This window comes from Erythrobacter sp. SD-21 (genome assembly GCF_000181515.1).
GTDB lineage: Bacteria > Pseudomonadota > Alphaproteobacteria > Sphingomonadales > Sphingomonadaceae > Qipengyuania.
The window spans coordinates 1-113,716 of sequence record NZ_ABCG01000007.1 but is presented as its reverse complement, the minus strand read 5'-3'; the positions used below and the strand labels follow the sequence as shown (position 1 = coordinate 113,716).

The 113,716-nt window shown below is 61.1% G+C and carries 106 protein-coding genes and 3 tRNA genes (1 of these 109 cut by a window edge); 55 read left to right on the top strand and 54 right to left on the bottom strand.

Annotated features, from left to right (window positions below):
- Positions 1–691 carry the 5' portion of a hypothetical protein gene (locus tag ED21_RS11895; RefSeq protein ID WP_006834156.1) on the bottom strand. Its footprint begins 389 nt before the window's first position, so only the first 691 of its 1,080 coding nucleotides appear in the window; its start codon is at positions 689–691; its stop codon lies off the left edge, out of view.
- On the bottom strand, positions 688–1,134 hold the full coding sequence (locus ED21_RS14830; protein ID WP_006834155.1) for a hypothetical protein: 447 nt from the start codon (positions 1,132–1,134) through the stop codon (positions 688–690). Before ED21_RS14830 ends, ED21_RS11895 begins: the two co-directional genes overlap by 4 nt.
- 207 nt (positions 1,135–1,341) lie before the next feature.
- Here ED21_RS14830 and ED21_RS15685 point away from each other — a divergent pair, with 207 nt between their 5' ends.
- Both ED21_RS15685 and ED21_RS15465 read left to right on the top strand, forming a co-directional pair.
- Positions 1,342–1,701: a hypothetical protein gene (locus ED21_RS15685; protein WP_006834154.1), complete on the top strand. Its 360-nt coding sequence runs from the start codon at positions 1,342–1,344 to the stop codon at positions 1,699–1,701.
- A gap of 85 nt (positions 1,702–1,786) precedes the next feature.
- Positions 1,787–2,596 carry a hypothetical protein gene (locus ED21_RS15465; protein WP_156787455.1) on the top strand — a complete coding sequence of 270 codons (810 nt, stop codon included), beginning with the start codon at positions 1,787–1,789 and terminating at the stop codon, positions 2,594–2,596.
- 666 nt (positions 2,597–3,262) lie between these two features.
- On the opposite strand, the gene ED21_RS11870 is transcribed toward ED21_RS15465, so the two are convergent.
- The 6 genes from ED21_RS11870 to ED21_RS11840 form a co-directional block, all read right to left on the bottom strand.
- Positions 3,263–3,754: a hypothetical protein gene (locus ED21_RS11870; protein ID WP_006834151.1), complete on the bottom strand. Its 492-nt coding sequence runs from the start codon at positions 3,752–3,754 to the stop codon at positions 3,263–3,265.
- A 437-nt stretch (positions 3,755–4,191) separates the two neighbouring features.
- Positions 4,192–4,896 (bottom strand): hypothetical protein, encoded by a 705-nt coding sequence (locus ED21_RS11865; RefSeq protein WP_034922539.1) that lies wholly within the window; start codon positions 4,894–4,896, stop codon positions 4,192–4,194.
- Between the two features lie 8 nt (positions 4,897–4,904).
- Positions 4,905–7,067: a DarT ssDNA thymidine ADP-ribosyltransferase family protein gene (locus tag ED21_RS14825; RefSeq protein WP_006834149.1), complete on the bottom strand. Its 2,163-nt coding sequence runs from the start codon at positions 7,065–7,067 to the stop codon at positions 4,905–4,907.
- A gap of 247 nt (positions 7,068–7,314) precedes the next feature.
- The gene (locus tag ED21_RS14820; RefSeq protein ID WP_006834148.1) at positions 7,315–7,887 is read right to left on the bottom strand and encodes a hypothetical protein; all 573 of its coding nucleotides are present in this window, start codon (positions 7,885–7,887) and stop codon (positions 7,315–7,317) included.
- A 199-nt stretch (positions 7,888–8,086) separates the two neighbouring features.
- Positions 8,087–9,043 carry a hypothetical protein gene (locus ED21_RS11845; protein WP_006834147.1) on the bottom strand — a complete coding sequence of 319 codons (957 nt, stop codon included), beginning with the start codon at positions 9,041–9,043 and terminating at the stop codon, positions 8,087–8,089.
- A gap of 891 nt (positions 9,044–9,934) precedes the next feature.
- Positions 9,935–10,010: transfer RNA gene (locus tag ED21_RS11840), tRNA-Thr, on the bottom strand.
- 93 nt (positions 10,011–10,103) lie between these two features.
- On the opposite strand from ED21_RS11840, the gene ED21_RS11835 reads away from it, so the two are divergent.
- On the top strand, positions 10,104–11,045 hold the full coding sequence (locus ED21_RS11835) for a glutaminase (protein ID WP_006834146.1): 942 nt from the start codon (positions 10,104–10,106) through the stop codon (positions 11,043–11,045).
- On the opposite strand, the gene ED21_RS11830 is transcribed toward ED21_RS11835, so the two are convergent.
- On the bottom strand, positions 11,042–11,920 hold the full coding sequence (locus ED21_RS11830) for a hypothetical protein (RefSeq protein WP_006834145.1): 879 nt from the start codon (positions 11,918–11,920) through the stop codon (positions 11,042–11,044). The genes ED21_RS11835 and ED21_RS11830 overlap by 4 nt on opposite strands.
- Positions 11,907–13,223 (bottom strand): replication-associated recombination protein A, encoded by a 1,317-nt coding sequence (locus tag ED21_RS11825; RefSeq protein ID WP_006834144.1) that lies wholly within the window; start codon positions 13,221–13,223, stop codon positions 11,907–11,909. The genes ED21_RS11830 and ED21_RS11825 overlap by 14 nt, the downstream gene beginning before the upstream one ends.
- Before the next feature lie 106 nt (positions 13,224–13,329).
- Here ED21_RS11825 and ED21_RS11820 point away from each other — a divergent pair, with 106 nt between their 5' ends.
- The 3 genes from ED21_RS11820 to ED21_RS11810 all read left to right on the top strand — a co-directional run bounded on the left by ED21_RS11820 (position 13,330) and on the right by ED21_RS11810 (position 14,903).
- Positions 13,330–13,962 (top strand): PadR family transcriptional regulator, encoded by a 633-nt coding sequence (locus tag ED21_RS11820; protein WP_304411940.1) that lies wholly within the window; start codon positions 13,330–13,332, stop codon positions 13,960–13,962.
- 75 nt (positions 13,963–14,037) lie between these two features.
- The gene (locus tag ED21_RS11815) at positions 14,038–14,505 is read left to right on the top strand and encodes a hypothetical protein (RefSeq protein ID WP_034922534.1); all 468 of its coding nucleotides are present in this window, start codon (positions 14,038–14,040) and stop codon (positions 14,503–14,505) included.
- The gene (locus tag ED21_RS11810) at positions 14,505–14,903 is read left to right on the top strand and encodes a hypothetical protein (RefSeq protein WP_034922532.1); all 399 of its coding nucleotides are present in this window, start codon (positions 14,505–14,507) and stop codon (positions 14,901–14,903) included. The genes ED21_RS11815 and ED21_RS11810 overlap by 1 nt, the downstream gene beginning before the upstream one ends.
- A 1-nt stretch (position 14,904) precedes the next feature.
- Here ED21_RS11810 and ED21_RS11805 read toward each other — a convergent pair whose 3' ends face one another.
- On the bottom strand, positions 14,905–16,077 hold the full coding sequence (locus ED21_RS11805; protein WP_006834140.1) for a glycosyltransferase family 1 protein: 1,173 nt from the start codon (positions 16,075–16,077) through the stop codon (positions 14,905–14,907).
- A 258-nt stretch (positions 16,078–16,335) separates the two neighbouring features.
- Between ED21_RS11805 and ED21_RS11800 the strand changes: the two genes are divergently transcribed.
- From ED21_RS11800 to ED21_RS11790, 3 genes are all read left to right on the top strand, one after another.
- Positions 16,336–17,490, top strand: coding sequence for a phosphoserine transaminase (locus ED21_RS11800; protein ID WP_006834139.1), 1,155 nt, complete (start codon positions 16,336–16,338; stop codon positions 17,488–17,490).
- An 87-nt stretch (positions 17,491–17,577) separates the two neighbouring features.
- Complete coding sequence (serA, locus tag ED21_RS11795) at positions 17,578–19,161, top strand: phosphoglycerate dehydrogenase (RefSeq protein WP_034922528.1); 1,584 nt, start codon at positions 17,578–17,580, stop codon at positions 19,159–19,161.
- Positions 19,162–19,189: 28 nt separating this feature from the next.
- Entirely contained in the window at positions 19,190–20,302 is a 1,113-nt protein-coding gene (locus tag ED21_RS11790; RefSeq protein WP_006834137.1) for an ATP phosphoribosyltransferase regulatory subunit, read from the top strand.
- Here the strand turns inward: ED21_RS11790 and ED21_RS11785 are convergent.
- Genes ED21_RS11785 through ED21_RS11775 form a run of 3 tightly spaced genes read right to left on the bottom strand, consistent with a single transcriptional unit; the run spans position 20,299 to position 22,712 of the window.
- Positions 20,299–20,904 carry a glutathione S-transferase gene (locus ED21_RS11785; protein WP_034922525.1) on the bottom strand — a complete coding sequence of 202 codons (606 nt, stop codon included), beginning with the start codon at positions 20,902–20,904 and terminating at the stop codon, positions 20,299–20,301. The two genes, ED21_RS11790 and ED21_RS11785, sit on opposite strands and share 4 nt — an antisense overlap.
- Positions 20,897–21,847, bottom strand: coding sequence for a rhodanese-related sulfurtransferase (locus ED21_RS11780; RefSeq protein WP_034922594.1), 951 nt, complete (start codon positions 21,845–21,847; stop codon positions 20,897–20,899). The genes ED21_RS11785 and ED21_RS11780 overlap by 8 nt, the downstream gene beginning before the upstream one ends.
- Positions 21,848–21,893: 46 nt before the next feature.
- Positions 21,894–22,712, bottom strand: coding sequence for an aldo/keto reductase (locus tag ED21_RS11775; RefSeq protein ID WP_006834134.1), 819 nt, complete (start codon positions 22,710–22,712; stop codon positions 21,894–21,896).
- Positions 22,713–22,836: 124 nt separating this feature from the next.
- Between ED21_RS11775 and ED21_RS11770 the strand changes: the two genes are divergently transcribed.
- From ED21_RS11770 to ED21_RS11760, 3 genes are all read left to right on the top strand, one after another.
- Positions 22,837–24,126 carry an adenylosuccinate synthase gene (locus ED21_RS11770; protein ID WP_006834133.1) on the top strand — a complete coding sequence of 430 codons (1,290 nt, stop codon included), beginning with the start codon at positions 22,837–22,839 and terminating at the stop codon, positions 24,124–24,126.
- Between the two features lie 381 nt (positions 24,127–24,507).
- Positions 24,508–30,309, top strand: coding sequence for a M10 family metallopeptidase (locus ED21_RS15825; protein WP_006834132.1), 5,802 nt, complete (start codon positions 24,508–24,510; stop codon positions 30,307–30,309).
- A 328-nt stretch (positions 30,310–30,637) separates the two neighbouring features.
- Positions 30,638–31,813: a tyrosine-type recombinase/integrase gene (locus ED21_RS11760; RefSeq protein ID WP_006834131.1), complete on the top strand. Its 1,176-nt coding sequence runs from the start codon at positions 30,638–30,640 to the stop codon at positions 31,811–31,813.
- A 278-nt stretch (positions 31,814–32,091) separates the two neighbouring features.
- Here ED21_RS11760 and ED21_RS11755 read toward each other — a convergent pair whose 3' ends face one another.
- On the bottom strand, positions 32,092–32,487 hold the full coding sequence (locus ED21_RS11755; RefSeq protein ID WP_006834130.1) for a helix-turn-helix domain-containing protein: 396 nt from the start codon (positions 32,485–32,487) through the stop codon (positions 32,092–32,094).
- A gap of 67 nt (positions 32,488–32,554) precedes the next feature.
- Between ED21_RS11755 and ED21_RS11750 the strand changes: the two genes are divergently transcribed.
- The 13 genes from ED21_RS11750 to ED21_RS11690 all read left to right on the top strand — a co-directional run bounded on the left by ED21_RS11750 (position 32,555) and on the right by ED21_RS11690 (position 49,737).
- Positions 32,555–33,175 carry a cation transporter gene (locus tag ED21_RS11750; RefSeq protein WP_034922591.1) on the top strand — a complete coding sequence of 207 codons (621 nt, stop codon included), beginning with the start codon at positions 32,555–32,557 and terminating at the stop codon, positions 33,173–33,175.
- Positions 33,168–33,527: a DUF3703 domain-containing protein gene (locus ED21_RS11745; protein ID WP_006834128.1), complete on the top strand. Its 360-nt coding sequence runs from the start codon at positions 33,168–33,170 to the stop codon at positions 33,525–33,527. Before ED21_RS11750 ends, ED21_RS11745 begins: the two co-directional genes overlap by 8 nt.
- Positions 33,528–33,686: 159 nt before the next feature.
- Positions 33,687–34,025, top strand: a complete 339-nt coding sequence (locus ED21_RS11740) for a hypothetical protein (protein WP_006834127.1) — start codon at positions 33,687–33,689, stop codon at positions 34,023–34,025.
- 115 nt (positions 34,026–34,140) lie between these two features.
- Positions 34,141–35,343, top strand: coding sequence for a TolC family protein (locus ED21_RS11735; protein WP_006834126.1), 1,203 nt, complete (start codon positions 34,141–34,143; stop codon positions 35,341–35,343).
- 11 nt (positions 35,344–35,354) lie between these two features.
- Positions 35,355–36,503, top strand: a complete 1,149-nt coding sequence (locus ED21_RS11730; protein ID WP_006834125.1) for an efflux RND transporter periplasmic adaptor subunit — start codon at positions 35,355–35,357, stop codon at positions 36,501–36,503.
- A 43-nt stretch (positions 36,504–36,546) separates the two neighbouring features.
- Positions 36,547–39,810: an efflux RND transporter permease subunit gene (locus ED21_RS11725; RefSeq protein ID WP_156787462.1), complete on the top strand. Its 3,264-nt coding sequence runs from the start codon at positions 36,547–36,549 to the stop codon at positions 39,808–39,810.
- A gap of 57 nt (positions 39,811–39,867) precedes the next feature.
- A complete protein-coding gene (locus ED21_RS11720) occupies positions 39,868–40,506 on the top strand; it encodes a cation diffusion facilitator family transporter (protein WP_006834123.1) in 639 nt (212 codons plus the stop codon).
- A 205-nt stretch (positions 40,507–40,711) separates the two neighbouring features.
- Entirely contained in the window at positions 40,712–41,155 is a 444-nt protein-coding gene (locus ED21_RS11715) for a CBS domain-containing protein (RefSeq protein WP_002649862.1), read from the top strand.
- Positions 41,156–41,758: 603 nt separating this feature from the next.
- Positions 41,759–42,973 (top strand): TolC family protein, encoded by a 1,215-nt coding sequence (locus ED21_RS11710; protein WP_233995748.1) that lies wholly within the window; start codon positions 41,759–41,761, stop codon positions 42,971–42,973.
- Entirely contained in the window at positions 42,970–44,481 is a 1,512-nt protein-coding gene (locus tag ED21_RS11705) for an efflux RND transporter periplasmic adaptor subunit (protein WP_006834120.1), read from the top strand. Before ED21_RS11710 ends, ED21_RS11705 begins: the two co-directional genes overlap by 4 nt.
- Positions 44,478–47,645, top strand: a complete 3,168-nt coding sequence (locus ED21_RS11700) for an efflux RND transporter permease subunit (RefSeq protein WP_006834119.1) — start codon at positions 44,478–44,480, stop codon at positions 47,643–47,645. Before ED21_RS11705 ends, ED21_RS11700 begins: the two co-directional genes overlap by 4 nt.
- The gene (locus ED21_RS11695; protein WP_233995747.1) at positions 47,624–48,022 is read left to right on the top strand and encodes a copper-binding protein; all 399 of its coding nucleotides are present in this window, start codon (positions 47,624–47,626) and stop codon (positions 48,020–48,022) included. Before ED21_RS11700 ends, ED21_RS11695 begins: the two co-directional genes overlap by 22 nt.
- A gap of 176 nt (positions 48,023–48,198) precedes the next feature.
- Positions 48,199–49,737 (top strand): multicopper oxidase family protein, encoded by a 1,539-nt coding sequence (locus tag ED21_RS11690; protein WP_034922518.1) that lies wholly within the window; start codon positions 48,199–48,201, stop codon positions 49,735–49,737.
- Between the two features lie 19 nt (positions 49,738–49,756).
- Here ED21_RS11690 and ED21_RS11685 read toward each other — a convergent pair whose 3' ends face one another.
- From ED21_RS11685 to ED21_RS15460, 11 genes are all read right to left on the bottom strand, one after another.
- A complete protein-coding gene (locus ED21_RS11685) occupies positions 49,757–50,509 on the bottom strand; it encodes an MBL fold metallo-hydrolase (protein WP_006834115.1) in 753 nt (250 codons plus the stop codon).
- Positions 50,506–50,952, bottom strand: coding sequence for a beta-lactamase hydrolase domain-containing protein (locus tag ED21_RS11680; protein ID WP_006834114.1), 447 nt, complete (start codon positions 50,950–50,952; stop codon positions 50,506–50,508). Before ED21_RS11680 ends, ED21_RS11685 begins: the two co-directional genes overlap by 4 nt.
- A 167-nt stretch (positions 50,953–51,119) precedes the next feature.
- The gene (locus tag ED21_RS11675) at positions 51,120–52,883 is read right to left on the bottom strand and encodes a pyrroloquinoline quinone-dependent dehydrogenase (protein WP_006834113.1); all 1,764 of its coding nucleotides are present in this window, start codon (positions 52,881–52,883) and stop codon (positions 51,120–51,122) included.
- Positions 52,880–53,575, bottom strand: coding sequence for a hypothetical protein (locus tag ED21_RS15820; protein WP_233995746.1), 696 nt, complete (start codon positions 53,573–53,575; stop codon positions 52,880–52,882). The genes ED21_RS11675 and ED21_RS15820 overlap by 4 nt, the downstream gene beginning before the upstream one ends.
- Positions 53,576–53,702: 127 nt before the next feature.
- Positions 53,703–54,440, bottom strand: a complete 738-nt coding sequence (locus ED21_RS11670) for a PepSY domain-containing protein (protein WP_006834112.1) — start codon at positions 54,438–54,440, stop codon at positions 53,703–53,705.
- A gap of 6 nt (positions 54,441–54,446) precedes the next feature.
- Entirely contained in the window at positions 54,447–55,010 is a 564-nt protein-coding gene (locus tag ED21_RS11665; RefSeq protein ID WP_083800452.1) for a nuclear transport factor 2 family protein, read from the bottom strand.
- Positions 55,011–55,026: 16 nt separating this feature from the next.
- Positions 55,027–56,058 carry a copper resistance protein B gene (locus ED21_RS11660; protein ID WP_006834110.1) on the bottom strand — a complete coding sequence of 344 codons (1,032 nt, stop codon included), beginning with the start codon at positions 56,056–56,058 and terminating at the stop codon, positions 55,027–55,029.
- Positions 56,055–57,851 (bottom strand): copper resistance system multicopper oxidase, encoded by a 1,797-nt coding sequence (locus ED21_RS11655; RefSeq protein ID WP_034922580.1) that lies wholly within the window; start codon positions 57,849–57,851, stop codon positions 56,055–56,057. The genes ED21_RS11660 and ED21_RS11655 overlap by 4 nt, the downstream gene beginning before the upstream one ends.
- Positions 57,852–57,918: 67 nt before the next feature.
- Entirely contained in the window at positions 57,919–58,482 is a 564-nt protein-coding gene (locus ED21_RS11650; RefSeq protein ID WP_034922515.1) for an RNA polymerase sigma factor, read from the bottom strand.
- A 7-nt stretch (positions 58,483–58,489) separates the two neighbouring features.
- Entirely contained in the window at positions 58,490–58,930 is a 441-nt protein-coding gene (locus tag ED21_RS11645) for a periplasmic heavy metal sensor (RefSeq protein ID WP_006834107.1), read from the bottom strand.
- Entirely contained in the window at positions 58,927–59,319 is a 393-nt protein-coding gene (locus tag ED21_RS15460; RefSeq protein ID WP_050784769.1) for a hypothetical protein, read from the bottom strand. Before ED21_RS15460 ends, ED21_RS11645 begins: the two co-directional genes overlap by 4 nt.
- 38 nt (positions 59,320–59,357) lie before the next feature.
- Here ED21_RS15460 and ED21_RS11635 point away from each other — a divergent pair, with 38 nt between their 5' ends.
- The 12 genes from ED21_RS11635 to ED21_RS11580 all read left to right on the top strand — a co-directional run bounded on the left by ED21_RS11635 (position 59,358) and on the right by ED21_RS11580 (position 68,330).
- Entirely contained in the window at positions 59,358–59,999 is a 642-nt protein-coding gene (locus tag ED21_RS11635) for a DUF2231 domain-containing protein (protein ID WP_006834105.1), read from the top strand.
- A complete protein-coding gene (locus ED21_RS11630) occupies positions 59,996–60,403 on the top strand; it encodes a hypothetical protein (RefSeq protein ID WP_006834104.1) in 408 nt (135 codons plus the stop codon). The genes ED21_RS11635 and ED21_RS11630 overlap by 4 nt, the downstream gene beginning before the upstream one ends.
- 11 nt (positions 60,404–60,414) lie before the next feature.
- Complete coding sequence (locus ED21_RS11625) at positions 60,415–61,020, top strand: DUF411 domain-containing protein (RefSeq protein ID WP_083800451.1); 606 nt, start codon at positions 60,415–60,417, stop codon at positions 61,018–61,020.
- Between the two features lie 89 nt (positions 61,021–61,109).
- On the top strand, positions 61,110–62,420 hold the full coding sequence (locus ED21_RS11620) for an APC family permease (RefSeq protein ID WP_233995753.1): 1,311 nt from the start codon (positions 61,110–61,112) through the stop codon (positions 62,418–62,420).
- Entirely contained in the window at positions 62,404–62,913 is a 510-nt protein-coding gene (locus tag ED21_RS11615; RefSeq protein ID WP_233995744.1) for a potassium channel family protein, read from the top strand. The genes ED21_RS11620 and ED21_RS11615 overlap by 17 nt, the downstream gene beginning before the upstream one ends.
- A 64-nt stretch (positions 62,914–62,977) precedes the next feature.
- Positions 62,978–63,499, top strand: a complete 522-nt coding sequence (locus tag ED21_RS11610; protein ID WP_050784774.1) for a DUF305 domain-containing protein — start codon at positions 62,978–62,980, stop codon at positions 63,497–63,499.
- Complete coding sequence (locus tag ED21_RS11605) at positions 63,496–63,981, top strand: DUF6692 family protein (protein WP_006834099.1); 486 nt, start codon at positions 63,496–63,498, stop codon at positions 63,979–63,981. The genes ED21_RS11610 and ED21_RS11605 overlap by 4 nt, the downstream gene beginning before the upstream one ends.
- Positions 63,982–64,065: 84 nt before the next feature.
- Positions 64,066–64,788 carry an NAD(P)-dependent oxidoreductase gene (locus ED21_RS11600; RefSeq protein ID WP_006834098.1) on the top strand — a complete coding sequence of 241 codons (723 nt, stop codon included), beginning with the start codon at positions 64,066–64,068 and terminating at the stop codon, positions 64,786–64,788.
- Positions 64,789–64,860: 72 nt separating this feature from the next.
- Entirely contained in the window at positions 64,861–65,199 is a 339-nt protein-coding gene (locus ED21_RS11595; protein ID WP_034922514.1) for a hypothetical protein, read from the top strand.
- Between the two features lie 20 nt (positions 65,200–65,219).
- Entirely contained in the window at positions 65,220–65,504 is a 285-nt protein-coding gene (locus tag ED21_RS11590) for a hypothetical protein (protein ID WP_006834096.1), read from the top strand.
- Entirely contained in the window at positions 65,497–67,881 is a 2,385-nt protein-coding gene (locus tag ED21_RS11585) for a heavy metal translocating P-type ATPase (RefSeq protein ID WP_006834095.1), read from the top strand. The genes ED21_RS11590 and ED21_RS11585 overlap by 8 nt, the downstream gene beginning before the upstream one ends.
- Entirely contained in the window at positions 67,881–68,330 is a 450-nt protein-coding gene (locus ED21_RS11580) for a hypothetical protein (RefSeq protein WP_006834094.1), read from the top strand. Before ED21_RS11585 ends, ED21_RS11580 begins: the two co-directional genes overlap by 1 nt.
- 21 nt (positions 68,331–68,351) lie before the next feature.
- Here the strand turns inward: ED21_RS11580 and ED21_RS15950 are convergent, their stop codons facing one another.
- The gene (locus tag ED21_RS15950; protein WP_083800450.1) at positions 68,352–68,573 is read right to left on the bottom strand and encodes a GDCCVxC domain-containing (seleno)protein; all 222 of its coding nucleotides are present in this window, start codon (positions 68,571–68,573) and stop codon (positions 68,352–68,354) included.
- Positions 68,573–68,968 (bottom strand): hypothetical protein, encoded by a 396-nt coding sequence (locus ED21_RS11575; protein WP_156787454.1) that lies wholly within the window; start codon positions 68,966–68,968, stop codon positions 68,573–68,575. Before ED21_RS11575 ends, ED21_RS15950 begins: the two co-directional genes overlap by 1 nt.
- Positions 68,969–69,034: 66 nt before the next feature.
- Here ED21_RS11575 and ED21_RS11570 point away from each other — a divergent pair, with 66 nt between their 5' ends.
- Positions 69,035–69,439, top strand: a complete 405-nt coding sequence (locus ED21_RS11570) for a helix-turn-helix domain-containing protein (protein WP_006834092.1) — start codon at positions 69,035–69,037, stop codon at positions 69,437–69,439.
- Here the strand turns inward: ED21_RS11570 and ED21_RS11565 are convergent.
- Together ED21_RS11565 and ED21_RS11560 are read right to left on the bottom strand one after the other, a co-directional pair.
- On the bottom strand, positions 69,436–70,776 hold the full coding sequence (locus ED21_RS11565) for an NAD(P)/FAD-dependent oxidoreductase (RefSeq protein WP_034922504.1): 1,341 nt from the start codon (positions 70,774–70,776) through the stop codon (positions 69,436–69,438). The two genes, ED21_RS11570 and ED21_RS11565, sit on opposite strands and share 4 nt — an antisense overlap.
- 206 nt (positions 70,777–70,982) lie before the next feature.
- Positions 70,983–73,028 carry a hypothetical protein gene (locus tag ED21_RS11560; protein ID WP_006834090.1) on the bottom strand — a complete coding sequence of 682 codons (2,046 nt, stop codon included), beginning with the start codon at positions 73,026–73,028 and terminating at the stop codon, positions 70,983–70,985.
- A gap of 920 nt (positions 73,029–73,948) precedes the next feature.
- On the opposite strand from ED21_RS11560, the gene ED21_RS11555 reads away from it, so the two are divergent.
- The 6 genes from ED21_RS11555 to ED21_RS11530 all read left to right on the top strand — a co-directional run bounded on the left by ED21_RS11555 (position 73,949) and on the right by ED21_RS11530 (position 79,308).
- Positions 73,949–74,842 (top strand): 3'-5' exonuclease, encoded by an 894-nt coding sequence (locus ED21_RS11555; protein WP_006834089.1) that lies wholly within the window; start codon positions 73,949–73,951, stop codon positions 74,840–74,842.
- Between the two features lie 87 nt (positions 74,843–74,929).
- Positions 74,930–75,799 (top strand): DNA polymerase III subunit epsilon, encoded by an 870-nt coding sequence (locus ED21_RS11550; RefSeq protein ID WP_006834088.1) that lies wholly within the window; start codon positions 74,930–74,932, stop codon positions 75,797–75,799.
- A 209-nt stretch (positions 75,800–76,008) separates the two neighbouring features.
- Entirely contained in the window at positions 76,009–76,701 is a 693-nt protein-coding gene (locus ED21_RS11545; protein WP_006834087.1) for a hypothetical protein, read from the top strand.
- Between the two features lie 2 nt (positions 76,702–76,703).
- On the top strand, positions 76,704–77,498 hold the full coding sequence (locus tag ED21_RS11540; RefSeq protein WP_006834086.1) for a hypothetical protein: 795 nt from the start codon (positions 76,704–76,706) through the stop codon (positions 77,496–77,498).
- Positions 77,499–77,588: 90 nt separating this feature from the next.
- Positions 77,589–78,173 carry a hypothetical protein gene (locus ED21_RS15455; RefSeq protein ID WP_156787453.1) on the top strand — a complete coding sequence of 195 codons (585 nt, stop codon included), beginning with the start codon at positions 77,589–77,591 and terminating at the stop codon, positions 78,171–78,173.
- A gap of 343 nt (positions 78,174–78,516) precedes the next feature.
- Positions 78,517–79,308, top strand: coding sequence for an alpha/beta fold hydrolase (locus tag ED21_RS11530; protein WP_034922501.1), 792 nt, complete (start codon positions 78,517–78,519; stop codon positions 79,306–79,308).
- A gap of 348 nt (positions 79,309–79,656) precedes the next feature.
- Here the strand turns inward: ED21_RS11530 and ED21_RS15185 are convergent, their stop codons facing one another.
- The 3 genes from ED21_RS15185 to ED21_RS11515 are packed head-to-tail and all read right to left on the bottom strand — an operon-like array spanning position 79,657 to position 83,041.
- Complete coding sequence (locus ED21_RS15185) at positions 79,657–80,193, bottom strand: Mov34/MPN/PAD-1 family protein (RefSeq protein ID WP_198005856.1); 537 nt, start codon at positions 80,191–80,193, stop codon at positions 79,657–79,659.
- Positions 80,190–81,866 carry an E2/UBC family protein gene (locus ED21_RS15180; protein ID WP_083800448.1) on the bottom strand — a complete coding sequence of 559 codons (1,677 nt, stop codon included), beginning with the start codon at positions 81,864–81,866 and terminating at the stop codon, positions 80,190–80,192. Before ED21_RS15180 ends, ED21_RS15185 begins: the two co-directional genes overlap by 4 nt.
- A complete protein-coding gene (locus ED21_RS11515) occupies positions 81,863–83,041 on the bottom strand; it encodes a cyclic GMP-AMP synthase DncV-like nucleotidyltransferase (protein WP_006834080.1) in 1,179 nt (392 codons plus the stop codon). Before ED21_RS11515 ends, ED21_RS15180 begins: the two co-directional genes overlap by 4 nt.
- A 77-nt stretch (positions 83,042–83,118) precedes the next feature.
- On the opposite strand from ED21_RS11515, the gene ED21_RS11510 reads away from it, so the two are divergent.
- Positions 83,119–83,835 carry a hypothetical protein gene (locus ED21_RS11510; RefSeq protein ID WP_006834079.1) on the top strand — a complete coding sequence of 239 codons (717 nt, stop codon included), beginning with the start codon at positions 83,119–83,121 and terminating at the stop codon, positions 83,833–83,835.
- A 290-nt stretch (positions 83,836–84,125) separates the two neighbouring features.
- On the opposite strand, the gene ED21_RS15450 is transcribed toward ED21_RS11510, so the two are convergent.
- The 3 genes from ED21_RS15450 to sppA all read right to left on the bottom strand — a co-directional run bounded on the left by ED21_RS15450 (position 84,126) and on the right by sppA (position 87,015).
- Positions 84,126–84,776, bottom strand: a complete 651-nt coding sequence (locus ED21_RS15450) for a helix-turn-helix domain-containing protein (RefSeq protein ID WP_156787451.1) — start codon at positions 84,774–84,776, stop codon at positions 84,126–84,128.
- 213 nt (positions 84,777–84,989) lie between these two features.
- Positions 84,990–85,064: transfer RNA gene (locus tag ED21_RS11500), tRNA-Val, on the bottom strand.
- A gap of 70 nt (positions 85,065–85,134) precedes the next feature.
- Positions 85,135–87,015 (bottom strand): signal peptide peptidase SppA, encoded by a 1,881-nt coding sequence (gene sppA / locus ED21_RS11495; protein WP_006834077.1) that lies wholly within the window; start codon positions 87,013–87,015, stop codon positions 85,135–85,137.
- Between the two features lie 111 nt (positions 87,016–87,126).
- Between sppA and ED21_RS11490 the strand changes: the two genes are divergently transcribed.
- Entirely contained in the window at positions 87,127–88,152 is a 1,026-nt protein-coding gene (locus tag ED21_RS11490) for an aspartate carbamoyltransferase catalytic subunit (RefSeq protein WP_006834076.1), read from the top strand.
- Positions 88,149–89,378 carry a dihydroorotase family protein gene (locus ED21_RS11485; protein WP_006834075.1) on the top strand — a complete coding sequence of 410 codons (1,230 nt, stop codon included), beginning with the start codon at positions 88,149–88,151 and terminating at the stop codon, positions 89,376–89,378. The genes ED21_RS11490 and ED21_RS11485 overlap by 4 nt, the downstream gene beginning before the upstream one ends.
- Positions 89,379–89,465: 87 nt before the next feature.
- Here the strand turns inward: ED21_RS11485 and ED21_RS11480 are convergent, their stop codons facing one another.
- The 3 genes from ED21_RS11480 to ED21_RS11470 are packed head-to-tail and all read right to left on the bottom strand — an operon-like array spanning position 89,466 to position 92,335.
- On the bottom strand, positions 89,466–90,800 hold the full coding sequence (locus tag ED21_RS11480) for an SPOR domain-containing protein (protein WP_006834074.1): 1,335 nt from the start codon (positions 90,798–90,800) through the stop codon (positions 89,466–89,468).
- A 39-nt stretch (positions 90,801–90,839) separates the two neighbouring features.
- On the bottom strand, positions 90,840–91,577 hold the full coding sequence (locus tag ED21_RS11475) for a hypothetical protein (RefSeq protein WP_006834073.1): 738 nt from the start codon (positions 91,575–91,577) through the stop codon (positions 90,840–90,842).
- Between the two features lie 32 nt (positions 91,578–91,609).
- Entirely contained in the window at positions 91,610–92,335 is a 726-nt protein-coding gene (locus ED21_RS11470; RefSeq protein ID WP_034922491.1) for a ParA family protein, read from the bottom strand.
- A gap of 272 nt (positions 92,336–92,607) precedes the next feature.
- On the opposite strand from ED21_RS11470, the gene ED21_RS11465 reads away from it, so the two are divergent.
- From ED21_RS11465 to bfr, 3 genes are all read left to right on the top strand, one after another.
- Entirely contained in the window at positions 92,608–93,888 is a 1,281-nt protein-coding gene (locus ED21_RS11465) for a DUF418 domain-containing protein (RefSeq protein WP_034922489.1), read from the top strand.
- Between the two features lie 71 nt (positions 93,889–93,959).
- Entirely contained in the window at positions 93,960–94,154 is a 195-nt protein-coding gene (locus tag ED21_RS11460) for a bacterioferritin-associated ferredoxin (protein WP_006834070.1), read from the top strand.
- A 123-nt stretch (positions 94,155–94,277) separates the two neighbouring features.
- Positions 94,278–94,769 (top strand): bacterioferritin, encoded by a 492-nt coding sequence (bfr, locus tag ED21_RS11455; protein ID WP_006834069.1) that lies wholly within the window; start codon positions 94,278–94,280, stop codon positions 94,767–94,769.
- On the opposite strand, the gene ED21_RS15445 is transcribed toward bfr, so the two are convergent.
- From ED21_RS15445 to ED21_RS11430, 6 genes are all read right to left on the bottom strand, one after another.
- Positions 94,766–94,924, bottom strand: a complete 159-nt coding sequence (locus ED21_RS15445) for a hypothetical protein (protein WP_006834068.1) — start codon at positions 94,922–94,924, stop codon at positions 94,766–94,768. The two genes, bfr and ED21_RS15445, sit on opposite strands and share 4 nt — an antisense overlap.
- A gap of 45 nt (positions 94,925–94,969) precedes the next feature.
- Complete coding sequence (locus tag ED21_RS11450) at positions 94,970–95,458, bottom strand: DUF2721 domain-containing protein (protein WP_006834067.1); 489 nt, start codon at positions 95,456–95,458, stop codon at positions 94,970–94,972.
- Positions 95,451–96,890 carry a ribosome biogenesis GTPase Der gene (der, locus tag ED21_RS11445; protein ID WP_006834066.1) on the bottom strand — a complete coding sequence of 480 codons (1,440 nt, stop codon included), beginning with the start codon at positions 96,888–96,890 and terminating at the stop codon, positions 95,451–95,453. Before der ends, ED21_RS11450 begins: the two co-directional genes overlap by 8 nt.
- 211 nt (positions 96,891–97,101) lie before the next feature.
- Entirely contained in the window at positions 97,102–97,401 is a 300-nt protein-coding gene (locus ED21_RS11440; RefSeq protein ID WP_006834065.1) for a DUF3297 family protein, read from the bottom strand.
- Between the two features lie 54 nt (positions 97,402–97,455).
- Positions 97,456–97,644: a hypothetical protein gene (locus ED21_RS11435; RefSeq protein ID WP_006834064.1), complete on the bottom strand. Its 189-nt coding sequence runs from the start codon at positions 97,642–97,644 to the stop codon at positions 97,456–97,458.
- A gap of 23 nt (positions 97,645–97,667) precedes the next feature.
- A complete protein-coding gene (locus ED21_RS11430) occupies positions 97,668–97,916 on the bottom strand; it encodes a hypothetical protein (RefSeq protein WP_006834063.1) in 249 nt (82 codons plus the stop codon).
- Between the two features lie 151 nt (positions 97,917–98,067).
- Between ED21_RS11430 and ED21_RS11425 the strand changes: the two genes are divergently transcribed.
- Both ED21_RS11425 and tig read left to right on the top strand, forming a co-directional pair.
- Positions 98,068–98,152 (top strand) — tRNA-Leu (locus ED21_RS11425).
- Positions 98,153–98,212: 60 nt separating this feature from the next.
- On the top strand, positions 98,213–99,778 hold the full coding sequence (tig, locus tag ED21_RS11420) for a trigger factor (RefSeq protein ID WP_006834062.1): 1,566 nt from the start codon (positions 98,213–98,215) through the stop codon (positions 99,776–99,778).
- A 69-nt stretch (positions 99,779–99,847) separates the two neighbouring features.
- On the opposite strand, the gene ED21_RS11415 is transcribed toward tig, so the two are convergent.
- From ED21_RS11415 to ED21_RS11405, 3 genes are all read right to left on the bottom strand, one after another.
- Positions 99,848–101,155, bottom strand: a complete 1,308-nt coding sequence (locus ED21_RS11415) for a sodium:proton antiporter (RefSeq protein WP_050784773.1) — start codon at positions 101,153–101,155, stop codon at positions 99,848–99,850.
- A 66-nt stretch (positions 101,156–101,221) separates the two neighbouring features.
- Positions 101,222–102,700 (bottom strand): amidase, encoded by a 1,479-nt coding sequence (locus tag ED21_RS11410; RefSeq protein WP_006834060.1) that lies wholly within the window; start codon positions 102,698–102,700, stop codon positions 101,222–101,224.
- Positions 102,701–102,739: 39 nt separating this feature from the next.
- Entirely contained in the window at positions 102,740–104,830 is a 2,091-nt protein-coding gene (locus ED21_RS11405) for a TonB-dependent siderophore receptor (RefSeq protein WP_034922486.1), read from the bottom strand.
- 393 nt (positions 104,831–105,223) lie between these two features.
- Between ED21_RS11405 and ED21_RS11400 the strand changes: the two genes are divergently transcribed.
- From ED21_RS11400 to clpX, 3 genes are all read left to right on the top strand, one after another.
- Positions 105,224–106,945 (top strand): methyl-accepting chemotaxis protein, encoded by a 1,722-nt coding sequence (locus ED21_RS11400; RefSeq protein ID WP_006834058.1) that lies wholly within the window; start codon positions 105,224–105,226, stop codon positions 106,943–106,945.
- 111 nt (positions 106,946–107,056) lie between these two features.
- Positions 107,057–107,782: an ATP-dependent Clp protease proteolytic subunit gene (locus ED21_RS11395; RefSeq protein WP_006834057.1), complete on the top strand. Its 726-nt coding sequence runs from the start codon at positions 107,057–107,059 to the stop codon at positions 107,780–107,782.
- 195 nt (positions 107,783–107,977) lie between these two features.
- The gene (gene clpX, locus ED21_RS11390) at positions 107,978–109,234 is read left to right on the top strand and encodes an ATP-dependent Clp protease ATP-binding subunit ClpX (protein ID WP_006834056.1); all 1,257 of its coding nucleotides are present in this window, start codon (positions 107,978–107,980) and stop codon (positions 109,232–109,234) included.
- Positions 109,235–109,401: 167 nt separating this feature from the next.
- On the opposite strand, the gene ED21_RS11385 is transcribed toward clpX, so the two are convergent.
- From ED21_RS11385 to ED21_RS11360, 6 genes are all read right to left on the bottom strand, one after another.
- Complete coding sequence (locus tag ED21_RS11385; RefSeq protein ID WP_006834055.1) at positions 109,402–109,974, bottom strand: fasciclin domain-containing protein; 573 nt, start codon at positions 109,972–109,974, stop codon at positions 109,402–109,404.
- Positions 109,975–110,056: 82 nt separating this feature from the next.
- Complete coding sequence (locus ED21_RS11380) at positions 110,057–110,776, bottom strand: anti-sigma factor domain-containing protein (RefSeq protein WP_006834054.1); 720 nt, start codon at positions 110,774–110,776, stop codon at positions 110,057–110,059.
- Positions 110,773–111,348, bottom strand: coding sequence for a sigma-70 family RNA polymerase sigma factor (locus ED21_RS11375; protein ID WP_006834053.1), 576 nt, complete (start codon positions 111,346–111,348; stop codon positions 110,773–110,775). The genes ED21_RS11380 and ED21_RS11375 overlap by 4 nt, the downstream gene beginning before the upstream one ends.
- Positions 111,342–112,271, bottom strand: coding sequence for a cation diffusion facilitator family transporter (locus ED21_RS11370; protein WP_006834052.1), 930 nt, complete (start codon positions 112,269–112,271; stop codon positions 111,342–111,344). The genes ED21_RS11375 and ED21_RS11370 overlap by 7 nt, the downstream gene beginning before the upstream one ends.
- A gap of 185 nt (positions 112,272–112,456) precedes the next feature.
- Positions 112,457–113,125, bottom strand: coding sequence for a monofunctional biosynthetic peptidoglycan transglycosylase (mtgA, locus tag ED21_RS11365; RefSeq protein WP_006834051.1), 669 nt, complete (start codon positions 113,123–113,125; stop codon positions 112,457–112,459).
- A gap of 42 nt (positions 113,126–113,167) precedes the next feature.
- On the bottom strand, positions 113,168–113,716 hold a 549-nt coding region (locus tag ED21_RS11360; RefSeq protein ID WP_006834050.1), incomplete at its 5' end, for a class GN sortase.

Below are 113,716 nucleotides of genomic sequence, written 5' to 3'. Positions count from 1 at the left end.
TCGGCTTCGGGAAGCGCGTGTAAAAGCCAAAGTCACCATCTCGGATCTTCCCCAGCAACAGTCGCGTGTTTACCAAGAGGAGGCCGTTGGCGAACGGAATGGCAGTTGCTCTTCCCCCAGCGTTTCCAGTCCAAAGCCCCAGCGCCTCGGCCATACCAAGCTTCGCCATTAAATCAGCGACGTGAGTGTTGATGAGCGAACCTAACTCGGCATGGTCAACTCCAGTCCGCTCATAGACCCGGCTCAACATGTGCTGGGTAAGAGCAATCCCTGAAAAGCCAATTCCGAGGAAGCCTCTTTTGCGACGAAATTCGGCCCTTGCCACACGAAGGAGAAGGGCATTCTCGACATAAGGGCGCAGGCCCTCCTCGTGAATCCCCTCGCCGAAGGTTACCGGCTCCATGTAGAACCCTGTAACGCGCTCATATTCGCGATTTGGCAGCCCCTTAGTGCCCTTCTTTGCCGTTCTCGTAATCTCAAAAGCACGCGAAGCTTTGAGGGTGGCGTCAAAGCTATCGCCAAGCTGCTTGACCTGATCTGACGAGAGCCTGGGCTTTTGGTAAGCAGCCTTCCAAGTGCGGTATGGTTCCTCGCAAAGGCTGTCCATCAGGTGGTCAGAATTCTCGCGTTGCTCACGAAAATATCTATTAATCGCGTGGTGGGCAGGTAGCTGAAACCCCTCGATCTTCACGCCATGCCTCTCTTGCGCATTTCAATCCGCAGCCATACCTCATCAAGCGTGATTGGCCCCCAACCAGTCTTATCGACGGACACCGAGACGAACCTCGGATCGGGCTCATCAGGCATGGAATGCGTATGGCCGTGGAGAACCGGCACATCATTTTCGGCGGCGTCATTGGGCCGATGGATCAAGAGCATCGAGCCGTGATCTGACCCATGGATTTGCGAATTGGAGTAACTCGCGAACGCACCACTTTCTTTGAACATGCCCTTGGGCTTGTCGTCGTTACCGAAGATCAGGTGCTTGGTGCCGGGGAGATCGCGCAGGGGATTGAGCGAGCCAACATCTCCAAGAACCCAGACGATATCGGCATCTGTAACCCGTCCGCGCCATGCTTCAATTAATGGCGGCATCCATATCAGCGGAAGCGGCGAATTTGCGCCATTTGGCATTGGACGCACTTCCAAAGTGCATGTCCGCAATGAAGAACTCTGTCACGCGACCCCCATCATCGAAGTCGCTTAATGCTAGATCTCAAGAGAGCAATCAAGTCAGATACTTACACACGCTCACCGTGTGCAATTTCAGGACCGGAAATTTACTATCCGCTCGCTTTTTGAGGAGTAATTGCTGACGAAACCACTGGAGATTTCGCCACTATGGACGAAGAAATGCAGCTTTTTGCGATGAGTGATATGCAACGCGAGGCGTTTGCTAACTTCATTGATGATTTCCCGCTCGTAATCCGAAGCCTACAGCATCGCTATCCGGCCGATCAGGTCTGCGAGCGCGCCATGGTCATGCAGGACATGATGGAGCAGTTCTGTGTCCCGAAAGAGCTTACGCAAATTGACCGTGCGATCCTGAAGGCAGCGATCGAGGACAATGATTGGCTGGAACCATACGAAGGCCAGAGCGAGGCATCAAAGGCGCGTCGGCCCAGGCAGCTTGAAGTACTCCGGGAATGCGCGAAGCGGCTTGAAGGCATCGGAATTGAAGTAGATCGAATGCCTGCCTGACCTGAACTTCCGGTCTTTCAGTTCCAGATATATAGTTACGCAAGAAGCTTGTTTCGATGAGCGCCTCGTCAGGATCAGATATTCGATGAAATTTACTGAGATTACCCGAGAGAATGATGGTCGAGTGCTCTGTTATCGTCCCCTACCTCAAGGGGCCGAAATCGCGATCTGTTTGTCGGTCTCAAATGGCGATCTAGAACCTTGCCCCGAACTAAAAACAGTTGAAATACCAAGAACGACGCGCCGTTGGATTGGTCATGCCTTGAGCACACTGTTGTGGAAGCAAGGGGATGTTGAATTTGTAACCGCCACGCTGCGAGACCCTCGGCTAGAGATGTATCACACCAATCCGGCGAGAAGCCTGGAGCTCCCAAAGCCAAACCATGCCATGCCCCAAGATGGATACCGGCAAGTGGGAAGTGTGTGGTCTATCGAAGGCCAAGGGTTCGCGGCGTGTATTTCAGAGGATGCCAATCAACCTGAATGGTGGGGCGATCAAATTGCCAGTCTAATGGTGAGGATCGTGACCGGTAATATGCAAGATGAAATGGATCGAAAGACTGCTCTTTCTATCGTTTTGACAGGCTATGAGAACGCGTTGCGCCAGCCTCCGGAAGACATGAAACTTTTTGCGAGCCGATATGATTGGTTCATAGCACGAAGGACGATTGAGGCTATCTCGATTTGGCACGCACCGGGCAACGAAACGCTCGCGCTTTGGCGAAATGACCTGTTCGACGAACCTTATTGGTGGGGCGTCGCCTGCGCGTCTCTGACACACGAGGTAGTTGAAACGCTATGGGTAGAGCGCGAGGAACAACGGCAAGCGATAATCGACGCTTTGACCCCCCCGTATTTCGCTCGACTTGCGGAGGCACAAGTCGCGTTTGAATAGGAGAGAGCAACGGTCCAGTAGTCCCTTGCGAACTCTGTTCAATATATTCGATCACCCGCTCCACAGAGAACTAATGGTGACGCTCGAACCGAGCGCGCTTAGAACCTTCGACCAGAAATCTATCGTAGCAAGTGTCTTTCATGGCTGAACGCACCGGCCCAGTCCCCGCGACCACGTTGGCCCAATATTGTGGCCTCAAGGCACTGTCGGGAAGTTTCTTCCCGATGATGGTCTCGATTTTGTGAAACGGCAGTTCGAACTGTCTCAGTTTTTGTTTACGGCAGTATTCCGCTAGCGGCGTAAACATCCCCATGACGATCTCCTCCTCATATTAGAGACTAGCGAAGAAATATAATCGCACAACCGCCAGCACGGGTGAAGGATCAAGCCCAACACAGCACCGGCGTGGGGCTAACGCTATGTCTGGACCTGCGACCTATAGGCCAATAGCTTACCGCCCGCTCTCGGCCCTTTGCTGCCGTTTGTGATTGGACTCTTCTCGCGACGATAACGGGTAGGGGCACCGACTTTAATCGTAGGTTGTCGGTTCCATCGGTGCGTTGCGCATGCCGCCCGTTCTTCGGTGCTCGGGCTCCTATAAGACGGGAAATGCGACCTCGGGTCTCATCGCCTAAATAAAAATGGCACGAGCCTTCCTCACGCCTTTCACTCGCTCAATATCGTTTCCTCGACCAAAAGCTGGAGTGCCTTTAAGATTACTATCCGTGGGAAAGTGGCAAATAGAATAGTGTACACCGAAGAAGCCAACGGAGTGGAATCCTCGCAGCGTCCTGGTAATGCCCTCGCGCCTGCAGCGAGCAGCCTTTCGATCAGAAGCTCCTGAAAGATGCGATCATTCAGGTCCCAGTAGCTCTCCTCTCCAGCTTGGCTAGCTTGCTCATACTTGGATTGCTGCCAAAGGCGCTCCAGATCTGCCTTCTCGAAGGCTACGCTTTCTGCGCCTTTCAGGCGCTTCGAGAAAGCCGCTTCTACAAGGTCTCGGAACTCGCCGTCTCGGTCAAAGATCTCCCCACCATAGCAATCAAGAAAGGTACGGTCGAAGACGGCCACTAGGTGGGGGCAGTCCTCCCAATCTTCTTCCGGCAGGTCGCAAAAGGGGCACGAGGGCTTTCTCCCGGTGTCGACATCAAAGGTCATTGTTCGCCCCGCTGATTTAAAGTTCACTAGGTACAAGCCACGTTATTAGCCGCCCTGATTTGACCCCCAGATTTCCAACAGCTGGGATTAGGGTCTGCCCTTAAGGAAGGACGATCTCTACTCCAACTTGGAGGAAAATCAGAGGTAGCGTCAAGTCGACGTGACCGCCTGGAGAATGCGTATATAGTTCTCTCTGACGATGGGACTGCGATTTCTGTGGCCCATAGCTATCGTAAGTTCAGCCATTGAGGAGACCAGTCGCAGTTAAATAAAATTCTGGGTCAAAAGGCGACAAACTAAGGATGCACCGAACACCCATCGCGCAGAACGTATTGAATGCCTCATAGGTTGTCGCGGAGCTAAAATAGCCTGAAGCAGCGACGCCAAATCTCCGCCCTACTGCGCGTCAAGCTGTGCCTAACATCTTTGCGGAATGGTTAGAAAAGGCTTCCTTGTATAGTGTCATCTTGTCGCGCATTGCTTACATCCAGCGACCTACAATAATTGAGAAAAGTCTCTCTTTTTTCGAGGACTTCGTCCACCATTCCTTGTTTGTAAAGTGAGCAAAAAAGTGCCGCCGAGTAAGCTTGGCAGTTGATGGACTTCTTCGGATTGAACTCAATGTCGGTGAAACCATCGAAACTAAGGATGGCATCAGCAATTTCCGGATTTTCTCTCAACGCAGAAATATATAGCCAATCATAAAATGCTGTTTGCGGTTCTATCGGCCAGTTCCCTCCATCAAAATCAAATGCTTTTAGGTTGCCCGACGATCGCAATCGCACATCACGCTTCGCATCAATCGGGCGCGCCTCATAAAGATCGGTAAACGGACCTCCATTCAAAAAAACTTTGCTTCCTTGGAAGGCACATTCAACGCTGATCGGGAAGTTCGCGACGGAGGAAAGCCACTTCAAGTTGAAGGCGCTGGACCGCACTCCCAGATCCTCAAGAGACTTACTTGAAATTTCCAGAATCTTCTCGATGCCTTGGCATTGTTCTCTTGCGGCCTGGTGCAGGGAAGCAATTGATTTCTGTTTTTGAGACAGCGACATCCCCGGGTGCCACTCGAAGCTTACCATTCGGGTCGTCACTGCAGCACGCCCGCTAATGTTTGGGATGAAGATCGGTCTTTCAGCCATAAGCTCCCTTAAAATTGAATGTCGTCACCCAAGTTGCCGCTGTTAGTACGGGAACCCGTGTGCCGAAACGGGCTTCTTACAAGACCGTAGTTGTATTCTCGCACGCCAAACAGGCCAGTATTGGGTTGCACGCACGAAATATCCCTATTGCCTAAAATATTGCTATACCTCGCCATTGCCCCAAGGCTGTCGAAGACAGCACCGAGGATCAGCCGCGGTTCGATTTTTTGAAAGGCGAGCACTTCTGCCTGCACATCAGTAGTATCCTGATCCCGTAATCCCAGCTCCGCTCTTTTTGCGAACCCATCAATCTCAGCGAACATACCTTCGAATGCATCGACCCCTTTCCTTGCGGATAGCGGCCTTGAACTCATGCGTTTATCGGCCGCATTGTGGATATTAAAGGCTAGATCTCGCCGGCGCAGGATGGATGATTCGATCAGGAGAACGACCCAATCTTGAGAGGGGTCTTCCATTCGCCATTTATAGAACAATTTCTCGTTCGGGTGTGTGATGCTCAACGAACTGGCATTTATTTGGTAGTCATACCTGGAGATATCATTTTGTCGGAAGCTGATACCGCGCCGTCGAAGAGACGAGACGGAAAGGATGCCGTTTTGCATGATCGAGGCGAGGTTTTCGGCTTGGGTGAAATGCACAAGATGGCCAATTTCCCTGCTCCCAAACTGGAATCCGTCCGATCGAGGCGGTTTGGCCCGCTCGTCAATCGAATGCGGAGCCAAATAGATTGAGGGTAGCGGCTGGGTTTTAGTGTCCGCTTTCGGCCTATTAGCCTTCTCCATGATTTCGATGATGTCGAAGTCTTGAAGCCGGAGAAAAGCCCAAAATTTGTTGCGTGAAAATGCCTGCCATCTCCAGCGGTTCTTGTATCGTTCGAGCAGTTCGACCGACCAAGGCAAACCGGCGTTAAGTGATAGAGAAGACCAGTCCCAGCGCTCCTTGTATCGTTCGAGCAGATCTAACGACCATGCCAAACCCTTGTTGCGAGAAAGAGTAGGCCAGTCCAAGCGCTCCTTATGTCGTTCGAGCGTTTCGACCGACCAAGGTACACCCGAATTTTGGCAGAGATGCTCCCATTTCCAGCGATCGTTGTACCGCTCGATCAACTCTCTCGACCATGGCAAGCCAGGGTTAAGGGGTAAGCCCGAGTCACCCCATTCCCAGCGTTCCTTGTATCGTTCGATCAGTTCGACTGACCACGGCAAACCAGGGTTGAGGGAGATAGAAGACCAGTCCCAATACTCTTTATATCGTTCGAGCAGATCTAGCGACCAAGGCAAACTCTCGTTGTCCGAGAGGTGATCCCATTTCCAGCGATCCTTGTATTTTTCGAGCAGCTCAACCGACCACGGCAAACCCGGGTTGAGGGAGAGGCCACGGTCACCCCAGGTCCATCGCTCTTTGTATAGTTTGAGCAGTTCGACCGACCACGGCAAACCTCGGTTGAGCGAAAGAGACGACCACACCCAGCGATCCTTGTATCGTTCGAGCAGTTCAACTGACCACGGTAAACCTGGGTTGAGGGACACAGAAGACCAGTCCCAGCGCTTCTCGTATCGTTCGATCAGCTCAACCGACCAAGGTAAGTCCGGGTTGCTAGAAAGGGCACCCCAATCCCAGTGCTCCACATACCGCTCGAGCAAACTTTCCGAGACCGGCTGAAAACGTTCAATAATTCGAACCGCTTGGTCTTGGCCCAGGCTTTTCAAGATAGCGACCCGGTTAGCATTTTCCATATTGCTATACTTTGTCTGCGTCGAAAGCCTCGCAGCTGCTGATTGCCATGATTGCTTGTCAGAAGTCTGTTTGGAAGGAGATTTACGAGTACCTTGAGAAAGGGAAATCGCTGGCGAGCCTTTGTTTTGAGCCCTCGAACCCGACGTCGCTTTGTGACTGTGGAGCTTTGCGGGAGGGCTGGCAGGCGGCGGCAAAAAGTTGGGCTCGTCTGGCCGATGTTTCGGCGCTACGATGCTGTAGGTAACCCAGATTACCGCCAACTGCAGGAGCACGAGCGGCGTTGCAAAAACCATGGCCAAGGTAAAAATGGTCCATGCTATGGAAACTAGGACCAACTTGTCCGTGGCGACGATACGCGTGACCAGGATCGTAAATATGACGAAGGCCTGGAAGATCAGAACAGCAGTCGTCATGTCTTTTCCGTGTTTTTATGGGCTGGAGCAGCTTCCAGAGTGAATGGCAGAAGACAGCACAATCGTAAATTCTTTATAGCTTATGACCTTCCATCGACCCTTGCACCAGACTTGAACTAATAGCGGACTGTCGCAATCCGGGTCGTTAGCCGAATGTCAGCTGTCCCTGCCAAAGCAATCATTACCGGACTGACTGCTCTCGGCCCCATTCTTGCCGTTTGTGATTGGAAAGGGGCAGGGGACCGCCTTAATCGGAGGTCGTCGGTTCCATCGGTGCGGTACGTGGAGGATAGCCCAACTGAGCCTCCATCAATTTGGTGGCTAGCCGTAAGGCGTCAGGCGCTGCGCGATGAGGGATTGGTGAGCGCCGCAACAGATAGGCCAGGTGGCTATGCTGATCTGCACTGAAGCCGTGTGTAAGCACTTCGAAGTGGTAGATCGTGAATTGCTGTTCCTGACCCGCTGCGTCGATTAATCTGTCGAGCCAGTCCTGATCGTATCTGGGAGCATCCGTAGCCACGATCACGTGCTGCCCGAGGAGGGCATTGAGCCAACTATAAACCTCGCCTGGATCATGACCGTGCTGATTGAGAGTTTCGACCGAAAGGCCGTGGACTGCCTCCGATGCCGGGGACCAAGTACCGCTCTTCCGCCACGAAGGTGTCGGGCGGATAATCCTTGCCCCGGTTTCGATCGGTTTTGGCCCACCCTGAACCAGCGCCACGCCGACTTCGATCGGATAGCTCCCTGCACCCAAGGCTGAGGCTTCAATATCAAGGATCGCAACGCGCCTATCGGTTTGGGTCAATATGTCTTTCACTCTTGAGGCATCCTTTCACCTCAGACCCTTCCAATTCATGGCCAGAAATGTTTTTGCACCAATTGCAGGTGGTGCCGCCATAGGCTGATCACGAATGCCATCGCTTCGCTCTCAACAAGCACTGCTAGGCAGACAACCGTGACGTTCTAAGGGCGTGGGACCGAAATTTCCCAATGATTTGAGTGCCCATTTTTGTCTTCTATGGGGCACCATTTATTCTTTTCGTATTGCTGCGATTAGAGCTACCAGCCGCGGTGCGGTGCGGTGCGGTGCAGTGCGGTGGGTCGAAGCCTTGTTCTTCGTCACTAGCGAATAGGGCTTCGCTCTCGAACAACCCTTCCACCCCGTCGACTGTGACCGCCAATTCCGCTTTCCCGAGTTCATTTTCAAGCCATTCCTTGTCCTTTGCCGTTCTCGGAGGAAGGGAAGTCCCTTTCTCTCGCGAAAGAAACTTAACGTGGGTCTTCAGCCGATCACGCTTCTCGAAGCGGGCCGCGACCCTCTCAAGGCTTTCAAGGCGACGATTATGGACGTGATGTCGCCGTAACGCTACCAACCGTCGCTCCTCGATATCCATCGCCCGTTTCCTCTCCTGTTCTTGGCAAATCTGATCCTCTCGCTTCGCCTCGGAGAGTACGGCCATCGCAATTCCGATCTCGCTCGCCATGTTCTCGAGGCGTTGAATTTTGGCATCCTTAAACGAGCGCCGGATCGACGAAGAGCTACGCAGAAAGATATCGAATTCGAATGTTACCTTGCCGGTCGGCGTATAATCCCATTGCCGCCAATGGCGGGTGAAACTGGAGGCAGGAGCGGGTCTCCAGCCACTCCTCTTCCATCGACGCTCGCGATCTTTTTGATCCGCTTCTTCTTTGGCCAACTCGGTGGGCGTAGGATCGTGTTTCAGACGTTTGATGCCATCGGCGCCGATCTGGGCTTCATTATGGCGGAGGATTTCCGACGCTCCGTAGGTTTTGCCGGGCCTGCTTTCACCAATAAGTGCGCAAATGCTTCCCCGGCCATGCAGTCCACCCTCAACGGGTTTGTGGAAGCGCTGAATCGCTCTCGTTGCTTCTTGATGGTTCGCATGCTCGACGAAGCTATCGTTCATCTTCGTCTGACGCTCGGCGATGGTGTGGTCACGAAGGTCAGGCATCCTTTCTGCTCGCTGATTTCACCGCGGCAGCGAGTGCAATTATGTCGTCGATGTCGTGGTTCGAGGCGGAGAATTCGACAGAAGGCGAGGTGTTCTGGGGACTTAAAACGTCATCCGCTTGATACGGCTGGTCCTTGACCTAATGAATGAAGGTGGGTTCCTCTGCGACAGAACTGAGCGGGATAGGTTCATCGCCTCCTGAAGTCGCGGGAAACGATTGCAAGGTACTTTCCAGCAAAAGCGAGCTTTCGCCGTAAAGGCAGCGTGTCAAATTTCGCTCCAACTGTTTGCCACGATGCTGCCTCAGCTGGCCCTTGCCAGCTTCGATCAGCGCCACAAGCCTTCCAGAGTGCTGTTGGGTCGTTACTCTGTCCCTCGCGGACCAGTTCATGCTCGCGGCAAAGCCGATGCTCGTGCTGTGATAGGTTCTGCGCATAATGGCGCCAGCGATCGGCGACCGGGACCTCTATCACCTCGTTCGCTTGATGATTGGACAGGTAGACCTCGGAAAGATCGAACGGATCCCGACGGATCTGGTACTTGGCCGTCCGGGTAGAGCTTCTCTCGGCGCTCTTTGCCAGCGTCGGTCATAACAAAACGAACAGGCCTAGCGATCCTCGACGGTGGTTCATTTTTGTCCGGATAGGCAAGCGAGCCCCATAGCAATCGGGTCTCAACTGCTGGAATAATATTGAGTAGCCCCACGATTCCACTAGGCCAAACTGGCCAGGGAAAATATCGCCGTTGAGGAAATTAATCCGCGTATGCCTCCAAGTTGAAAGAGGACGTCACTTTAAAATCTTAGCAAATTGGACAAGGGGCGCCTGCGTTAAATATTTTGTCCAAACATCTTAGACATCGTCCAATTTGTTCTGACGCCCTACAATGAGGTGGTGCCGGCTAGAGGAGTCGAACCCCTGACCTGATGATTACAAATCAACTGCTCTACCAACTGAGCTAAGCCGGCACGTAATGGTTATGGTGGCGCGCCTCTGGCGGAAAATGCTCCGCGCGTCCAGTGCGATTGCGCTGCCGCTTGCGCAGGTCTAATCGCCCGAACATGGATCTGGGCGCAATCGTTTCCGAAACTTGGGCAGAATTGGCCGACGAGCGCGGCAGCGGCAACCCCGCGCGGTATATCCCGGCGCTGGCGCTGGTGGACCCAAACAAGTTCGGCATCGCGCTGGCCACCAGCGACGGCGAGGTCTTCTGCGCGGGCGATACCGACGAGGCGTTTTCGATCCAGTCGATTTCCAAGGTCTTCGCCCTGGCGCTCGCGCTGGAGCGCGAGGGGCCGGCCCTGTGGGATGCGGTGGGCCGCGAGCCTTCGGGCAACGCCTTTAATTCCATCGTCCAGTTGGAACGCGAAAAGGGCATCCCGCGCAATCCCTTCATCAATTCCGGTGCCATCGTGACGACCGACCGCTTCATCGGCGACCGCTCGCCCGACGAGGCGGTCGGAGATTTGCTCGTGCGCCTTCAACGGATGGGACGCGACGAAGCGATCCGGTTCGATCCCGAAGTGGCGCGCAGCGAAAGCGAGACTGGTTCGCGCAATCGCAGTCTTGCGTGGTTCCTTGCCGATTTTGGGCGGCTGCTGAACCCGGTGGAGGATGTTCTCTCGGTCTATTTCCGTCAATGCGCCCTCGCCATGAGCTGCCGCCAGCTGGCCGAGAGCGCGCTTTTCCTCGCCTTTGATGGGACCGATCCGGTTACGGGGCAGCAGATGTGCAGCGCCAGCAGAGCGCGGCGGATCAACGCGCTGATGCTCCTGTGCGGCCATTACGACAATTCGGGCCAGTTCGCCTTCGAAGTCGGCTTTCCCGGCAAGTCGGGTGTGGGCGGCGGCATTCTCGCTAGCGTGCCGGGGAGGGCGGCCATCGCGGTGTGGTCGCCGGGGCTGAACCGCGCGGGCACGAGCCTGCTGGGCGCCAAGGCGCTTGCTCAGATTGCTCGACGCACGAGCTGGTCGGTGTTCAGCGGGAAGCTGCCCGAAATCTAGAGCGCGCCGAAGGTCCAGCCTTCGGTTCGCGCGATGTCGGACGTTAGCTCCTTGGGCGACCAGCGTTCGGGCTCGTCCGCCACCTTGCGCAGCCAGGCGGCGGTGAGAAGGGCGTCGGTGGCGTGATCGTCGATATCACCTGTCCGCTCTACCGGAGGGGAGCCGAGCGTCACTAGCGCTTCGTTGAGCGCCTCGTAGCTGCGCATCTTGGTCTTGGCCGCGCTGCGTCCGGCTTCGAGCGCGGCGAGGCTGGTGTAGATCTCGACGATAACCGAGCCTTCGTGCGGGAGCGGGTCAATAGGCCAGACCGGCAGGTGTCCGCGCAAGTGATGCAGCATACGCATCCCCGTCATGCTGGACTTTCCAACCTGCGCCGCACCGACGAGGTTGAAGTTGGAGTAGGGCTTGCACCCCATGGCGGCCTGCGCCTGCTCGGTGACGCGAAAGCGGCCGCGACCATGACTTGCGCCGTCACAGCCGAAATGCGTGCCGGTCTCGCTGCCATCGCGGAAATAGGGGCGCAGGTCGGGATGGGCGACGAATGTGTTGGCCCCGAGATTGGGCTCTTGGGCCGCGATCCTGTCAATCAATTGCCACAGGGAAGGCGCATTCTCGGGTGTTTCGGACAGGCCCGGGAAGTAGTCTCCGCAATCGGCATGCGGCAGCGCGATGCCAAGGTCGAGACCGACTAGCGTATTATCGGGCAACTCATCGCGCAGGATTGCTAGGACATCTTCGCGCGACCAACGGTGTTCCACCAGCACCGGCGGCCCGCCAGCCGCATCGGCGATCGCGAGAGCGATGCCCTTCTGCCGCGGGCTTTTGGCTCCCGACCAGTCGATTGCAAGATAATGCCCGAACCTATGAGCGTTCACGCCGCAGCTTGTCCCAGTAATCGAGGCGTTTCTTCACCTCGCGCTCGAACCCGCGTTCGACTGGCTCGTAATAGCTTTGCGGGTCCATCTCCTCGGGCCAGTAATTGGCACCCGAAAAACCGTCCTCGGCATTGTGGTCGTAACGGTAGCCTGCGCCATAGCCGATATCCTTCATCAGCTTGGTGGGCGCATTGAGGATATTCTGCGGCGGCATCAGGCTGCCGGTTTCCTTCGCCGATTTGAACGAGGATTTCTGCGCCTTGTAAACCGCATTCGATTTGGGCGCGGTGGCAAGATAGGTGCAGGCCTGCACCAGCGCGAGCTCGCCCTCCGGACTGCCGAGAAACTCGTACGCGTCTTTCGCTGCCATGCATTGCACCAGCGCTTGCGGGTCGGCCATCCCGATGTCCTCCATCGCCATGCGCACGAGGCGTCGGGCGAGGAAACGCGGCTCTTCGCCGGCGGTGAGCATGCGCGCGAGATAGTAGAGGCTCGCCTGCACATCGCTGCCACGCACGGCCTTGTGGAGCGCGGAGATGAGGTTGTAATGCCCCTCGCGGTCCTTGTCGTACACCGCGACGCGGCGCTGGAGGAACTTGCCGAGCGCGCCCGGATCGAGGGGTTCCTCTATCTTCGCGGTGTAGAGCATCTCGGCCTGGTTGAGCAGGAAACGCCCGTCGCCATCGGCGCTTGCGACCAGCGCATCGCGGGCTTTCGTTGTCAGGGGCAGGGGGCCTTCCAGCCCTTCCGCCCGGTCGAGCAATTGACCCAGCGCGCCGTGATCGAGCCGCTGGAGGATCAGCACCTGCGCGCGGCTCAAGAGCGCGGCGTTGAGCGCGAAGCTAGGATTTTCCGTCGTCGCGCCGACCAGCGTCACCGTTCCACGCTCGACAAAGGGCAGGAAGCCGTCCTGCTGCGCGCGGTTGAAGCGGTGGATCTCGTCCACGAACAGCAGGGTGCGCTGCCCGGCTTCCGCGGCCTTGTCGGCAGCGGCGAAGGCCTTTTTGAGGTCGGCCACGCCCGAGAACACTGCCGAGACGCTTTCGAACCGCATCCCCACGCTGTCGGCGAGCAGGCGGGCAATCGTCGTCTTGCCTGTCCCCGGCGGCCCCCAAAGGATCATGCTCGAAAGCTTTCCGGCCGCAACCATCCGCCCGATCGCGCCTTCCGCGCCGGTGAGGTGGTCCTGCCCGATCACCTCACCGAGGCTCGCAGGACGCAAGCGGTCGGCGAGCGGTGCATCCTCGCGGACACCGTCCTTGGTGGAAGTCTGGGGTAGTGCGTCTGGAAACAGGTCGGCCATTGGTCGGATGACATAGTGTTTTCGCCGAGGAATTGCAGGGTCCACTTGCAACTCATTCAGTAAGATATATCTTAGCAGTATCGAAGATGCAGCAAGGAAAATCACCATGCATGAGGCACACAAGCTGAGGAAACTCTGCAAATTGCGCAGGATGGGCGCTTGGCCCGCAATGGAAATGATGGGCGGCTGGGACGATGCATTCGGACCCAAAGGCCCGTTCGGACCGGGCGGGCCGTTCGGCCCCGGCGGTCCTTTCGGAAAACGCGGGGGAGGGCGTCGCCGCCGGATGTTCGCATCGGGTGAACTGCGACTGGCCCTGCTCAAGCTGCTCGGCGACGAACCGCGCCACGGCTACGAATTGATCAAGGCGATCGAGGAACTGACCGGCGGCAGCTATGCGCCGAGCCCCGGTACCGTCTATCCCACCCTCTCGCTGCTGGAAGACGAGGGCGCGATCGAGCCGGCCAAGGGCGACGAAACGCGCAAGGCCTACGAGGTCTCCGCCGCCGGTCGCGAGGAACTCGCCGAGCGCGGCGAGGAGGTGGAAGCGCTCATGGAACGGCTCGCCGGACATGGCGAACACCGCCGTGCTTACGCGACGCCGGAGATGTTCCGTGCGGTTGGCAACCTCGCAACCGTGCTCAAGAACCGCGCGCGTTCGGGCAAGCTGAACGAGGACACGGTACGGGAGATCGTCGATCTGGTGGATGATCTTGCCAAGAAGATCGAGCGCCTGTGATTTCGCCCCGAACTTGCGTCCTCTGCGCTTGGCGCTAGTCTGCGGGGCGAGGGACGCGAGAGGGGAGAAAATCGCATGGTCTTAGCTACCAAGAGGCCGTGGCACCTATGGGTGATCGGCATTATCGCCACGATCTGGAATGCGGGCGGCGCCTACGACTACACGATGACGCAGACGCGCAACATGGACTATCTGTCCATGGGGGCGGAACGCGCGGGCGTGCCGGTCGAGGTCATGCTCGATTATTACACGAATTTCCCGGCCTGGGCGGATGCCCTCTGGGCCTTCGGCGTCTGGGGTGCGCTCGCGGGCTCATTGCTCCTGCTGTTCCGCAGCCGCTTCGCCTTCCACGCTTTCGTGGTGGCGTTGCTCGGGCTTGCCGGTACGACCGTCTACACGCTGAGCGAGGATCTGCCGGCCGAGCTCTCCACGCCGACGATGTGGCTATTCTCGGCCGCAATCTGGATCTCGATAATCCTGCTCGCCTGGTATTCCCGGCGCATGACCGCCGCCGGCGTGCTGCGGTCAGCGCAGGCGGGGTGATGGCCCCGTGGCACCTCTGGCTGGTCGGCGTGCTCGGCGCGCTCTGGAACGGCTTCGGCTGCTACATCTACACGATGGCGATGACCCGCGATCCGGAGATAATGGCCTCAGCGCCGCCCGAAATGGTCGCCGCATTCGAAGAGGCGCCGGCCTGGTCCAACGGGGCCTGGGCCCTGGGTGTGTGGGGCGGGCTTGCCGGATCGTTGCTCCTCCTGGCCCGGAGCCGCTTCGCCTTGCATTCCTTCGCGATTTCGCTGCTCGGCCTGATTGGCACGACCACATACGAGATGAACTGGGATGTCCCCGTGGACGAAGTGCAGCGGCTGGCCATCTGGGCGGCGGCGCTGGTCCTGCTCGGCTATAGCTGGATCATGCGCAAGCGCGGTTTGCTGCGTTGAATTAGCTCGCGGCTGCGCGCTGGTCGTGCAGCCGCAAATAGGTGTCGACCACCGCTTGGTTTATCGCATCCCAGCTATAGGCGCGCGCGGCCATCTCGCCCGCTGCACCATGCGCAAGGCGCAGATCGTCGTCGGTGCAATAGGCTGCGAGAGCCTCGGCGCAGGCTTTTGAGAAAGATTCGGTCTTGCTGGGCGGAATGAGGCGGCCGGTCTCGCCATCGTGGACGAGGCTGGCCGCGCCCGTCGCACCCGCAGCAACCACGGGCAGACCGCAGGCCATCGCCTCCAGCGTAACGTTACCGAAGGTTTCCGTGATCGAGGGGTTGAAGAAGATGTCGCCGCTCGCGAGCGCCCGGCCTAGGTCCTTGCCGGTCTGGAAGCCGACAAAGGTGCCGCCGGGTAGCGCCTTTTTGAACCAGTCGCGCGCCGGGCCGTCGCCGATTACGAGCACCTTGTGCGGCACCTGTCGCTTGCGCAGTTCGACCACCGTATCGGCGAAGACGTCGAGGCCCTTTTCCATCACGAGGCGACCGAGGAAGACGATCGCCACGTCGCCGTCGGCTAAGCCGTTGGCGCGCCGCCACTCCATGTCGCGGCGGGAGGGATCGAAGACTTCGCGATCGACGCCGCGCGACCAGATGCTGATATCCTCATGCATCCCTTGCGCTTTGAGTTCGTCGATCTGGCTTTGCGACGGGGCCACCAGCGCATCGGTGCGGTGATAGAAGCGGCGCAACAGAGCCTCGACCGCCGGCTCGAGGAAGCCCAGCCCATAATAGCGCGGATAGGTTTCGAAACGCGTGTGGACGCTGGCGAGGATGGGAATGTCGTTCTCTCGCGCCCATTTGACCGCTGCGTGCCCCGTCGGATCGGGGGCGGAGACATGGACGAGGTTGGGCTTGAAGGCCTCGAGGTCCTTCTTCGCGTCCCTGCCAAGGCCGAGTGTCAGGCGGTATTCGCCGCGGTTCTTCACCGGCATGCGCATGTTGGGAACGTCCACGAGATCGCCGGTCGGCGGGAAGTCGGGATTTTCGACGACGGGGGCGTAAACGCGCAGCGCCGCCCCCTGCCGGAGGATATAGTCGGCGAGCCGGTTCAGCGCCTGATTGCAGCCGTCGCGGGTGTAATTGTAGTTCCCGCTGAACAGCGCGATGCGGAGGTCTTTTGCTTCCATTGCGCGCGGCCATAGGAAAAGCTGCGGGCTTTGGCGAGTGGTTAGGGTCTTTCCACGCAGCACCGCCGGGAGACATCGTTCCGTCGCACGCGGGGAGGGCAGTCGGAACGCTGCGCACCGTCACGCAGTTGGTGCAGCGATGCAGCGCCTTTTCCCACGCATACCTATTTCACGTTGACTTGAGGCCAAGCAACTTTATTGCCGCCAGCGGGCCACGCGGTCCCAACGCCGCGCGTGCTCTCTGCAAGGAGAGAATACATGACTGAACCGACGCTCAAGCCTGAGCGCCCCTTCTTCTCGTCGGGGCCGACCGCCAAACACAAGGGCTGGTCTGCCGCCAATCTGAAAACCGAATCGCTCGGACGCTCGCATCGCAGCGCTCTCGGCAAGTCGCGGCTGAAATACGCCATCGACCTGTCCAAGGAGATGCTCGGCGTGCCAGAGGATTACCTTGTCGGCATCATGCCGGCCTCGGACACGGGCGCGCTCGAATGCGCGATGTGGACGATGCTGCGTCCCGATCGTCCTGCCACCGTCGCGGCGTGGGAAAGCTTCGGCAATGTCTGGATCCAGGATGCGGTCAAGCAGCTCAAGCTGCCGCAGCTGACCACGCTCGACGCCGACTATGGCGAAATCCCCGACCTTGCCTCGATCCCTCAGGAGAACGACGTCGTGTTCACCTGGAACGGTACGACGTCGGGTGCAAAAATCCCGAATACAGACTGGCTCGCGCCGGGCCGCGAAGGCGTGACGATCAACGATGCCACCAGCGCCGTCTTCGCGATGGAGATGGACTGGGCCAAGCTCGATGCCACGACCTACAGCTGGCAGAAGGTAATGGGCAGCGAAGCCCAGCACGGCATGCTGATCCTCAGCCCCAAGGCCATGCAGCGCATCGAGGAATATGATCCTGAATGGCCGCTGCCCAAGCTCTTCCGCCTCAAGAAGGGCGGCAAGATCAACACCGGCATTTTCGAAGGCGCGACGATCAACACGCCTTCGATGCTGGCCACCGAAGACTACATCGAAGCGCTCGAATGGGCGCAGGCGATGGGTGGCCGCAAGGCGATGTTCCAACGCGCCGATGCAAACGCCAAGATCGTGAAAGACTGGATCGAAGCGACCCCGTGGTTGCGCAACATGGTCTCCGACCCGGCCAAGCAGACCAACACCGGCGTTTGCTTCGTCTTCCAGGGTGATTGGTACGACAGCCTCTCCGACGAGGACAAGGCAGGCGTGCCGAAGAAGATCGTCAAGCTCCTCGAAGAGCGCGACGTCGGCTATGACTTCAACGGCTATCGCGATGCCCCGCCGTCCCTGCGCATCTGGTGCGGCGGCACGGTCGAGCAGGAAGACCTGAAGCGTCTCCTGCCGTGGATCGAGTGGGCCTACGAGCAGGTCAAGAACGGCTGATCCGGCCGGCGGCCCGCATTTCGGGCCGCCGCCTTCTTCCTATTACAGCCCGGCCATATGTCGGGAAAACGACAGGAATATTCCGTCATGAGCAAACCCAAAGTCCTTATCAGCGACAAGATGGACCCGAACGCTGCGCGCATTTTCGAAGAGCGTGGCTGCGACGTCGATGTCATTACCGGCGAAACGCCCGAAGAGCTGAAAGCCCGCATCGGCGAATACGATGGCCTTGCAATCCGTTCCTCGACCAAGGTGACGCCCGAGATCCTAGACGCCGCGACCAACCTCAAGGTCATCGGCCGCGCCGGTATCGGCGTCGACAATGTCGATGTCCCCTATGCCAGCGGCAAGGGCGTGGTGGTGATGAACACCCCCTTCGGCAACTCGATCACCACCGCCGAACACGCGATTGCCATGATCATGGCGCTCGCCCGCCAGATCCCGCAGGCCGACCGCCGCACGCAGGCCGGCGAATGGCCCAAGAACGACTTCATGGGCGTCGAGGTGACCGGTAAGACGCTGGGCCTGATCGGCGCGGGAAATATCGGCTCGATCGTCGCCGCTCGTGCGCAGGGCCTGAAGATGAAGGTCATCGCCTTCGATCCCTTCCTGACCGAGGACCGCGCGCTGGAAATCGGCGTGGAGAAGGTCGATCTCGACACGCTGCTTACGCGCGCCGATTTCATCACGCTGCACACGCCGTTGACCGACGAGACGCGCAACATCCTGAGCCGTGAGAACCTCGCCAAGACCAAGAAGGGCGTGCGTATCGTCAATTGCGCGCGTGGTGGTCTTATCGACGAGGCAGCGCTGGCGGAAGCGCTCGACAGCGGCCAGGCGGCAGGTGCCGCGCTCGACGTGTTCCAGACCGAGCCGGCCAAGGACTCGCCGCTCTTCGGCAAGCCCAACTTCATCTGCACCCCGCACCTTGGTGCCAGCACCACCGAAGCACAGGTCAATGTCGCCCTGCAGGTGGCCGAACAGCTAGCTGATTACCTCGTCAACGGCGGCGTTACCAACGCACTCAACATGCCCTCGCTTAGCGCGGAAGAAGCGCCCAAGCTGCGGCCCTACATGAAGCTCGCCGAAAATCTCGGCAGCCTCGTGGGCCAGCTCGCCCACGGCAATCTCACCAAGATCAATATCGAGCGCGAAGGCGCGGCAGCCGAGCTGTCGGGCAAGCCGATCGAGGGCGCTGTCCTCTCCGGCCTCATGCGCCAGTATTCAGACACGGTGAACATGGTCAACGCGCCCTTCCTCGCGAAGGAACGTGGTCTCGACATCCGCTCGATCCGCCATGAGAAAGAAGGTGCCTACAACACGCTGCTGCGAGTGACGGTGGGCACGGACAGCGGCGATCGCTCCGTCGCCGGCACGCTGTTCGGAGCCGACGCACCGCGTCTCGTCGAAATCTTCGGCGTGCGTATCGAGGCCGAACTCGACGGGCACATGCTCTACATCGTCAACGAGGACGCGCCGGGCTTCATCGGCCGCATCGGTTCGCTGCTGGGCGAGAACGGCATCAACATCGGTACCTTCAACTTAGGCCGCCGCGCCGCGGGCGGAGAAGCGGTTTTGCTGCTGAGCGTCGATCAGCCTATCCCGAACGAGGTGGTGAAGAAGGCCTGCGCGCTGGAAGGCGTGAAAACGGTAATGCCACTGGCATTCTAATTCGCGATAGGGCAGGGGTCGCCGCGCTATGACCAAGCCAGACGATCTCCTGCCCATCGGCCTCGAAGACGCGCTGCCCGTGCGCGCCTCCACGATTACGCGCACAATGCGCGACATCCTGCTGGCGATGGACAGCCATGGCTACGACCGGGTGCGCCCGCCGCTGATCGAATTCGAACAATCGCTCGCCGGGCGAATGGAGGGCGTGGCGACGCGCCGGATGGTGCGTTTCACCGATCCCGAAAGCCTGCGCACACTGGCCCTGCGCGCCGACATGACGGTGCAGGTGGGGCGGATTGCCGCCACCGGTCTTGCCGATGCTCCTCGCCCCTTGCGGCTGTGCTACGCAGGCGATATCGCCCTGCTCAAGGCGGACCAGCTCGATCCCGCACGCCAGCGCCTGCAGCTGGGCGCCGAACTGATCGGGCGCGGCAATGTCGCCGCTGCGGTCGAGGCCGTCACCGTCGCGCTCGACGCGCTGGAGGCGGCAGGCGTAACCGGCCTCTCGGTCGATTTCACCTTGCCCGATCTCGTCGATACGCTGGCCGAAAAGGCGCTGCCGCTCGCCGACCACAAACGCGAAGCGGTGCGGCGCGAACTCGATATGAAGGACGCCGGCGCGCTCAAGGCCGCTGGCGGCGAAGACTATTTGCCACTGCTGTATGCCACCGGTCCGTTCGAGGACGCGATCGAGAAACTGGCCGCGCTCGACGCGGGCGGCGCGCTGGCGAGCCGTATTGCGGGCTTGCGCGAAGTGGCTGCTGCGCTCGGTAACCGGGCGCGGCTGACACTCGACCCCTCGGAACGCCACGGCTTCGAATATCAGAGCTGGTTCGGCTTTACCCTGCACGCGAAAGGCGCGCGCGCCGCGCTGGGACGTGGCGGGACCTATGCGATCAAGGGCAGCGACGAGGCCGCGACCGGCTTCTCGCTTTACATGGAGCCGCTGCTCGAAGTGCTCGGGACCGAAGGTGCCTCAAGCGCTCGCACCGTCTTCCTCCCGCTTGGCCATGACCGCGCGCTGGCAACGCGCCTGCGCGCAGATGGCTGGCGTACGGTCGCCGCGAATGCGGAAGAGGACCGGGCGGCTGCACTCGGTTGCACCCATGTTCTCGAAGGCGGCGAGCCCAAACCGCTCTAGGCGGACTTCCACGCTTTATGCTTCGCCATGATCGCGGCGAAGAGGTCCGAATTCACCAGCCCGTCCAGCCAGCGGCGGACATGCGGCAAGTCCTGCGCGGCGAACCACTCGCGGTCGGCGTTGGCGAACTGGCGCACGAAAGGGAAGATGGCGATGTCGGCAAATCCGCGCTTCTCGCCGCACAGATTGGGATGGGCTGACAGGCGGGAGTTGAGAACGCGCAAATGTTCGACAGCCGCTGCGCCGTGCTCCTCCGGGTCAACGTCCTCATAGCGCGTCGAATATTTGTAGCGGTCGAGGTGGTGCTTGAAGGGGCCGTCATTGGCGGCGAGCAGGGCTTCATCCTGCCGCTCCAGCCAGCCCTCCGGATCGGCCTCGGCCAGGGCCCAGCGCATGATGTCGAGGCTTTCTTCGAGCACTCTCGCGTCCTGCGTGACCAGCACCGGCACCGTGCCCTTGGGCGATGCTTCCAGCATTTCCGCCGGCTTGTCCCGCAACACCACCTCGCGATGCTCGTACGGCGCGCCGCTGACATGCAACGCCATCCGGGCGCGCATGGCGTAGGGGCAGCGGCGAAAGCTGTAGAGAATCGTTTCAGTCATCCTCGCCCCCGGTCTCGCTGCGCCCGATGTGCTCTTCCCCGCGCGCGGCGGCGAGCTTTTCCTGTCGCTGGCGCTCGCGGTATCGGGCGCGCTGTTCGTCGCTGCGCTCGGGGAAGCACTGGTGGCAGGACACGCCTTCCTCGTAGTGCTCGTGGGCAAGGTCGGGCTCGCTCAGTGGGCGACGACAGGCGCGGCACAGGCTGTGCGAGCCGACGTCGAGGCTGTGTTTCACGCTGACCCGCTCGTCGAAGACAAAGCATTCGCCCTGCCAGCGGCTCTGGTCCTCGGGAATGTCCTCGAGGTATTTGAGGATGCCGCCCTTGAGGTGATAGACCTCGTCCAACCCTTCGGACTTCACGAAGGCGGTCGATTTCTCGCAGCGGATGCCGCCGGTGCAGAACATGGCGATCTTCGGCGTGCGCCCCTCGGCCTCGAACTCGGCACGGCGGGCGCGGAACCACTCGGGAAATTCGCGGAAGCTTTTGGTCTCGGGATCGATCGCGCCTTCGAAAGTGCCGATGGCCACTTCGTAATCATTGCGCGTGTCGATCAGGATCGTGTCGGGGTCGGCGATCAGCGCGTTCCAGTCCTGCGCATCGACATAAGTGCCGACGCCGTTCACTGGGTCGAGATCGGGCTGGCCCATGGTCACGATCTCGTGTTTGAGGCGCACCTTGGTACGGTGGAAGGGCATCTGAGCCGCACGCGATTCCTTCCAGTCGAGTTTTTCGCAGCCCGGAAGCGAGCGGATATGGTCGAGAACTGTCTCGATCCCGGCGTCGCTGCCTGCGATGGTGCCGTTGATCCCTTCCTGCGCCAGCAGGAGCGTCCCGCGCACGCCATTCGTCTCGGCGCGGGCGAGCAGGGCAGGGCGCAGGGCTGCGGGATCTTCGAAGCGCGTGAAGTGATAGAGCGCCGCGATACGGATAGGCATGTCGGTCATGATGGCGCGCCGATAGCAGCCCAACGCGCCTCATGCATCCCGGTTCTTATCCGTTGAAGTCGGCCGGGTCGGGCCCCATCCGGCCCTTGGGATCGTCGAGCGCGTCGATCCGCCCCATCTGCTCGTCCGACAGTTCGAAGGACAGCGCCTTGAAGTTCGCCTCGATATGATCGCGGCTGGACGCTTTTGGGATGGGGCAAAGCCCGTGCTGGATATGCCAGCGCAGGATCACGGCAGTCTCCGGCTGGCCGGTCTCCTCCGCAATCGCTTCGATCACCTCGTTGGACATGCCCTTGCCTTGGCCAAGCGGCGACCAGCTCTGCGTTACGATGCCAAGGTCCTCGTGCACCTTGCGCATGTCGCGCTGCTGGAAACTGGGATGCAGTTCGATCTGGTTGAGCGCGGGAGTCACACCGGTCTCGTCGATGATACGCTTCAGGTCTTCCTCCCGGAAATTGGATACGCCGATGGACTTGGCCTTGCCCGCATCGCGCAGTTCGATCAGCGCTTTCCAGGTGTCCACGAACTGGTCCTTCTCGGGGCAAGGCCAGTGGATCAGCAGCATGTCGACGTGCTCGCGGCCCAGCCGTTCGAGGCATTTTTCCGCTGCGCGCAGGGTGCGGTCGTAACCTTGGCTGTCGTTCCAGATCTTGGTCTGCAGGAAGATATCGGACCATTCGCCGACGCCTTTCCCGACCCCTTTTTCATTGCCGTAGATCGCCGCCGTATCGATCAGCCAGTAGCCGACATCGATAGCGGTGGATACGGCTTGCGGCGCATCCTCCTCTTCCATCTGCCAAGTGCCGAAGCCGAGCTGGGGAATCTGGCGGCCGTCGTTGAGGTTGAGAGTGGGGTAGTCGGTCATAAGGTCTCCTTTGCAACACCAATGGAGAAGTGGCGCGAAGTTTCCGGTTTGCGCCTTGCCCCGTGCTGCATATGAGCCTAGTTCCGCGCGCGTTTGAGCTTCCTTCCAGCTGAAAGATTTCCCGATGGCCAATGTTACCGTGATCGGCGCCCAGTGGGGCGATGAGGGCAAGGGCAAGATCGTCGACTGGCTCGCCAGCCGCGCCGATGCCGTGGTCCGTTTCCAGGGCGGGCACAACGCCGGCCACACGCTGGTCATCGACGGCACTACCTACAAGCTCTCGCTGCTGCCGTCGGGCATCGTGTCGGGCACGCTCTCGATCATCGGCAACGGCGTGGTGCTCGACCCGTGGGCGCTGAAGGCGGAGGTCGAAAAGCTCGAAGGCCAGGGCGTCACCATCAACGCCGACAATCTGGCGGTTGCGGACAATTGCCCGCTGATCCTGCCGATCCACCGCGATCTCGATGGCTTGCGCGAAACCGCAGCCGGTTCGGGCAAGATCGGCACCACGGGCCGCGGCATTGGCCCGGCTTACGAGGACAAGGTCGGCCGCCGCGCCATCCGCGTGTGCGACCTTGCCCATCTCGATGCCCTCGAGCCGCAGCTCGACCGTCTCTGTGCTCATCACGATGCGCTGCGTGCCGGTTTCGACCAGCCGCCCGTCGACCGCGAGGCGCTGCTGGAAGAGCTGCGCGGCATTGCCGATTTCGTGCTGCAATACGCCCAGCCGGTATGGAAGCGCCTGAAGAAGGTACGCAAGGCAGGCGCGAAAATCCTGTTCGAAGGCGCGCAGGGCGTGCTGCTCGATATCGACCACGGCACCTATCCCTTCGTGACCAGCTCCAACACGGTGAGCGGCACGGCGGCCTCGGGCAGCGGCCTTGGGCCCAACGCAACCGGCTATGTGCTCGGCATCGTGAAGGCCTACACCACGCGCGTCGGCAGCGGCCCGTTCCCGACCGAGCTCGAAGACGAGATCGGCCAGCGCCTCGGCGAGCGTGGTCACGAATTCGGCACTGTCACCGGTCGCCAGCGCCGCGTCGGCTGGTTCGATGCGGTAATCGTGCGCCAGAGCTGCGCGATCAGCGGCGTGACCGGCATCGCGCTCACCAAGATCGACGTGCTCGACGGGCTGGACGAGGTGAAGATCTGCACCGGCTATCGCCTGCGGAACAACGTCTACGATTATTTCCCCAGCCACGCCGCCGACCAGGCCGCGGTCGAACCCATTTACGAGACGATGGAAGGCTGGAAGGAATCCACCGCCGGCGCGCGCAGCTTCGCCGACCTGCCGGCCAACGCCGTGAAATACGTCCAGCGTATTCAGGAACTGATCGAAACGCCGGTCGCGCTGGTCTCGACCAGCCCCGAACGCGACGACACGATCCTGATGCGCGATCCCTTCATGGATTGACCCGGGCCACGAAGAAGGCTCTTTACGCATCGACCTTCCCGGATCGGAAAACCAGGGCCGGCGGATTTGTAGGCGGCGACTGCTTTCGCTTTTGACCGGCGGTGCCGACGCGCGATGGCGCCGTTGGCTTGGGCAGAATCCACGAAAAATCCAAGTTTCGTTTACAGCCTGCTTACCCTTGAACTTCTATGGGTAGCTGACGGGCCCGTAAGCGCAATCGCGTGCATGCGGGGGACTTTAGGGATCGATCTTCGGGGTCATGCCGCGCGCCACGCGTGTATGCGGCCTAGCAGTTTGTGTGATGCCGGCGGAATGCCGGCCCTCCTCCTGCGCACCTTGCTGGTCGTTTCGCCATAGTGAAGACGGGACGCCAAAAAAATTATGGCCAATGCACGGTATTTTGACGAGAGCGGGATCACCAACGAGTATCTCCGCACCCTTATCTACGGGACCTATTACCGGGGCACGATCCTCTATTACCTCTCGGACGACGATGCGACGCTCGATGCCTACGGCAACCCGACCATCGGCGGCTGGGAAGCAACCAATTCGGACGACATGTTCCGTCTTGCGATCGATCGCTGGTCGGCCGTGGCCAATATAACCTTTCAGGAGGCGAGCGACCCTTCCGAAAACCCTGACTGGACCGAATACATCGTCTCCGGCCAGAACTACGGCTATGGCGCCTATCACTATACGCCGGGTGGTCCGGGCGGGGCGTACAACGCCTATTACGTCAACACCGCCACCAATGTGGAAGGCGGTTATGGCCTTTACACCTTCCTCCACGAAATCGGCCACGCGCTTGGCCTCAACCACACCTTCGAAACCGATGGCGACGGCCCCTTCCCTGGGGTGAGTGGGTCGAACGATCCGGGCGACAACAATCTCAGCACCGGCCTCTATTCGGTGATGGCCTATGTGTTCCAGAACCCCGACTACGCAAGCGGCTATTCGAACATCGGCTACGCGGCCACGCCCATGGCCTTCGACATCGCGGCCATCCAGGCGATCTACGGCGCAAACATGACGACCGCGACAGGTGACGATGTCTATTACCTCCCGCCCAGCACCGGTACGCAGGCCTTCGAATGCATCTGGGACGTCAGCGGCACCGATACGATTAGCGCCGAACTGAGCGACGGCGGGACCACGATCGACCTGCGCGCAGCAACGCTGCTCAACGAAGTCGGCGGCGGCGGCTGGCTCAGCTACCAGGACGGCAGCAGCGGGGCGGGCGTCGTCTATGGCGGCTACACCATCGCTAACGGCGTGGTGATCGAGAACGCGGTCGGATCGACCTATGCCGATACCATCACCGGCAACGACGAGGCCAATGTCCTCGATGGCGGGTCCGGCGACGACACGATCTTTGGCCTGGGCGGCGACGATAGCATCGACGGCGGTGCCGGGGCCGACGCCATGGCCGGCGGCACGGGCGACGACACCTACTACGTCGACAATGCCGGTGACACGGTTACCGAGCTTGCCGACGAGGGCACCGACCACGTGGTGACCACGCTGGCCACCTATGCACTCACCGGCAATGTCGAGGACCTGTCCGCAGGCGACGATTCCTCCGCCTATGCCCTGTCCGGCAACGCGCTCGACAATGTCATCACGGGCAGCGCGAACGGCGACAGTCTCAATGGCGGCGACGGCGACGATATCCTGGACGGCGGCGCCGGTGCCGACACCATGGCCGGCGGTGCCGGCAACGATACCTATCGTGTCGACAACGCATCGGACTTCGTCACAGAGCAGGCGGGCGCCGGCGCCGACGAGGTCATTACCGAAGTCCAGAGTTACATGCTGAGCGTGCATGTCGAGAACCTGACCGCCGGCGAGACGGTGCAGGCCTATCTCCTGACCGGCAACGACGAAAACAATGTCATAACCGGCGGCTCGAGCAACGACTTGCTGGTTGGCCTTGGCGGTAGCGATACGCTTGTCGGAGGGGCTGGCGACGACTCCATGCTCGGCGGCACCGGCGACGATACCTATTATGTCGACGACGCAGGCGACACCGTCTCCGAAGATGCCGACGCAGGTACGGACACGGTCCACACCGGGCTTGGCGGTTACACGCTCGGGGCAAACGTCGAAAACCTCGTGGCGTACGATTCGCAGGAATCGTCGTATCAGGGCAACGAACTCGACAACGAGATCACTTCCTATGGCTCGGTCGATTATGGCCAGGCAGACATCTACGGCCTCGGCGGTGACGATGTCATCCGCTTCATCGCAGCCGAATCCGCCACCAATGCCTATCAGGTAAACGGCTTTGGCGGAATTGGTGAAGACACGCTCCACGGCGCTTCGCTCGTTGGAGTCGCCATTTCCAATTACTTGAGCGGCGGTGACAATAACGACGTCATTTACGGCGGCACTGCTGCAGAGACCATCAACAATCTGATCGGCGGCAGCGGCGACGACACGCTCGTTGGCGGCAATGGCGACGACCTGCTCGACGGCGGCACGGGCGCGGACGACATGACCGGCGGCGCCGGGAACGACACCTACAGGGTCGACGATGCCAACGACACGATCACCGAGCTTGATGGCGAAGGCACCGACACCGTGGAGACCACGCTGGCAACCTACACGCTGGGTGACCATCTCGAGATTCTGACCGCGGGTGACAACGCCTCGGCCTACGTGCTGACCGGCAACGCGCTCGCCAACACCATTACCGGCAGCGACAATGAAGATACGATCGACGGAGGCGAAGGCGCGGACACCATGGTCGGCGGGCTTGGCGACGACACCTACTACGTCGACAATCGCAACGATGAAATCGTCGAGGAAGACCTTGGCGGCACCGAGACGGTTCATGTCGACAATTTCGGCTACACCCTTGCCGACAACGTCGAGAACCTCGTCGCCTACGACACGCAGGAAGCGTCCTACTACGGCAACGATCTCGCCAACGAGATCACGGCCTATACCTCCGACCAGTGGGGCTATGCCGGCCTCCTGGGATACGGGGGCGACGACTTACTCACGCTCCATGCTCCGGAAACCAGCATCACGTCGCACTACGGTGGTTATGCGGACGGCGGATCCGGCGACGACATCATCTATGGTCTCTCCGCGGTCGGCTATTCGACCCGGAACACTCTCTACGGCGGCGACGACAACGACCAGATCTATGGCGGCGCGAGTTCGGAGACGATCAACGAAATATATGGCGATGCCGGAGACGACCTGCTCGTCGGCGGGGCCGGTGCGGATACGCTCGATGGCGGTACTGGCGCCGACGCGATGATCGCCGGTGCGGGCGACGATTACTACACGGTCGACGACGCGCTGGACTTCGTAACCGAGGAGGAAGGCGAAGGCGACGATGTGATCCACGCATTCGTCGACTACACCCTCTGCGCGAACGTCGAGTGGGGGATCGCGGCAGAGGGCGTCACGCTTACCGGCAACGAACTCGCCAATTCACTTTATGCGGAAGGAATCGCCACCCTCGAAGGAGGCGACGGGGACGACGAATACTACCTTGATTTCTCCGGCGTCACGGTTGTCGAGGAGGCCGACGAGGGCATCGACACCGTCTATGTCCTTTTCAGCTACACGCTGACGGCTAACACCGAAATCCTCGTGCTGGACTGGACGGACAGCGACGGCACCGTGCTGACCGGCAACGATCTCGACAACACCATCATCGGCGAGCGCGACAATGATACCCTCGACGGCGGGGCCGGGGCGGATGAGCTGATCGGCGGCCAGGGCGACGACACCTACTACCTCGACAATGTCGGTGACATAGTCACCGAATACGAGGGCGAAGGGAATGACACGATCGTCACTACGATCACCACCGTGAACCTGAGCGATGACGGCCATGTCGAGAACCTGACCGCAGGCGACGATTCCGGCGATTATGCCCTTACCGGCAACTCCGCGGTCAATGTCATCACCGGCAGCGCCAACAACGACACGCTCGACGGCGGTGCGGGAGCAGATAGGCTCGTCGGCGGCCTCGGCGATGACACCTACCATGTCGACGATGCGAATGACGTGGTGAGCGAAGGCGTCGACGAAGGCACCGATCGCGTCATCGCCACCGCTTCGCAATATGCGCTGGACGCCAATGTCGAGAACCTCGAAGCTGTGACCGACACGGCCTTCACCTACGAGGGCAACGATCTCGCCAACGACATTACCGTCACCGGCGCCGACGAGGGCGAAATTTTCGGCCATGGCGGTGCAGACACCATCGAAGCCTATCTGGGTGAGGCCATTGGGGAGGTCGTAATCGATGGCGGAGAGGGCGACGACACGATTACCGTTCACGACGGCGACCTGGAACTGATCATCGACGGCGGGGCCGGCGCGGACATCATGGACGCAAGCGACACTGCTGCGGAGGCGACTTTCTATGTCGACGACGAAAGCGATGTCGTGATCGCATCCAGCTATGCGGGTGAAGGCCTTTCCGGAAATACGATCCGCAGCACGGCATCGACCTACGTCCTGGGCACCGGTATCCAAGCCTATTACCTGGACGGGATTAGCGCCCAGAGCGTTACCGGGACCGATGGCGATGAGAGCTTCTACAATATCGACGGCAACGATACCGTCACCGGAGGTCGCGGGAACGACTATTATTCCGTCACCGAAGACGGCTTCACGATCGTCGAGGAGGACGATGGCGGCTATGACATGATCGCATTCGGTAGCGTCGACTTCGATTACGCGATGGATGCCAATATCGAAGCGGTCTCCTACTACGGTGGCGGTACGGTAACCGGGACCGCGAATGACGATTGCATTTCCGGCGGGGACGATGCGACCCTCGAAGGCGGCCTTGGCGATGACTACTATCAGGTCCAGCGCAATACGGTCGTATTCGAGGAGATCGGCGGCGGAACCGACACGGTCCGCGTGTATTTCGACTACACCCTCAGCGACAATCTGGAGAACCTGGTAAACCTCGGTTCGTCTAGCGGTGTGGTCCTGACCGGTAATGCGCTCGCCAACATCATCGAAGGCGGCGCTGGCGGCGATACGCTTCACGGTATGGACGGCGCGGATACGCTTTTCGCCGATCAAGCAGACGAAGAGGCCTTCGAGGGGAGTATGGACACACTCTTCGGCGGCTTCGGCAACGACATCCTCTACGCGGTAATCGGCAACGACAGCCTCTATGGCGGGGCTGGTTTCGATATGCTTCACAGCGGCGCGGGCGACGATTTGCTCGATGGCGGGAACGGCAACGACACGGCGAACTATGCGAACGCGGTCGCGGGCGTCACGGTCGACCTGTTGGATGCCGCTGCCCAGGACACGATCGGCGCCGGCGTGGACACGCTCGCTTCGATTGAATACCTCGTCGGCTCGGCCTTCGCCGACATCCTGACCGGTAGCAACGATGCCAACCAGATCTATGGCGGCGGCGCGGCAGACACCGTCTATGGCGGCATCGGCAACGACCTGCTCATCGGCGAGGAAGGCAACGACACGCTCTACGGCCAGGCCAGCTGGGACACCATCCGCGGCGACGCCGGGGACGATACGCTTGTCGGCGGCAATGGTGGCGACGCGCTGCTGGGCGGCACGGGCCTCGACACGCTCTGGGGCGATGCGGGCACCGACCGCCTCTATGGCGGAAACGATGCAGACACGCTCCACGGCGGCGATGACAACGACCTGCTCTTCGGCCAGGCGGGCGACGATGTCGTCAACGGCGATGGCGGGGACGACCTCGTTCAGGGCAACAAGGGCAACGACACGCTCGACGGCGGTGCGGACAACGACACCGTCAACGGCGGTGCGGGCAACGACACCCTGTTCGGCGGCACCGGCAACGACGTGCTGATCGGCGGCTGGGGTGTCGACACCATGACCGGCGGCGAGGGAGCGGACACCTTCAGCTTCACCCAATCGGGCCATAGCGGCAAGTTTGCGAGCGTCGCCGACACGATCATCGACTTCTCGAGCGCCGAGGGCGATCTCATCGACCTCTCGGCCATCGACGCGATTTCGGGTGGCAGCGACGATGCCTTCACCTTCATCGGCGATGCGGCTTTCTCGGGCACGGCGGGCGAACTGCGCGCCTATGCGGGCGAGAACGGCCTGATCGTGGTGGGCGATATCGACGGCGACGGCGCCGCCGACTTCCTCATCAAGGTCGACAATCTCACCGACCTGACGGTTGCGGACTTCGTGCTCTAGGCCGGGAAACGAACGAACAAACGGGCGGCCATCCACTCCAGATGGTCGCCCGGTTTGCGTTTCGACAGGGACTTCTGGGCAGGCAGCGCATCACACTACCCGGCCCAAAGGACAGGCAGCGCGAGCATGATGTCGAAGAAAGCAATGGTGGGCGCGGCAAGGATTGAACTTGCGACCCCACCCGTGTGAAGGGTGGGAATGACGGGAATCTGCGGTTTTCGAAAAGCATAAAACCTAATAAAAACAAAGCTTGATGCCCGCGGGTGTTCGCCGCTGCCCACCCAAGTTTTTCATGTTTTTTTCATGGATTTTAGGATAGCGATTCCGAATGCCAGATTTGAGCCGCATCGGGGATCGTGAAAAGTTGAAACCAAAAGCGGGCGATGAACCGCATTGGCATCGTCTACGCCAAGGCGTTTACCTCGGTTATCGGCCGTCGAAGAAGACGGCTGGCGGCACGTGGTTCGCCAGGTTTTATGACGCGGATAATAATCGCAATAAGCGAAAGCGGCTCGGCGATTATGGCACCTTGTCAGGTCATGATGTTTTTAGACAGGCGAAGGCTGACGCAGAGGTATGGGCTGCCACCGTCGAATCTGGCGGCGAACTTGCCCGCAGCATGGTGACGGTGAGGGATGCCTGCGAAGCTTACCTGGAGCAAAAGCCCGGATCGATTGCCGAAGGCGTTTTTCGACGGCATGTCTATTGCGATCCCATCGCCAAGGTGAAGCTCGAAAAACTGCGCCGACACCATTTGCGGAGTTGGCGCAAGCGACTGGAACAGGCGCCCGCACTGGTCAGCCGGAGCAAAACTGGAGAGAAGCGATGGAAGGAACGAGCTAAGTCGACCGTCAACCGGGATATGGTTCCCTTGCGGGCAGCACTAAGGCAAGTGCTGGAGCCCGGTAGACCAGGCAGTGATGCCGCTTGGCAAGAAGCGTTAAAACCCTTCAAGGGCGCCGGCAAGCCTCGTGATCTTTATCTGGACCGGGTTGAGCGCAAGCGGCTAATCGATGCCGTCAGCGATGAGGCGCGACCTTTCGTGAAGGGGCTATGTTTGTTGCCACTTCGGCCCGGTGCGCTCGCAGCTCTGACTGCGCGCGAATTTGATCAGCGCACCCGTTCCTTGATCGTTGGCAAAGACAAGAATGATAGGTCTCGTCAGATTTCCCTGCCCAAAGACACGGCAGATTTCTTCGCCGAACAAGTCGAGCAAAAGCCACCCGCCTCTTACATCTTTGTTCGATCGAGCGGTAAGGCTTGGGCTAAGGACTCATGGAAGCGCCCTATCAAAGAGGCGACCAAAGCAGCCAATCTGCCGATTGCCGTTTGTGCTTATACGCTTCGACATAGCGTGATTACGGACCTCATCCGCGCTCGCCTTCCTATACTCACCGTTGCACAGTTATCGGGCACGAGCGTCGCCATGATCGAGAAGCATTATGGGCACCTAGTGCACGATGATTCAGAGGATGCACTGTCTACACTCGTGCTTGAACAGTAGACTAGCTGTATCGGGCTTCGCGCGAATGATCGTCGTCGTAACCCATCGACAATGAGCAAACCTTGTGCGGAGCCTCGGCCTAGAATTCGCTGTTAGCGCATTCGAATCCGGCGGAAGGATTCGAATGATAAATTTAACTCGCTAAGACTGTAAGGTGGGCTACGGATGCTCTGGAATTGTACCTCGTATAGCAACCCGCATTCCTTCTCCGCCTAGTTGCGACCGATGCAAGTGTAGGGTCTGCTGTGCGCCGCAAACTGACTTCAGTGAAGTCCCCATCACCGCAATGGCCGCGCCAGACTTTCGACGATCCGACATTCACCAATGCGGTCTGCCTGGCATGATCGCAGCATGTGCTGGAGTTCGTCTTGCAATGACGTCAGATCGGCGATCTTGCGCGTGACCTCGCCTAACTGGCGCTGGACGAGCTGGTCCACATCGCGGCATGGTTTGTCTTCGTGGTCAGACAGGGCGAGCAGTTCACGAACTTGGGCCATCGTGAATCCTAGTGTCCGGGCGCGTCGCACGAAAATCAGCGTTGCGAGATGTCCGTCAGAATAGTCACGATAGTTGCTGTCTGTTCGGTCCGCCGCAGGCAGGATCCCTTCCCGCTCGTAGTAGCGTATGGTTTCCGCCTTGGTGCCGGTTGCTTTCGCCAGTTCGCCGATACGCATCACTTGACCTTGTAGTTACTACAAGGTGCATATGTCAGTGCGACTCGAACGTTGCAAGGAGCGCGGCATGGGAAATTCCTGCTGCCAGACCCCAGAAACCTACCAGAGCGCGCACAACAACCCGCGCTGGAGGATGATCCTGTGGATCGCCCTGATAGCGAACGCTGCGATGTTCGTGGTCGAGATTGTCGCTGGTATTGCGGCCGACTCCCGCGCGCTTCAAGCCGATGCGCTCGACTTTTTCGGCGATGCAGCCAACTATGCGATCAGTCTCGGTGTTGCTGGCATGGCGCTTTCCTGGCGAGCGCGGGCTGCACTATTCAAAGCGGCGACGATGTTTGCCTTCGGTCTCTGGGTCATTGGTTATGCGGTCTATGGTCTCGCCGTTGGCTCTAGTCCCGAACCGCAGACGATGGGTTTGATCGGAACGCTGGCGCTGCTGGTGAATGCAGCGGTTGCGCTGCTGCTGTTCCGCTATCGCGAAGGCGATGCGAACATGCGCTCCGTCTGGATCTGCTCGCGCAATGACGCGATCGGCAATATCGCCGTTCTTGCCGCCGCACTGGGCGTGTTCGGCACCGGTCAGGCTTGGCCTGATCTGCTTGTCGCCGGGATTATGGCGAGCCTCGCGATTTGGGGGAGCAGCGAAGTATTCACACAGGCGCGTCAGGAATTGGCGCATGATTGACCGCACACCTCCGGCGATCGCAGCATTTCTCGCTCGGGAATATCAAGCTGCGCGAGCGGCAGAAGATCAAGCCCAGATCGATCAGTCCTGGCATCATCTCGAGCGCGCGCACATCGTCGCGCAGAACTGGCTGAAAGCCCATTGCTACTCGCATTGGCGCATGCTGGCACTCGCTTACCGGCAGCGCGACTGGAGGGAGGTAAGCGGTCAGATTGTTCGTCTGGCTCTCGCACCGCTGGGGAATCTCATCGGCGGCTTGCCTGTCGGAAATAGCGGGCGCTCCGATGTCAGCGCATTCGCCCGGATGGGAATTCCGAGCGATTTGCGGGCAATTCTGCAATCGACACAATGACAGTTGGAACGGAAAAAGTATTTACCAGCGAATTCATTACAATGGGTCGTTTGGTGTCCAATAGTGAAAGCAGCGCATCCCGGATAATGTTATGAAATCACATGCTATTCCGAAAATAATCTCTTTTGCAATCCGAACCCGGCTGCTAACCGCTCGCCGATGACCCGGCTCTTCGCCCGATCCTTCATGCTGCAGTTTATCACGCTGTTCACCGCGATTGGTGTCCTGTGGGCTCCGGTCGCGGAAGCAGCTGAATGCGCGGACGAGCCTGAAGTCGCTTCACTGATAGAGCAGCACGGCGAACCGGGTGAAGAGAGCAACGCGCCCGAGAAACACGGCACCTGCGCACACGGTCATTGTCACCACGTGTCGCAGACGGTGGGGCGATCGGGAGAAGGCGTTTCAATGCCTTCGGTTGTCGCACTGAACTCCGGCAAGCGCCACGCTGCGCTCGATTCAGGCGTTATCGAACTGGATACGCCACCTCCTCGAGCCTGACGTACTTCGCGCATCGGACCCGTTCCGATGCCGTTTTGAACGTCAGCAGAGGAATTCACCCAATATGTTCGCCACATTCCGGCGGAGCGCCCTCTTTGCAGGGTTAGCTCTCGCTATGCTCGTGCAGCCTGCCATCGCGCAGGATGCGTCCATCGTGTCGCTTGAAGAAGCACTCGATCTCACAGGGGTCGCCGACGACGCGACTTCCAGCACATTCAATCCGCGCATTGTCGGACCGCGCGCGGAATCCGAAGCTGCGCAAGCGCTCGTCGGCCAGGCCCGGTTGCGGCCTAATCCCGAGGTCTCGCTAGAGGTCGAGAACATCGCAGGGAGCGGTGCCTTCTCTGGGCTAAGCGCTACCGAATATACTTTGGCGGTCGGGCAGAGGATCGAACTTGGCGGAAAGCGCGGCGCACGCGTCGCAGCAGCTGAGGCACAGGCACAGCTTGCAAATCTGCGGACCGACCTGGCCGGTGCAGAACTCGGCTTCCTTGTCCGTGAGCGCTACGTTGCAGCGGCGGCGGCAGCGTCGCGGGTCGAGCTTGCCCGCGATGTGGTCGACCGAAACGAGGAACTGGCCCGCATAGCTGGCGTCCTGGTCGAGGTGGGCCGCGAACCACCGCTGCGCGCACTACGGGCAGAGGCCACGCTGGCAGAAGCGCGTGCCGAACTTCAGGCAGCGGAGGCGAACAGCCTGGCAGCCCGCACGGCGCTTGCCTCGCTATGGGGCGAGCAAGACACACCGCCGCTCGTTCCCGGTGCGTTTCCCAACATCGAGCCTCCGGCCGCAGTGCTTGCGTCGGCGACCAGCTTGCCATTGCAGGTTGCCCGCGGCCAAAGCGCGACAGCAGCGGCCGAGATCGACTACGAGCGCAGCCTGCGCATTCCGGATCCGGTCGTTTCCGCCGGTGTTCGACGCTTCGAGGAAAGCAACGACAGCGCCTTTCTTGTCGGCGTATCCATTCCGCTTCCCTTCTGGAACCGCAATCAGGGCAACATCGCTGCGGCCGAAGCAAGGCTACGCGCTGCCAACGCACGCGAGGTTGTCGCGCTGGCCGATTTTGAGCTGACGGTTACGCGCGCACGATCACAATATCTTGCCGCCGAAGCGCGCGTTGAAACACTTTCCACGACATCGCTTCCTCAGGCCGAGGAGGCGCTGCGGCTCGTCCGCATCGGTTACCGCAACGGCCGATTCCCGCTGATCGAGGTGCTGAGCGCAGCCGAAGCGCGTGATGCCATTCGCGAGGCGCTGATCACCGCTCAAGAAGACCGGGGACAGGCTGCCGCCGAGCTCATCAGGTTGGCCGCACAATGAGGAACATTCCAATGAACCGGAGAAGACTGGCGATCATCGCCGGTATCATCATTCTCGCTGCAGCGCTGTTGATGTTGCTGTGGCCTGATAATCAAGCTGACCCTCGTACAGAAGACAAGGTCGCCGAAACGGAACTGCCTGAGGGCTTCGTCCTGATCGATGACGATCAAATTCGCGCAGCCGAAATCAAGGTCGCCGCGGTGCAGACCGGGGCTACTGTCGAACTGGTATTTCCTGCAACGGTTGCGGCAAGCCCGACGGCCAGCGCGCGGATCGATGCGCGGGCTTCGGGCGTGGTCCGTAGTGTTGGCAAGACGCTTGGCGACTATGTCCGCCAAGGCGAGACCGTCGCTCGGATCGAAAGCGCCGATGCAGCTGCGCTCGCTTCACAGCTTAGCGTTGCCCGCGCCCGCGCAACTGAGCTTTCAGCTGCCTATGACCGCGAGCGGCGCTTGTTCGAAGCCAATGTAACGGCAAGGCAGGACCTTGAAGCAGCGCGCGCAAATCTCGACGTTGCCCGCTCCGAACTGAACCGCGCTCAGGCCGCTGTGGCTGCAGCGGGTGTCAGCGGCGATGGGCGTTCGCTCGCTGTCACCAGTCCGCTATCGGGCCGCGTTACCGCTGCTCCGATCGTGCTTGGCTCCTTCGTCGATGCTGGTGAAGAACTCTACCGCGTGATCAATCCGAACGGGCTGCAGATAGAGGTGGCGTTGCCTTCGGAAGATGCGTTGCGCATCCAGCCGGGCGACGAGGCCGCCGTGATCGTCGGCGATGGCCGCGAGATCGGTGCACGCGTGCGTTCGGTCACGCCTTCACTCGATCCCGAAAGCCGCAGTGCCACTGCCGTGCTCAGTCTGACGCGGGCGATACCAGGTCTCCAACCTGGCGCTTTTCTGCAGGCGCGCATCCGGCCGTCGGGCGAATTGGACCAGAGCCGTATCGCGGTTCCCGAGGACGCCGTGCAGGTGCTCGAAGGCCGCGACGTCGTGTTTGTGCGCACACAGCGCGGCTTCCAAGCTCGCGAGGTAGCGACAGGCAGCCGGTCCGCCGGAATGGTGACGATCTTGTCCGGTCTTGAACCGGGGCAGCGGATCGCGACCGACAACGCCTTCCTGTTGAAGGCCGAACTCGAAAAGGAGGGCGCCGAACATGGCCATTGATCATACCGCGGCTCCCGCTGACGAGGGTAGCCACCGCCATGGCCTGATCGGGATGGTTCTTGATATTGCCGTGCGTTTTCGCTGGGCGATCATCGTCCTGACTGTTTTCGCAGCAATCTACGGCGCGTTCAATCTAGTGCGCCTGCCGATTGACGCAGTGCCGGACATCACGAATACGCAGGTCCAGATCAATACCAGCGCTGCTGCGCTTTCGCCGTCGCAGGTCGAGACGCAGGTGACCTTTCCGATCGAGACCGGTCTTGCCGGGATTGAGGGGCTGGAGATGACCCGTTCGATCTCGCGCAACGGCTTCAGCCAGGTCACCGCGATCTTCGAGGAAGGCACCGATCTATACTTCGCCCGCCAGCAGGTAAACGAGCGGCTCGCACCCATTGGAGCCTCGCTGCCAGAGGGAGCGGAGCCCACCATGGGTCCGATTTCCACCGGCCTTGGCGAAGTGCTGATGTATACGATCGAATATGAGCACCCTGGTGGCAAGGGTGCTACCACTGGCGGCCGGACAGGCTGGCAGTCCGACGGCAGCTTCATCACCGAACGTGGTGACCGCCTCGAAAGCGAAGTGGCGAAGGCGGCCTATCTGCGCACTGTGCAGGATTGGGTCGTCGCACCACTGATGCGCTCTATCGACGGCGTGGCCGGCGTGGATTCGATCGGTGGGTTCGAAAAGCAGTTTCTGGTTCAGCCCGATCCCGCGCGCTTGACCGGCTATGGCCTGTCGTTCGATTCATTGATCGATGCGCTCGAGGCCGCCAACCTCGCGGCCGGTGCCAACTTCGTGGACCGTGCCGATGAAGCGCTGCTCGTCCGCGTCGATGCGAGGCTGGGCAGCATTGCCGACATAGAAGAAGCCGTCATTGCGACCCGCGAGGGTGTGCCCATTCGTATCGGCGATGTGGCCGATGTCGAGATCGGCGGCGACCTGCGAACCGGCGCGGCTTCACTGAACGGCGAAGAGGCGGTGGTGGGCACGGTGCTGATGCGAGCAGGCGAGAACAGCCGCACCGTCGCAGCCGGTGCAGCAGAAAGGCTGGACGAGGTCCGTTCATCGCTCCCAGACGGCGTTGTGGCCGAGATCGTCTACAACCGGTCCTCGCTCGTCGATGCGACGATTTCGACGGTTGAGAAGAACCTGCTTGAAGGCGCATTGCTGGTAATTGCAGTGTTGTTTCTCCTGCTCGGCAATATCCGCGCCGCCATAATCACCGCACTGGTCATTCCCGTTTCGATGCTGATGGCAGCGGTGGGGATGAACCGGCTTGGTGTCTCGGGTAATCTGATGAGCCTGGGCGCGCTCGACTTCGGCCTGATCGTCGATGGTGCGGTCATCATTGTCGAGAACAGCGTTGCTCGGCTCGCCGCGCGGCAACAGCGTGAGGGACGCTTGCTATCCTTGGGCGAACGGCTAACCGAAACGCGTCTGGCAGCACAGGAGATGATCAAACCGACCGTCTACGGTCAGGCGATCATTTTCCTCGTCTTCGCGCCGCTGCTCACCTTTACCGGGGTCGAGGGCAAGACCTTCTCCCCTATGGCGATCACGATGATGCTCGCGCTGGCTTCGGCCTTCGTTCTGTCGTTAACCTTCGTCCCGGCGATGATCGCGGTGCTGCTCAACAAGAAGCTGACCGAGGAGGAAGCGAAGCCCATTCGCTGGTCGAAGGAGCGTTATGGCCCAGCGGTTCGCAAGGCCATTGCCCGGCCCTGGCCAGTTATCGGCACGGGGGTCGGGATCTTTGCGATCGCGGCTGTCATCTTCGGGTTTCTGGGTAGCGAATTTACTCCGCAGCTCGACGAACGCGACATTGCGGTGCAATCCTTGCGAATACCGTCGACGTCGCTCGAACGTTCGCTCGCGATGCAGCGGCGGGTCGAGAACAGGCTTGAAGAGTTTCCCCAAGTCGAGCTGGTGTTTTCGCGGACGGGCACGGCCGAGGTCGCCAGCGATCCCATGCCGCCCAATGCGTCAGACGCCTATGTCATGCTGAAACCGCGCGAAGAATGGCCTGATCCGGACTTGTCGAAGGATGAGCTGGTAGAGGAGATGGAAACTGCGCTGGGCGGTTTGATTGGCAACCTCTACGAGTTCAGCCAGCCAATCGAATTACGCTTTAACGAGCTCATCGCTGGGGTGCGCGGTGACGTGGCGGTCAAGCTCTACGGCGATGACCTTACCGCACTCACCGAAGCGGCGGGCGATGTAGCCGGCGTGCTGCGCGGCGTCGAAGGCGCGGCAGACGTCAAAGTGCAACAGGTGACGGGCTTTCCGACCCTCGACATAGCTTTCGATCGCCCCACCATCGCGCGTTACGGCCTGACTGTTGAAGACGTGGCCCAATCGGTCGCCATCGCGCTCGGTGGACGTCCGGCAGGCCTCGTGTTCGAAGGCGATCGCCGGTTCGATGTCGTGGTGCGTCTCGAAGACGCGACGCGCGACGATTTCGACCAGCTTGGCGCGCTCCCGATCGTGCTTGAGAACGGCGTCACGGTTCCCCTGCGGACTCTGGCAGAGTTCCAGGTGGTCGATGGCCTTGCCGAGGTCCGGCGTGAACAGGGACGCCGGCTCGTGGTCGTGTCGGCCAATGTGCGTGAACGCGATCTCGGCTCCTTCGTCGAAGAAGCGCAGGAGGGTGTTTCGGCCGGCGTCGATATGCCGCCGGCATCCTTCATCGAATGGGGTGGGCAGTATCAGAACCTGCAGGAAGCGCAGGCACGGCTCGCCATCGTCGTCCCGATTGCCTTCGCTCTAGTGCTGCTCTTGCTGTTCATGGCTTTGGGCGGATGGGTTCCGGCGCTTGCCGTGTTCAGTGCCATTCCCATGGCCTTGGCTGGCGGGGTGTTCGCTCTGGCACTGCGGGGGTTGCCGTTCTCGGTCTCGGCGGCGGTCGGTTTCATCGCCCTGTCTGGTGTGGCGACCCTCAACGGCCTGGTAATGATGACCGCGATCCGGCAGCGGCTCGAGAACGGAATGCCGCTCGACGAAGCTATCGCCGATGGCGCGCTTGCGCGCCTGCGCCCGGTACTGATGACCGCGCTGGTGGCTTCGCTTGGCTTCGTGCCTATGGCCATCGCTACCGGAACGGGCGCGGAAGTGCAGCGTCCATTAGCTACGGTCGTCATCGGCGGATTGATCACCGCGACCGCGCTGACCCTGTTCGTTCTGCCCGCGATCGCACGGCTTGTGCTGCACCACCCGGATGACGAGCAAAGTTGGCGCGAGAAGTGGTGGGAGCGGCTGCGACGCAACGTCACGCGCGAGGAGCAGCGCGAGCTCGCTGACATTGCGTGAGCGGAACTATCAGGAACGCAGGTTCTTGAATCAGAACATTAATGAAAGGAATGCGTCATGAGTGGCGAAGGTGAACTCAACCTAGACTCGGCGGACAAGCGCCAAACTTTGTGGATCGTCCTCTGGCTGAACGTCGCGATTGCCATCGGCTTCTTCGTGGTTGGTTATTTCGCTGATTCCAACGCTCTGCTTGCTAACGGCCTCGACAATTCGTCGGACGCCGTCGTTTATGGGCTCAGCCTCCTCGCGCTGACGCGGTCACGGACCTGGAAGCGTGGGGCTGCGCGTTTTTCAGGCATTATGCTCCTCATTTTTGCCGGCGGCGTCATTGCCGATGCCATCCGGCGCTTTCTGGAGGGGTCTGATCCAGGTGGGATCATGATGATGGCAATGGCGGCGGTGGCTGCGGTGGTGAACCTGATTTCGCTGCGATTGCTGCAAAAGATGAAGTCGAAAGACGTCAATCTTCGGGCAGCCACGACTTTCAGCTTCAATGATTTCATCTCGAACGGCGGTATTATCATCGCCGGCATTGTTGTGATGCTGACCGGTGCGAACTGGCCTGATCTCGTGGTCGGTGTCGCAGTTGCCGGCATCGCGCTTTACGGCGGCATCGATATACTGCGGGATGCGCACATGGACGTCCATGATGAGGAAGGCACTGAACACCGCAAGGGTGACGAGTTCGGAAGATAAGAGGCCGAATTGGCGTTACCTGCGGCTTGTTCGCTATGCGACCGAAAATGGGCCCGGTCATCGGCCCGGCAAGATCAGTCGGCGACCCGGGTTCTCAGAACGGGTTGGCTTGCATGCCCCACAACTGACCGACAGGCGTGGAACCAGCACTCGGAATGCCTCGTTTCCTCCGTTGTAAGTTCGATTACGAATGAGGAGACAAGTCATGAAAGCCCAAGACGTTATGACATCGAACCCTGCATGCTGCAGTCCATCGAGCACCGTGCAAGAGGCAGCTTCGTTGATGGTCGATAACGATTGCGGAGAAATCCCGGTTGTCGATGATTCCGGTGCGTTGGTGGGAGTAGTAACCGACAGGGACATTGCATGCCGCTGTGTGGCCAAGGGGAAGTCTTCCGACCAACGCGTTGAGGAGGTTATGACATCGTCTCCTGTTACTGTCACCGCCGATGCCAGCGTCGACGAATGCTGCACCAAGATGGAAGACAATCAGGTTCGTCGGCTTCCGGTGGTCGATGACAAGGGCAAATGTTGCGGCATCGTTGCGCAGGCCGACATCGCCAGAAGTGCAGCCGAGAAAGAAACCGGCGACCTCGTGCGCGAGGTATCCGAAGCTAGCTCGGAGCCAGCTTCGGCGGGATGCTGCTAGTCACAAAAGACTATTTATTTCACGCGGTTAATGCGGACGGGGCGATCTGATTGGTCCCCGTCCGCCATCACTCATTACTTGCCAATCGCCTCGACCCAGACTATCTGGACCTAGTGAAGTTCATTCGTACCTTGACCTTAATCCTTTTTGGATTCGGACTTTTCGTCCAGGTTGGAGCGAATGCAGCAGGCCTTCCTCAGATTGAGGCGGAGGCGATGAGCGATTGTGCCGAGATGGCCGATAGCGAGACTTCCCGCGATCCTGCAGGACCATGTTCCAACATGACGCTCGATTGCGTGATTGCCATGAATTGCTTGCCGCCTCTGGCTCTGTCGGCAGCGACTGAAATGGAGTGCGCGCCCCTTCGCTTGATGCCGAGCTACCTTGTTTCTGCGGCCCCGTGGTTTCAAACAGATTCACCACGACCGGAATCACCCCCTCCAAAACCAATCCTCACCGTCTAGTTTTTCCTGAAGGCGCGCTGCGCTTTTTGCGAGACTGACGAACGATGCAACCGCACGAACCGGTATCGCCGGTGCGGTATGTTTTGTCTTGTCAGCTCGCTCTGCACGAGTGAGATTTATGAATTGGCGAATTGGTTGGATGCCGTTTTCGGCGCTGCTCGTCGCTCAGACTGCGCAAGCGCAGTCGGTCGGCTATGAAGAAACCCTTGCGGCGGCGCGGGCGGAACAGCCCATGCTCGAAGCGGGCGCATTCCGCATACAGGCGAGGCGCGATGCCGCCGAAGCAGCGGACGAATTGCCCGACCCACGCGTTCGTGCAGGCGTGATGAACTTGCCGGTCACCGGACCGGCCGCATTTGATCCGTATGCGCAACTGCCGACGCAGCTAGCGGTTGGCGTCGAACAGGAAATTCCTAACCTTGCCAGGCGGCGAGCGCGATCCGGCCTTGCCGGGTCCGAAATCGGTATTGCCGAAGCCCGTCTTGGCTTGTCCGAACGTTCCATCCTCGCCGACGCGGGGACGGCTTGGATCGGTCTGTATTACGCCCAGCAACGCCTCGCTCTTGCGCGTAACGCTCTGGACGGCCTGAGGGATTTTGTTCCGGTCGCCGTCAGTGCCGTCGCTTCGGGATCGGCGAGGCCTGCCGAGAGCCTCGCGATCCGGCGCGAGCTTCTTGAAATCGAGGATGCCATTACCCGGATTGAGGCCGCGCGCGCAACCGCTCGCGCCCGGCTGCAGCGCTATATCGCCGAAAGCGAGCCTGTCGCTGCGGGGGCCGCTCCCCAAGCTACCTTGGACCCGGAAGGCCTTCGGTTCACGTTGGAGGCCAATCCGGAATTGCGCTTGGCGGATGCAGAGCAACGTCGTGCTGAGGCTGCAGCCAATCTGGCGCGCGCTGAAAAACGGCCCGATTTCGGTGTCAGCGTGACTTATGGTCACCGTAATCCCGATTTCGGCAGTGCCGTATCGGTCATGGGATCGGTCACTTTGCCCATCTTCACCGACAGGCGGCAGAACCCGCGCATCGCGGCAGCCGAAGCAGACGCTGCTGCCGCCTCGGCTGAGCGGGTCGATCGCCTGAGAGCGATCAGGGCCCGGTTCGAAGCCGATCTGGCTGCGTGGCGCAGCGCGGTGCAGCAGTGGGAACGTGCGAGGGACGAGCTACTACCGCTCGCGCATGACCGTGCCGAACTCGAAACCGCCAGCTTCGCTGCTGGCCGCGCCGACCTCGTTGATGTGATCGCGGCCAAATCTGCGCTGGCATTGCTCGAACTCGAGATTCTCGAACGCGAACAGATGGCTGTCGAAGCCGCTGCAACTCTAAGTCTTACTTATGGGGAGGACAGGCCATGAAAGCCGTGTTCGAACGTCTTTCTCCGCGCCAGCGCTCTTATGCAGCGGCGGCCGGTATTGCCTTGGTCAGCCTAGGGGCTGGCTACGGTCTGTCGATGCTCGGCGGCGGTAGCGATGGCGGTGACGCCGCTGCCGATACCGGCTGCGAAGAAGTGCTCTACTGGTACGATCCGATGGTGCCCGATCAGCGCTTCGACGAGCCGGGCAAATCCCCCTTTATGGATATGCAGCTGGTCCCGAAATGCGCGGGCGGTGATGCGCAGGCCGGCGAGGGTGTCAGCATCGATTCCGCATTGGTCCAGAACTTCGGCATTCGCACTGCCGAGGCCGAATACGGCGTGCTGGAACCGGAAACCACGGTAACTGGCACGCTTGCCTACAATGGCAGCGAGGTTGCGATCGTCCAGCCTCGCGCGGGCGGCTATGTTCAGCGGACTTATGGCCACGCCCCGCAGGATCTTATCGCACGAGGCGCGCCAATCGTCGACCTGCTGGTGCCCGAGTGGGGCGGCGCCCAGCAGGAATTTCTTGCCGTAGCAGCTACCGGCGACGCGGCGCTTACCAATGCTGCCCGTCAACGTCTGCGACTGCTTGGGATGCCGGAAGGCGTGATCTCCTCGGTGGCTCGAAGCGGCAGACCGCAATCGACAATCACTGTCACCGCGCCGCAATCGGGTGCGATTACCTCGCTCGGTGTCAGGCCGGGCATGACCGTGATGGCAGGGCAAAGCCTCGCCGAGATCAGCGGCTATAGCCCAATCTGGCTCGAAGCCGCCGTGCCCGAGGCGCTTGCGGGAAGCGCTCGCGTGGGACAGCCGGTAAGCGCGACGCTCACGGCTTTTCCCGGAGAGCGATTTGCCGGACGGATCATTGCCATCCTGCCCAGTGCGCAGGAGGCAAGCAGGACGATTACCGTGCGCGCGGCGATGCCCAACCCCGGGCTTCGCCTGAAACCGGGCATGTTTGCGCAGGTCATGATTGCTCCTGAACGGCGTGAAGCCTTGCTCATCCCGTCAGAGGCCGTGATCCGCACCGGCGAACGAACCTTGGTTATGATTACCCAAGAGGGCGGAGGATACCGCCCGGCCGAAGTCCGGATCGGCCGAGAAGCAGGCGGTCGGACCGAGGTTCTCGCAGGGCTCGCGGCAGGCGAGGAGGTCGTAACCTCCGGCCAGTTCCTGCTCGATTCCGAAGCGAGTCTCGCGGGTATCGATGTGCGTTCCATCGAGGACGCACCGACGACTGCCGGTGAAAACGAAACGCAGGCGGATGCGGACGAACCGCGCACCTATCGAGCCACCGGCACGATCGAACGCATCACTGCCCGCAGCATCACCTTGCGGCACGGGCCGGTCAAAGCTCTGGACTGGCCAGCCATGACGATGGGTTTTGCCACTGAAGGTCCGGCTCAGGTTCGCGGTTTCCAACGCGGTGATCGGGTAACCTTTACCTTCGTTCAGGCAAGCACCGGTCCGCGCATCGTCTCGATCCGGAAGACCGGCCAATGATCGCGCGGATCATTGAAAGTTCGATTGCCAACCGCCTGTTCGTGGTTCTGGCGGCGATCGGTCTGGCGCTCGCCGGCTTCTGGGCCGTGCGGACCACTCCTGTCGATGCGCTGCCCGATTTGTCGGATGTACAGGTTGTCATCCGCTCGAACTATGCCGGGCAGGCTCCGCGTATCGTCGAGGACCAGGTCACCTATCCGCTGGCGACGACCATGCTCTCGGTACCGGGGGCGAAGACCGTGCGTGGCTATTCGTTTTTCGGCGATAGCTATGTCTATGTGATTTTCGAGGACGGGACCGATCTCTACTGGGCGCGCTCGCGCGTGCTCGAATACCTCAACCAGGTCCAGAACCGCTTGCCCGAAGGCGTCGAGAGCACGCTCGGCCCCGACGCAACCGGCGTGGGATGGATCTACGAATACGCCTTGGTCGACCGCAGCGGCGGCCACGATCTGGCCGGACTGCGCAGCCTGCAGGACTGGTTCCTGCGCTACGAGCTGAAGACTATACCTGGGATCGCCGAGGTCGCCAGTGTGGGCGGCATGGTCAAGCAGTACCAGATCGTGCTCGACCCCTACCGCATGGCTTCCTTCGGAGTGACCCACGGCCAAATCGTGAGCGCGATCCAGGCAGGCAACCAGGAGGCAGGCGGTTCCATCGTCGAGATGGGCGAAGCGGAATTCATGGTGCGTTCGTCGGGCTATCTCGGCAGTCTCGATGATTTCCGCTCGATCCCTTTGCGCGCCGAAGCGGGCGGTGTGCCGGTGACGCTTGGCGATGTCGCCAATGTGCAAATCGGCCCCGAACTGCGCCGCGGTATCGCCGAGCTGAACGGCCAGGGCGAAGTCGCAGGCGGCATCGTCATTCTGCGGCAAGGCGCCGACGCGCGCGGTGCGATCGAGGCGGTCGAAGCGAAGCTCGACCAGTTGCAGGCAAGCCTGCCCGAAGGGGTCGAGATCGTCACCACCTATGACCGATCGCAGTTGATCGATGCCTCAGTCGATAACCTCACGACCAAGCTGATCGAGGAATTCGTCGTCGTTGCGCTCGTGTGCCTGTTGTTCTTGGGGCACGCCCGTTCTGCGCTGGTCGCCGTGGTCACCTTGCCCTTGGGCGTTCTGGCAGCCTTTCTGGTGATGCGCTTCCAGGGCGTGAACGCCAACATCATGTCGCTTGGCGGCATCGCCATTGCGATCGGCGCGATGGTCGATGCTGCGGTGGTGATGATCGAGAACGCGCACAAGCACATCGAGCGATGGACCGAGGAAAATCCCGATACGGTTATGTCGGGTGAGGAGCGCTGGCGGATCGTCGCAGATGCTTCCAAGGAAGTCGGTCCGGCGCTGTTTTTCAGCCTGCTGATTATCACCCTTTCGTTCCTGCCGGTCTTCACTTTGCAGGCACAGGAGGGACGACTCTTCGCTCCGCTGGCCTTCACCAAGACCTATGCGATGGCGGCGGCGGCGATCCTGTCGGTCACGCTGGTTCCAGTGCTGATGGGATGGCTGATCCGCGGCAAGATACCGAGGGAAGACAGCAATCCGATCAACAAGACGCTTACTCGCGCCTATCGTCCGGGGCTCGACTGGGTGATGCGGCGTCCGAAGGCGACGCTGGTCATTGCTGGGCTGATCTTCGCGACGACGCTAGTGCCTTTCACGCGGCTGGGCGGCGAATTCCTGCCTCCTCTCGATGAAGGCGATTTGCTTTACATGCCAAGCGCGCTTCCTGGGCTGTCGCCTGGTGAGGCATCATCCCTGCTTCAGCGGACAGACCGCCTGATCAAGACAGTTCCCGAGGTCGACACCGTTTTCGGCAAGGCCGGCCGCGCTGATACGGCCACCGATCCCGCGCCGCTGACGATGTTCGAGACGACGATCAGCTTCAAACCGCGCGAGGAATGGCGCGAGGGGATGACGCCTGACAAGCTGGTCGAGGAGCTCGACCGCGTGGTCCGGGTTCCAGGCCTTGCCAATGTCTGGGTGCCCCCAATCCGCAACCGTATCGATATGCTCGCGACGGGCATCAAGAGCCCCATCGGGGTCAAGGTCTCGGGCGAGGACCTGGGCGAAATCGAACGCGTGGCCCTTCAGGTCGAGCAGATTGCCAAGCAGGTGCCAGGCGTCAGTTCGGCGCTGGCCGAAAGGCTGTCCGGCGGGCGCTATGTCGATGTCGATATCGATCGCATGGAAGCGGCCCGTTACGGGCTCAACATAGCCGATGTGCAGCAGATCGTGTCGGGCGCGATCGGCGGAGCGAATGTTGCGCGCACGGTGGAGGGGCTGGCCCGCTATCCGGTCAATGTCCGCTATCCGCGCGAGATCCGCGACAGCGTCGATGAACTGCGCAATCTTCCGGTCCTGACCCCTGCGGGACAGCAGATCACGCTTGGCACGGTGGCGGATGTTCGCGTGACCAGCGGTCCGCCCATGCTCAAGAGCGAGCAGGGCAGGCCGACCAGCTATGTCTATGTCGATGTACGCGGGCGCGACCTTACCTCGGTGGTGGGCGATTTGCAGGAGGCTATCGACGCCGAGGTCGATCTGCCTGCCGGCGTCAGTCTGTCCTATGCAGGGCAGTTCGAATATCTGACGCGCGCCTACGAGCGGTTGCAGATCGTCGTGCCGGCAACACTCGCGATCATCTTCCTGCTGCTCTATCTGATCTTCCGCCGCTTCGACGAGGCGCTACTGATCATGGGCACGCTACCCTTCGCGCTGACCGGCGGGTTCTGGCTGCTCTACCTTATGGGATACAACCAGTCCGTCGCCACCGCCGTCGGGTTCATTGCGCTGGCAGGCGTCTCGGCGGAATTCGGCGTGGTCATGCTGATCTACCTGAAGGCCGCGCTGGAACGGAGAGAGGGCGAGCTGGATGCCGACGAGGTATCGGCAGCCATCCGCGAAGGCGCGCTGCTGCGCGTCCGGCCCAAGGCGATGACCGTCGCCGTTATCCTCGCCGGCCTGTTCCCGATCCTGATCGGCACCGGTGCCGGATCCGAGGTGATGAGCCGTATTGCGGCCCCGATGATCGGCGGGATGATCACCGCTCCGCTGCTTTCAATGTTCGTACTTCCCGCCGCCTATCTGATGATGCGGCGTCCCCGGACCAATCGGTCCAAACCCCTCGAAGGAGAAGAAGAATGCGTATTACAACCCTCGTGACCTTGCTGGCAGCGCCGCTGGCACTCGCCGCCTGTGGCTCCGGCGACGATACCGAAATGATGGACGACACGGCCATGGTAGACGGTCAGATGGCAGACGGTCAGATGCCGATGGACGATGGCGATATGCCGATGATGGGATCGGACAGCACGATGCAGACCGCCAGTGCGGAAGGAACCGTAACCGCCATCGACGCCGATGCAGGAACGATCACTGTCGATCACGGCGCTGTCCCCGCGATCGAGTGGCCCGCCATGACGATGGCGTTCGACGCCGACGAGCAGCTGCGTCAGGATGTGGCGGTTGGTGACACGATCTCGTTCGACTTCACAACCGGTGAAGGCGGAAACACGATCACTTCGATCACCAAGCAGTAATTTGCGAACCGGCCCCGGATCGTATTCCGGGGCCGGTATAATTAGGAAAAGTTCGATGATGAATGGTGACATGCCAGCGGCCATGATGGGGATAATGGGTTTGTTCTGCTTATTGCTGACCATCCTTCTTGTGTTGGGCATCGCTGCGCTGATCAAATATCTCCGGAGCAAGTGAAATGGACCAGTGGGCGAACGCATCCGGCCTTAACCGACGTGCCTTGCTGCGACGGGCTGGCACAGCGGCGGCGGGCCTTGTGGCTCTTCCCTTGTCAGCGTGCGAAGCGCGAAATTCCCTACTTGGTGCCGATGGAGCCGGCACCAATCCGCTCGCCATTCCCAAGCTCGATCAGGGAATTGTCGAGCAAGGCGAACGGGTCTTTCGACTGTCGATATCCGCGGGGCAGAAGGAATTCGCTCCCGGGGTCGCTTCGCCTACCATCGGAGTGAACGCGCCCTATCTGGGTCCGACATTGGAGATGCGCCGCGGCGAGCGCGTCCGGCTGCATGTCGACAACGGCCTGGACGATGGAGCCACAGTCCACTGGCACGGGTTCGAACTACCCGCCGCTGCGGACGGCGGGCCGCACCAGCTTATCCGCCCCGGCGCGCGCTGGAGCCCGTCTTTCGAAGTTCGGCAGCGTGCCTCTCTCTACTGGTATCACTCGCACCTGCATCGCGGCACGGGACCGCAGGTCTATGCTGGTCTTGCCGCACCGATCTATGTCCGCGATGATGAAGAGGATGCGCTGGATCTGCCGAGCGAATACGGCGTGGATGATATTCCGCTTATCGTTCAGGACCGCTTGCTCGATAGCTCGGGCAAGCTCCTCTATCCGCAGAATATGCATGCACAAATGATGGGCGTGCGCGGGGATCGTCTCTACGTCAATGGCACGCAAAACGCGGTGTTTGAAGCGCGGACCGGCCTGTTACGTTTGCGGATCCTCAATGGATCGAACGCTCGTTTCTACGATTTCTCGCTGTCCGGCGGTCAGACAATGAAGCTCATCGCAAGCGATGGTGGCTTGCTGGACCGTCCGCATGCGGTCCGTTCGCTCAGGCTCGCACCGGGGGAGCGGGCGCAGATCGTCGTCGATCTTTCCGAGGGGCGCCCACTCAGCCTTGTGGCGACCAGTCCCGACAATTCGATGGGAATGATGGGCGATGGCGCCGGCATGATGGGCGGCGGTATGATGGGCCGACGCCGCGACGACACCGAGATGGACGAGCCGTTCCGCGTCCTCGATATCAGACCCTCTGACTCCTCGCGGCGAAAGAATCTGCCGCCGCAGCTTGCCGCGCTACCGGCACTCGACCCCTCACTTGCAGTGCGAACCCGGCGGTTCGTGCTCGATATGGGAATGATGGGCGGCGGGATGTCTATCAATGGTGCCAGCATGGACATGAATGTGATCAACGAGAGGGTGCCCGTCGGCCAGTGGGAAATCTGGGAAATCGCCAATGCCTCCATGAGGGCGCATCCCTTTCATATTCATAATGCACAGTTCCGCGTGATCGACCGCAACGGCCGCACTCCGCCGCCATTGGAGACTGGTTACAAGGATACGGTTATTGTCGACCCGCGCGAGCAAGTGCGCCTGCTATTACGGTTCGAGGAACACACGGACCCGGATTTGCCGTATATGTATCACTGCCACATTCTCGAGCATGAGGATGCCGGAATGATGGGGCAGTTCGTCGTCGTGAACAGCTAGGAAGGGTCACCGATGGGCATTAGCCCTGCGGCGATTTTCCGCCGATCTCGTGCAGATGCTCAACCGCTTCTTCCACGCAGTCACCGCACTTCAAATTGGCAGGGACGGCAACGTCGATCTTCTTGGGATAGGGCAAGTCGAGTTCGGCCATGATCCGCTGGAACTCGGAAAGCGAAATTTCGTCGTTCAATCGAGGATTGCGGGTACGCTCTTGGATGATCGTCGAGACTCGGCGGCCTGAATAATCGTGCGCAGGGTAGACCAACGTGTCTTCCGGCAAAGCGAACAGCTTTTCGCGAACTGACTTGTAAAGGGTCGCGGAATCGCCGTTCTGGAAATCGGTGCGACCGCATCCATCGATGAGCAGCGCATCGCCGGTGAAGACCTGCGTATGGCCGCCTTGCTCTATTACGTAACTATGATGCTTATCGGTATGCCCGGGCGTGAACAAGGCGCGGATGGTCAGATCGCCTACAGACAAAGGCGCTTCCTCGCTCACTTCAACATCCGCGCAAGAAAGATTGTCATCAGCGGGATAGGCAACCTCGCACCCCGTCAGGCTACGCAGCCGACATGCGCCACTGATGTGATCGGCGTGAATATGGGTGTCGAGCGTGAAAGCAAGGTTCAGGCCCAGCGCAGCAACTGCCTCCATATCCCTGTCGCAAGTCTCGATTACCGGGTCGAGCAGAACGGCCTCGCCCGTGTTTTCGCATCCGATCAGATAGGTGTAAGTCGACGATTCCGGTTCGACAAGCTGCCTGAAGATCATCGCGCATTTGCCTCGTTTACATTGAGCAGTGGCGATAAATCGCCTTCACTGATTTCCAGCCCGGACTCGCGGCCTCTTTTCGCTGCCGTGGCGGCATTACAGTCCTTTTGACGCGCCCAGGACGCAAGGCCCAACAAGCTCGCCCGACGTCCACTGGCGCAGTGAATGGCCACAGGACCGGGAAGCTGTTCGAGCCTAGCCGTGAAGTCCTGCGCCTTCTCAGCCGTCAAATCCGGCGGAGAAACGGGATAGTGAAGGTACTCCAATCCGTTCTCGCGCGCTTCTTCCGCTTCTGCCTGCGGGTTCAGCTTTTCGCCCTGCTCGCCGACCTGCCTCAAATTGACAATCGACTTGAAACCAGCGTCCGCAAGAGATTGCAGGTCGTGTGCTGCGGGCGGGAATGTCAGCAGGGAGAGGTTCTCATCGATTCTGGCACGGTCCATCGTTGGCTTTCCTTCGGGCGTTTTGAATACGCCAATCCAACCTTTGCCTCGCAGACGAGTTCCTTTAGTTTAACTTAGCACGATCATCTCGTACAAGCCGATGGGGTCGGCCGGTTCTGCTTAGGAATGCTTGCAGACAAACCCTCTGCCCAGTTATTTCTCCTTCGCTAGTTCCGGGGTAGCGCGTAGGCCACTATTGCATCGCTGACAGGTGTCTTCATGAAATGATGCCCGCCTGCCATAATCACGACATACTGGCGGCCGCCCTGAGAGTAGGTCATTACGTTGGCCTGCCCGCCGCCCGGCAGGACGTCGGACCAGACCGTTTCGCCTGTTTCGACATCGATTGCGCGAATCAGATTGTCGGTCGTCGCTGCAATGAACAGCAGTCCTCCCGCTGTTACGACACCGCCACCATTGTTCGGCGTGCCGATCGTGAACGGAATGCCAAGGGCGAGGGCCCAAGGACCGTTCGCGCGCGCCGAACCGAAGGGCCGGTCCCATAGCGTCTTGCCGCTATTCATATCGATCGCACGAATGCCGCCATAAGGTGGCTCTTTGCACAGAAGGCCGGTCAGCCCGAGCCGCCAGCCAGCGTTGACGTCGATGGCGAACGGCGTACCGGTCTGAGGCGAGCCCTCACCTTCAGAACCACCGCCACCTTGATTGCCCTGCGGGCCGCGCGGCTCCCAGCCCTTTTCGTTCGCCACTGCGCGAGGGACGAGGCGGTTGTGGTTGGGCATGTCGTTATAGTTGGCGTAAATCACTCCGCGGCGCGGATCGATCGCCACCGATCCCCAGTCGGATCCGCCATTGTAACCGGGATACTGGATCCACCGGCGATCTGACGTGGGAGGCGTATAGTAGCCGTCATAGGCCGACTGCCGATACTGGATGCGGCAGATCATCTGGTCGATCGGCGTCATGCCCCACATGTCGCGCTCTTCGAGCGAGGGCCTGCGCAGCGTCGCAAAGCCCGAATAGGGTTGCGTGGCGGTGCGCTCGGCGGGCTCCACACCACTTTGCGGCACGGCGCGTTCGATCATGGTGTGCAGTGGTCGACCGGTACGTCGGTCGAGAATGTAGATCTCGCCCTGCTTCGATGGGAGAATGATGGCCGGTGTTCCGCCCGGCAGATCGACAAGCGTTGCCTGGCTCCCGAGGTCGTAGTCCCAGACATCCTTGTATACGGTCTGGAAACGCCAGCGTGGCTCGCCTGTCTCGCCGTCCAGCGCCACGAGCGCCGTCGAAAATTCGTTTTCCTGTGGACTGCGATCCGAACTCCAGTAGTCGACCGCGCTGTTGCCCATGGGTAGGTAGACGAGCCCCAGTTCCTCGTCCGTCGAGGCCGTCGTCCACATATTGGGCGTTCCGCGCGTAAATTGTTCGCCGGGTCCGGGTGGGCCATTTTCTCCCGGACGGCCCATATCCCATGCCCATGCACGCTCACCGGTGACGGCGTCAAACGCTTGGATTACGCCTGACGGGGCGCTGTTCCGCTGCCCGTCAAGAACTTGATGGCCTGTCACGATGTTGCCGCGCACGATCACCGGAGGAGCCGTGATCGCCACCATGCCTGGATATGTCTGGCCCATGCCCTCTTTGATATCGACCTCGCCGTTGACGCCAAAGTCGGCACAGGGGCGGCCGGTTTCGGCATCGACGGCGATGAGACGGCCATCGAGCGTCCCTTCGATGATGCGCATCGCGCAATTCGCTGCAGTTCCCGAAGGTACGACCGGCGCGCCTCGATTCTGGGAAGAAGAGCCTTGGGTGCCTCCGGAAAGCTGTGTGCCGCTGTCCAGCGGGCGGTTGTAGGCGGTCACGCCGCGGCAGGAGGCCGAATAGGGGATGGCGGCGGTGGAGACTTGTGGATCGTGGCGCCAGATTTCCGCGCCGGTTTGCGCGTCGAGCGCGATGAGAATATTCATCGCCGAGCACAGATACAAACTGTCGCCGATTTTAAGCGGGGTCGTCTCGGGGCGTATTTGCCCTCACCCGCACCTTGGGGCAGATCCCCGGTATGTGCGATCCATGCGCGCTCCAGTCCGCCGACATTGGCCGGAGTAATCTGATCCAACTGCGAATAACGCTGACCTGAATGGGTTCCTCCCCATGCTGGCCAGTCACCGCCCACATCCTCGACCTCTATTCCTGCCCGGGGTATCGGGAGTTCCCCCCTCACCGGATCGGGGCGCGATGCCGATGCAACCCAGAGTGCAACCGCAAGGAACACCACCGCTCCCCCAGCCCCTGCAAGTGCAACTGGCCATCTTGTTGGCCGATAAAGGCGGGGCGAAACCAGAGCGAGGAGAACGGTCGGACCAACAAGTCGCGGCACGAGCGCCCACGGATCATTGCCGCTCTCCCATAATGCCCAAGGCACGGTCACCATATAGACGCTGACGTAAATCCACGCGCCCAAGGCTTTCCCGCGAAAGATGAAATAGGCGGAAGCAAGCAGCGCCGCGCCGGTCAGCCCATAGTAAAGCGAGCCGCCAAGGATTGCGAGCCAGATGCCACCGGCAAACAGTGTTGCACCGATGAGCCCGATCAGAATCGCGACTATCCGTGGTAGGATCGAGACTTTGGATGAGGGTGCGGTTTGTTCAGAACTGCTCATGACGGATCTCGCTGTCAGATCTTGGCAAACTTTACCGATACTTCTTGGCAGGGATGACATTGCTTGGCAGGGATGACATTGCGCCTTTATATCATTAGTGCGATCATCGGATACTTCCTTGGGTAGATCACCGGGCCTTTCTGCGGCGCAGTTTCGGGAACCGGTTCGCCAAGAGGATAAAGCCCGAAACCGCGATGACCGTTCCACCGATTCCGAAAAGCAGCAGCCACCAGCTGTTGATCCGGTCGCGCTGGGTCCAGTCCATGATGTGCAAGCCCCAGACGAAGTCGAAGAAGCGCCAGGTATCGCTTCTTGCGCCGAGAATCGCGCCGCTTGAGGCATTAAGGTAGAGCCTCGTCCCGTCTGGATCGGAGAAGGTGATTTGCCACGCCGGAAATGGACCGCGGAACTCTGTTCCTATCGGGGTCTCGATTAGCTTCACACTGGCGATCGAAGTCTCGGGTCCGGTCCAGGCGCGTAAAGCGATGGCTCGGGCATCAGCAACCGGCAGGGGAAAAACTTTCGTTCCGGTCTCGGTCTCATGAAGCGTCATCGAGCCATCGCTACGCTCGATCTGGACGAGGGGACGGCCAGCTACGGATTTGGTTGTGACAGCAACGACGCCCTGTCGATCTACCAGCCATCGCGGTGCCGGAAACTCAGGATCGAGTGTTTCGGCTTCGCGCGATATGACGTGCTCGGACCGTACCTGCTCGATCTTGAGAAAGGACATGATCGCGCCGGTTCCCATCCACAAGAGCACCTGGACGCCGACAAACAGCGCGAGCCACTTGTGCAGCTTGCTACCGAATATGTGCAGCCGAAGCTTGCGTGACGGCTTTCGTAGAGCTGGAACCGACGCCATGAGGTCTTATTGGTTGCGGGGAGGACGGGACGATGAATGGTATTGCACGATCTTCCAGCCATTGGCGTCGTGCGTGAGCACCGATGTCGCCACGCCTTCCCGGTCGATCACGCGCCCATCCGCCAGTTCGATCCGGTAGGTATAGGTTTCGCGTCCGTAGGCCAGGTGCCCCATCCGGGTGATCGTCATGGTCGGCTCACCAAAGGAAAAACTGGTGATCGCATCGAGTTCGGGCCCGAGATGGTGTTCCATGTAATTCGTGAAACTGCCTTCATCCTTCCCGTTTTCGTAAACGAAGGATTCTTCTGCAAACAGGGCCGTCATCGCATCGGCATCGCGACCAGTCAGGGCATTGCGATAAGCGGTCAGCACCGCTTCTGCACCGGCGACATCATCGTTCATAGCCGCCATGTGCTCAGCATGCTTCTTACATTGAGCGGGTTGCTCCATGGGCTGCGTTGCAGCTTTCTCTGCATGCGCAGCATGATCTTCCATGCTCTGCGCAATCGCCGGTGTGGCAACCGCAGCCAGAACGAGGGCGAGAGCCCCGCGTGTAATGGTAGTATGCATTGAAATTTCCCTTCCTTTAAAACCAGAACCGTATGCCGACGACGTAATTCGTCACGCTCGGGTCTTCCCCCGCGGCTCGCGCAAAGTCGACGCTTTGGCCGATTTTCCATTCCTGATCGATCCCGATATACGGCGCGAACTCGCGCGCGAGCTCATACCGCAGGCGCAGACCGGCTTCGACCGAGTCCAGTCCGGCACCGATGCCCAGTTCAGGCACATCCTGTGCAGAAAAAGACGCTTCGACACGCGGTTGGACGATCAGGCGCTGCGTAATCCTCTGATCGAGTTCGACCTCGACGCGGGCTGTCAAATCGCCTCGGTCCGACAGGAATGCGGCTGCATCCACTTCGAATAAATAGGGTGCGAGCCCCTGGATGCCGACCACCGCATACGTGCGGTCGATCGGAGCCAGATCTTGGCGGACCCCCGCTTGCAGATCGAAAAAGGGCGCGATTGCACGACTGTAAAGTGCCTGGATTTCGGCACTCTCGATCTCTTCGCCGAAGCTGCCTTCCCCTTCCGATTTGAACCAGAATTTGTCGAGATCGCCGCCATAATAGCCCTGCACGTCGAACAGATAGCCATCGGCACCGTCGCGGGCGCGATATTCCACGCGGTCGCCCTGGAACCAGAAGAAGTTCTGGCCGCCCTGCTCATCGCGCAATTGCTCGCGGCTCTCGCGCATCGCATCTGCACCCCAGATCGCGTCTGCGGCTCGCGGGGGACCAGAACCGGCTGCAGCGGGCGGCGGCACCGACGGGATATCCATTTCCATAGGCCCGTGACCCATGGCGGCATGATCCATTGCTTCGCCGGTGTCCTGTGCGGCGGTAGATGGGTCTTCTTCCATGCCGGAATGGTCCATCTTCGAATGATCCATGAGCATTGTGGAAGGCTGGTCCTGATCATCCGCTTCCGCGCCATCGATGTCGTCTGGCTGCCCCTCGGCCTGTGGTTCGGGCGGGGTCGTCGGCATGGAGTGGCCCTGATGCTGGGCAAGTGCGGGCGTCGCCGTTGAGGCGAGGATAAGGGCGATCAGATATTTCATCCGCTTTCTCCCACGCGCTTCACATCCGGCTGACCGGCCCGATTGGCGACGGTCACGATCTGAAACATTCCGGCATGCATGTGGTAGAGAAGGTGGCAGTGAAACGCCCAATCGCCGGGCTCGTCGGCAGTCAAATCGAACTGGGCAGAGCCGCCTGGCTGCACGATGACCGTATGCTTTTGTGGCTGGCGATCGGCAGGAGCGCCGTTGACGAGCTCGAAGAAATGGCCGTGCAAATGGATGGGGTGCGCCATCATGGTATCGTTAACCAGTTTTAAGCGGACGCGTTCATTATAGGCGAACCGGATCGGTTCATCGCTGACGGCCGAGAATTTCTTCCCGTCGAACGACCACATGTAGCGTTCCATATTGCCGGTTAGATGGATTTCCATCTGGCGCGACGGTGTGCGCAGGTCGTCGTTCGGTTCGAGCGCGACCAGATCCTTGTAAGTGAGAACCTTGTGCGGAACCTTGTCGAGACCGATGCCTGGATCGCCCATCCGGTCCACCGGGTTCATCGCGACCATATCGACACCGGGGCCTACCTTCACATCGGGCGGGAGCAACGACGTGTCGCGCATATCCATGCCGCTCATGGACATCTCGCCCGACGGCTCGGTCCCATGGCCCATCGCACTGTGATCCATACCGGGATCCATCCCGGCCATATCACCGCCGCCATGGTTCATGCCCATATCGGCCATGGTCAAAAGCGGGGGATCGCGGAGGGCCGGCACTGGCGCACGCGCACCCGGACGGCTTGCAAGCGTGGCGAGTGCCATGCCCGAACGATCCATGCTTTCTGCGACGATTGTGTGCGCTTCGCCGGTCGGCTCCACCACGATATCGTAAGTCTCTGCCGTGCCGATCTGGAATTCTTCCACCTCGACCGGCCTTACGTTGAGGCCATCCGCCGCCACCACCCAGAACTTCATTCCGGGGATGCGGACATTGAAGAACGTCATTGCGCTGCCGTTGATCACGCGAATTCGAACCCGTTTGCCGCGCGCAAACAGATATTCGAGCCCCTCCTTAGGGCCGTGTCCGTTGGCTAGATAAGTGTAGGTGGATCCAGATACATCCGAAATGTCGGTCGGCATCATCCGCATTTCCGCCCACATCCGCCGCTCCTCGCCGGTCAACGGATAGCCGTCGGTCAGCGTGCGTTGCTGATAATTGAAATAGGCTTCGCCCTTTTTCAGTTTGGCCATGATGGTGTGGGGATGCATCGGCGTGAATTCGCTCAGCAGCATGACGTAGTCGTAATCGGCCTGCACCGGATCGGGACCGGCGGGATCGACGATGATCGGGCCGTAATGGCCGGCCTGCTCCTGCAAACCCGAGTGGCTATGCCACCAATAGGTGCCAGCCTGCCGCAGCGCGGGCATTTCGTAAGTGAAAGTCTGCCCCGGCTTGATCCCGGGGAAGCTGACGCCGGGCACGCCGTCGAATTGAAACGGAACCAGCAGTCCGTGCCAATGGATCGAGCTGTCTTCGTCCAGCGCGTTGTGCACGTTGAGATTGACGGCCGCGCCCTCCTTCAACCGCACCAGCGGCCCCGGCACGCTGCCGTTGACGGCAACTCCCATTCCGCGCCGACCCTGTACTGTAACGGGGCCCCGGGCGATGGTCAGATCGATGTTCCGGCCGGACACTTCGTCGAAGCCCTGGCGAATCGTCGCGCCATTCATATTGCCGCCGCGCGCCCAGGCAGGAATCGCGGCTCCGGCGCCCAGCAGACCGCCCGCCGCGATACTCGAGCCGAGGAATTTCCGCCGATTGATTGATTGCATCATAATGTCCTGTGTGAACGGGGTTTGCCTTACCCTACGCAGCCCGGCGCGGCTTCCCTCATCAAATTCACTCGCCGCTGGGCAATTTTTCTCTCAGTATCTTGCGCGCCCGATAGACCAAGGCCTCCACCGCTTTGGCCGAAATCCCGAGCAGCTCCGCCGCCTCGCTTTGACTTCGACCATCGATGGCGACGAGAATCAGGGCCTCGCGAAGCCGCAAGGGCAGGCGCCGGATTTCGGAACGGGTTTGTTCGAGAAGCTGGCGGTCGACGGCTTCGGTCTCGGGCGAAGGCGCGGGATCGGATGCGAGCTCCGGCATCGAAGCCCTGCCGAAGCCAAGAAAGTCGGCTGCCTTTCGCCGACGCAATTTGTCGCGGCATTTGTTGAGCGTAATCGTGGTGAGGAGCGGAAGGAAAGACCGTGATCGATCGATCCGGCTCCGTGCGATCCATGCCGATGCCAACGCATTCTGCACCGCATCCTCCGCCTCGTCGCGGGTTCCCAGCAAGCGCAGCGCGGTGGCGAGCAATCGTGGTACGAGCGGCTCTACAAGCTGGGTGAACGCGCGGCGGTCCCCAGCCACGACCCTTGCAACCAGTTCCCGCTCCTGACTGTCGTGCCGCTCCTGCACTCCGGCGTCATTGCGGCGGCGGTCCGGTCAGCGACCGGGCGACCTGTTGATCGAATGCGCGCTGCTGGTCTTCATTCAGAATGCTGCGCATCGCGAAGACATGACGAACCGTCGCCTTCTGCAATTCGCCCATGCTGGCATGGACCCCGTCGATGGCAGCGCTGACCTCGGGGCCGTATTCATGCTCGTTGTCGATCGCGGCCGCCAAGTCCGCATTCGCGCGCCGCACCGCCAGTTCGCGTTGCGCGTTCTCGATCGCATAGCGTTCCTCGAGCCGGTCGAGCCGGTCTTCCTGCTGCGCATCGAGTTCCAGCTGTTCGTGCACAAACTCGTGGAGACCACCCGGCTGGGTGGGCGCAAACCAGCGTTCGGCGGCAACGGCTCCAAGGAATCCCGCCAATACCGCAAGCAGAACCGCAACCATTAATTGCAGTTTCCGGTCTTTCATGGAGCGACATGCAGCAGCGCGGCGGGAGAAAGCCGGACATCGCTTATCAACGGATAGGTCGGCTCCTTCGCGTAGGCAGGCGCTTGGACGGTGATCGCGCCTGCGCCCAGCCCGACGGCGAAAAGTCCTGCGAACAAGGCGCTTCGCAAAGTGCGTTCCCGGCGCGCGTTGATATCGCCGACCCGCTCCCACACGCCTTCCATGAAACCACCGGACACGCCGACCGGAGTCTCGTGGGCAAGCACGTCCAGAATGGGGTCCAATTGATGTTCCATCGCTAGGGGTCGATCCTTGAAGTAGGTGGCCGTTCTCACAATACGTCCGGTCTGCCCATTGCCCTCATAAATTTTCGTGAGGGGAGGCGTCTTGCGGTGCGTATCAAGGAGCATAGGTCTCGTGAACCCACCGTGAAAGAGCATTCGCCATTATGAAACCCATCCATCTCCTGATGCTCGTGTGCGCAGGTTTTCTGTTGGTCGGCCCGGCCTATGCGCATGGCGAGAAGGGACATGATACCGCTGCCAGCGCTGCCGCCTCTTCCGATCCAACCCATGACGCATCCAGTGCGGGCGAGGCGCAGGCCGCGTCGACTCATGCTGCGGAAGGGCACGACGAAGCGTCGGGGGGCCATGAAAGCGCTGCAAATGCGGGAGGTCTCGCCTTCGTCAAGAAGCTGCACCCCGCAACGATACATTTCCCCATTGCCTTGTTCCTGATGGCGGCGCTGGCGGAATTGTTCATTATGACTGGACGGGGTGCCGGTATCGAACCGGCCGTTCGCGTACTGATCTACGGCGGCGCGGGCGGTGCCGTAATCGCGGCCTTGTTCGGCTGGATTCATACCGGCCTCTGGTTCGGCGGTGATACGGTCATGCAGCTTCACCGCTGGAACGGGATGCTGATCACTGCGCTGGGCCTCGCGCTTGCTCTACTTGCCTCCAAGCCGCGGGATGGAAGAACCCTCCTGCGTACCGGACTTCTCTCCATGGCCGCGCTGATTCTGCTTCAGGGATTCCTCGGCGGGGAACTCGCTCACGGGCCGGATCACCTCGGCTTCTCGTTGATATGAAGGAAGACCTGATGCACCGATTCAAACCGATGAAAATTGCTGGAGCGCTGTTGCTCGGGACCGCCCTGGCGGGTGTGGCGGCGTGCGATCAACCGGTTGAACCGAGGGCCGAAATCGATGATTCCACTACGCTCGACACCGCAGCGCCGCTGACCGCGTCGTCGCCCAGCGAAGCCGCAGCCGATAGTCCGGCCGTAGCCAGTGTCGATAGCGCACCGGTCGCCGGCAACTCGGCTCCAAAGCGCGTGCCGGCCGGCCCTGGCACAGCACGACCCGCGCGGATGCAGGCAACCGGTTCGGCGCCGGCACCCACGCCGACGAAGCGCGAAGTCGCTGAAACCTCCGACCCGCATGCAGGCCATGACATGGACTCCATGGCCGACCACGACATCGATGAGATTTAGGAACATTGAAAATGGAATTCGGACATTCCAGCCACCCCACTCGCCGGACGCGCGGGGCATTCACGACATTCGCGATGATCCTCCTGGCGGCCTGCACGAGCGCCGCACAGGCAAGCCCTTATGTGATGTTTCGCGATCCGCAGTGCGGATGCTGCGAGGAATGGGCCAAGCATGTCCGTAGCGGCCTCGATAACGCGGTCACGGTGCGCGAGGACCGTCCCATGGCCGCTGTGAAGGCCGAGGCTGGCGTGCCCGATACCCTGCTCTCCTGCCATACCATGCAGGTGGAAGGCTATGTGATCGAGGGCCATGTGCCTGCGCGCGAGATTGCCCGCCTGCTCAAGGAACGGCCCAAGGGCGTAACCGGCTTGGCCGTTGCAGGGATGCCTCTGGGTTCCCCCGGCATGGAAGCTGGCGATCGGGCGCAACCGTATCAAGTCATCGCCTTCGGCCCGGCAGGCGACAGCGTCTTCGCGAGCTACCGGGGTAGAGCTGAGGCCGATGGAGTGATTGCCATTCAACCGGCTCACCACTCTCGGCGCGCGAATGTCCGCGGCGCACCGGTTGAGTGGGGGGCCGACAGACCTCTTATGCATCGCGGATCGGAGAAAACATGACTGCGATGAATCACGGCGCCGATAATACGATGGATCACGAGCTCGAGACCGCTGGCAGGGGGACCATCAGTCTCGCCGGCGGTGTCGCCATGGGCACGGGCGTGATGATCGGCGCGGGGATTTTCGCTCTTACCGGCCAAATTGCGGAACTGGCCGGACCGCTGTTCCCGCTCTCGTTTATCGTGGGCGCGCTCGTCACCTCGCTTGCCGCCTATAGCTACATCAAGATGTCTAACGCCTGGCCGTCTTCGGGCGGCATCGCGATGATCCTCCAGAAGGCCTATGGGCCCGGCGTCGTCGCGGCGTCGGCATCGCTGCTCATGGCGCTTTCGATGGTCATCAACGAAAGCCTTGTCGCGCGAACCTTCGCCACTTACGCATTGCGGCCGTTCGGTCTCGAGGAGAACGCATTCCTGCTGTCCGCCTTGGCGCTCGCGCTGATCGTCTTCGCCTATATCGTGAACAAGGCCGGCAATCGGTCGGTCAGCGGCTTTTCACTGATCATGTCGGCGATCAAGATCGGCGGGATTGCGCTGTTCGCTGTGGCGGCCATTGCCGCGAGCGGATTTTTCTCCGGCGCGTTTGCCGAGCCGGCAAATATTACGAGCGGCGGCGCGTTCCTGGCGTCGGTCGCGTTCTCGATCCTGGCGTTCAAGGGCTTTACCACGATCACCAATAGCGGCGGAGAGATCGTCGATCCGCATCGCAATGTGGGCCGCACGATCATGATCTCGATCGCGATCTGCGTCGTCACTTACCTGCTCGTCGCGTTCGCGGTCGGGTCCAGCCTGACGATCGGCCAGATCGTCGAGGCGCGCGATTATTCGCTCGCTGCCGCCGCCCGCCCGGCGCTGGGCCAGCTCGGCTTCTGGTTCACCATCGTCATCGCGATTGCGGCGACCACTTCGGGCGTGATCGCAAGCGTTTTCGCGGTCTCGCGCATGCTCACCATGCTGACCGAGATGAAGATGATCCCGCACCGCCATTTCGGCATGAAGGGACCGATCCGCGGTCACCTGCTCGTCTATACGGTGGTGATCGCGGGCACGCTCGCGGTGCTGTTCGACCTGTCGCGGATCGCTTCGCTCGGGGCGTTCTTCTATCTCGTGATGGACATCCTGGTCCATTGGGGCGTGTACCGCCATCTGCGCAACGAGATCGGGGCCAAGGGTTCGGTCCTGCTTGCGGCAATCGCGGCCGACGGCGTCATCCTCGCCGCCTTTGCCGGGGTGAAGCTCGATTCCGACCCCGCCATCGTGGTGATCGCGGCGGTCCTCATCGCCGCCGTCTTCGCTCTCGAAGCCCTCTTCCTGCGCCGTAAACGCGTAGCGGATGGGAACGACCATCGGGACGCCAATGGCGATGAAAGCCAACCTCCTAGTAATGGAGCAGAAAATTGATCGGCCTTGCAAAACCAAATCCGGTCGCGGCGCACCGACAGATCGCTCCATCCCTCTCCGATACGGCGATCACGCGATGACCCAGGCAATACTTCTCGGCTTCGCCCTGTTCGCCGTCTCGCTCTACTTTCACATGTGGATGCTGCGGGGCGCGAAGGCGATTTCTCCGCCCGGCAAGAATCCGCGCCATCTCCGGCTGCTGGCCGGCTCGTCGCTGGTTCTCGCCAGCCACCTCGTCATCGCGGGCATCTTCGCGGGCGGCATGTATCTCGCGTCGGTCTGGGGCCTCGGCAGCCTCGAAAAGGACGTCATCGATAGCTGGATGGATTATTACTACTTCGCGCTGATCACGATCTCGACCGTCGGGCTGGGCGACATTCTGCCCGCCGGTCACATGCGCGCAATTTCAGGTATCGCGGCATTGACCGGCTTCCTGATGATCAGTTGCACCGCCCAGTACGTCTACAAAACCATGAGCAAACAGGAGGATTGATATGGCGCAAGACAAGCAGCATGACCACGATGGAGGGGGCGGCAATTACTGGCGCTTCATGGCGATGGTCTCGACCTCTACCGTCCTCATGTTCTTCCTGATGTATGCCAACACCTTCGATGCCGATCACCTCTTCTGGAGCGAGACGCGCTTTTGGATGATGTTCGTAATGGGCGCAGTGATGATGGTCGTCATGCTGCTCTTCATGTGGGGTATGTATAAGGACCGGACCAAGAATTTCATGATCCTCGGGGTGGCCGCGGTGGTCTTCGCGCTCGCGCTGTGGCTGGTCCGCAGCCAGACGACGATCGACGACGAGGAATACATGGCGGCGATGATCCCGCACCACTCGATCGCGATCATGACCAGCGAGCGGGCGCATATCCGCGACCCGCGGGTGCGCAAGCTGGCGCATGACATCATTCTCGCCCAGCGCCGCGAGATCGCGCAGATGAAATATCTGATCGCCGATATCGAAGCCAACGGCGTGCGCACCGAGAAGCGTCTGCCGGAGGGAATCGATGCTCCTTCTGCCGCTGCCACGCAGCCGACCCCAGCCGAAACACCCGAAGGAGCCGTGCAATGAAGACGAATTTTTTCCTTATCGCCGGTTTGGCTGTGACGCTGGCCGGGTGCAACGAAAACACCGCCATCGGCAATGATCGCGAAGCGCAGCTCGATCCGCCGGCGAAAGCGTCCGCGATCGAACCTGCTTCCAGCGCCTTGCAGAACGTCGCCACGGCAATCGTGAAGCCCGAAACGATGAGCGATGCCGATGTCGCCGCGATCGGCGGCACGAAGGGACGCTGCGTCTTCCGCCTGACGGAGATCGGCTATCCCGTGTTCGTTTACGAAACGGGAACCCGAGGCTTTATCAAGCTCAACGGCAAATTGATCCCGGTCGGCGCTGATGGTGCGGATCGTTTCACGAGCGGCGATCTCGTGGTCACCACGCGAATGCTTGACGACCAAGGCAATGCAGGCCTGCAAACGCAGGAGATGATCGTGGTTCCCCCGGCTGCGGAAGACGAACTGGGCTATCGCGGCTACAATATCTGCTACCAGTAACGACAGAACACCGGAGCCTCGCGCGCGATAACTCCCTTGCGCGGGGCTCCCGCCCTCCAGATGCCCGATAGAGGAAGGTGACTATTGACCGATAATCTAACCCTTGCCGTCTTCGGCGCAGGCGGGAAAACCGGATCGCTGCTGCTCGAACGCGCGGTGCGTAAAGGTCACCGTGTGCGCGGTCTCGAACATCACCTGCCGGAGCAGGCCGATCGGATCGCAGGTGTCGATTATATGCGATGCGACGTGCTCGAAGACGATTTGACCGATCCGATCAAGGGTTGCGATGCGGTCATTTCCACTCTCGGCGTCTCGTTCGCGCCGTCGACCGCGATTGACCCGCCTCCGCTCTACTCCGAGGGGACACGCCGCATCGTTGAAGCGATGGGCCAGGCGGATGTCGACCGGATCGCCGTTATCTCCGCCGCTTTCGTAGATCATCAGCCAAGCGTTCCCTCCTGGTTCCAGCTGACCGTCGTTCCGGCCTTGACGAACATCCTCGACCAGATACGGATCATGGAGCGCATGCTCGAAGCCGAGCGGGGCGTCCGGTGGACAGCCGTCAGACCCGGATGGCTCATCGATCTTCCCTATAGCGGAGCGGCGCAGGCGCAGACGCGAAAATTGCCCTCCGACTGTTTCCGCTGCCGCCACGCCGATCTCGCGGGCTTTCTGCTCGATACGATCGAGAGCGGAACGTGGATCGATGACAAGCCCGCGGTGGGCAAACCGGAAGCGGACGAGGATGAGGGAGTGCTGGCCCTGCGCGAGGAGCTCGAGAACATGTTCTCGTCCGCGTCGCGATAGGCGCGCAGAGGCGGTGTTTGCCGCCCCGCATCACGCAGGCAGAGAACGGTAATTTCATCAGGAGCTATAGACATGGCACACGACAAGAAAAAAAGCGCAGTTTCACGGTGGGAGGATGAGGGCGGAGCATTGCCCTGCGGCCCGCAGGAAGCTTTAGCCGCAGCATGCGTGGACGGAGATGTCCCCGTCCTGTCGGATGCCGAAATGATCCAGCTACGCATCCGGGTGATCGCTTTGGAAAACATCGTCCTCAGCCTGTTGTCCGAGGCTGACGATGCCCAGCTCGAGCGGGTTGCCGAAATGGCGGATCTCATCACGCCGCGTCCCGATGCAACGCAGCATCCGCTCACCATCCATGCTGCAACCCAGATGCGGCAACTGGTGGAACGCGCCAACCATTTCCGCTCGTAAGCCGTGGCAAGGAGCCAGTCATGACCCCCCTCTCCATATCCCGAACCATCCTGATCTGGGGCTCGACTTTCTCGGTGTTTCTGATGCTCAGCCTGGCCGCCTGCATCATTTACGGCCTGATGCTGCCCGCAGGGTTCGAGATGCACCGCGCCTGGTCGCCCTGGCTTCCGGGGTTCGAGTGGCTGACTCTCGGCGGCATTCTAGCTGGCCTCCTGTGGTGCCTGATTTACGGTTTTTGGGCCGCGGCGCTGCTCGTTCCGCTGCGCCGGCTGATGGGGCACTGGTTGGGAGACGCACATGACTGATCACGAAAACTGCTGCGAGCCCGCCAAGGCGCCCCCCGGGGCCGACGGTGTCGCGATCGATCCCGTTTGCGGGATGAGTGTCACGATCGAGGGCGCCGAGCACCGCGCCGAGCACGACAATGCCCAGCATTATTTCTGCTCATCGCGCTGCCACGATAAGTTTCGTGCAGATCCCGAACTGTACTTGTCGGGCGAGCACCTGAACGTCGTCGAGGATATGCCCGAGGGCACGATCTACACCTGTCCGATGCATCCCGAGATCCGCCAAACTGGCCCGGGCTCCTGCCCGATCTGTGGCATGGCTTTGGAACCGGAAACGGTGTCATTGGATGACGGGCCCGATCCCGAGCTTGTCGATATGCGCCGCCGCTTCTGGTGGAGCGCGCTGCTTACGCTGCCGCTCTTTGTCTATGCGATGAGCGACATGATCCCATGGCTCAGTTTCGATCAGTTGATCGAACCTGCCCGGGCGCAATGGGCGCAGTTCGTGCTCGCCACTCCGGTGGTGTTGTGGGGCGGCTGGCCATTCTTTGTCCGCGCGTGGGAGTCGCTGAAAACACGCAACCTCAACATGTTCACACTGATCGGTATCGGCGTCGGGATCGCTTATCTGTTCAGCCTGGTGGCGACCGCGATGCCCGAGCTCTTTCCGCCGGCCTTCCGTGATCATTCCGGACGGGTGGGTGTTTATTACGAAGCGGCAGCGGTCATCACCGTGCTGGTCTTGCTGGGCCAGGTATTGGAACTGAAAGCTCGCGGTTCGACGTCGAGCGCATTGCGAGCTCTGCTCGAGTTGGCACCGCCGTCAGCCGTGAAAATCTTCGGGAGCGGTGACGAGCGGGAGGTGCCGCTCGACGAGCTAGAGTCCGGCGACCGACTGCGTGTTCGCCCCGGAGATAAGGTTCCCGTGGATGGAGAGATCGAGGAAGGGTCGAGCGCGATCGACGAATCAATGGTCAGCGGGGAACCGCTTCCGGTGAAGAAGGGCGCTGGCGACACGGTGATCGGCGGGACGGTCAACCAGACCGGCGGGTTCATCATGCGGGCGACCAACGTGGGCAAGGACACCATGCTGTCCAAAATCGTCCAGATGGTGGCCGAGGCGCAGCGTAGCCGCGCACCGATACAGCGTTTGGCCGATCAAGTCGCAGGCTGGTTCGTGCCCGCCGTGGTGATGGTCGCCGTCGTCACATTTGCCGTCTGGGCGATATGGGGTCCCGCTCCCGCACTAACCTATGCACTGGTCAACGCGATCGCGGTCCTGATTATCGCGTGTCCGTGCGCATTGGGTCTTGCGACGCCGATGTCGGTGATGACCGGGACGGGTAAGGGCGCGCAGCACGGGATCCTGATCCGCAATGCCGAAGCACTGGAGACGCTGGAGAAGATTGATACGCTGGTAGTCGACAAGACCGGCACCTTGACGATGGGCAAGCCCGATCTGGTGGCGGTGAATCCTGTCGAGGGCATCGACGAAGCCGAGTTTCTTGCCGCGGTCGCCGGGGTCGAGATGGGTAGCGAGCATCCTTTGGCTCATGCGATAGTCGAGGGCGCGCGGTCACGAGGGGTGTCGCCAGCAGACGCGACCGATCTTGCCTCGACCACGGGCGAGGGTGTCGAAGCGGACGTGAACGGTCGCCGGGTCGCGATCGGGAACGAAAAGATGATGCGCCGGGTCGGGATCAGCGACGAAAGCTGGCTGGGTACGGCCGAAGCCGGACGGACGAAGGGGCAGACGGTAATGTTCGTCGCTTTTGCCGGGAAGCCCGCTGGTCTGATTGCCGTGGCGGACCCGATCAAACCCACCAGCGCAAACGCCATCGCGGCCTTGCACGCGCGCGACATTCGCGTGGTCATGCTGACCGGTGACAGCCGCGGAACTGCCGAAGCGGTCGCGCAGGAAATGGGCATTGACGAGGTTCACGCCAACGTCTCGCCCGAAGACAAGCACCGCGAGGTCGAGAGGCTGAAATCCGAAGGACGCCGGGTCGCCATGGCAGGCGACGGTATCAACGATGCCCCAGCGCTCGCAGCGGCCGATGTCGGTATTGCCATGGGAACCGGCACCGATGTCGCGATCGAAAGTGCCGGCGTAACGCTGGTGCGCGGCGATCTGACCGGCGTGGTGCAAGCTATCGTCCTGTCAAGGGCGACGATGCGCAACATTCGGCAAAACCTGTTTTTCGCCTTTGCCTACAACACGCTTGGCATCCCGGTCGCCGCAGGGGTGCTGTTCCCGGCTTTCGGGCTATTGCTGAACCCGATGATCGCGGCAGCAGCGATGAGCCTGTCGTCAGTCTCGGTGATTGCCAATGCGCTGCGACTGCGCGGTCTGCGATTATCGACCAGCGACGGCGTCGCAGAACAGCCCGCCTGATGAAAGCGGTGAAGAAACTCGATAGACCCGAAACCTGGCTGGCGATTCACGGCTACCTGATCGCGTTCCTCTGGGAAATGCTGCAGATGCCGTTCTATGCGATGGGCCGTCTCTCAGCATGGGAAACAACCATCAATTGCAGCCTCGCTTCACTCGGTGACGCGGGCATTATGGTATTTGCCTATTTCGTTGCATCATGGACCGTGAACGATCGCCATTGGCTAAGTAGCCGTAACCGAAAGCCGGTCATCGCCTTCCTTGTGACAGGATTGGTCATCACGCTGGTGGTGGAGCACTTCGCAACGGGCGCAGCTTGGGGGTGGAGATATTCTGCGAGAATGCCCACCCTTCTCGGTATCGGCATAGTGCCGATCGTAATGTGGATCGTTGTCCCTCTCATCGCGCTTGGTCTGGCATCGCGCTCCGTAGCCCACCGAATTGAACGGTAACGGTACACAATATCGGCTTTGCTATCCGCAACAGGAAGATTCGCGCCCCTCTTCTCGGGCCTCTTGGATCGGCGGGCATGGTACATCACCAAACGAGCAGAACACGCAACAATCGCCCTCAAGCGGTTTCAAGCGTACTTGGCAGTGCGGACAGGTGTAGAAAAACCAGCACGCATTTGTCGGCATGCTCTCTGTCGTGGACCGACCGCACTCGGGACAGGTAATGGTCGAACAGATCTGCATCAGGTGCCTCCAATCCACCGCATCAGCGGTTGTTCGAACAATTCCCATGAGGCCGAAATCAAGATAACAACCGTCGCAGCAATCAGGACGATCCTAGTCGTTTTGATCCGCGATGAGGCTTCGCAATTATCCATCGCGCAGCTGCGCGATATTCGTAAGTGAAACACCCAGGCGAGCGTGAGGATGATAAGGGCGGCGATGGTCAGCGGCCAATGGTAGGGGACGAGAAAGCCTAAAGCCCCCGACCCGATTCCGAAGGCTGCCAGTGCCAAAGGCAAAACGCAGCAGGCCGCGCCCGAAATCAATGCGGCCAGACCGGTGAAGGCACTGCTCACAGCGAGAACGCGCTCGCCCGGTTGCGCCGCTTCAATTTCATCAAAAACTCGGTCGGTCACGTTTGAACTCCGTTGATCCATGGCCTATTGCCACCTGTAGCTACTACAGGATCAAGGAAATTCGACATGGCAAATTGGTCGATCGGCGAACTCGCTCGAAAAACCGGGGTGCATATCGAAACCATCCGCTACTTCGAGAAGGTCGGCTTGCTTGAAACATCTGGGCGGACCGAAGGCGGACACAGGGTGTTCGGCGACAGGCATCTGCGATCGCTCAAGTTCATCAAGCGAGCACGAGAATTGGGATTCTCACCCCAAGAAGTTCGCGCGCTGCTCGATATGGGCGGCCCGGAAGACGCTTGTTGTGACGAAGTGCGCGATATCGCGGTGCACCACCTCGAAGACGTGCGCCGGAAGATAAAAGACCTCAAGCGGCTCGAGGAGCTGCTGGCCTCCACCGTCGACCGATGTTCCGGTTCGCATGTGAGCGACTGTGCAGTGATCGATATGCTGGAGGAGCCAGTCCGCTAGAGCATATAGCCGATGTCCGATGCGCCCGTCGGATATGCGAACATGGTAGTCTTAAGATCCTTCACCGTCAGCCCATGCCGGATCGCCAGGCCGAAGATGTTGATCACCTCTTCCGCATGCGGCCCGACAAGATGGGCGCCGAGGATTTTACCCGAATCGCCTTCGACCAATGTCTTGTAGCCATAAACGGGTTCGTCGACCCGTCTTGCGGTATACCAATCCGAGGCGCGACCGCACTTAACCTCAAAGCTTCGGCCCGCCTTTTTCGCCTCCTCTTCGCTCAACCCTACGCGAGCGAGGGGAGGAAGCGTGAAAGCGACGCTTGGCACCCCGATGTAGTCGGGCTTCTTGTGATTGCCCTCGATAAGGTTGGCCGCAACCACCTTCGCATCGTGGCTCGATACCGGGGTAAGCGGCGGCCCGTTGGAAGCAGCATCGCCTGCCGCATAGACTGCCGTATTGCTTTCGCTTTGCAGGAAGTCGTTCAGGCTAAGCCTGCCATTCTCGGTAGCTATTCCCGCTGCCTTGAGATCGAGTTGATCGAGGGCAGGAACCCGCCCTGCAGCATGAACGACGAGATCGGCATCGAATTGCATTGCCCTGCCGTCACCTTCGGCGTGAACGACATAGTCGTCACCTCGCTGATCTATCGCAGTCACGTCCAAATCGGTCTCCACACAAACTCCGATCCGGTCGAAGGCTTCCATCAGCCAGTCCACCAGCTCCGGCTCGAAGCCGGTCAACATTCGGGGCCCACGCTGCACCACGGTAACCTTTGCCCCTGCGCGGGCAGCGATATGGGCGAACTCGGCCGCGATGTAGCCGCCGCCGACAAGGACAATTCGCTTTGGTAAGACCGCCAGCGAGAGGAAGTCCTCGTTATCGACGAGGTGTTCTTCGCCCGGAATGTCGAGACGCCTTGGCTTGGCCCCCGTGGCGATGAGAAAATTGCTGGCGGTCAATTCTCGCTCGCCAACGCGCAGCCGATTGGAGCCGGAAAAGCTTGCGGTGCCATGCAACGTGGCGATGCCAGCCTCTTTGTATCGCTGCTCATGCTTTTCCGGCACCGGATCAGTGAAGCTGCGCTTGAAATCGATAAGTTCGGGCCAGTCTATTCGGGCTTCTCCTGCAACTCCGTGGGGAGCCATCCGTTGCTGCGCGTCGATCACTTCCACACCGGCCACTAACATTTTTTTGGGGTCACAACCTCTGAGTGCGCAAGTCCCACCAAAGGGTTTCTCATCGATAACCGCAACGCTTTTACCGGCTTTCGCTACACGCATCGCGCATACCATCGCCGCTGTTCCGGTCCCGATTACTGCCAGATCATAGTCCATATCTAAGCCTCCTGACCGACCAATGAATCTGGAGTGGCTACGGGTTTCAGAGATGATTGATTTCGCGAGATTGGGCCAACCGTCGGGCCGTTTCAGTTGCAGGTGGAGTGCCGACACAACGGTCTAACTCAAGCCCTCCAATCATTGAGGACGCGGTCCCTATTGGGCAGATCGGATCTGCGGGAAGCCGAGTTTCAGGCCGCACACTACACCCTCGGACGCCGGATTCCGGAAATTACACCCGCTCCGATATAGCCAACGAATGGCGATGAAGGGGTAAAATCAGGCATTGAACGTACAATTTTCGGAGACCAGATTCCGATATGGCTGCACTTGTCGATCGAGCCGAAATTGGCTTGACCAGACGCATCAACTACGAAGTCTGGTCCGTGGATTCCGTGGAAGAAACCGTCATCAAACAGACTGTCGAAGCCGTCTTGATGATGCCGCGCAAGCAGCACGAAGATCCAGTAGCGGGCCAAATCCTCGGCTGCTTCCCGCCGCCGCGCAGCGCCGCGCTCGGCTTGCGAAAGGAAGTGGTTTGGCACTTCGCGTGCCAGTTCGGCAAGTCGCAAATCAGCTACGCCGCGCATAGCATCTGCAAGCATGACGGCGTCGCCTTCGGGGATCACTGTGTCGGGTCTAGCCGGGGAACCAAAGGCTTTCAGTGTGCGAATATCGTCCTCTGGCCAACCCAGCGCTTCCCCATACCAGGAAAGGCGCGAATGCGGTGGAAGCATCAGCGGATGGGAAAGTCCCAGAACCTTTGACGGGCCAGTCAGCGTCGCCGCTTTCCACTGTCCTTCGCCGATCTCCATCCGGCTCAGGTCCACAGGTTCGATCGGACCTTCTTTCCCTTCGCGTGCAGTCAGGTCCGGGTGAAGGCGGAAGCCCATGAAACAGAATGGGTCTGGATCGATAGTTGGGCGCCACATTGTGAAAGGCTTATCGAATGTCGACCTTGAAAGACCTGTCGACCTTGGGAGATCGGCGGAAATGCGGCGAAGCTTGAAGTTTTCCGATGGCCTTTGATCCAGCGTGGCAGGGTCGAAAGCCACGGTCTTCGGGTCTACCGGCGGTAAAGTCTCGTCTCGTTGTTTCTCCGTCTTGTTTTCGGTGCTGCTATCGAACTCGCTGTCGCGATTATGGTCCGCTGGTGCCCTGCTGACATCATGTTCCTCGCAGAGGTTTGCACCATGACCGCGCGGCGCCCCCGCGTGAATCCACGAGTCGACCGATGCAAAAACCAGCCGTCCCATAACGTCCAAGCCGGCATCAAAATCGACCGCCCGGGTCAGGTGATCAACCCGTCGCCGGGCCTCAGCGACCATCGAATATTTCTCTTCGGACGCTTCTAGGTTCTCTACATCGGCGCAAGCCTGCGCCAGCGCGGTGCGTAGTCTTTCCTTGCAGCTGGCAAAGGAGTCATCGGCAGACCCATGGGCAGTTTCATCCTCCTTCATAGCTGAGATGAACTCGTCCTCCGTCCTTTTTGCTGCGGTGGAAAGCTCCTCCCTATCTACCTTGCCATCGGACCATTCGACCAACAGATCCCGCATCCTGTTGAACAGCCGAGAGTTGATCTGAATGTCCTTTGTCCTGACGCCTGCAGCAAAAATCATCGAATAGATCGGAAGCATAGGCTTGGGCAGCAGGTGCCTCCATTGCTCGTCCAGGGTCTGCCGCTTGACTAGCTCTTGCAGAAGCATGGAGCGCACTGCGTCATGCTCATCGACCCATCGTTCATAGCCTGCACGAGCCCTGTCATTCACGATTAGCGCACGAAGAATGTCTTCTTCGTTATCCAGCAATGAAGCGAAGTCCGGATTGTCGGTGAAGAACCTCCTGCGGTCGGTTATGTCGAGCGGCGAGCGCGTCTTGCGCGTGAAGAATAGCTTAGGATGACGGACCCTGAGATCGTCCAGCGCATGCTTGAGCCGATCTCCTACGTGCTCGGCAGTCGACATCCTTGAAGGGTCCGGCATGAGTTCGGCTATGAGTGCGAGTAGCCTCTTCGTCTCCTCGTCATCCATGTTCATGGCCTTCGCCAGTTCTTCGATCCGCCGGCGCCGGCCACGTCGTTGAGCACGCTGTTCGGAAGCGGTCATGGGGGGCGGGCCGCCCTGCGAATCCGACACGGCGGGACCGCCGTGAGCGACAGTATCGCTGCTGTCTTCAAGCCCTGCCGACTCCTTGTAATCGTCATCGTGCGGTCCGTGCTTTGGGCCGGTTTCGTCGTCATTCATCGCCATCTTCAATCTTCTTTCGCCCTCGTCCGGAGGGGGGCTTGTTTCCTATATCCAGCGGGATCCGGTGCTTGAGAGGCACGAACCAGGTCCGCAGATAGATTCTAGGATGGAATGCTCCGCAACCATAGGAGTTTGTTTTGCTTGCTATAATCGCGCAAACCACACTATTCTGCCATTCTGTCCATGTCCGGAGGGTGTCCTGCTTCCTATAGGGCAGAATTTTCGACGAGCGCGGTGCACGCTTGCTATAATGGGGACGTGATGGATCCGAACGCTCAATTCCCCGCAATTTGTCCGGAGGGGTGGTTGCTTTATATATGCAATTTGGGCGTTGGAGATAATCGCAGAACTCAGGGGTTTTTCCGTGAGCATCTGCCGGCTGCCCACCCGCGGAACTCGGCTTTTCGATGGACAATTGAGCAGAATTCGCGAGCTAGCTATCCGCTTGCTATAAATAATATTGCTACTAAGGCAAGTAACGACCTAATCAGGCATAAAAAGTGTCCTAGATTTGAGGCGCAATACCACAATAAGGGGTGCAAAATTGAACCCCTTTTTGAGGCGCAATACCTCAATAAGGGACGCACGAGTGCATGCCCTTTTTGAGGCGCAATACCACAAAGTCATATGCACTTGCGTGCAGATGACTTTGCAACGCCTTTTCGTACGTTCCGTACTGCAAGGATTAGTTCGCTTCGCTCACACGTCGTCTCGGCGCAGCCTTCCTCCTCGGGGTGCGACCGCCAGCGGTCTTGGGCGGCGTCGCAACGCCTTGGAAGAGGTGCAGACCCTGCGCTGACAGCTTCGTGCCGGAAAAGACTTTTTTTGGACCTGCCGTTTGAAACCGGCAGGGGGAGAGGAAAAGGAGAGGCGAAGAGCGCGTCTCCGCGCCTTGCCGGTTTCACCAGAACGGAGAAACCCAAATGATCGATACAGACCACCTGTCGCCAGACGCCGAAGCGCTGGCGCAGGAACTTGCAACGCATGGCGATTACCGCGTGCTGCGGCGCGTGCCGAAACCCTATCCATCGATGCCGCACATGGGACCTGTGCCCGATGGAAAATGTGTTGCCATTGTCGACACGGAGACGACGGGCCTCTCGGCCGAGACCGACGTCATCATCGAGCTTGCCATCATGCTCTGCTTTGTGGGTGATAATGGTGAGGTGATCGGACATTTCGGCCCCGTCAGCTGGCTGCAGGATCCGGGGCAAGAACTGGACCCAAAAATTACGCTGGTCACCGGTCTCGGCGCACAGCATTTGAAGAACCAGAAAATCAACGACACCGTCGCGCGGGGCCTGCTCGATCGCGCTGACTTGATCGCCGCTCACAATGCAAAATTCGACGCTGGTTTTATAGAGCGTCGCTACCCTGATCTTGCAGGTAAAGCCTGGGCCTGCTCGTGCAGCGAAATCGACTGGCTGAAATTGGGTTATGAAGGACGCTCGCAAAGCGCTCTCCTCGCCCATGCGGGGTGGTTCAGCGATGCCCATAGGGCAGCGGCAGATGTCTGGGCCTTGTTCTGGCTCCTGCAACACCGCCAACGCGATCCAGGCGGCGGGCCGATCCGCACGCATCTCGCGCGCCTGATCGAGGCTGCCGACACCCCGACGGTCATGGTCCAGGCCGAACGCGCGCCGTTCGCGAAAAAGGAACTGCTGCGCGCCCGCGGCTATCGGTGGAATCCGGACGGACCGTTCTGGCAGATCGAACTGCTGCCGGAGAAAGTCGAGCACGAACAGGCTTGGGGCTATCGCAGCGGTCTGCCGGCGATGACCACCCGGACCGTCACCGCGCACGAACGGCATCGCTGAGCGGCGACAGACGCTTTCTCAAAACCATAAATAAATCTGCGTGCGCTCGACCCTCGGGCCGATCGCGCGCGTCATAAGGAAATTACCATGAGCAACATTGTATCGCTGGATAGCGATCTCGACCGCCTGGCCCGTCAACTCGAACACGAAGCGCGGGTCCTCGTCGAACGTAAGCGTGACGGCCGGTCCAATACTTCAAAGCGCTGGATCGTGTTCGATCTGGAGTTCCTGTTCGATCGCATCCGCCATGATGCCTACACGGGCATCGAGGGCAAAGAAGCGACAGATGAGAAAATCCGCTGGCCGTTCCACCAGGTCGCCGCGATCAGCTGGATGTCGCTGGAGTTTGTCTCCGGCGAACCCGTGCCGCGGATCGAAGGTCCATGCCTTCTAACTGCGGACGACATGGACGAGCGCGCCATGGTCGCGGCGCTGTTTGCAGCAATCGAGAACGATCCCGCAGCCATCGCCACGACCTGGGGCGGAGAGGTGCGCGATCTTGCGGTCCTGCGCCGCGCCGCAGCCTCGCACGATCTCCGGCTGCCGCACCAGCTGATCGATGGCTCGCCGCACGCAAAGGCACGCCTCGACCTATGCCGTGCAAGCTGTGTGCAAGCGGATAGCGTGCACCTGCCCGAACTGGCGACAGCTGTGGGCGTACCTTCCAAGCCGAGCCCATCGGAAGAAATAGGCAAGCTATGCGAAGCAGGCGATTGGTCGAAAGTGCGCGAACAGGTGATGGCCGATGTCCTCACCACGGCCATATTGGCGGTGCGCCATCTTGCCGCTCACCGCGACATCGAATGCCATCAGGCCGATACCGTGATGGCAATCGCCGATGCTGCTGTTTCAGCAATGCCCAACAGCGCGTTTGCGCGGCGGGTTTTTGCCCCGTGGGCGAGAGGCCAGAAAGCCGCCAGCGGGCTAAAAGGCGTTGTCTACCGTGCCGCTGCCTGAACCACGCGCAATCTGCTTTTGAAATGGCAGGATCATGTAACCGGAGATGAGGAGGAAAAGGATGAATTAGCAAGCAAGAGAAGGGGGTCGGCACGCGCCCTGATTACCAACCATCGTGCCACGTAAGGTCTGCCGAAAGCGCAGATCAATCTGAAGCCGCCTGTCCATCCCGGACAAGCGGCTTTTTTCGTATCCAAAGGAATTTGAAAATGCCCAAGAAGAAATCCAGCACCGGCCGCACTGTCGCGACCGCGAAGAACATCAATCTCGCCAAATTGCCCGAGCGCATCACGATCGGCGAGCACGAGGTCAGGCCCGAGCAGCTCTACGTCATCAAGGACCGGCGACCGAGCGGCCAGGGACCGTGGTCGGACGAGCCGTTCGACAAGATCGCCTGGCGCGATGCCGAGACTGGTCTCGACTGTATTCTTCTGCGCCAGGCGTCGGGTGTGTGGGGAGGCTTCGCTGCGGTCGTGCCCGGACACCCGCTCTACGGATACCGGGAAGATGCTATTCCTGCAGCGCTCGGTCTCACGCCGCACGGCGGCATCGACTATGCCGAGGCGTGCTCGCGTGACGAGGACGAGGCGGTGCAGGTCTGCCATGTGCATCTCGGTACCCGGGCCTATATGCACGATGCACCGACGGCAGATGACCAGACAGCAGACAACGCCTGGTGGTTCGGCTTTGCGGCCGACAAACCTGGTGATCTGGTCCCGTCTGGCTCTAAGCCGGTCCTCGCGCGCGAGGAGGGAGAGGTCTACCGCGGCATCGATTACATGTACGAGGAGACCACCAAGCTGGCGCGCCAGTTGAAGGCAATCGAGGGTAGCAGCGCTCTCGACACCGATCCCGTATTGCCCCCGATTCCGCGGCGGCTCGGCAAGCCGGGAGGGCGCTGATCATGGAACAGGACATTCCTTATGAGCAGCGCCGCAACGCGGCGCTGCCCTTCGGCTATTGGTGTATCGCGGACCCGGATCGCTACCCGCATCTCATCGACGAACACGGACGACGTTGGCCGTCGCTGCGCGAGTATATTTGGTGCAGCCGTCTCGGCATGGCACGCGGCTCGAACTTCGAATTTAACGCCATGACCGAGTTCCTGCTTGCGGTGCTCGCGGCCATCGACCGGCGCGTGGTGTATATCGAGGAACAGGTGAACGACCTGTTCGCCGGCGCCTGGGACCTCGCCCGGAACTACTCAAGTTGGCTCGAAGGACACCAGCTGTCCGAGGGACTGACCGGTGACCTGACCCCGGAGGGAAGGGCAATCCTCGTTGCGCTTGCCAGCACGCGCGGCGGTGACGCAGCCCCCATTCCGATCGGTCTCCCGACAGTCGCGCCTTGGCGTGGCCTCGATGGCGGAGAGACCCTTGAAGAGCGCGAGCGGGTGTTCAAAATCAGCGAGGCGTTCGCGATTGGTCTGCCGGGCCGGTTCGTGCGCGAGCGGATTTCGCGGCGAGCCGGGATCAAGCTGATCGGCGCGCCCGAAGGCGCGAACATTCCGCTTGGCCGCGTGCTGTGGACGATGACCTTCCCCGACGAGCACGCGCGCGACCGCCTGTTCGCATGGTTGATCCATCGGATCGACCGGTGGGAAGCCTGGGCCAAGATCGCAAGCGACGATGGGGCGCAAGCCTTCACCGAGCATATCCTGCGCATTCGCTTCTCGGACGAGACCATCGATCTCGGCTGAACGGCCTTCACCGCCACTCAATATAACCAATCATGCAGCGGGCGGCATCTCCACAGATAGCCGCCCGCTGTGCTGTTCCGAGGATTTACCATGCGATACCCTTATTCAACGAACCTGCCTGAAAGGGTGATCGTTCTTTCGCTTGCGCTGCCGCCGCTGCACCACGAACCGGCAGCGCCGTTCGGGTTCGGCGCGTTCATAGTCAGCCGGCGCTGGCGCAATGATGCAGCGTTTGCCGCCCATGCCCACGGATATGGTGCGGGCTACGATCCGCGCCGTATGCGCGTTGATATCGGCAAGCTGTTCACCCCCGAAACCAAGGCGCTGATCCATATTCCAGCGCCTTCGCACTCGCCAGCAGGCAAACTTGGGCATATGCCATTGCCATCCCGGTTTCTGGCTTACGTGCCCCGGTCCGGGCTGGCAGCAAATATCCATGCTCGCATACCGCACGACCAATTGGTCAACGCAGCGAATATCGGCGTCGTTGAGATATGCGGACCGAGCGCCTCACCGCTCCAGCGGATTGGGCGGATCGGCGATGAAGCGCAGGCTGCATGGATCTTCTGGCTGCTTACGTCATGCTCGCCGCATATTCGACGTGGCTTGCTCGCTAGCTTTACCGCATGGCGGGCGTTGGAACAGGCGAGGCGGCGACAGCTAACCACATGGTAGAACGGGGCATCCGAAGGATCGCCCCCATTTTCTTGAATCCGCATTCGCCCAATCGCCGAAGAGACTGCCTACCGATGCCCGGAGCTTGAGATGAGTTTCACCTCGCTGCCTCATCCAAAGGTTCCGGAACTGGCCAAATTCGAGACCAATATCAGGATGAGCGTCGACTGGAGCGGAGCGAACATTGGTTGTTTCAGCGATATGCAGACCATTACGACCCTACTTACGATCGGCATGCCGACGGTCCGTTAAGGGGCCGGTAGCTGACTGTCCGCTCTTGGCTTCACCTTCGGCAATGTAGACATCCACGGGCCCATAAGTCGGCGCGAGACGTTACCATTACATGACCATGCACCACACGCGCACGGGGCGCGGAAAACCCCTTCTCCTTGTCCACGGACTGGGGGCAACCTGCGGCTCGTGGGACACTATCTCGCCTGCGCTTTCTCAAGTCAGGGAGGTGATTGCCCTCGACCTGCCCGGCCATGGGCAGACAAGCGAGGAGGCCGACAGCGGCACGTTCGAAGGACTCGCGCGCAGTCTCGACGAATGGCTCGGCGCGGAGAATTTCACAGGTATTGATATGGTTGGCAGCTCGCTGGGTGCTCGCCTGGTGCTCGAGATGGCGCGGCGCGGCCGAGCGGGCGCGGTTGTCGCACTGGATCCGGGCGGCTTCTGGCAGGGGTGGGAGCGCACCTTCTTCAAAGCCACCATAACGCCATCAGTTGCTCTGGTTCGCGCGCTGCGACCGGCTCTTCCTGCTATCACCGGAAATGTCGCAGGACGGACCGCGCTCATGGCCCAGCTCTCTGCAAGGCCGTGGGCGCTCGACCCGGCATTCGTCGCGCGTGAATTGAAGTCATTGGCTGATACGCGCACCGTCAATTCGCTTGTGAAGGACCTCGCCGACGGCGCAATGCAGGAGGGCGCTGCGGCAACGACTGCGCCCGTGGTCATCGGCTGGGGACGTAAGGATCGGTTGTGTCTACCGCAGCAGGCATATCGCGCGACCATAGCCTTCCCTGAAGCGACGGTGCATTGGTTCGAGCGTAGCGGACACTTCCCGATGTGGGATCAGCCAGAGGAGACCGTTCGCGTAATACTGGATGCAACAAGCATCTCGGAATCGAAATAATACTGCAACTGGGGGATTAGCAAAACGAGGGCCTATGCAGGGGCTGACCCCATTGTAGGGTCCTTTGTTGGGCCGGTTGCAGACTGTCTTCTGTTGACGAGCCCGACACGGAATGCTGCCGTCTCGTCCCAGACCATGTTGCCAGCTTTAGCGCTTAGATCGGAGATTCATCTTTCGTTGCTGTGCACTTCGGTTTGTCCTTGGAAGTTACTACGATTAGTCTCAAGATCTCGAGTTGTTGTGGTGGTTTGATTCCAATTGCGGCTCGCAATGTGCCATAGCCACGCTCGTGCAGAGGTGGGCCGTTTGCAGGAACAGAGCAAAGTGTGGTTGCGGTTGCCCGCTAGGCTAGGGCAACTCGACGGTTGGACCATAAGCCTCATTACCCGTTTTGCGCAGACGACGCTTGATGGCAGCGGGGGTGAGGTAGAAAGTGCCGAGCTCATCTTTTTCGACTTGCCGGAGCAAAACCTTACCCCGATCACCCGAAAACTGAAGGTAAAAGGTAGTTTCTCGTCCGTCGCAGATGGGGAATATCATCTCTGCCTTGCGCTGCCTAACGATGCCCTGCCAATTGCGTACATCGATGGAGGAAGGCTTAAGAGAAAACCCGGGATGGCTGTGCCATTCGCCAATCCAGTCCATCTTTCCGCCGGATTTACGCCACCTCCTAAGCGCAGCTATTCTGTGCCCCTTAGGCGAGCGCTGGAAGCGCGTCGAACTCTGTCGATCCCAGGGCAATGGACGGGTGATCTCAGTCACATGAAGGTAGAGACCCTTGCGCAGCCCAAGTACCAGCCCCCCAGCTTCTAAAGGGCGATATTGCCGCGTACATTTCAACATGTTTTCTGCAGCTTCATGATCAACAAGAATGCCCTCGATCACGACCCATACCTCGCGAGGCATGATGGGCACGTTTTGTGTGCTGAAGGAGACGTTGGTTTACGCTCGATGCCGCGTTCGTGGTCGAGTACGATCGTGCGAAGCCGCGCCCCTGGCTTGTCGTTGGCCCAACCTATCGCCATGTCGCAAGCTAATCCGGCGGCGGTGGCAGGCGCAGCAACGGAGTAAGGAATATAGTTCCCATCTCCGCAGGTCGCAGGGGCCAGGTTGGCATCGACCCCCGGTTTGAGAGCTGGGAAACGCGGCCCTGCGTCCATAGACGGCCTCAGACAGCGAAAGCAGCACTTATCGCCGCGGACATTCAGAAACGCCTGAACAGCTGCGCCGTTACCGCTTATCCAGCAATGTAAAATGGCATCAGCCGATATGCCGTCCTCATAAAAAAGTTCATTCAGCGCATATTGCGTGTTCCAATCACCTGTCGCGTCGACGTGTAGATTGGCGTCAGCCAGCACCGTCGTTTGAGCTAGCGCATCGCCAACCGTGGCCCGGATATCGCATTGGGGGTGAAAAGATTTTAGCTCCTCAGCCAGTGCGCTCGCCTTCGGCTCGCCTATCCGCGAATGACCGAGATAATGACGCCCAATATTGCCAGCAGAAAGCACCTGACCATCAACTAGGGTAAGGGGGGCACTGACGCCCGCGCCACTCTGGATGAGGAATTTGGCAAGATGGCTTCCAAGCGTGCCGCAACCTACAAGAGCGATGGCCTTCCCATCCAATGTTTTGATCCCGTGCAAATTACGTTGAGCGATCTCAGCCAATCCCGTCCAATAACCACCGGAGCGCTTGATATCGAGTTTAGTTTTCTGTTTGGCTAAAAGTGGCTGCAATTTCGAAGATCGCAGTTTCTTCGCACGGACCGCCACTGCAATGTTAACCGGTAGTTCAACTGTGACGCCGAGAGTGCAGTTGTTTGCTGCGAGGCATACGAATTTCCCCGACAGAAGCGCTCTTTCACATTCGCTCCAGCGATCAGCAACCACAGCCGTTTGCCCACGAAACCATTGCTCAAGAGACAAGTAGCTGTTCGGTACCACTCGATCAGCGGTCGGTCCCAACTCGGCATCGAAATGGAATACAACGGCTCCAGACAATCGGGTTGCCTCGTGGTCATGTAGACTGATCGTATCAGCGATCGCGAAAAACGGACTTCCCGTTTCAGGTTTGAAGACCGCGTATTGCAAACCGGCTTGTCGCCCAGCAGTACCATCCCGGCTTACGAGAACTCGGAACTGCGGCTCCTTCGTTATCCAATACTCTTGGTACTCGGCCGCAACTTCGGCGCCGCCTTTCCCGGCAAAACTCTTCTCCAGCGAAAGCTCGGCCTGTCTGAGCACGCGCAAAACGGATCCGCCTGGATTGTGAAAGTCGAGTGGCAGGCCTGTTGCGGGGGCAAAGCAAACCACAGTGCCTTCGATGTCGTCACGGCTTATATGTCCAAATGCGCCAGTGGGGAGTTGCTTGCGATCGACAAGCCGAACAATGGGTAGCTTCACAAACTTTGAATCTGGAACAACCAGTTCAATATCGACCGCACGGCCATGGACGTTTATCGATCCGCGAAACTCTGGCGATACCCCTTGCTGTTCGGTGAAGCCTTTATTCGCAAGCGTAGCTGCAATTGCGCGCCACCGATCGGCTTGCGACCTCATCCGGAATCGGAACTAGTAATGTGCGGTGTGGCCACGGTCGCCGCAGGAGCGGCACGTACAGCTGCAGCCGTGTCGCTCTCAATCGCAATGATATCTGGCCTGTAGGGAATGCGTCGTCCGAATGCATCGCGCAGATGCTCGATAACCCGGTCGGCGTCGCCAGTACGCTCGAGCGCAGCCTCCATTGTCGCAGCAAGGGCTCGCGTTTCCGCCAGAACATCTCCGCGCTCTTCCTCGCTCCAGCTGTTCAAACAGCTCGCCTTAACCACCGGGTTTTTGATCTCGCCTGAAAAAATCGGCGGAAGCAGTCGCGCGACATCGAGTATAGTCTTATCATCGCGGTTTTCTGCGCTCTGACCGAGTTCGAGTAGAGCCGCATCGATCGCACACATGAGGCAGATTGAGGATAGCGGGCTGTCGGCCCAGACATGATTGCGCCAGCCCTTAAAGAAGCGGCTCATTCGACGGAATGAAGGGCCGTGGCGATCAACTCGGTTTTCAACCCAGTCATGAAGCTGTTTGGGATCCGATTGAACCCATTCTCCGCTGCGCTGGGCCAGCATCACGCGGTCGCTCGGAATCGCAGGAACGCTGTCAAATGTTAGGTTGCGCGCGCTGAAGGCGGCTTCCTCAATGGCTGCCTTCATGATTCTGAAGCGCTCCTCTGGAACGGAATAAATCGGGATGTCGATATGCGCGCCTCGCCAGAGCCTGATTCGCACGCACGTGCTCTTGCTGGAGTCGAGCGACCAGCCGTTAGCCCGGCAAACCGGGCGAAGTACTTCTTCAACGAAGGTAAACAGTGCGCCAGCCGCTAGCGCGGGATGATTGTCGCTCAGAAACCGGACCGGAACGTACATGCCATCGTCAAGATCGATCTCCTGCAAAGCCGGCTGCGCTGGAGCATTCAGCGTCTTATACGCGAAGCTGCCTTGCGTCATGAACTTGACCTTCACATCGTCCTGGATGCGATTGGCAGTCTCGATCAGATAACCACGCCGCCAAAAGCTTTTGTCTGTTTCGAGGCGATGCGTTGCATTGCGAAGGGCCGTGCGGATGGTTTGACGGGCATTTAAGAGGCGCTGCCGCTCGTTATCTTCGATCTCGAGGCTTGCAAGATAGCTCGGGTTCTTTTGAAGCCCGACAAATAGGGCATGCGCGTTAGCTAAAGTCATGGCGGCACTCCTAAATCAATCGGGCCTTTCCTACAGAGATGCGGCAGGTTACAGCGAAATCAAGAGGCGAACAAACAATGTACAGAATTTTCCCGGTAAAAGCGCTGATCTACGCTGCGGCACTCTTGGCCGTGGGCGTTTTCCTGGCGATAGAATTCGCTACGTCTGCATTCGATATCGAAGTTCGAAGGCTGGCAATACCAAGCATCGTTTGGGCAATCTGTGTTGCCCTTACATGGAACCCGATCTGGCGATGGGTTTGGGCGGTGAGTAAAAAGGTTGGCTGGTTGCCCGATCTCGGGCACCACGTGTTCCCGGACCTCAACGGCAAGTGGGCTATGACGCTTCGCAGCAATTGGTCGCGTCAGATGCAGTTGCTTGATGCGGCCTCCGATCGGCGACGTAGTTTCGACCCTCGAATTTGCGAAGCGGACGAGCTTGCCGAGTTGTTGCCTGTCTCACTGGTCGCCGAGATTGAACAATCGTGGTGGTCCATCAAGATCAAAGTGACCAATCCGCGCGCTGATACACCGATTAAAAACTCGACAAGTTATATCGTCATGCCGCGCATGCGTTCGGAAACTGAACGGCCCTCGCTCTGCTATTTCTTTAGCCAGCAAAACGACACCGATAACCAAGCGGATGATCCCAGTTTCGATGCAGCAGCCTGCTTGTTCTACGATAATGAGAAGGATCAGCTTGAGGGAACATTCTGGACAGCGCGACAATGGCGACGCTCAATAAACACTGCTGGAACGCTGACACTTGATCGTCTCCCTAATCAAACGGTTTAGGCGCGCGCGGTCGAAGCGTAGAAGCCATCGAAATTCGCTCGGGCTACAAGCGGATCCACCGCACTCTTCGCTGTTGGGTGGCCAAGAAAGAATTCGAAACTCTTTAACGAGAAATCACAATCGTATCTTAGCAACCCCCTTCTCCGCGCGGCCACCCGCGTTCATCGACCTATGCGAATGTCCGCTCTTGGGAGCTAAAATCTCGGGTGGCTACGTCTTGGATTGGGGCGCAAAGCAGCCGCCGTTAAACGACTGCGAGGGAAGGATCATGCGACATCAGCGAGTGTGTTCTATTGTCTCACCTTCACGCCGACATATCGTTCGATGCTCTCGACGGTAATCAGTGTGCGCCTGCCGGCTTTCGTTCTGTGGAGCGTGCCGTTCCGCATAAGCTTATCGATTGTGGTTCGTCCCAATCCAGTCGCTTGCATGGCTTGCGCGACAGAAACAGTCAGCGCTCCTGGCTTTATCGGCTGGACATCCTCGTTTGTTGGCTTGCAACTTTTGGAGGGCGGAAAGGGTTCGTTTAGCGTCGTGTCCAAATTCGGAGTGGGGGTTCGCTTCGCAAGGTTAGTAGGCGTGGTGACGCAGTAACGATCGAGAACCTTGACGAGCGAGGTTTCGGAAAAGCTGATGCCGGTAATTCGCACCGAAGGTGTTCCGCCGTGGAGAGTCGATCCTTCAAGCCGGACAGTTCCACCTTTCAATGCGACGCTGACCTTCTTGCATGCGATAATCCTTTCCCAATCCTCGGGCGGAATTTGGGCATCGCGCACCATTTCTGTCGGACCTCCAACGGGTCTTACTTCCCGCTTAAGCGCATATGTTTTAATCAGACCGGCAGCAGCAAAATCGGCAAGAAGACAATCAGCTCCATCGAGGTTTCTGAATTCCACAAGCTCGATGGCTTTGGTCGGAGGGATCGGTTGATGGATTGACATGCTTTCTCTCGGTTCTTGTCGGCATTGCATGCCAATCAATCGTGAAAAAGCGGTAACCTTCTGGTTCAGTGATGAAAATCTGGCATGTCGCCCATGCCGAAGACCGAACTCTCAGCGAGCGCGGACCACTGCCGATGTTCGCGGAAGTCCACCTATGTTTTTCATGTTTTTTTCATGGAAACGCGGGCCATCTCTTCTAAGTCATTGAAAAGATGGTGGGCGCGGCAAGGATTGAACTTGCGACCCCACCCGTGTGAAGGGTGTGCTCTACCACTGAGCTACGCGCCCGCCCTTTTGTGGCAATGATTGCCAGGCAGGGGCGCGCCATTACGCGGCGAATCGCCTAATGGCAAGCGGCTCAATCGGAGAAAAGCGAAGCCAGTTTGGCCACAAAGCCGTCGAAGCTGCGCTGCCCCTGAACCCTGGCGCGGGCGGGCGAAGGACAGACGAGGCAATAGGCCTGCGCTCCGCTCGTGCCGAGGAGACGCTGGGTGTCGGCCAGGACCATCCCGGCTTTCGCGCGTTGATCTGCGGCGATCAGGGCGAACACGTCGCGCCCACCGGCTTCTTCTTCCCCGATCAGCCACTGGCGCAGGATGGTATCCGTCGTGCTGCGATCGTCGCCGAGATAGACGGCCGACCATTTCTCATCGCCAAGTTGGGCCTGCGCGGCGACCCATTCGAGCGCGTCGGCCATGCCGCCATATTCGTCGACAAGGCGGATCTGCCGCGCCGTGCCGCCGTCCCAGACGCGGCCCTGGCCGACGCGGTCGACCTGTTCGAGCGTCATCTGGCGCGCGTTGGCGACACGCGTCAGGAAGTCGGTGTAGCCGTCCTCGATCGAGGCCTGCAGGATGCGATCGACCTCGGGCGTGAAGCCGGCGATCGGATCGGGCTGGCCCGACAGCGGGCCGGTCTGCACGCCGTCGCTGTTGACGCCGATGCTGGCTGCCGCGTCTTCGAAAGTGGGGATGAGCGCGAAAATGCCGATCGAGCCGGTGATGGTTTCGGGCTCGGCAAAGATGCGGTCGGCCGGCGTCGCGACCCAGTAGCCGCCGCTTGCCGCGACATTGGCCATGGAGACGGCCACCGGGATATCTTTCGCCTTGTGGCGCAGGATGGCGTTGCGGATTTCCTCGCTCGCGAGAGCCGAACCGCCCGGGGAATCGACGCGTACGACCAGACCTGCAAAGTCCTGGTCAAGTGCCTCGTCGAGCAGCGTGGCAATACGCGTGCCGCCCGCCGTACCGGGGCCGGCCTCGCCATCGACAATTTCGCCCGCAATGGTGACGACGCCGATTTCGCGTCCTTCGCGGGGCCAGGGATTATCTTCAAGCCACGCGGCGAGCTGGGTCGAGGGATAGGCTCCGGGAAGCTCGCTCCACTCGTCTTCACCCACCAGTTCGACCACGCGTTCGTTGAACTCTGTGCGCGAGCCCAGCTTGTCGACCAGCCTGGCGTTGAGCGCGGCGGTGGCAAGGTCGCCCTTGGCCGCTTCGACCCAGGCCGCCGGATCGCCGCTGACCAGTTTGAGGTCGGCAGCGGGGCGGGCCTTCTTCACATTGGCCTGCCATTCCTCCCACAGCGCGCCGTAAAGCGCCTGCGCGTTTTCGCGCGCCGGTTCGGACATGCTGCTTTCCGTGTAAGGTTCGACCGCGCTCTTGTAGGTGCCGACCTTGTAGACGCGGGCGTTCACTTTCAGCTTGTCGAGCAGGCCGGCGTAATAGAGGCGATTGCCTCCCGGCCCGGCGACGAAGGCACCGCCCTGGGGGTTCACCCAGACCTCGCTGGCGTGGGCGGCAAGGAAGACGCCGTCATCGGCGTAGGCGGTGGCGTAGGCGAGAACGGGCTTGTCGGCGGCGCGTACGCGGTCGAGCGCCGCGCCCACTTCGGCAAGATGGACCTGGCCGGCGCCCATGAAACGATCGAGATCGAGGACGACGGCGGTGATCCGCTCGTCGCTTGCGGCCGCATTGATGGCGCGCACGAGGTCGCGGGCCTGGTATTCGCCCACCGGCGCGCTACCCGAAAGCAGGGCGGCGAAAGGATCGATCGGTGTGCGCTCCTCGACGATCACGCCGTCGAGTTCGAGCAGCAGCGCCCCTTCGCGCACCTGCGCGGGGCTGGGCCGTGCGGTGAGAATAGCGAAAAGAGCCGCGAAGAACAGCAGCATGAAAAGAAGGACGAGCCCGTCCTTGATGCCGACCAGCAAGCGCCAGACCTTGCCTGCAAAATGCATGAAATTACGTCCCCAGTATTACTCTTGGCGCAAGCCTAGGGAAGGGCGCAGCCTTGCGCCACAGGAATATGCTTGAGGGGGCGATAGGCCTCGACTAAGGGCATGGCTTTAATGACACCTTCGGACACCTCGCCCCATGCGGCCCGTTATCCTGCGGGTGGCCTCGCATTCCCGCATCGCGACCTCCTCGGCATCGGCCAGCTGGAACGTCACGAGATCCTCTTCCTCTTGGATGAGGCAGAACAGTGGGTGGCCTTAAACCGGCAGAGCGCCAAGCATGTCGACGCGCTGGCCGGGCTTACGATCATCAACGCCTTCTTCGAAAATTCGACCCGTACGCTTCTGAGTTTCGAGATCGCCGGCAAGCGGCTGGGCGCGGATGTGGTCAACATGCACGCCGCGCAGTCGAGCGTGAAGAAGGGCGAGACGCTGATCGATACTGCGATCACGCTGAACGCCATGCGCGCCGACGCCATTGTCATCCGCCATTGGTCGAGCGGGGCGACGGGGCTGATCGCCGACAAGGTCGACTGCCCCGTGCTCAACGCAGGTGACGGGCAACACGAGCACCCGACGCAAGGGCTTCTCGATGCGCTGGCCTTGCGCAACGCCCTGCGCGAGCGCGGCGAAAGCGCGGAGGACTTCACCGGCCTCAACATCGTGATCTGCGGTGACATCCTCCACAGCCGCGTCGCCCGCTCCAACCTTCTCTGCCTGCAGGCGTTGGGCGCGAGCGTGCGCCTCTGCGCACCGCCCGCGCTGATGCCGGTGGGGATCGAGGCGATGGGCGCCGAGGTGTTCCACGATTTCGACGCGGCGCTGGACGGCGCCGATGTCGTCATGATGCTGCGCCTCCAGACCGAGCGGATGAGCGGCCAGTTCATCCCCTCGGCACGCGAATACCATCACCTTTACGGGCTGACGAAGGCGCGGCTGGAAAAGGCCAAGAAGGATACGCTGGTCATGCACCCGGGGCCGATGAACCGCGGAGTGGAGATCGACAGCGAGGTGGCTGATATGATCGACCGCTCGATCATCACGCGGCAGGTGGAAATGGGTGTGGCCATCCGCATGGCCTGCCTGGATGTGCTGACCCGCCGCGCCCGCGGGGTCGACGGATGGGAAGAGGCGGCATGAAGAAGACCGCACCCGTCACGATTTGCAACGCGACTCTGGTCACTCCCGATGGCTTGCTCGAAGGCGCACTGCGCATGGAAGGTGGCCGGATCACCGCGTTGGGTGATTTCAATGCCGATGGAGGCAACAGCATCGATGCCCGCGGCAAGCTGGTCGCACCGGGCCTCGTCGATGTCGGCGTTTTCGCGATCGACAAGCCGGCGTTTCATTTCGGCGGCATCACGCGCGCCGCGCTCATGCCCGATCAGTCGCCACCGCTCGACCTACCGAGCCGGGTTTCCTACATTTCTAAGAGCGGCAAACCCGATTTCTGGGTACACCCGCTCGCCGCCGCGACGCGCGGCCTCGAAGGTCGTGAGATCGCGGAAATCGCCCTGATGCGTGAAGCCGGTGCGCGCGGCGTGGCAACGGGCCGCCAGTGGATCGGCGACAGCGGCGTGATGCTGCGTCTGCTGCAATACGCGGCCATGCTCGACATGCCCGTGATCGCGCACGCCGAGGATGCGGCTTTGGTGGGCGAAGCCGTGGCCACGGCAGGCGAATACGCTACCCGACGCGGATTGCCGAGCGCGCCGGTAGAGGCCGAGGCCATTGCCATCGCGCGCGACCTTGCGCTGGCCGACATGGCGGGCGCGCGGCTGCACTTCCGCCAGGTGACGACGCGCGCAGGACTGGACCTAGTGCGCCGCGCCAAGGCCTCGGGCCAGCGGGTGACCGCCGGTGTGACGCCCGCGCATTTCATGCTTTCCGATCTCGCAACGGCGGAATTCCGCACTTTTGCCCGCCTTTCGCCGCCGCTGCGCAGCGAGGACGACCGCCACGCTGTGCGCGAGGCGATCGCCGATGGCACGATCGATCTGGTCTCCAGCGGGCACGATCCGCGCGGGCCGGAAGACAAGCGGCTTCCCTTCAGCGATGCCGAACCGGGCATGGCCGGGGCCGAAACGCTGCTTGCCATGGTGCTCTCGCTGGTGCGGGACGAGATGATAGAGATTACGCGCGCCTTCGAGCTGGTGTCGACCAATCCGGCGCGCCTCCTGGGTGTCGAGGCGGGTAGCCTCGCCGAGGGTCATGAGGCCGATGTCGTGTTGGTCGATCCGGAGAAGCCCTGGGTAATCCAGAGCAGCAAGATGGCCGCCACCGCCGGCAATACGCCCTTCGACGGGCAGCCGACGCAAGGCCGCGTTACCGCCCTGTGGAAGGGCGGGGTCGCGGTCGAGATCTAGGGCTTTCAAACAAAAGAAAAGGCCCCTTCCGGACGGATCCGGAAGAGGCCGAGGCTCGGTGGTAACTTTTATGTGCGCGTGTGGTTTTTAGCGCGCTGCGACCCGTACGGTTCCGTTGTCGAGCAGGGCACCCGGAAGCGGGTTGGCCTGCGCGTAGGCGATGCAGCCACCGCCCTTGCCCTTGACGCTCGAGCACAGGGCCCGGGCGCTGTTCTTGGCATAGCCAACGGCGGCCACGCGGAAGTAGAGCTTGCCGTTGACGCGGGCGCGGCTGATGACGCGCTCCGCACCGGCGAGTTCGGGATACATCTGCTGGAACTTGGTCCAACCCAGTTCGGCGTCTTCCATCGAGAAGTAGGAGCCAAGCTGGATGTTGTAGTCGCCGTCCGCGAGGTTGAGCGCCGGGGCAGCTGCCGCAGCCTTGCGCGGTGCAGGGGCCGGAGCTTCGGCCTTGGCAACACGCGGAGCGGGCTTGGCGGCCGGAGCGGTCTCTTCCGGAAGCGCGGCGACGATCACGGCGCGCGGCGCCTCGTCTTCGGCTTCGGCCTTGCGCTCGCTGAAGAAGGGATCGTCGAACACGATGCGCTGCGGCGGAGCGGTCGGCGCTTCGGCGGGTGCTTCGTCGGCAACGGCAAGCTCGATCACCGGTTCGGTGGCCGGCTGTTCAGCCTCGGTATTCTCCGAAGCGAGCATCTCGACGCTCGGGTTGTTCGAAAGCGCGAGCATGGCGGGCTGGCCCTGGTCTTCGACGATGTCGACCTTCAGCAGACCGGCCACGCGCTGGCGATAGAGTTCGGGATGCGCGGTGGCGCCCCACTCGGCCATGCGCTCGCCAACCTTGTCGGCCGGAACGTCTTCGGAAACCATCAGGCGCGCTTCGCGCCACTGGCCGCTCATCGCATAGGCATAGGCGAGGTTCTGGCGAACCTTGGCCGTGTTGTTGCCAGCGCGAAGCGTGTTCGAAAGGATGTGGACGCCGCGCTGCGGCTGGCCGGCCAGCGCAATGGCAAGGCCGAAGTCCGACGGATCGATCGCGGCTTCGTGACGCTCGAGCGTGTAGATCGCGGCGGGACGGTCGCCCATGCCGGTCTGCGCGAGCGAGAGGCTGATCACGGTGCGCGGCGAGGTGTCGCCGAGCGCGATGGCGTCTTCGAAGCTCTGCGCTGCCGAAGCGAAGCGGCCCGCTTCGAGATAGGCGTTGCCGAGCAGGGTGCGGGAATAGGCATCGCGCGGCGAGGCCAGCACGGCGGCTTCGGCGTGCGTCAAGGCCTTGTCGGCCTTGCCCTTCTGGAGGGCGACCTCTGCCTTGCCGGCCGAATGGGCGGCCGTGGGCGCAACCTTGCCGGAGCAACCGGCGAGGGCCGTCGATGCAAGCGCCGTGGTGACGGCGAGCTTGATGAAAGTGGAGTTGCTCTTTTTCATTCTATTACCCCTCAAAAGGCGATCCCACGTCCTTCAAGTTTAATTCGGGCCGCGCTGCACCTGGGCAGCGAGCATGGCGATTTCCGGCATCTCGGCCAAAAGGCCGTCAAGAGCGTCGGTCACAAGCTGCTGTGCGCTGCTGCCGCGAACGGTGCAGGCCAGGCGCAGCATCAGGTGACGCTCCGGATCGAGACGCAGCGTGAAGGCTGCGCGCTTGCCCTTGGCTGCCGCCTTCGAGCGGGCCGGGGCGGGCTTGATGGCTTTGGGAAGGACGACCTTGGCGACCGGTGCGGCCTCCTCGATCTCTTCCTCGAATTCCTCGTTGTCCTCGTTGTCGGCTTCGACCGAGGTCTTGTCGTCGAGCTGGCTGGCGATGCGATCGAGCGATTCGCGCACTTGGTTTCGGCCCGAAGACGGGTCCTTCTTCTGGAGCGGGGTGATCGGAACCACGCGGGGCTCTTCGATCTCCTGTCCGACTTCCAGTTCCGAGGCGTCGTAGTCCTCGCGCTCTTCCAGCGGGGGAAGGGCGGGCTTCTTAATCAGGCTCGATTCGGCGAGCGATGCGGATGCGTGATTCGCAGCAGGCGCTGCGGCAGCGGGCATCGCATCGGGCGAATCTTCACCCATGTCGTTCCAGCCCAGGTCTTCCAGGTTCGCGGCCGCGGCTACGCCGTCGACCGGTCCCAGCACTGCCGACTGAGGACGCATGGCAGGCTTGGCGCCGCCCTTGCGTGCAAGCAGGGTCGAAGACAGGGAAGCGAAATTGGCGTCTGACATCCGGCTGGCCTCCGCCTTTCCTTACGTTGCTCTTACTGGGCGACCCGACGGCCGAAGCCACCGGCGGGACGATGATGACCGGGCTGCTGCACGGCTGCGGCCTGCTGGCCGGGCGCGGCGAACACGGTCCGGCGGAACTGCTTTTCCAGCCGATCGGAAATATACTTCCACAGCGCGGTGATCTCGGCCGAGGAACGGCTTTCCGGATCCACTTCCATCACCGTGCGGCCATCGATCATCGAGGCGGCGAAGTCGGTGCGGTGGTGAAGGGTGATCGGGGCAACCGTGCCGTGCTGCGATAGCGCTACGGCGGCTTCCGAGGTGATCTTGGCCTTGGGCGTTGCCGCGTTGACCACGAAGATCAGCGGCTTGCCGGCGCGTTCACACAGGTCGACCGTGGCGCCCACGGCACGAAGATCGTGCGGGCTGGGGCGAGTCGGGACGACGATAAGCTCGGCCACCGAGATCACCGACTGGATCGCCATGGTGATCGCGGGCGGCGTATCGATGACCGCGAGCTTGAAGCCCTGCTGGCGCAGGATCGCAAGGTCGGCTGCGAGTCGCGCAACCGTGGTCTGCGCGAATGCGGGCAGCTCGGCCTCGCGCTCGTTCCACCAGTCGGCGAGCGACCCCTGCGGGTCGATGTCGATCAGGACGACCGGGCCTGCGCCCGCTCGCTGGGCCTGAACGGCCAGATGTCCCGAGAGCGTGGTCTTACCCGATCCGCCCTTCTGTGATGCCAAAGCCAGTACACGCAAGGCTAGGTCCCCCTGTAGCGCCTGTATCAATCCGTTTTGCCGCTTGTGTGCGGCGGTCTCGAATTAGGGGGATCGCAGACTACCCCTAATTTAGGGTTAATATCGTTCAACATTTGCCCGGAAGCGCTTGCTGCCACTTGCAGAAGCGCCCCTTGTGACCCTCACCCTGCATAACGAAACCTGTGCAAGTGCGAGCCGCGGGGCTGTGGGTCTCGCCCGTTTCCCCGCTAGGGCTGCGAGGGGCCGTTCTAGGCACGAGGGGTAAAGAGAAGATGACGAGCAGCGAAAACGCATCCGCAACACCCGACCGTCCGCAACCGATAGCGGTGGAAGGGGGACGAATCGCCAGTCTCGACTTCATTCGCGGGATCGCGGTGATGGGGATACTTGCGGCGAACATCGTATCGATGGGCCAGCCCTTCACGGCCTATATGTATCCCGAGGCGTTCACTACAGGGCATTCCGCTGCCGAGGACTGGATGTGGGCTGCGCAGCTGTTGCTGATCGACGGGAAGATGCGCGGGCTCTTCACAGTCCTCTTTGGCGCAGGCCTCTATCTCTTCATGGGAAAAGCTTGGGCCAAGGGCGCCTCGCGCTGGCTGCAGGTTCGTCGCCTCCTCTGGCTGGGGCTATTCGGCCTCCTGCATTTCTACCTGATATGGCGCGGGGACATCCTGTTTGCCTACGCGGTCAGTGGCCTGATCGCCGTGTCGTTCTTCATCGGGATGAAAGCCAAGACCCAGCTCGTTCTCGGGCTTCTGGGCTATCTTTGCGGTGGCATTTTCTATGGGGTCAGCATGATATTCATGCAGATGACGGTCGACGGGCCGGAGCCGGACAGCGCGGCGCTCAGCCAGGTGCGCTCCGAGTTCGTCAAGGCGGCGGAAACCGACCTTGCCGACGGTCGGCGCGAAACCGCAATCCGACAGGACGGGAGCTATGCGGAACTGGTGGAGCACACGCTCGACAAGCACGGCTTCGACCCCCTCGTGAACATCTGGCTCTTCGCCTTCGAGACCCTGCCGCTGATGCTGATCGGGATGGCGCTCTATCGCTTCGGGATATTCAGCGGCAGACTGGACCAGCGCAGGCAGCGGCTCTGGGGCTGGGCGGGGCTTGTCGTCGGGGGCGGGCTGACAGCCTGGATCGCCATGGCGACCATGCAGGGCGGCTTCACCTACTACGGCGTGCTGGCTGCTTTTCTCGGGTGGTCCCATTTCCCGCGCCTCTTCATGACGTTGGGACTCGTCGCGCTGCTCGCCGCGTATGCGTCGCGCGCAGGTGGCTGGCTGGCCGAACGCGTTTCGGCGACGGGAAGGGCGGCGTTCACGAACTACCTCGGGACCTCGTTGGTCATGCTGGTGGTCTTCGGGAATTGGGGGCTGGACCTGTTCGGCGTTCTCGGCCGTAGCGAGCTCTATCTCGTGGTGCTGGCGGCGTGGCTCGTGATGCTCGCCTGGTCGAAGCCCTGGCTTGAGCGGTTCCGCTATGGCCCGCTGGAGTGGCTGTGGCGCTGCCTGACCTACGGCCGGGTCTTCGCTCTGCGGCGTTGAAGACTTGCTATTGCGAATAAGTCGCATTACATCTGCTTTTGCGAATCAATCGCAAAGGAAGTCGCCAAGTTATGTACGTCTGCATCTGCAACGCTATCCGGGAAAACGAGCTACGCAATGTAGCGCGCCGGTGTCCGGGCGATGCCGAGGCCTGCTACGCCGCGCTAGGCAAGCGCCCTGCCTGCGGTACCTGCCTCGACGATGCCGACGCGATCCTGCTTGAGGAACGCGAACTCTCGTTCGAACCGGCCACCGTCACCGCGTAATACTCGCTACTGACAATCGGTCGCAACTGGCGGAATTCCGCCGTTTTTCGGTCTTGTGCCCTTGCTGGCCCTCCGTGCGAGGCGCATAAGCGTGCGACTCGAACTGGAGCGGAGAGCGACGCCATGAAGGGCGATCCCAAAGTCATCGAATTCCTCAACAAGGCGCTCACAAACGAGCTGACCGCGATCAACCAGTACTGGCTGCACTACCGCGTGCTCGCCGATTGGGGCGTAACCAAGCTTGCCGAATACGAGCGGCACGAGTCGATCGACGAGATGAAGCACGCCGATATGCTGGCCGAACGCATCCTCTTTCTCGGCGGGCTTCCCAACTTCCAGGCGATCCACAAGCTCAAGGTCGGCGAGACGGTCGAGGAAATCCTCAAGGCCGATCTTGCGATTGAGATGGAGGCGATCCCGCTGTTGAAGGAGGCTGCCGAGCATTGCCAGTCGGTACGCGATTTCACCTCCGGGCAGATATTCGAGGACATCCTTTCGAGCGAGGAAGAGCATGTCGATTTCCTCGAGACCCAATTCGACATGATCGCGCGCATGGGGCTGCAGAATTACGTCCAGCTCAATTCCAAAGCGGCTGGCGAAGGCGAAGACGGTTAGTTCAGGCCGAGTTCCCAGAAAGTCGCGTGACCGCCGCCATGCTTGATGAGGCGTCCCAACCGGCGTTCGCCATCCCATAGTTCAGCGCTGCCCTTGCGCAGGTTGATATCCGCGATGGCCAGGGCGGTGTGCACGTCCAGCGCTTCGACGATCATGGGGTCGTCCCCGGTCGAAAACCGCCAGCGCCGAGTCGGACAGGTTCAGGGGCCGAAGGTCCGCTCTTCCATCCGCTCGCGATTGCGCCGTGCTGCCACTCTCGTTTCGAGTAGGAAAGCGGCAAGACCGGCCATCAGCAGGCCCATCGTGATGAGCCATGTGAGAGCCACGAAAGTGCCCAGCGGCGCTTTCACGAACGCGCTGACGAACAGCAGCATGATGACGATGCTGATCGTGAACGCGGAGGCCGTGCTCAGCATCACCGCGCGCTGGGCGAGGACGCGCCGCCGCTCCAGCGCCGGGAGTTCGACCAGCAGTTCGTTGCCTTCGTCACCATCGCTGGCCTTGAGGATCTTCTCGATCTTGTTGGCGACCCAGATCAGGCGGTTGGTCATGACGTTCATGACCGCGCCAATCCCGGCGAGCAGGAAAGCCGGAGCCATCGACAGCTGCACCACGTTCTGGACCCTGATCGAGGAGCTCGTCCGCTCGAGCAGCTCGATCCCGGGGATAAGCAGCAAGGCGTCAGTCACGGCCCTCTCCGCCCGAGAACTTGCCGCCCCCTCCGCGGTTCGAATCGTAAGGATTCTTGGGACTCTTCAGGACCACCCGCACCGGCACGGCATCGAAACCCAGCTTGGCGCGGATGCCGTTCACGAGATACCGCTCGTAGCTCTTGGGCAGGTCGTCGAGACGCGTGCCGAAGACCACGAAGCGCGGCGGGCGTACACTGGCCTGTGTGATGTAGCGCAGCTTGATGCGGCGGCCACCCGGTGCGGGCGGCGGGTTGGCCTCCAGCGCATCGTCGAACCAGCGGTTGAGCGCGGCGGTCGGCACACGGCGGCTCCACGCCTCGCGCAGCTCGAAGGCGGCCGACAGCATGGTGTCGAGGCCCTTCCCGGTCTTGGCCGAAACCGCGAACAGCGGCACGCCGCGGACCTGCGAAAGGCCCTCGTTCAGCGCCTCGCGGATGCCGTTGAAGAGGTAAGAGGCGTTCTCGGCAATGTCCCACTTGTTGATCGCGACCATCAGCGCGCGGCCTTCCTCGAGCGCCTGACTGGCGATCTTGAGGTCCTGGTGTTCGAGGCCCTTGGTCGCATCGAGCAACAGCACCACGACTTCGGCAAAGTCGATCGCGCGCTTGGCATCGGCGACCGACAGCTTCTCCAGCTTCTCGGTGACCTTGGCGCGCTTGCGCATACCGGCGGTGTCGATGAGGCGGATTTCGCGTTGCTCGTTCGCCTTGGGATCGAACCAATCCCAGTCGACTGCGATGGAATCGCGCGTGATGCCCGCTTCGGGGCCAGTCAGCAGGCGATCTTCGCCTAGCAGGCGGTTGATCAGCGTCGACTTGCCCGCGTTGGGCCGTCCGACGATGGCAAGCTTGAGAGGACCGGAGAGGTCTTCCTCGTCCCGTTCCGCTTCGGCCTGCGCTGCCGCTTCGGCGGCTTCCGATTTCGCGCCGATGATCGGCCACAGCCCAGCAAACAGGTCCGCGATGCCCTCGCCGTGTTCGGCGGAGATGCCCATGGGTTCGCCAAGGCCAAGGCTGTAACTTTCGAGGATACCGGGCTCGGCCGCTCTGCCTTCCGCCTTGTTGCAGGCAAGCACGACGGGCACGTCTTGGCTGCGAAGCCAGCGGGCGATCTCCTCGTCGAGCGGAGTGATCCCGGCGCGCGCATCGACCACGAACAGCGCCGCATCGGCGCCTTCGAGGCTGACTTCGGTCTGCTTGCGCATCCGGCCCGGCAAGCTTTCGGGATCATCGTCTTCCCAACCCGCCGTATCGACCACGGTGAACTCGAGCCCTGCAATCTCGGCATCGCCCATGCGGCGGTCACGCGTCACGCCCGGCTGGTCGTCGACCAGCGCGAGCTTCTTGCCGATCAGCCGGTTGAACAGCGTCGACTTGCCGACGTTGGGCCGGCCGATGATGATGACGGTGGGTTTCTCGACTTGGGTCATGATGCTGCTCGGCGAGGTGGGCGATGGTTTGGGCTTTGGCAAGGCCGGAACACCGATCCAACAGCATGGAACGGATGGAACACGGTCCTGGAAAGAAAAACGCCGCCGCGCGAAACGGGTGCGCAGGCGGCGGTTTTTTGCAGGTTCCGGCAGCAGGACTGGGTCATTCCCGAGGTCCTGCCATCGATGCCCCGATGTAGGAAAGGCGCGATCAGCCGGCCTTGGCGACCGGCGGATTGTCGCCGAGGTCTTCGAACCAGGCTTCCACAGGGCCGTTGAGCTTCAGCGTCAGCGGGTTGCCGTTGCGGTCGACAGTCTTGCCGGCCTGCACGCGCACCCAACCTTCGGGGATGTTGTATTCCTCGATATCGGTGCGCACGCGGTCCTTGAACTTGATGCCCACGCCGCGCTGGAGGACGTCCACGTCGAAATGCTGGCTTTTCGGATTGACCGAAAGCTGCATCGGGGGCGTCTGGGGCTTGGTTTCTTCGGCTTTGGTGTCGTCAGTCATGGCGCGCGCCTCTACTGCGCGGCGCGGTTTCCGGCAAGCGCATTCGGGCCGCCCTCAATCCGGGAGCGGCGGCGTCTCGTTCGGGGCGGGGGAGGGGTCGTCGTAATCGGGCTGCAAGGGTTCGAAGCCGGGAGGCTCCTGCATCGGCGCCTCGTTCGGCGGACCGCCGGGCGGCATCTCCTGGGGAGCACCGGGCTGGATATCGGGGGTGGGTTGGATGTCGGGGGTGGGCTGGGTCGCCATCTCGTGTCTCCTTCGTGCTGCGATTAGTCGGGCGGCAGCATGGTTGCTGCATCGAGCGCCTGTTCGCCTTCGCCGCCGCGCCCGCCATCCATCGCTGGGCGCATGGCTTTTTCAGCCTCGGTGTCGATCTCGTGGGGCTTGGTCTTATCGGCGAGGACATCGCCTTCGGTCTCGCCGTCGGCCTCCATTTCGGCCGCAGTCTTGGGATCGACATCGGGGTCGATGGCGGGAGGCGTTGCAGGCGGGACTTTCGGAGTTTCGTAGTCGCTCATGATTGCGATCCTTTCGCCTTATCAACGCCTCACCGTGAAAGGCTGTTCCTTGAGCGGTCGCCGCGCTTGCCCTTTTGGTCGCATCCTTCTAGAGGCACGCGCCTATATGCGCGGCGGGCAACCGTCGGCGCAGCCCATGCTTTTGCGGTTTGCGGGCGTGGCGGAATTGGTAGACGCGCTGGTTTTAGGTACCAGTATCGAAAGATGTGGGGGTTCGAGTCCCTTCGCCCGCACCATTTCCGCTCCTGTCGCAGGCCATTCGCACAGACAGACAGAAACCTTACGAGTCCCAACCCATGCAGATCAAAGAAACCGCCAACGACGGCCTCCAGCGCGCCTACGCGATCACCATTCCGGCAAAGGAAATCGATGCCCGCATCGATTCGCAGATCAAGAAGATCGCCCCGCAGGTGAAGATGCCCGGCTTCCGCCCCGGCAAGGTGCCCGCGAACCTCGTGCGCAAGATGCATGGCGAACAGCTCCACGCCGAAGCCGTGAACGAGATGATTCGCGAATCGGTCGACAAGACCATGGAAGAGAACAAACTCAAGCCGGCGATGCAGCCGAAGGTCGAGCTGGGCGAAGGCTATGAGGCGGGCAAGGACGCCGAACTCACCATCGAACTGGAAGTGCTGCCCGAAATCGAGACGCCGTCGACCGACGATATCGCGATCGAGCGCCTGACCGTTCCCGTGTCGGATGACGAGGTCATGGACGCGATCGGCAAGCTGGCCGAGAACAACAAGAGCTACAAGGAAGCCGCCAAGACCAAAAAGGCGGCCGATGGCGACCAGCTGATCATCGACTTCGTGGGCCGCGTCGACGGCACCGAGTTCGAAGGCGGCAAGGCCGACGACGCCGCGCTGGTGCTGGGTTCGGGCATGTTCATCCCCGGTTTCGAAGAGCAGCTGGTTGGCGTGAAGACCGGCGACACCAAGACCATCGAAGTGACCTTCCCCGAAGATTACCAGGCGACGCATCTCGCCGGCAAGAAGGCCGAATTCGACGTCACCGTGAAGCAGGTGAAGGTCGAAGGCGACACCAAGATCGACGACGAGTTCGCCAAGAACTTCGGCCTCGACGGTCTCGACAAGCTGAAGGAACTCCTGCGAGGCCAGCTCGAGCAGGAAACCGCCGGACTTACCCGCACGCAGATGAAGCGCTCGCTGCTCGACCAGCTGGCCGCCGGTCACGATTTCGCCGTGCCGCAGGGCATGGTCGATGCGGAATTCGACCAGATCTGGACCCAGCTCCAGCAGGAAGCCGCTCGTTCGGAAAATCCGGAAGAGATGCTGAAGGAAATGGAAGCGGAAAAGGATGACTATCGTTCGATCGCCGAACGCCGCGTGCGCCTCGGCCTGCTGCTTTCGGAAATCGGCCAGGCGAACAACGTCCAGGTCACCTCGCAGGAAATGAGCATGCTGATCCAGCAGGCGGCACAGCAGTACCGCCCCGAAGATCGCGAACGCTTCATGCAGTACATCCAGCAGGAACCGATGGCCGCCGCCCAGCTGCGCGCGCCGCTTTATGAAGACAAGGTCGTCGATTTCCTCTTCGACAAGGCCGAGATTACCGACCGCGAAGTGACGCGCGAGGAACTCGAAGCCGCGATCGAAGCAGACGAGGGCGAGGAAGCCGCCAAGAAGCCGGCCAAGAAGAAGGCTGCTGCCAAGAAGGCTCCGGCCAAGAAGGCCGCTGCGAAGAAGTCCGACGACAAGAAGGACGAGAAGAAGCCGGCTGCAAAGAAGGCCCCGGCCAAGAAGGCTCCGGCGAAGAAGGCCGCTGCCAAGAAAGACGAGGGCGATAAGAAGCCCGCAGCCAAGAAGAAGGCACCCGCCAAGAAGGCCGCTGCCAAGAAGTAAGCTTCGGTTGGCTTGAAGAATTGCGAAGGGGCGGCGGGAGCGATCCTGCCGCCCCTTCCGTATGGCTCTTCAGGGTTTCTCTGTTCGGGGCGCCACGGTGCCATGTGGGCTGTGACTTTCCAGGCCTTCCTCCTCACCTGTATGAATATGTCGGCCTTTCTTCTCGACCGCGAGTATCATGGGGCCCGCTAAAATACCGTGCACTACGATCGATACGAGGATCGTAAAGCTCGCGATCGCCCAAAGCTGGTCGAAATTGTAGAAATTGCCATGGTTCTGGCCATAGGCGAGATAATAGATCGAACCCATCCCCCGCACGCCGAGAAACGCCACGGCGAGAGTTCCCAACATCGGCAGGCGCGATGGATATTCCGAGATGAAGCCCGCCACCGGTCGAATGACAAAGATCAGCGCCAGTCCGAGCAACGCGCCCTCCCACGTCAGGCTCGCTAGGACGCCGCTGGCCAGCATGGCGCCAAAACCGAACAGCACGAGAACGAGCACGATCTGTTCGATCTGATCGATGAAATGGTGGCTGAGCTTGTGGTAGCGGCTTCGGTTTTCCCGTTGCCGTGCCGTGACAGCACCCGCGAACACGGCCAGAAATCCATAGCCCTCGGCGAGTTCGGCCAGCCCGTAGGCAAGGAGCAGTGTACCAAGCACGACCAGCCCCTCGCTCGTCGAATACTTGGGCTGGTCGGCGCTTTCGCTGGCCTCGTCGATTTCTTCCATTGGAGCGTCGGCTTCCCGCTCGAATACATACCAAGCGCCCGCACGCCCCACGGCCCAACCGACCGCTATTCCTGCGGCAACCCGCCAGACCAGGTCGCGCGCAGCCCATTCGAGCGTCCAGTTTCCTAGCGAGGTCATGCCGACAGCGGCAATGGCCAGATAGGTAAACGGAAAGGCCAGACCGTCATTCAACCCCGCCTCTACTGTCAGCGAAAAGCGGACATCGTGCCGCTTGTTCTCGCCTGGCGGACCAACTTGCACGCTTCGCGCAAGAACAGGGTCTGTCGGAGCGAGTGCTGCACCAAGCAACAAGGCGCTCGCAGGAGCAAGGCCGACAATCCACCACCCCAAAAGTGCAACGGCGGCGATCGTCAGCGGCATGGCGAAAACGAGCAGTGGCCAGATCTGACTCCAGTTCTTCCAGCTCACCGGCCGGTCGATCGCGATCCCCGCCGCCATCAGCGAAGCGATCACGATGAACTCGGTAACATATTCGAGCGCCAGCGCATCGAAGCCGTCATAGGTCGGATTGATGTTGGGCAGGTCGAGGGGCAGGGAATAGAGCGCAAAGCCCGCTGCTACATAGACGATCGGCAGCGAGAGCCAGAAACGCGCGAGCCATTTCTCCAGCGTGACGGCCAGCATGAGTCCGAGCCCGAAGACGACGAACAGGAAGATGCGCGGGTCGAACTCCACGCTTGCTTAATCCGGTCAGAGGGCCGCCGGTTCCCACGGGCGAAAGGACGGTTCCGGTAAAACAGCGCTGCGCACTCGCTCATAGGCCGCGCCCAGTTGCAATACCTCGAAATCGCGCCACTTGCCGCCGAAGAAGCTGATCCCGACGGGCAGGCCCTCGATGGCACCCATGGGAACGGTGAGGTGCGGGTATCCGGCAACTGCCGCAGGCGTGCCGAAGCCGATACTGCCGTTGAAATTGTCGCCGTTGACGAGGTCGCTGGTCCAGGCGGGGCCGCGCGTGGGGGCGATGAGGAAAGCGACTTCGTTTTCGGCCATGATCCTGTCCAGCGTTTCTGCGCCCGCGATGCGCAGGGCTTTCGCGCGGGCTTCCTCGTAGGCTTCGCGGTCGGTCGTCGTTTCGGCAAGTTCGAAAAGGTCCTGCCCGAACCAGCGCATTTCCTCTGCCGGATGGGCGGCGTTGAAGGCGATGAGGTCGGCGAGGCTGCGCGCCATGCCGTCACCCGGCAGGCTGGCAAGATATTTGCCCATCTCCTCGCGCAGTTCGAACATCAGCACGGTAAAGCTGGCGTCATAGACCTCCTCGTCGAGCTCGAACTCGATATCGACCAGAGTGGCGCCCGCGGCTTCCAGATCGGCCAGCGCCGTTTCGAAGACGGTCTTCACATCGTCCCGGTTGCCCATCTGGTTGCGCATCACGCCGATGCGCGCGCCGTCGAGCGAGAAATCGGCGAGGCCCGTGTGGTAGTCCGCGCGGCGCTGCGCCCCGAGAGTGGCGCTGTCGGCCGGGTCCTCGCCCGCGATGGAGCTCAGCAGCAGGGCGGCATCAGCCACGCTGCGCGCCATCGGTCCCGCGGTGTCCTGCGTGCTGGAGATCGGAACGACATGGGTACGGCTGACAAGGCCGACGCTGGGCTTGAAGCCGACCACGCCGTTGATGCTGGCGGGGCAGGTAATCGATCCGTTGGTCTCCGTCCCGATCGCGGCCCAGGCGAATTGCGCGGCCACCGCCGCGCCGCTGCCCGAGGATGAGCCGCAGGCGTTACGATCGATGGCGTGCGGGTTGCGGGTCAATCCGCCCACGCCGCTCCAGCCGCTGGTGGAATCATTGTCGCGAATGTTGGCCCATTCGGACAGATTGGTCTTGCCGAGCACCACGCCGCCCGCCGCGCGCAGATTGGCGATCAGCGGCGCGTCGCGGCCGGTCAAATTGTCGGCGAGCGCGAGGCTGCCCGCAGTGGTCGGCAGTTCGCGCGTCTCGATATTGTCTTTAACGAGGACAGTGCGGCCCTGTAGCAGCAGGCCCGCCGCTTCGGCCTCGCGCGCCTCTTGCGGGCCTGCGGGGTTGACCGCGATCACCGCATTCAGTTCCGGTCCGGCATCGTCAAGGGCCGCGATGCGATCGAGATGGGTCTGTGTATCCGCCTCGGCCTGTTGGGCGGCGAGCGGCGCGGCGAGGAAAAGGAAGGCGAGCGGCAGCGTGCGAGCGATCATGGCCGCACACTGCCAGCGAGGCGGGCGAATGCAAGTGCGCTAGAAGTCGCCGCTGACCGAGAAACGGAAGATCGGCCCGATCCGGCGGTCCGTTTCCTCGACGAACGCGATTTCCCCATCGGGACGCGGCGTGTCGTAGACGGTGCGGTAGAACTTGTTCCGCGCGCCCAGTACATTGGCGACGCTTGCCTCCACCGTCAGGCCGAAAACATCCTTGTTCTCGACGAAGACGCTCGCAAAGGTCGGACCTTCCCAACTGCGCCCGGCCTCGTAGAGGCGCGAGTAGGGCGCGTCGTCCTGGCTGAAAATGCCGGCACCGTAGGCCCAGTCCGTCTTGGGGATATCGTGGCGATAGCCGAAATCGAGCAAGCCGCGCTGGTCGTAGGAGAAGGGACGGTCCTCGCCCGTAAAAGGGTCGATGACGCTCATCCAGCGCTTCACGCCGCGCAGGTCCAGCCGCGCGCCCTTCACGCCTAAGGGATCGAGATTGATCGTGGCGTTGGCTTCCAGATGCAGCCTCTCGGCATCGCCGATATTGCCGCGCGCTTCCCCGCCGCCTTCGAGCGGGAACCAGTCGATGAAATCCTCGAACCAGGCCTGCCGGGCAGTGAAGGTGACCGAACCCCAAGGGCCCAGGCGCTTGTTGGCTTCCAGTTCCACATTCCAGCTCTGGTAGGGGACGAGCTCGTTATTGCCGCCGTTCTCGTTGTCGTCGTTGAGGGAGACGCTGGCGAGAAAGTCGCCGAAGGAAAGCTGGCTGATGCGGCGGGCCAGCGTGAGTGAGACGTCGAAATCGTCCGCCGGCTTCCATGTCGTCGCGAGCGAGCCCTTGGGGCGCTTGAACGAGCGGGAGTTTGCAGCCGCACCGGTCTGTTCGATGCGCGAGAATTCCATTGCGCCGATCGCCTGGACGGAGAGCGTGGAGGACAAAGCCTTCGATACGGAGAGGCTGCCTTCGTAGCGGTCCTCGGTCACTCCGCCGGTTCCTTCGGGGAAGGCAAGCTGCACGAACTGGCCGTCGGGCGCGAGTTCGAAAAGCGAAGAAACCCGGTCGAGCCGGTTGAACGCTGCCTCTCCAGAAAGCTGCCAGTCGGCGCCCAGCATCGCCCAGCCGTATTCGGCGCGTCCGATCCGCTCGCCAATGCCGTTCGTCTGGCGGAAGCGCGATCCGACAGCGTCGCTGCCGTCGTCGAAGCTGTCGACCAGCGTGATGGAGAAGTTGTCGCGTTCGTACCGTTCGAGCCCGATGAGCTTGAGCTTGCCCGGTCCCAGGGGGAGCTGGATGTCGGCGCCGATTTCGTACTCCGGCCCGTTCTCGCGCACTTCGACATCGCGAAAGCGGGTGGGGCCGCTGGCGCGGAAACCCGTTTCGGGTTCGTTGCGGAACAGGAAGTCCTCGCCATAGCTGAGCGTCAGATTGGCCACGGTCTCGCCGCCGAAATCATAGGCGAAGGCGGTGGAGAGCTTGGGGTTGTCGAAGGCGCCGGAGAATTTCGTATACTGCTCTTCGATCAGGGCACCCTCGGCGTCGGTGATGATCGTCGGGCCGTCGGCGCCGAACCGGTCGTTGTCGTTGGAAAGCGACACGGTGTAGTCGAGCGCGCCTTTGCTGCCGGTCAGCGAAATCTCGCCGCCATACAGTTGGGCCTCGGTGTTGTGCGGGCGGAAGCCTGAGTCCCAGCGAAACTGCCCCGACGCGCCGCTGCGGGTGTAGATAACATTCGCCACCAGGCCGGTGAGACCGGGAATATCGAGCGTGTTGCCATCGACCAGTTCGATCCGCACCACGTCGCTTGCCGGGATGCGGCGCAACTGGTCGCGGAGCGAATCCGACTTGCTGGAAAAGCGTTCGCCATTGACCAGTACATTCTGGTCGGCCTGCCCGAGGCCGCGCTGGCCGTTGTTGTTGCCGCCGGAGATGGTGAAACCGGGGATGCGGCTGACCATATCGAGCGCGTTGCGCGGCGCGAATTGCGCGAAATAGGCAGGTTCGAAGACGCGGCTGGCATCTGCATCCGAAGCCGGGACTGCCTCGGTGTCATTCTCCCCATCGTCTTCGGCTTTCGCCATTGAGGGCAGCGACAGCGCGCAAGCGAGGACAATCAGGCTCGTGGCGTTTGGATACGACATTCTCTCTCCCGGATTTCTGTCGCTTCAACTACAAGTGTAAGCAAGCGCCCCAAGGTGCCGTCGACAAAGCGCTATTTGGAGCCGACGAGCGGCCATTGCGCTCGACGAACGGCAATCGGCTGGAAAGGATGGCAACGTGGCAAGGGAAGCGTGCCGGATAGTTAACGCTTCTCTTACTCCCGCCCCCCTAGGACCCATGGTCAGAGGCTGCCGGATTGATTCGGTGGTCCGCCACCAAACCGAACACATAAAAGCGGGTCGCGGTGGAATGGGGGATGCAGGGAAGGGGCGCAGGGTTTTCCTGCCGCCTCGCCCTGCGGCCCGTTCACGCCTCGAACAGCATGTCGGCGCCTGTCGCCGCATGTCCTCGCCCAAGACTGCGAGTTTCCAGACGTGTCCTATTCCGAAGACTACGAAGACGGCTTGCCCTCCCAGCGCTTTACCGGTGGTGGCAAGTCCATCGCGCGCCAGATGAACGGGCTGTTCGCGGCCTTCGCCGCCGGCGTCGTCGTGCTCTGCCTGGTGGCGACTTTCGGCTTCCAGCGGATCGAGGCGCATTCGGAAGAACTCACCGGGATCACCGAGAAGGTCCTCTCCGTTTCGCGCACTCGCGCCGATGTCCACGCATCGCAGGAAATGCTCGGCACCTTCCTCGACGAGGGCAACCAGGAGCAGGATCTCGATACGGCAATCGAACTGGTCGATCGGGCGATTGCCGAGAACGAGAAGCTGACCGGCATGTTCGATGCCAGCGATCCGCAGGCGCTCGGCGAGATCAAGCGTATCGCGGATCACCTCAGCGGACTCGAGTCCGCGCTGACCGCGCTCTACACCACGCCGGAGGACGAAATTTACGCAGGGGTCATCCCCGCTTTCAAGCATGGCTATGCCGTCGGCCAGATTTCCAACTCGCTGCGCAACCGCGAGGAAGCCCATCTCTATCGCCTCGAACGGGTGAAGATGGAGGAGATCGAGATGTTCATCGCCGTGATGGTGCTGCTGGGCATCGCCTCGCTGGTCACTGTCCTGCTTGGCCGCAAGCTGATGGCTCGCCGCGTGGTCGGCCCGATCCGCAACATCGGCGAAACCAGCGCGCTTCTGGCGGAGGGCGCGAGCGATCTCGAAATTCCCGAAATCCATCGCGATGACGAGATCGGCGAGATGGCCCGCGCGCTCGAAAGCCTGCGCATGATCCAGGAAGAAGCGCGGGAGGCTGCCAATCGCGAGCTCGAAAACCAGGTCGCCTCGGCGGACGACCGCAACCGCAAGGTCGCAATGATCCAGGACCTCGCCGACGCCTTCGAACGCATGGTGGGTGAAGTTGCGCAGGACGTCGCCGCAGCAAGTGGACAGCTCAAGGACGCGGCGCGGACCATGGCCGACAATGCCGAACAGTCCAGCGCGCGCGTGGTCAACGCCTCGCGCCTCCTCGCAGAAACCAGCGAAGGCGTGACCGGCGCAGCCGCCGCGAGCGACGAATTCGTCATGTCGATCGGCGAGATCAGCCGCCAGGCCGCCTCCAGCGCCGATCGGGCCGGACAGGCCAACACAGCGGCCCGTGATGCCGATCGCACGATTTCCGATCTCGACCAGATGGCGGCCCATGTCGGCCAGGTGGTCGAAATGATCGGCCAAATCGCCCAGCGCACCAACCTCCTCGCCCTCAACGCCAGCATCGAGGCGGCGCGCGGCGGCGAGGCGGGCCGCGGGTTCGCCGTGGTGGCGAGCGAGGTGAAGGAACTCGCCGCGCAGACCGCGCGCGCGACCGAAGAGGTCGAGGCGCAGATCAAGCTCATCCAGGGTTCGTCCTCGGCCAGCGCCGGCGCGCTGCGCAAGATCACCGAGGAAGTCGGCCAGCTCGGCGTCACCTCGACCTCGATCGCGGCCGCCGTCGACCAGCAGGCCGTCGCGGGACAGGAGCTCGCCCGCAGCATCGACAACGCCGCCCGCAACACCGAGGCGGTCAGCAGCGACATGGACGAGGTCAGCCGCATGGCGCTCGCCACCGGCGCTGCGGCAGGGCAGGTGCTCAATGGTTGCACTTCGCTGGAAAGCCAGGCCGAAGTGCTTCGGGCACAGGTCGCGGAATTCCTTGAGCACGTCCGCGCGGCCTGAGGCCGGTGTCACGCTTGTTGGTGGTAGTTCGCCGGGTGCGTAATCAAACCCCTTGAACATCGCGGCTGCGATGGCGACATAGGCGCTCGATATTCAGACGGAAGGATTTTCATGATCGACCTCTTCGGCAGCGAAGCACACGGCACGCCCAATGCTTTTGGGGGCCGGTTCACCCGCGATCCCATCACCGGGGCGCTGGTGCCGACCGTGGTCGAACAGTCGAGCCGCGGCGAGCGCGCCTTCGACATTTTCAGCCGCCTGCTGCGCGAGCGCATCGTCTTCGTCACTGGCCAAGTGGAAGACACCATGGCCTCGCTCATCGTGGCGCAGCTGCTGTTCCTCGAAAGCGAAAACCCGTCCAAGCCGATCAGCATGTACATCAATTCGCCCGGCGGCGTGGTGACGGCCGGCATGGCGATCCACGACACCATGCAGTACATCAAGCCGCGCGTGTCGACCGTGTGCATCGGCCAGGCCGCCTCGATGGGGAGCTTCCTCTTGGCCGCAGGCGAGCCGGGCATGCGTATCGCGCTTCCCAACGCCCGCATCATGGTCCACCAGCCTTCGGGCGGGGCCCGCGGCATGGCGTCGGACATCGAAATTCAGGCGCGCGAGATCCTGCGGATCCGCAAGCGCATGAACGACCTTTACGTCCAGTACACCGGTAAGAGCCTGACAGAGATCGAAAAGGCGATGGACCGCGACACCTTCCTCGAAGCGGAAGAAGCGATGAAGTTCGGCATCGTCGACAAGGTGTTCGAAGCGCGCCCCGAGAATGAGGGCGACGACGAGCCGGTGAAAGACGAGGACAAAGGCTCGGGCGGCGCGCCGGAGTGATCTTTACTCCGCAGTAACCCTGGGCGCGTTTGTCTCCCAGGGGGACTGTTGCAGATTTGTCCTAGCCACCGGGCAACCCTATCGCCTTCAGCTTATGGCAAGGGGTAGCTGGTAGTGAGATATTGACCCATCCCGTCACCGGCCTAGAGTCGGCGAATCCCTGTATTGTAGGGCTAGGCGGGGGCAGAGCAGGAAATGACCAAGTTGAGCGGAACCGATAGCAAATCCACGTTGTACTGCAGCTTTTGCGGCAAGTCGCAGCACGAGGTGCGCAAGCTGATTGCAGGCCCGACCGTGTTCATCTGCGATGAATGCGTCGAACTGTGCAACGACATCATCCGCGAAGAAACCAAGGCGGGCATCTCGGGCAAGAAGGACGGCGACGTCCCGACCCCCAAGGAAATCTTCGAGACGCTTAACGATTACGTGATCGGCCAGGACCGCGCCAAGCGGGTTCTCTCGGTCGCGGTGCACAACCACTACAAGCGTCTGAAGCACGGCGGCAAGGCAGGCGATGTCGAGCTTGCCAAGTCGAACATCCTGCTCGTCGGCCCGACCGGCTGCGGCAAGACGCTGCTGGCCCAGACGCTGGCCCGCACCTTCGACGTGCCCTTCACCATGGCCGACGCCACCACGCTGACCGAAGCCGGTTACGTGGGCGAGGACGTGGAGAACATCATCCTCAAGCTGCTGCAGGCGTCGGACTACAACGTCGAGAAAGCCCAGCACGGCATCGTCTACATCGACGAGATCGACAAGATCACCCGCAAGGCGGAAAATCCCTCGATCACGCGCGACGTGTCGGGTGAGGGCGTGCAGCAAGCGCTCCTGAAGCTGATGGAAGGCACCACCGCTTCGGTCCCGCCGCAGGGTGGCCGCAAGCATCCGCAGCAGGAATTCCTGCAGGTCGACACGACGAACATCCTGTTCATCTGTGGCGGCGCCTTTGCCGGTCTTGAAAAGATCATCGCCGATCGCCTGCAGAAGCGTTCGATCGGCTTCGGCGCACATGTCGCCGATCCGGACAAGCGCCGCATCGGCGAACTGCTCGAAAAGGGCGAACCGGAAGATCTTTTGAAGTTCGGCCTGATCCCCGAATTCGTCGGCCGCCTGCCGGTGATCGCCACGCTGCGCGATCTCGACACCGATGCGCTGATCACCATCCTGACCGAGCCGAAGAACGCGCTGTGCAAGCAGTATGCGAAGCTCTTCGAACTCGAGAACGTGGAACTTACCTTCCAGGAAGACGCGCTCAAGAAGATCGCCGAGAAGGCCATCGCCCGCAAGACGGGTGCCCGCGGCCTGCGCTCGATCGTGGAAGGCATCCTGCTCGACACGATGTTCGACCTGCCCGACATGGACGGCGTGACCGAGATCGTGATCGACGCCGATGTGGTCGAAGGCAAGAAGAACCCGATCCAGGTTCACGGACCAAAGGAAGAAGCAGCCTAGGCCAGCCTTCTCACACACCATACGAAAGCGCCGCGAAGTCTCACGATTTCGCGGCGCTTTTGCTTGGTTTCGAAAAAAAGGCCCCGCCGGCCGGATTGGAAGGCGGGCGGGGCCAGTCGCGCCGCGACAGAGGGGGAAACCCTGCGGCGCTGGAGGAAAGCGGCTGATCAGCCCGGCAGGAAGACGCCGTTGGTGACGTGGATCACGCCATTGGTGGTCTTCACGTCGGCCATGGTCACGGTGCTCTTGCGGTTCGCGCCGTCCGTGATGACGATGTTGTTGTCGCTCGAGAAGCTCGCGGTCAGCGTCTCGCCCGCAACGGTCTCGAAGCTGTAGCTGCCGCCGCTCCGCGTGATCGCGGCGGAGAGGGCCGAGGCGGCTACGCGCCCGGCGACAACGTGATATTTCAGGATGTCCTGCAACTGGTGCTTGTTCTCGGGGAGAAGCAGGCTGTCGACCGTGCCGGCTGGAAGCGCTGCGAAGGCGTCATCGGTCGGTGCGAAGACGGTGAAAGGACCGGGCGAAGAAAGCGTGTCCGCAAGGTCGGCGGCCTGCACTGCGGCAACGAGCGTTTCGTGGACGCCGGTGCCGCTGGCGGTCTGGACGATATTCGCCTGCGCCTTGGCGGGCTTTTCCTTGTGGTTGTGTGCTAGTGCCGGGGCGCCGGTGGCAAGGGCGAGGCCGCCCATCGCGAGGACGGATGCGGCCGCTGCGGCCTTGAGCTGCTTGGAAATGGTCATCGTGTAACTCCTTTTTCTCACAAGCCCCGTCCAACTTGTGCATTGAGTTACGAAGCGCCTCCTGCGGCGGATGCAAATCTCTTCAGATTTTTTGCAGGCGCCCTTCGGCCACCACCGGTCCGGCATCGGCATCGCGCGGCTTTCCACCCAGCGGTTCGCGGGTGAGCACCAGGCCCGAACCATCGGCCATTTCCGCCGCGACTTCGGCGGCGAGCGGATAGCGGCGCTCCTCGCCCGGTGCGACCACGCCCAGCGAGAGCAGCGGCGTGTTCTCGCTCTGCGGGACCAGCCAGAGCTCGTGATCGTGGACGCCATCGGCGGTCAGGCCGCTGGCCGAAACGAGCAGTTCCTGGCGATCGGGGAGATAAGTCACCGCGAGGCGAAGCTGCGTGTCCGCAATCGGGATCGAAGCAGCCAGCGGGGCTTGGGAAGTGGCGGGAACCGGCGAGGGGCTCTGCGTTGGTGAGACCACCAGCAAGGTGACGGCGGCAACCGCAGCGGCGGTGGCGACGCTCGCGGCCAACTTCCAGCGGCGCAGTCGGGATGCGAGCGAGACGACTTCTCCGGATTCGCCAGTGTCGGCGAGCGCGGCGGAAATTCTTTCCCACACCTCCTCGCGCGGGGTTGCGGCATCGACCTCGTCGAGCAACGGCGTGAGCCGGTCCTGCCAGAACGCGACCTCGGCAGCGAATTCGGGATCGCGCGCTTCGCGCCCGCGCGCGGCCAGCAACTCCTCACCTTCGAGCAGGCCGAGGGCGTATTCGGCGGCCATCATGTCTTCGGGAGCGGGATCGTCGGTCATTCGCCCTTCTCCAGACAGGTCTTGAGTTTTCTGAGGCCGCGGCGGACCCAGCTTTTCATCGTGCCCAGCGGGACGCCGCGCGTTTCGGCAATCTCGGCATAGGTCCGGCCTTCGAAAAAGGCCGTGCGGATCGCCACGCGCGGGTTTTCCTCCAGCGCGTCGAGGCAGGTGTGGACGCGGGCCTCGCGCTCGGCGTCGATCAGTATGGCTTCGGCCAGTGGGGCCCTGTCGGCGACAGGTGCGGCGGCGTCCTCGGGCACGCTGCCCTGGCGCACCTTGCCCACGCGCAGCCGGTCGATCGCGCGGTTGCGCGCGAAGGTGGCCAGCCAGCTGATCGGGCTGGCTCGCTCGGGATCGTAGCGATCGGCTTTGCGCCACAAAGAGATATAGACGTCCTGCAAGGCGTCCTCGGCTTCCTTTTCGTCGCCCAAGATACGCAGGCAAATCCCGAATAGTTTCGCCGAGGTCGCGCGGTAGATATCTTCCAGAGCCACGCGTTCGCCCGATGCCAGTCGCTCCATGGCTGCTTTCAGCCGTTCGCGTGCTTCGCGACTGGCTGGCTGCATCAGCATCCCCCCGTGCATTCGCGGGAATGTTCGATCTGGATCGTCGTGTGCCCGATCCGGTGATGGTGCTGCAATTCTTCGGCTACCTCGCGCAGAAAGCCATCGCCCGGGTGGCCGCCCGGCATGACGAGATGCGCGGTCAGCGCCGTCTCGGTGGTCGACATTGGCCAGATATGCAGCTCGTGGATCTCTTTCACTCCCGGAAGACTGGCGAGATAGCCGCGGACCCTGCTCTCCGAAATGCCCTTGGGCACGGCGAGCAGGCTCATGGCTACACTATCCTTGAGCAGCCCCCAAGTGCCCCAGGCGATCACAAGCACGATCAGGATGCTGACCAGCGGATCGATCCAGTTGGCGCCGGTGACGATGATGAGCACGCCGGCGATCACCACGCCGAGCGAAACCAGCGCGTCGGCCGCCATGTGCAGGAAAGCGCCGCGAATGTTGATGTCGTGCTTGCGCCCGCGCAGGAAGAGGAGGGCGGTCCCGGTGTTGATCGCAATACCGATCCCGGCAACCATGACCATGGTCATGCCCTCTACAGGCGCGGGTTCGGCCATGCGGTGGATTGTCTCGAAGGCAATCGCGCCGATGGCGATGAGGAGGAGCCCTGCGTTTGCGAGCGCGGCGAGGATGGTCGAGCTCTTGTAGCCATAGGTGAATCGCTCGGTCGGCGGGCGCTTGGCCGCCACGCTCGCGCCCCAGGCCAGCAGCAGGGCCAGCACGTCTGACAAATTGTGCCCGGCATCGGCGATGAGCGCCATCGAACCCGACAGCCAGCCATACACCGCCTCGACGATGACGAAGGCCGTATTTAGGACGATGCCGATCAGGAAGGCCTGGCCGAAATCGGCCGGCGTGTGGCAGTGCCCGCGACCATGCGCGTGGTCGTGCCCGTCCGCATGATCGTGGCTGTGTCCGATGCCCAAGCGCTGTCGTCCTTTCCTCTGTTTATCGGCGTGGACTAGGCGAATACCCGGCATGCCTTCAATAAAAATTCACGAAAATCAACCTGATACGGAATATCAGAACTGCTATGTTATATCATTTAGTGGCTGGGGCAAGACGCAAATAGATGAAGGGATGGGGCAATCCGGTGCGGTGATGCCTGGGGCTAGTCGTATACGCAGTAGTCCAGCCCGTCGCGGCGGACCTGGCCCATGCGCGCGGCGATCGTGCTGCCATGACCGCGCAGCCACCCCCTCGGGTTCTTGACCGAGCGCTCCTTGGGCAGGGGCAGGGCTGCGGCCATGCGCGCGGCCTCCAGCGGGTCGAGCGAGGCTGCGCTCTTGCCGAAATAGCGCTGCGCCCCGGCTTCCGCGCCATAGGTGCCGATCCCCGTCTCCGCGACGTTGAGATAGACTTCCATGATCCGCCGCTTGCCCCAGATCTTTTCGATCAGCAGCGTGAAATAGGCCTCCAGACCTTTGCGAAAATAGCCGCCGCCTTGCCACAGGAAGACGTTCTTCGCGGTCTGCTGGCTGATGGTCGAGCCACCCCGGATGCGCCCGCCCTTCGCGTTGTTCGCCATGGCATCTTCGATCGCCTTGCGGTCGAAACCGTCATGGCTGCAGAACTTGCCGTCCTCGGCCGCGATCACGGCCGAGACCATGTTGCGGTCGATCTCTGCGAGCGGCTCCCAGTCCTTGGTAATGCCATTGCCGTCCATCACCATGGTGGCAGTGACCGGGACGGGCACGAACTTGAACAGCAGGACCAGCAACAGGCTCAGGCCGATGAAGCCTGCCAACAGTTTTATCAGGAACAGGGAGATCCGGCGCATGGGCGAGAGCCTTAAGCGGCGCCCCCAAGCGGCGCAATCGGATCATGCGATACGCTGCGCGATTGCTACGCGCCTCAGGGGGCCGCGCTTGCCGGCATCGAAGGGGTAGCAGGTCGCGAGGAGCAGGGTCTCCCGGTGCAATTGCGCAGGTTGGGCAAAGCGGTCCCACTTCACGGTTTGCATGTGCGTTACGCGGTACCGGGCCGTGCTGCCATCGATGCGCTGGAGCGAAACAATATCGCCCTCTTCCAGGTTGCGCATCCAGGCAAAATGCGAATCGCGATGGGCGGCGAGCAGGGTCAGGCGGCGGTTCAGCCGGGTGGGAAATTCCGCCGGACCGAAGGCCATCGCTTCGCCCGATGCGCCCGCCAGCACGATATCGCTCACTCCCAGCCGGTCGACAGTGAGCCGCCCCATCGTCGTGATATCGGCCCAGGGCCATGGTTTGGCGGATGTCCCCGCGGCAAGGCTCGTCTCGAAGCTGTGCTCGAGCAGCAACTGCGCCAGCGCAGCTTTCGCCGGCATCCACGCTGCCGGGATCGCGAGGGCGGCGCCGCTGCAGAGCAGGGCCGCCGCACACAGCTGGGGGAG

Excerpts from the sequence above, each read along its gene's own strand:
- ED21_RS14830 (WP_006834155.1), bottom strand. The coding sequence starts at position 1,134 with ATGCCAAATGGCGCAAATTCGCCGCTTCCGCTGATATGGATGCCGCCA.
- ED21_RS15685 (WP_006834154.1), top strand. The coding sequence starts at position 1,342 with ATGGACGAAGAAATGCAGCTTTTTGCGATGAGTGATATGCAACGCGAG.
- ED21_RS15465 (WP_156787455.1), top strand. The coding sequence starts at position 1,787 with ATGAAATTTACTGAGATTACCCGAGAGAATGATGGTCGAGTGCTCTGT.
- ED21_RS11870 (WP_006834151.1), bottom strand. The coding sequence starts at position 3,754 with ATGACCTTTGATGTCGACACCGGGAGAAAGCCCTCGTGCCCCTTTTGC.
- ED21_RS11865 (WP_034922539.1), bottom strand. The coding sequence starts at position 4,896 with ATGGCTGAAAGACCGATCTTCATCCCAAACATTAGCGGGCGTGCTGCA.
- ED21_RS14825 (WP_006834149.1), bottom strand. The coding sequence starts at position 7,067 with ATGACGACTGCTGTTCTGATCTTCCAGGCCTTCGTCATATTTACGATC.
- ED21_RS11845 (WP_006834147.1), bottom strand. The coding sequence starts at position 9,043 with ATGCCTGACCTTCGTGACCACACCATCGCCGAGCGTCAGACGAAGATG.
- ED21_RS11835 (WP_006834146.1), top strand. The coding sequence starts at position 10,104 with ATGGATCTGGGCGCAATCGTTTCCGAAACTTGGGCAGAATTGGCCGAC.
- ED21_RS11825 (WP_006834144.1), bottom strand. The coding sequence starts at position 13,223 with ATGGCCGACCTGTTTCCAGACGCACTACCCCAGACTTCCACCAAGGAC.
- ED21_RS11820 (WP_304411940.1), top strand. The coding sequence starts at position 13,330 with ATGCATGAGGCACACAAGCTGAGGAAACTCTGCAAATTGCGCAGGATG.
- ED21_RS11815 (WP_034922534.1), top strand. The coding sequence starts at position 14,038 with ATGGTCTTAGCTACCAAGAGGCCGTGGCACCTATGGGTGATCGGCATT.
- ED21_RS11810 (WP_034922532.1), top strand. The coding sequence starts at position 14,505 with ATGGCCCCGTGGCACCTCTGGCTGGTCGGCGTGCTCGGCGCGCTCTGG.
- ED21_RS11805 (WP_006834140.1), bottom strand. The coding sequence starts at position 16,077 with ATGGAAGCAAAAGACCTCCGCATCGCGCTGTTCAGCGGGAACTACAAT.
- ED21_RS11800 (WP_006834139.1), top strand. The coding sequence starts at position 16,336 with ATGACTGAACCGACGCTCAAGCCTGAGCGCCCCTTCTTCTCGTCGGGG.
- serA (WP_034922528.1), top strand. The coding sequence starts at position 17,578 with ATGAGCAAACCCAAAGTCCTTATCAGCGACAAGATGGACCCGAACGCT.
- ED21_RS11790 (WP_006834137.1), top strand. The coding sequence starts at position 19,190 with ATGACCAAGCCAGACGATCTCCTGCCCATCGGCCTCGAAGACGCGCTG.
- ED21_RS11785 (WP_034922525.1), bottom strand. The coding sequence starts at position 20,904 with ATGACTGAAACGATTCTCTACAGCTTTCGCCGCTGCCCCTACGCCATG.
- ED21_RS11780 (WP_034922594.1), bottom strand. The coding sequence starts at position 21,847 with ATGACCGACATGCCTATCCGTATCGCGGCGCTCTATCACTTCACGCGC.
- ED21_RS11775 (WP_006834134.1), bottom strand. The coding sequence starts at position 22,712 with ATGACCGACTACCCCACTCTCAACCTCAACGACGGCCGCCAGATTCCC.
- ED21_RS11770 (WP_006834133.1), top strand. The coding sequence starts at position 22,837 with ATGGCCAATGTTACCGTGATCGGCGCCCAGTGGGGCGATGAGGGCAAG.
- ED21_RS15825 (WP_006834132.1), top strand. The coding sequence starts at position 24,508 with ATGGCCAATGCACGGTATTTTGACGAGAGCGGGATCACCAACGAGTAT.
- ED21_RS11760 (WP_006834131.1), top strand. The coding sequence starts at position 30,638 with ATGCCAGATTTGAGCCGCATCGGGGATCGTGAAAAGTTGAAACCAAAA.
- ED21_RS11755 (WP_006834130.1), bottom strand. The coding sequence starts at position 32,487 with ATGCGTATCGGCGAACTGGCGAAAGCAACCGGCACCAAGGCGGAAACC.
- ED21_RS11750 (WP_034922591.1), top strand. The coding sequence starts at position 32,555 with ATGGGAAATTCCTGCTGCCAGACCCCAGAAACCTACCAGAGCGCGCAC.
- ED21_RS11745 (WP_006834128.1), top strand. The coding sequence starts at position 33,168 with ATGATTGACCGCACACCTCCGGCGATCGCAGCATTTCTCGCTCGGGAA.
- ED21_RS11740 (WP_006834127.1), top strand. The coding sequence starts at position 33,687 with ATGACCCGGCTCTTCGCCCGATCCTTCATGCTGCAGTTTATCACGCTG.
- ED21_RS11735 (WP_006834126.1), top strand. The coding sequence starts at position 34,141 with ATGCTCGTGCAGCCTGCCATCGCGCAGGATGCGTCCATCGTGTCGCTT.
- ED21_RS11730 (WP_006834125.1), top strand. The coding sequence starts at position 35,355 with ATGAACCGGAGAAGACTGGCGATCATCGCCGGTATCATCATTCTCGCT.
- ED21_RS11720 (WP_006834123.1), top strand. The coding sequence starts at position 39,868 with ATGAGTGGCGAAGGTGAACTCAACCTAGACTCGGCGGACAAGCGCCAA.
- ED21_RS11715 (WP_002649862.1), top strand. The coding sequence starts at position 40,712 with ATGAAAGCCCAAGACGTTATGACATCGAACCCTGCATGCTGCAGTCCA.
- ED21_RS11710 (WP_233995748.1), top strand. The coding sequence starts at position 41,759 with ATGCCGTTTTCGGCGCTGCTCGTCGCTCAGACTGCGCAAGCGCAGTCG.
- ED21_RS11705 (WP_006834120.1), top strand. The coding sequence starts at position 42,970 with ATGAAAGCCGTGTTCGAACGTCTTTCTCCGCGCCAGCGCTCTTATGCA.
- ED21_RS11700 (WP_006834119.1), top strand. The coding sequence starts at position 44,478 with ATGATCGCGCGGATCATTGAAAGTTCGATTGCCAACCGCCTGTTCGTG.
- ED21_RS11695 (WP_233995747.1), top strand. The coding sequence starts at position 47,624 with ATGCGTATTACAACCCTCGTGACCTTGCTGGCAGCGCCGCTGGCACTC.
- ED21_RS11690 (WP_034922518.1), top strand. The coding sequence starts at position 48,199 with ATGGACCAGTGGGCGAACGCATCCGGCCTTAACCGACGTGCCTTGCTG.
- ED21_RS11685 (WP_006834115.1), bottom strand. The coding sequence starts at position 50,509 with ATGATCTTCAGGCAGCTTGTCGAACCGGAATCGTCGACTTACACCTAT.
- ED21_RS11680 (WP_006834114.1), bottom strand. The coding sequence starts at position 50,952 with ATGGACCGTGCCAGAATCGATGAGAACCTCTCCCTGCTGACATTCCCG.
- ED21_RS11675 (WP_006834113.1), bottom strand. The coding sequence starts at position 52,883 with ATGAATATTCTCATCGCGCTCGACGCGCAAACCGGCGCGGAAATCTGG.
- ED21_RS15820 (WP_233995746.1), bottom strand. The coding sequence starts at position 53,575 with ATGAGCAGTTCTGAACAAACCGCACCCTCATCCAAAGTCTCGATCCTA.
- ED21_RS11670 (WP_006834112.1), bottom strand. The coding sequence starts at position 54,440 with ATGGCGTCGGTTCCAGCTCTACGAAAGCCGTCACGCAAGCTTCGGCTG.
- ED21_RS11665 (WP_083800452.1), bottom strand. The coding sequence starts at position 55,010 with ATGCATACTACCATTACACGCGGGGCTCTCGCCCTCGTTCTGGCTGCG.
- ED21_RS11660 (WP_006834110.1), bottom strand. The coding sequence starts at position 56,058 with ATGAAATATCTGATCGCCCTTATCCTCGCCTCAACGGCGACGCCCGCA.
- ED21_RS11655 (WP_034922580.1), bottom strand. The coding sequence starts at position 57,851 with ATGCAATCAATCAATCGGCGGAAATTCCTCGGCTCGAGTATCGCGGCG.
- ED21_RS11645 (WP_006834107.1), bottom strand. The coding sequence starts at position 58,930 with ATGAAAGACCGGAAACTGCAATTAATGGTTGCGGTTCTGCTTGCGGTA.
- ED21_RS15460 (WP_050784769.1), bottom strand. The coding sequence starts at position 59,319 with ATGCTCCTTGATACGCACCGCAAGACGCCTCCCCTCACGAAAATTTAT.
- ED21_RS11635 (WP_006834105.1), top strand. The coding sequence starts at position 59,358 with ATGAAACCCATCCATCTCCTGATGCTCGTGTGCGCAGGTTTTCTGTTG.
- ED21_RS11630 (WP_006834104.1), top strand. The coding sequence starts at position 59,996 with ATGAAGGAAGACCTGATGCACCGATTCAAACCGATGAAAATTGCTGGA.
- ED21_RS11625 (WP_083800451.1), top strand. The coding sequence starts at position 60,415 with ATGGAATTCGGACATTCCAGCCACCCCACTCGCCGGACGCGCGGGGCA.
- ED21_RS11620 (WP_233995753.1), top strand. The coding sequence starts at position 61,110 with ATGGGCACGGGCGTGATGATCGGCGCGGGGATTTTCGCTCTTACCGGC.
- ED21_RS11615 (WP_233995744.1), top strand. The coding sequence starts at position 62,404 with ATGGAGCAGAAAATTGATCGGCCTTGCAAAACCAAATCCGGTCGCGGC.
- ED21_RS11610 (WP_050784774.1), top strand. The coding sequence starts at position 62,978 with ATGGTCTCGACCTCTACCGTCCTCATGTTCTTCCTGATGTATGCCAAC.
- ED21_RS11605 (WP_006834099.1), top strand. The coding sequence starts at position 63,496 with ATGAAGACGAATTTTTTCCTTATCGCCGGTTTGGCTGTGACGCTGGCC.
- ED21_RS11595 (WP_034922514.1), top strand. The coding sequence starts at position 64,861 with ATGGCACACGACAAGAAAAAAAGCGCAGTTTCACGGTGGGAGGATGAG.
- ED21_RS11590 (WP_006834096.1), top strand. The coding sequence starts at position 65,220 with ATGACCCCCCTCTCCATATCCCGAACCATCCTGATCTGGGGCTCGACT.
- ED21_RS11585 (WP_006834095.1), top strand. The coding sequence starts at position 65,497 with ATGACTGATCACGAAAACTGCTGCGAGCCCGCCAAGGCGCCCCCCGGG.
- ED21_RS11580 (WP_006834094.1), top strand. The coding sequence starts at position 67,881 with ATGAAAGCGGTGAAGAAACTCGATAGACCCGAAACCTGGCTGGCGATT.
- ED21_RS15950 (WP_083800450.1), bottom strand. The coding sequence starts at position 68,573 with ATGCAGATCTGTTCGACCATTACCTGTCCCGAGTGCGGTCGGTCCACG.
- ED21_RS11570 (WP_006834092.1), top strand. The coding sequence starts at position 69,035 with ATGGCAAATTGGTCGATCGGCGAACTCGCTCGAAAAACCGGGGTGCAT.
- ED21_RS11565 (WP_034922504.1), bottom strand. The coding sequence starts at position 70,776 with ATGGACTATGATCTGGCAGTAATCGGGACCGGAACAGCGGCGATGGTA.
- ED21_RS11560 (WP_006834090.1), bottom strand. The coding sequence starts at position 73,028 with ATGGCGATGAATGACGACGAAACCGGCCCAAAGCACGGACCGCACGAT.
- ED21_RS11555 (WP_006834089.1), top strand. The coding sequence starts at position 73,949 with ATGATCGATACAGACCACCTGTCGCCAGACGCCGAAGCGCTGGCGCAG.
- ED21_RS11550 (WP_006834088.1), top strand. The coding sequence starts at position 74,930 with ATGAGCAACATTGTATCGCTGGATAGCGATCTCGACCGCCTGGCCCGT.
- ED21_RS11545 (WP_006834087.1), top strand. The coding sequence starts at position 76,009 with ATGCCCAAGAAGAAATCCAGCACCGGCCGCACTGTCGCGACCGCGAAG.
- ED21_RS11540 (WP_006834086.1), top strand. The coding sequence starts at position 76,704 with ATGGAACAGGACATTCCTTATGAGCAGCGCCGCAACGCGGCGCTGCCC.
- ED21_RS15455 (WP_156787453.1), top strand. The coding sequence starts at position 77,589 with ATGCGATACCCTTATTCAACGAACCTGCCTGAAAGGGTGATCGTTCTT.
- ED21_RS11530 (WP_034922501.1), top strand. The coding sequence starts at position 78,517 with ATGACCATGCACCACACGCGCACGGGGCGCGGAAAACCCCTTCTCCTT.
- ED21_RS15180 (WP_083800448.1), bottom strand. The coding sequence starts at position 81,866 with ATGAGGTCGCAAGCCGATCGGTGGCGCGCAATTGCAGCTACGCTTGCG.
- ED21_RS11515 (WP_006834080.1), bottom strand. The coding sequence starts at position 83,041 with ATGACTTTAGCTAACGCGCATGCCCTATTTGTCGGGCTTCAAAAGAAC.
- ED21_RS11510 (WP_006834079.1), top strand. The coding sequence starts at position 83,119 with ATGTACAGAATTTTCCCGGTAAAAGCGCTGATCTACGCTGCGGCACTC.
- ED21_RS15450 (WP_156787451.1), bottom strand. The coding sequence starts at position 84,776 with ATGTCAATCCATCAACCGATCCCTCCGACCAAAGCCATCGAGCTTGTG.
- sppA (WP_006834077.1), bottom strand. The coding sequence starts at position 87,015 with ATGCATTTTGCAGGCAAGGTCTGGCGCTTGCTGGTCGGCATCAAGGAC.
- ED21_RS11490 (WP_006834076.1), top strand. The coding sequence starts at position 87,127 with ATGACACCTTCGGACACCTCGCCCCATGCGGCCCGTTATCCTGCGGGT.
- ED21_RS11485 (WP_006834075.1), top strand. The coding sequence starts at position 88,149 with ATGAAGAAGACCGCACCCGTCACGATTTGCAACGCGACTCTGGTCACT.
- ED21_RS11480 (WP_006834074.1), bottom strand. The coding sequence starts at position 90,800 with ATGAAAAAGAGCAACTCCACTTTCATCAAGCTCGCCGTCACCACGGCG.
- ED21_RS11475 (WP_006834073.1), bottom strand. The coding sequence starts at position 91,577 with ATGTCAGACGCCAATTTCGCTTCCCTGTCTTCGACCCTGCTTGCACGC.
- ED21_RS11465 (WP_034922489.1), top strand. The coding sequence starts at position 92,608 with ATGACGAGCAGCGAAAACGCATCCGCAACACCCGACCGTCCGCAACCG.
- ED21_RS11460 (WP_006834070.1), top strand. The coding sequence starts at position 93,960 with ATGTACGTCTGCATCTGCAACGCTATCCGGGAAAACGAGCTACGCAAT.
- bfr (WP_006834069.1), top strand. The coding sequence starts at position 94,278 with ATGAAGGGCGATCCCAAAGTCATCGAATTCCTCAACAAGGCGCTCACA.
- ED21_RS15445 (WP_006834068.1), bottom strand. The coding sequence starts at position 94,924 with ATGATCGTCGAAGCGCTGGACGTGCACACCGCCCTGGCCATCGCGGAT.
- der (WP_006834066.1), bottom strand. The coding sequence starts at position 96,890 with ATGACCCAAGTCGAGAAACCCACCGTCATCATCATCGGCCGGCCCAAC.
- ED21_RS11440 (WP_006834065.1), bottom strand. The coding sequence starts at position 97,401 with ATGACTGACGACACCAAAGCCGAAGAAACCAAGCCCCAGACGCCCCCG.
- ED21_RS11435 (WP_006834064.1), bottom strand. The coding sequence starts at position 97,644 with ATGGCGACCCAGCCCACCCCCGACATCCAACCCACCCCCGATATCCAG.
- ED21_RS11430 (WP_006834063.1), bottom strand. The coding sequence starts at position 97,916 with ATGAGCGACTACGAAACTCCGAAAGTCCCGCCTGCAACGCCTCCCGCC.
- tig (WP_006834062.1), top strand. The coding sequence starts at position 98,213 with ATGCAGATCAAAGAAACCGCCAACGACGGCCTCCAGCGCGCCTACGCG.
- ED21_RS11415 (WP_050784773.1), bottom strand. The coding sequence starts at position 101,155 with ATGCTGGCCGTCACGCTGGAGAAATGGCTCGCGCGTTTCTGGCTCTCG.
- ED21_RS11410 (WP_006834060.1), bottom strand. The coding sequence starts at position 102,700 with ATGATCGCTCGCACGCTGCCGCTCGCCTTCCTTTTCCTCGCCGCGCCG.
- ED21_RS11405 (WP_034922486.1), bottom strand. The coding sequence starts at position 104,830 with ATGTCGTATCCAAACGCCACGAGCCTGATTGTCCTCGCTTGCGCGCTG.
- ED21_RS11395 (WP_006834057.1), top strand. The coding sequence starts at position 107,057 with ATGATCGACCTCTTCGGCAGCGAAGCACACGGCACGCCCAATGCTTTT.
- clpX (WP_006834056.1), top strand. The coding sequence starts at position 107,978 with ATGACCAAGTTGAGCGGAACCGATAGCAAATCCACGTTGTACTGCAGC.
- ED21_RS11385 (WP_006834055.1), bottom strand. The coding sequence starts at position 109,974 with ATGACCATTTCCAAGCAGCTCAAGGCCGCAGCGGCCGCATCCGTCCTC.
- ED21_RS11380 (WP_006834054.1), bottom strand. The coding sequence starts at position 110,776 with ATGACCGACGATCCCGCTCCCGAAGACATGATGGCCGCCGAATACGCC.
- ED21_RS11375 (WP_006834053.1), bottom strand. The coding sequence starts at position 111,348 with ATGCTGATGCAGCCAGCCAGTCGCGAAGCACGCGAACGGCTGAAAGCA.
- mtgA (WP_006834051.1), bottom strand. The coding sequence starts at position 113,125 with ATGCGCCGGATCTCCCTGTTCCTGATAAAACTGTTGGCAGGCTTCATC.